Genomic DNA, 112,951 nt, shown 5'->3' on the forward strand with positions numbered 1-112,951 from the left:
CACGGCCACCACGGCCACCACGGCCACCACGGCCACCACGGCCACCACGGCCACCACGGCCACGACGAAGTATTGAGACACCATGGCGAGGCGTGCTTGAGCGACGCGCGGAATCCGGTTTTCCGCTCCACCTCCGGGAGGCACCGCCAGAACTGAACGAGATGGCGCACCGGCGAATGGCGCCACTCCGCGCCGACGCTGACCGCGGCGATCGTGCCGCCGGCGTGCTGCTGCGTCACTGCTCGAAAGGCCGACCCGCACCTGAGGCGTGCCCGCCTGCCGAACCACCCGACGCGTCGGCGCCGGTGCGCTTCGGCCGTTCTGACTGGCACGGGCTGTCGGGCCCGCGCCTTGACCACCCCGGGGGTGGGCCGGGGTGGTCGCGGGGCGCTGGGGGTCAGGCGGCTGTTGTGCTCCACATGGCGGTGAAGGCGGCGGCCTCGCCGGAGAGCCAGGTTTCGATGTCGGCGGGCTTGGCTGCGGGGTCGAGGCGGTGGACCTCGCCGCGGCGGAGGTCGACCAGGACGGGGTCGGCGTTGGGGAGGATCTGGTCCATGTGGCGGGCCATCAGGTGCAGCATCGCGGTGATGGCCTCGCGGGTGGGTGGGGCCTCGTCGAAGTGCAGGCGGACGGCCTCGCGGCGGCCGTCCTCGTACTTCAGGCCGAAGTGGGGGTTGACCTTGACGACCAGCGGGCCGACCGAGGCCAGCGCGTCGCGGGTTTGGGCCAGGCCGACCTGCTCGGGGTCGCCTAGGGAGGCCAAGTAGGTCTTGGCGCCGGGGGTGACCGAGTCGTACAGCGGCTTCCACCGCTCTTTCACCAGCTCGACCACGCCGGACAGGTAGCTGCCGCCGGTGCGGAAGGCGATGTCGGCCTTGAGCGCCTTGACGAGCTGGCCGTGCGGATTGAAGCCGGACCGCCGCTCGCGCGCCTTGCGCAGACCGCCGACGAACGTGGCCTTGGCCGGGCCGGTGCGGGTGACGTAACGGGTGAAGCCGAGCATGGTCGCGTAGGGCGGGATGACGGGCACGGGGTTGGTCGAGGGGACAGTCCGAACGGGCGCGGTCACGTCGATCTCCTAACTGGCCCAAACCTGACATTCGGCGTTCGAGACACGCCGAAGATCAGCAGCTCACAGGCCCTTTTCGTACATACATTCTAATCGACGGGTACGACATTCCCAAGCCGCCGGAGGTTCGCAGGCGCTCACTTGAACGGGACGCGAGATCGACCTCCCGTACGGCACAATTCACGCCCATGACGACAGAGGTGGCCCACGCCGTGGCCCGGTACGCGGAGCGGTTCCACGCGGCGGCCGGCGACCGGCACACGGTGGCCTCGCCCCTAGGAGCGTGGCTGCTTCTGGCCCTGTGCGGGTCGGCCGTCAAGGATGCGGCCGACGGCGGCAGGACGAACAAGAGCGCGGCGGGTGAGGAGCTGGCGGCGGTACTCGGCATGGAACTGGCGGAGGCTGCCGCGGCGGCCAAGGCGCTGCTGCAAGATCCGCATCCGTTGGTTCCGGGGGCGGCCGCGGTCTGGCACCAGCCCGGCCGGGCCACGGACGCGCTGCTGGAATGGGGCGCCACCCTGCCGGCCACGACGGCCACCGGGCCGCTGCCGGCTCCGGCCGAGCTGAACGAGTGGGCCCGCGTCAACACCCTGGATCTGATCGACAAGTTTCTGGTGCCGGCCTCGCCCGGAACGTTGCTGGTGATGGCCAGTGCGCTGGCCACCCGCATCTCCTGGGCGATTCCGTTCGGGGTCGCCCCGGCCCGCGCCCTGGGGAGGGCGAGCGAGTGGGCGGGCCGGCTGACCCGGGTTCTGCGCAGCCCGGACGAGGGGCACAAGTCCTTCATCGCCTCGACAGATCGGGCCGGCGACGTCGTCGTGCACATCACGGACGCGGAGGCCGGTGGCTCCCGGAAGCCGGGGCTGTTCGTGGTTTCGGTGGCCGCCGTCCCCGATGTCGCGCCGGCCGACGTGCTTGCCGTCGCGCACGACATCGCTCTCTCGCGGGGCGACAGCCGGCGGTCGCTGTTCGATCTTCCGCTGGGTGAGAGCGCACTGTGGACCATCACCGAGGAGCCTGTCCTCACCCGCGCCTCGGACGGCCGCGAGGAGCGCTACCGCGCGGTGCTGCCGTGCTGGTCGGCCAACGACGAGCATGACTTGAGCAGCGCAGGGCTCGGCTTTCCGGCCGCCACCCGTGTGCTGGCGCCGCTGCTGGGCGCGACCGGTCCGGACTTCAAAGCGAAGCAGTCGACGATGGCGAAGTATGGCCGGTACGGCTTCGAGGCGGCCGCGCTCACCGGGTTCTCCGTCATGGAAAGCGTCCCGGAGGAGGGTGTGGCACGGACCGCGGAATTGAGGTTCGGGCATCCGTACGCCGTGGTCGCCGTCGCCACCGACTATCGCTCCTCCGATTCAACGGGCCCGTGGCACGGCCTGCCCGTGTTCTCGGCCTGGGTGTGCGAGCCGGAGGACGTACCGGAAAGCGAAGCCGCGTGATCGCCGACATCGTGGCCGCCGTCAACGCCAGTGAGCCGGTCGCCGGCATCCGCATCGTGGGGATCGACGGGCCCAGCGGCTCCGGCAAGAGCCACCTGGCGAAAGAGCTGGCCGGCGCCCTGCACGCGCCGATCATCGAGATCGACGACTTCGTCTCGTGGAACAACTTCGCCGGGTGGTGGCCGCGCTTCGACGAGCAGGTGCTCACGCCGCTGCTGCGCGGTGACGACGCCGTCTACCAGGCCCGGGACTGGACGGACTGGCACGGCGACTCGCTCGGCGGGTGGAAGACGCAGCCGTGGGCGCCCACCGTGATCTTCGAGGGCGTCACCTGCACCCGGCGCGAAACGGTGGGTCGTATCGCGTACGCGATCTGGGTCGAAGCGCCCGCGCCGCTGCGCCTGGCTCGTGGCCTGCGCCGCGACAACAGCTTCGACGACAAGGAACAGCTCTGGCGCCGGTGGATGATCGAGGAGGACGAGTTCTTCGTCGCCGACGGCACTCGCGAGCGGGCCGACCTCATCATCGACACGACCAGCCACGCATGACGGGCCATCCCTGGCTGGCCGAGCCCATGCCGGCCGGGCGGCTGCCGCGGGAAAGGCTCGAGGAGCGCATCCTCAACCTGCTCGCGTCGCAGAACATGTGCGTGCTGGCCACCACGGGCGACGACGGTCCGCTGGCCACTCCGGTGCGCTACTACTCGCTGGGCTTCGCGGTCATGTTCACCGCGTCGCCGAAGTCGCCCAAGATGCGCAACATCGCCGCCGACCCGCGCGTCTCGGTGGGGATCTTCGCGCCCCTGACCGGCCTGGCCAGCAGCCGCGGTGCGCAACTCTTCGGCCGGGCGCGAGTGCTGGCGGCCGATGACGCCGACCGGGCGCGTTACTGGGCGGCCTTCCGGTGGGAGAACGAGCACGCCGAGCAGGGCCGTTCCGTCGCCGAGCCACCCCGCGACACGCTGATCGTGATCGAGCCCGACCGCATCGTCTACACCGAACACTGGCTGCGCCGCGAGGGTTTCGCGGCCCGCCAGTTCTGGAGGCGTCCGCCGCATGACTGAAAGGCAAGACCCGATCCACATTTCCCCGTACGACGTGAGCTGGCCGGAGGCTTTCGAGGAGCAGCGTGTACGGATCGAACCCGCCCTGCTGCCGTGGCTGACCGGCCCGGTCGAGCACATCGGCAGCACGGCCGTGCCCGGGCTGGCCGCCAAGCCCATCATCGACATGCTGGCCCGTATCGACTCCTACGACGCGGCCGGCATCGAGCAGACGATGGTCGCGCTCGGCTGGGTGCACGCCCCCGAGCCGGGCGACGCCGAAGCTCGCAAGTGGTCGTTCTGCTACCCCGATGCGGCCTGGCGCACCCACCACCTGCACATCTTCGAGAACGCGTCGGACCGCTGGCCTCGCCTCTTGGCTTTCCGAGACCATTTGCGTACGCATCCCGCCGACGCAGCCGAATACGCGGAGCTCAAGCGTTCACTGGCCGCCGCCGACGCCCACGACCGCCCCCGCTACCGCTCCGGCAAGGCCCCGTTCATCGAGCGCCTGTCGTGACCGCCCGGCCGCCCGGCGGAGTGGTCACACAGCCGACCCGCGGAACGATCACCTGGACGCCCGACTGCATGATCACGTGGCGACCCGGTGCGATGAAGCGCTGCTCATGACCATCCGCCCGCGCCGGGACGCCGACCTGGATCGGTGTGTCGATGCGCTGCGCCTGGTCCACGAGGCCGACGCGTATCCCTTGAACTGGCCCGACAACCCGCGCGCCTGGCTGACCCCGGCCGACGCGGCTTGGGTTGCCGAGGCGGAGGACGGCACAATCGTCGGCCACGTCGCCGTGCGGGAGAACGAACTCTGCCGCCTGTTCGTCATCCCTGCCGCCCGCCGCGGCACGCAGGCCCGGGCGGCGGAGAGCCAGCCCGGCGGCGGCGTCGGGCGGGCGCTGGTCGAGGAGGTCAAGGCGTGGGCGGCCGCGCGGGGCCGCCGCCTCACGTTAAACGTTGTTGACGAGCAACGGTCGGCCGCGGTCGCCTTCTACGAGTCCACCGGCTGGCGGTTCACGCATTTCTCGGACGCGGACTGGACCGGCCCGGACGGGCGGCCCGTGCGCCTGCGCCACTACGTGACCGGCCCGGATGCGTGAGCCGGTGCGGCCTCGGCGCTACGACGCCGGCTGATCCTCCTTGTCGGTGGCCACGGCCCGCAGACGTACGCGGGTGATGGCGCGACCGGTCACCTCGGCCACCTCGGCCGAGTGGCCGTCGATCGTCACGACCTCGCCCGGCGCGGTCGGGATGTGCCCCAGCCGGGCCAGCACCAGGCCGGCCACCGTCGTGTAGTCGCCGTCGATCAGGTTGGTCGCGTCGACGCCGATGTCGGGCAGGTCGTGCACCGGGAACGTGCCGGGCAGCAGCATCGCCCCGTCCGGCTCGCGCACCACCGACTGCACGTCCCGGTCGGTCTCGTCGTAGATCTCGCCCACGACCTCCTCGACCAGGTCCTCCATGGTGACGATGCCGTCGATGGCGCCGCGCTCGTCGACCACCAGCGCGAGCTGCTGCCGGGTCACGCGCAGCTGGCGCATCGCGTCGGAGACCTTGAGCGAGTCGGGCAGGAACGTCGGGGTGAACATGTGGTCGCCGACCGTGCCGTCCGCGCCGATCAGGTCGCGCAGGTGGACCACGCCGAGCACGTCGTCGAGCCCCATCGGCCCGGTGACCGGCGCCCGCGAGTGCCCGCCGGCGACCAGCTTGCTCAGGGCCTCGGCCGAGGGAAGGCCGGCGGTCACGGTCACGACGTCCCGGCGCGGCACGAGGATCTCGCGCAGCACGCGGTCGGCGATCTCGAAGGCGCCGCTGATGATGGTGCGCTGCTCGTCGGTGAACTCTTGCTGCTGGGTGACCAGATCGCGGATCTCCTCGGTCGACACTTCCTCGCGCGCCGCATTCGGGTCGCCACCGGTCAGCCGTACGACCAAATCGGTTGACTTGCCGAGAAGCCAGATCACCGGGCGGGACAGCGACGAGAGCAGGTCGAGCGGCCGGGCCACCATGAGGGCCCAGCTCTCGGCGCGCTGCATGGCGATCCGCTTGGGCGCCAGCTCGCCGATGACCAGCGTGAAGAACGTCAGCACGATGGTGACCAGCACGATCGAGACGGGTTCGGCCGCGCCGCCCAGGAACTCGAGCGGCCCGGTCAACGGACGGGCCAGCGAGACGGCGGCCGACGCCGAGGCCAGGAAGCCGGCCAGCGTGATGCCGATCTGGATGGTGGCCAGGAACCGGTTGGGGTCGCGGGCCAGCCGGGCGAGTGTGGCGCCGGCCTTCGAGCGGCGCTCCAGGCGCTGGAGTTGACTGTCGCGCAGCGAGATCAGCGCCATCTCACTGCCGGAGAACGCGGCATTCAGCAGGACCAGAACGACAACCAGAACAACCTGCCACCCATAGCCGCCCAAGGCGGATCCACTCCCTTCAAGATCGGAATCCACGACGGTACGGGGGCAAGCTGAAAGCCGTTCTCAGGAAGGACGAACCGGGCGATCGCGTGATTTCCTGCCTCGGCACGATCGCGGGCGTGGCGGGAGCCCGGGCGGCCGGCATTCCCGGGTTGCTCGTCGACCCGGCAGCGGCGCCGGCTCCTCCCTGAAGAATGCGGTCGAAACCATCGTGCGGTTCGGGGCGGGAGGTGGGTCGGTGGACGTCGGGTGGGTCGAGTGGTGGCGGGACGAGCTGCGGGTGGAGGTGCGGCGGCTGGTGGAGGGCTTCGAGGCGCGGGTCGGCTTTCCGCCGGGTGAGCATCGGGTGGGTGGGCCGGCTTCCGCGGCCGAGCTGGCCGGATTGCGTCAGCTGCACGGTGACGCTCTGCCTGCTGACCTGCTGCTGTTCTACGGTGTCGTGGCCGAGGTGGACCTGCCGGATGTCGACGCCGGGTATTGGATTCACCGGCCGGCGCCGGCGGGCGAGGACCCGGGACATCCGCGGCGGTTGAGTGACGGGCGGCGGATCGTGGTGTTCGGCAGCGACGGTGGCGGGGCGCTGTTCGCCCTGCCGGCGGGGTCGGGCGGGCCTGTCCTCCGGCTGTCGGGAGGGGCCGTGGTCGGCGACGTCTACGACGCGGACGGGGCCACAGCGGTGGCCGGTGACCTGGCGGTGTTTCTGAGCTTCCTGCGCCGGGAGACAGCGGCGTGACAACAAAGGCCCGGCCTTTGTTGTCACGCCGTGCTGGGTCAGCGGGGGTGGACGACGCCGGCGGCGCCGGAGCCGCGGCGGGCCGGTTCGGCCGAGGCGATGAAGCCGCCGTTGCGGGTGAACTCGATCGCGGTGGCCGCGCCCAGTTCGGGCACGTCGGGCCCGAAGGTGTGACCCCGGGCGATCAGGGCCGGGCCGTACGTCGTACGGAATGCGGGTTCGGCCTGAATGCCCGCGGTGTTGCGCTGCGACGCCCTCGGTGCGGCCATCGCCTCGGGCAGCGACTGGCCCAGGACCACGCGGTTCAGCAGGATCTGCAGCACCGTGGTGATGATCGTGGCGCCGCCGGGCGAGCCGAGCGCGAGGAACGGCTGGCCGTCCTTGAGCACGATCGTGGGCGACATCGAGCTGCGCGGCCGCTTGCCGGGGCCGGGCAGGTTGGGGTCGGCCGCGGGGGCCTGCGTGTTGGTGAAGTTGAAGTCGGTCAGCTCGTTGTTGAGCAGGAAGCCCCGGCCGGGGACGACCATGGCGTTGCCGCCGGTCTGCTCGATCGTGAACGTGTACTCGACGATGTTGCCCCAGCGGTCGGCCACGGTCAGGTTCGTCGTGCTCTGACCCTGCTCGGTCGGGCCGCCCACCTTGGCCGGGGTGCAGCCGCTGTCGTTCAAATTCCCCGGGGGTACGGGCTTGGTCAGCGCGCGGGCCGGGTCGATCTGGCAGGCCCGCTGCTGGGCCCAGCCGTCCGACACGAGCCGCTTGACGACCGATTGCGGCGTGTACGCGCCGACGTACCGATTGCGGTCGGCGAACGACAAAGCGGAGGCCTCGAGGTAATAGTGGAGCGCCTTGGTGACGTCGGCCTTCGACAGCCCGGCCGTCTCCAGAATGTTCAGGGCCTCACTCACGGCCACACCGCCGCTGGATGGGGTGTTCATGCCGTACACGGTGAGGTTCCGGAACTTCGACTTCGTGGGCTCGGGCCGGCGCACCTGATAACGCGCCAGGTCAGACAGGGTGAGCGTGCCGGGGCGGATCGGGTAGGCCCACGTGCCCACGGGGTTCGCCGAAACGGGCGGCTTCTGCACCGTACGCACGATGTCGCGGGCCACCGCACCCCGGTACAGGACGTCGGTGCCCTTGCGGGCGATCAGCCGGTACGTGTCGGCCAGGTCGGGATTGCGCTGCGTCGAGCCGACCGCGGGCGGCTGGCCACCGGGCAGGTAGAGCGCCTTGGTCGAGTCGAACTGACCGAAGGCGGCCGCGTTGTCGGCGATCTGCTGGCGGAACGTGGCGTCGACCGGGAACCCGCGGTCGGCGACCTTGGCCGCCGGCTGCAGCAGGCTGCTCAGCGACCGGGTGCCCCACTTGCGGGCGGCCGTCTCCCAGGTGGCCAGGGTGCCGGGCGCGCCGACCGAGAGGCCACTGACGCGGGCCTCGGCGAACTCGTACGGCTGACCGTCGGCGGGGTCGATGAAGTGGGTCTCTTTCATCGTGGCGGGACCGGTCTCGCGGCCGTCGATGGTCTGCACGCTGCGCTTGCGGGCGTCGTAGTAGACGAAGAAGCCGCCACCGCCGATGCCGGCCGAGAACGGCTCGGTGACGCCGAGGGTGGCCGCCGCCGCGACCGCCGCGTCAACCGCGTTGCCACCGCGGCGCAACACGTCAAGCCCGACCGCCGTCGCCGTCGGGTCGACCGTGGACACAGCGCCGCCGTAGCCGGTCGCCGTCGGGCCGAGCGCTTTGTTCGCGAAGGCCGGCGCGGGCGCCACGAGCACCGCCGCCGACAGAGAGAGCACGCCAAGGACCGGCAGAATCCGCATTGATCCTCCGAAGCTGATACGCAGAGCATCTGGTCTATCTCTGCCTACCAGATCCGGCCGTGATGCGCTGCTCCAACCACGAAGGCGTACATCAGGATGTCACCGGTTAATCAGCTCGACGTGTCGTCGAACCGAGCTCGGGCCAGAACGCCTTCCCCACCGTCGAACGTCAGATCCGGGAACCAGAAATCGCGTGTCACCTCGACGAATCCGAGAGTGGCATGCAGATCCAGCGATGACTGATTCCGCGCGTTCGCGAAGTACCAGACCTCGGAGGTCCGCGAAGCGAGGGCGCTCAGCCGGGCAACTGTGAGCGCCCTGCCGATGCCCCGGCGCCTGTACTCGGGTGCGACGACCAAACCCAGTAGATACCAGCCGGACGGGGCTGCGTTGGCCGGCGCATCCGGTGGCCGGGTCCAGAAGGTCGAGCGCGCATATCCGGTGATCTGCCCAGCGTCTTCGGCCACGTGGAGCATGCGCTGCGGGTCGGTGATGCTCGCCGTCAGACTTTGCTCCCACGGCGCCGGATCCAGTTTGAGCACGCTCTCGACCAGGCCGACGCAGGCCGGCACGTCCGCCAGGACTCCGTCGCGGATATGCACCATCTCGGTGGGAAGCCGTCGTCCACTCGGCTCGGGTTGATAAGGCTCGAACACGCTCGCATCGACCACGACCTCAATGTCGCACAGCCTCGACGCCCGGCAATCGCCGGCACAGCGGAAAGGTCAGGAGTGCGCGGCCCACGTGGCGAACATGTCCGCGTAGCGTCCGCCGGCGGCGATCAGCTCGTCGTGGGAGCCGGTTTCGATGATGCGGTGGTCGTCGACCACGATGATGCGGTCGGCTCTCATCGCGGTTGACAGGCGGTGGGCGACCAGGATGGCCGTGCGGCCTTCCAGCAGGGCGTCCAGGGCGGCCTCGACCCGCAGTTCGGAGCGCAGGTCCAGGCTGGACGTGGCCTCGTCGAGCACGACCACGCGGGGCTCGGCCAGGAAGGCCCGGGCCAGGGCCAGCAGCTGCCGCTCGCCCGACGATACTGACTGGCCGCGTTCGTGCAGCGGGGTGTCCAGGCCCTCGGGTGAGCGTTCGACCAGGTCGCGCAGGCCGACCGCGTCGACGGCGGCCCAGACTTCCTCGTCGGTGGCTTCGGGGCGGGCGAACGCGATGTTGTCGCGCAGGGTGCCGGCGAACAGGAACGGCTCCTGCGGCACGACGCCGATCTGCTTGCGCAGCGACGACAGCGTGACGTCGCGCAGGTCGTGGCCGTCGATCAGGATGCGGCCGGACGACGGGTCGTAGAAGCGGGTCACCAGCTTGGCCAGCGTGGACTTGCCGGCGCCGGTCGGGCCGACGCAGGCGACGGTCTCGCCTGGTTCGATGCGCAGGGTGACGCCCTCCAGCACCGGGCGGTCGGGCAGGTAGCCGAACGTCACGTCGTCGAAGACGATCTCGCCGCGGACCGGTGGCAGAACGGATGCGGTCGGCGATTCGACCACGGAAGACGACGTCGCCAGCAGGCCGCGGATCTTGCCGATGGCCGCCTTGCCCTGCTGGTACTGCGTGTACAGCTGCACCAACTGCTGCACCGGCTGGAAGAACGAGTTGATGTAGAGCACGAACGCGGTCAGCTCGCCGATCGTCAGCGTGCCCCGCAGCACCATGCGGCCGCCGATCAGCAGCAGCACGGCCATCGCGATCAACCCGATCACCGACGTGCCCGGGCCGTAGATCGCGTTGATCCGGCCGGTGAAGTCGTTGGCGTCGCGGTACCCCCCGACGACCTCGCGGTGGGCGACGACGTTGCGGTCCTGGCGGTTGTGGGCGGTCACTACGCGTACGCCGTTGAGGCTCTCGGCCAAATCGGCGAACATGGCCGCGATGGCGTCACGCTGCCGGTTGTAGCCGCGGTCGGCCGCGTGCCGGAACCACAGCGAGGCGATTGTCAGCGGCGGCACGACCAGCACCAGAGTGATCAGCGCCAGGGTCGCGTTGTAGTGGAACAGCACCCCGGTGACGACCACCATGGTCAGCCCCTGGATGAGGAACTGGGCGAAGCCGTCCTGCAGCAGGTTCTGCAGCGACTCGACGTCCGAGGTCATCCGGGTCATGGTGACGCCGGCCTTCTCGCGGGTGTAGTAGTCGAGCGACATCCGCTGCAGGTGGGCGAAGATGCGGATGCGCAGGTCGCGGGTGGCCGCCGCGGCCAGCAGCCCGCTCTTGCGCATGCGGATCGCGGTGGCCAGCCCGGTGAGCAGCACGGCCGCGACGAAACAGATCGTGGCGATGATCAGCACACGCAGGTTGCCGGCCGCCATGCCGTGGTCGATTCCCACCTGTACGAGGTAGGGCCCGGCCTGCAGAAGCAGGGTCTCCACGAGGATCGCCACCGACGCCGCGAGCAGCAGCCCGGGCCGGCCGATCAGCAGCCGGCTCAGCGAGATCCTGCCGCCCGAGTCGCCCGACGGGTCGAAGGTGACCCCCGGGTCGCCGTGGTCGGGCTCCCGTGATTCCAGCTTCGCCACACCGGCCTGCAGGTCTTCCGGGATGCCGGAGAACGGCAGCCCGTTGCCTTTACGCCCGGCCGCGCCCATCGTGGGCCGGCCGCCGACATTGAAGCCCCCGAACCCACCACCGAACATGGTCATGCCGAGGCCTCCACGGAATCGACGGAGGAGGCCAGGACCGCGGCGTAGCGCGGCTCCGACTCGAGCAGCGAGGCATGCGTGCCGTCGGCGATCACGCGGCCGCCCTCCATGAGCACGACCCGGTCGGCCAGCCCGATCGTCGACAACCGGTGGGCCACGATCAGCGTCGTGCGCCCGCGCATCTGGTCGCGCAGCGACGAGTGGATCCGCTGCTCCACGGTGACGTCGATGGCGCTGGTGGCGTCGTCGAGCACCAGTACCGGCGGGTTCACCAGCAAGGCCCGCGCGATGGCGACCCGCTGCCGCTGGCCGCCGCTGAGCGTGTAGCCGCGCTCGCCCACCACGGTGTCGTAGCCGTCGGGCAGCTCGCGGATGAACTCGTCGGCGCCGGCCGCCACCGCCGCCTCGATCACCGCTTCGCGCGTGGCGGCCGGTTTCCCGTACGCGATGTTGTCGTGCAGGGAAAGCGAGAACAGGAACGGCTCGTCGGGCACGATGCCCACCTGCTCGCGCAGCGACGCCAGCGAGAGTGACCGCACGTCGTGCCCGTCGATCGTCACCCGGCCCTCGGTCACGTCGTAGAAGCGAGCGGCCAGCCGGCCGAGTGTGGACTTGCCCGAGCCGGTGCCCCCGACGACGGCCACGGTCTCCCCCGGTCGTACGCGCAAATCGAGCCCGTCGAGGGCGGGCGTGCCGTTCGGGTAGGTGAACGACACGTTCTCGAACGCGAGGTCGCCGCGCAGGTTCACGACCAGCGGGTCCGGACCGTCCACGACCTCGCTCGGGGTGTCCAGGATCTCGTAGATGCGGCGGGCCGAGGCCGAGGCGCGCTGCCCCATCATGATCATCATGCCGAGCATGCGGAACGGCGGCTGCAGCATCAGGACGTACGAGTTGAAGGCGACGATCGTGCCCACGGTGGTGCTGCCGTCGATCACCATGTAGCCGCCGACCAGCAGCACCAGCGCCAGCCCGAGCCGGGGCAGGTTGTCGAGCAGCGGGTTCCAGCGGCTGCGGATGCGCGCGTCCTGGCGGTAGGCCCAGCGGATGCGGTCGGCGCTCTCGGCCAGCGACTTCAGCTGCCGGCCCTCCGCGGCGAACGCCTTCACGATGCGGACGCCCTGGATGTTCTCGTCGACGACGGTGGCCAGCTGGGCCAGCCGGGCCTGGATCATCCAGGACACGGGGAAGATCGCCTTGCGCATCGTCACGCCCAGCACCCCGATGACCGGCATGGTGGCCATCGCGACGATCGCCAGTGGCACGTTGATCGAGAGCATCAGGCCGAACGCGACGACCGCGATCAGGCACTGCACCAGGATCGACGGGCCGAACGACAGATACATCTGTACGGCCCGGATGTCGGAGCCGGAGCGCGACATCAGCTCGCCGGTCTGCACCCGGTCGTAGAAGCCGAACGGCATGCGCACGAGGTGGGTGTAGACGATGTTGCGCAGGTCGTACTCGAGCTCGTACGCCGTACGCAGCAGGTAGAGCCGGGCCAGGAAGTTGATCAGCCCCTGCAGCAGGGCGATGCCGACGATCCACCAGACGTACGTGCTGAGCTGCGCCGTCTTCTCGACGATGGCGCTGTCGATGCCGATCCGGACCAGATTGGGGATCTGCACCTGCACGATCAGGCCCAGGAAGGACAGCGTGAGCGAGGTGATCAGCAGTGCCCGATGGGCCTTGACCAGCGGCAGCGCGCGGCGCAACCAGCTCTTGCCGACGTCCGGATCGATGGACGCCCGGGGTGCGCGGCGGCTCAACGGCGCCTCCTGTGGGGGGAGCGATCTAGTTAGCCTGGCTAACGATACTCCCCGCCGGTTCGACCGCCGGAGTGACGCGGCCCACCAGAACGACAGCCACCGCGCCCAGCGCCTGACAGACCGCGACTGCGGCCAGCAACGCCGGTGCGCCGAGGCCCGCGGCGAAGCCGGCCACCGCCGCGCCGGCCGCGGCGGCGGTGACCTTCAGGCCGGCGCCGAGCGAGAAGACCTGGGTACGCAGGCCGGGCGGGGACTCCTGGTCGCGTACGGCGAAAACGGCCACCGAGACCGGAGCGCCGAGCACACCGGCCAGCGCGAACAACGGCAGTCCGGCCCAGCCGCCGGGCAGGAACATCAGGATCAGGAACGGCACGGTGGTGGCGCCGATGCAGAAGGCCACCACCCGTTCCGGGCGCCACCGGCGGATCGGCCAGCGGGTGCAGATCAGCGACCCGATCAGAACCCCGAAAGCGCCCGCCGAGAGGATCAAGCCGGTCAGCTCGGGCCGGTCCTCCTGCGCGGCCAGCAGCGCACCCACCAGGGGCAGCGCGCCGAAGCCACCGATGCTGAAGATCGTGCCGGCCGTGACCGCGCCCAGACGCGGACGACGCCACATCAGGCCGAGCGCGGCGAACGGCGACGCCAGCCGCCTCTCCCCCGTGCCCACCGGCAACGGCAACGTGACGACCAACGCGGCCGAGACCACCACCATCGAGGCCAGGCCGGCGGTGGCCCAGGCCGGCCCGGCCAGCCCGGCCAGCACCGCGGCGAGCGCCGGACCGGCGATCCCAGCCACGCTGTAGGACATCACGTCGAGCCCGAAGGCCCGCTCGAGCCGGTCCGGCACGAGGTCGCCGAGCAGGCTGCTCAGGCCGCCGATCAGCAGCGGGGCCACGCAGCCGGCCGCGATCAGGGCGGCCACCGCGCCGGCGGTGGACCGGCCGACCAGCAGCGCGGCGGCGCCGAGGCAGGCGGCATAGGTGAGATAGGCGGCGGCATAGAGCAGGCGGCGGTGGCGTGCCGCGTCCGCGAGCGAGCCCACCACCGGGGCAGCCAGCACATGCGGCACCATCAGGGCCGCGATCAGCGCGCCGCCGAGCGACGTGCTGCCCGTGCGTTCGAGCACCAGCAAGAGAATCGCCACCCGGGCGCCCTCGTCGGCCAGGCGGGCACAGACCGCCACGCCCAGATAGCGGGCGAGGACGAGGGAGGACGACACGTGGATCGAAGCTACCCGATGCCGAACGGCGGGGGCTCGACCGCCGGGCAGCGGGTGCCGGCCGCCACCGGGGTGAGAGTGAACAGATAAGTGTCGACGGCCGCCGCGACGCAGGGGCTCTTGTTGTAGACCACGTGACCCCAGCCGTCGTAGGTGAGCAGCCGCGCCGACGGGCCCAGATGGGCGGTCACCTGCTGCGCCCAGGCGTAGGCGGTGGCCGGGTCGTGCCGGGCGTTGACCAGCAGCGCGGACGCCGCACCGGTCAGCGGGGGCACCGGGCGCTGCGGATTGTCCGGCGGCGAAGGCCAGCCCAGGCAACCGGCGACGGCGGTCATGGCCAGCGGCGAGACCAACATCTGGGGCGCCCCGGCGGCCAGCGTCCGCAGGCGCCGCTGCAACTCCGGGTAGCCGGTGACGGGCAGGCGCCAGTCCTCGCAGAAGACCGGCGCGAAGCTGTAGTCGATGAGGTCGACCGGCGGCGTCTTCTTCGGGGCGCGGCGCCCGGCCATCATCGCGTCGCGCAGGTAGTAGGCGAACGAGTACCACTGCGGCTCGTAGAACGAGGTGAACGCGGCCATGGTCAGCTGGGCCACGGTGAGCTTGTTCGGCGGGTCGTACGGGTTGATCAGCTGACCGGCGCGGGCCCGGGCCATCGCGGCCACGAAGAGCTTGGGGATGTCGTGGCCGCGCAGCACGCAGCTCTTGTCGCGGGCGCACCACTTCACGAACTCGCCGAACGAGTCCTGGGCGGCCTCGGTCTGCTGCACCAGGAAACGGTCGAGGTCGGCGCTGTGGTCCATCACGCCGTCGAGCACCAGGGCGCGCAGCCGGGCCGGGTAGAGCCGCGCGTACTCCTGGCCGATCAGCGTGCCGTACGAGGCGCCGTAGAAGCTGATCTTCGCTTCGCCCAGGGCGCCGCGGACGGTGTCGTAGTCGCGGGCCACGCTCGCCGTGTCGAGGTGACCGAATACCGGGCCGGACCGGGCGGCGCAGTCGGCGGCCAGCCTGCGGTTGTAGGCGACCATTGCGGCGTACTGCTGCTCGGACTCGATCAGCACGGACGGCTGCGCGTCGACCAGGTCGCGCGAGCACAGCACGGGCGAGCTGCGGCCCACCCCGCGCGGATCCACGCCCACGATGTCGAACCGCCGGCGCACCTGTTCGCCGAAGAAGGCGGTGGCGTTCAGGGTGAAGTCGAAGGCCGAGCCGCCGGGACCGCCCGGGTTGATCAGCAGCGTGCCGATCCGCCTGCCCGGGTCGGTGGCCTTCCGGCGGGCCATGGTCAGGGTGGTCGTGGGGCCGGTGGGCTGGGCCCAGTCGGCCGGCACCTTGATCGTTCCGCACTGCACCTGCGCGTCCTCGGGGCAGGTGGCCCAGGTGATCGCCGGGGCGGTGGTGGCCGGGCGGGCGTACGCGGGCGCGGCCCCGTACGCCAGCAGGGTGATCACCGCGAGGGCGGCGCGGGAAGCTCGCACCCCGCCCATGCTGAGGGCCATGAAGATCATGAGTGCGGTAATCAGGAGAAGTTCAGCGTCCCGTGGCACCGTGGGGCGATGACACCAGCCGCACGGACCCGTCTCGTCTTCGCCACGGCCGGCACCTTCCTGCTGGTCGCCTGTTCCGACGGCGAGGCCTCCACGCCCCAGGGCGAGGCCACCTTCGCCCCGCCGCCCTCCACGTCGGCCGCTCCCTCAGCGTCGCCGTCGACGTCACCGGCCGCGGCGAAGGCACCCGACCTCGGCAACCCGCAGACGATCGTCAGCGGGCTCGAGGTGCCGTGGGGGCTGGCGTTCCTGCCCGACGGGGCGGCCCTGGTCAGCGAGCGGGACAGCGGCGCCATCCTGCGAATTCCGGCCGGCGGCGGCAATCCGCAGACGGTCCACGAGGTCAAGGGCGTCGACGCGGGCGGCGAGGGCGGTCTGCTGGGCATCGCCGTCGACCCCGACTACGCGCAGAACAAGTACGTCTACGCCTACTACACCGCGTCCGGCGACAACCGGATCGCCCGCTTCACCCTCGGCGGGAACCCGACGGTGATCCTCGACGGCATCGACAAGGCCGGCATCCACAACGGTGGGCGCATCGCGTTCGGGCCCGACGGCTTCCTCTACGTGGGCACGGGCGACGCCGGCAACGGCAGCGAGTCGCAGGACCGCCAAGACCTGAACGGCAAGATCCTGCGGATCACCCGCGACGGCAAGGCGGCGCCCGGCAATCCGGACGAGGGCTCGCCGGTGTGGTCGATGGGCCACCGCAACGTGCAGGGCCTGGCCTGGGGGCCGGACAAGAAGATGTACGGCATCGAGTTCGGCCAGAACACCTGGGACGAGGTCAACGTCATCGAGCCCGGCCAGAACTACGGCTGGCCCGAGGTCGAGGGCAAGGAGGGCAACTCCAAATACGTCGACCCGATCGTCCAGTGGAGCACCGACGAGGCCTCACCGTCGGGGGCCGCGGTCGCGGGCGACACGCTTTACGTGGCCGGCCTGCGCGGGGAGCGCTTGTGGACGGTGCCGCTCGGCGGCGGCGAGCCCAAGGCCGAACTCAACGGCGAATACGGCCGTCTGCGCACGGTCGGGGTGGCCCCGGACGGCGCGTTGTGGGTGACCACTTCGAACCGCGACGGCCGGGGCGACCCGCGCGAAGGCGACGACAAGATCCTGCGTTTCGCCGCCGGATAGCGGACCTACTTGTTGTTGGGCGGGAGTTCGGGCAGAGCCGAGATCGCCGCCGCGTACTGGGCGATCTGACGGCCGTTGGGCACCACGCCGACGGCGCGGAGCTGGTCGTGAATGGCCTGGGCGACCTGGTCCTCGTTGTGACCCCGATGGGTCTGCATGACCTTGTTCACGACGTAGTCGACACGGATCTGCTGCTGCCAGCCGGCGGTCCGGTAACCGCCCGACCTGGCGTTGCTGATGGGGGCGATGGCTTCCATGCCCCGGGTATCGGTCGCCGGGCGGGCCGAGTCGAGAAATGCGGGGGCGGTGCAACCCGATGGCTACCGGGTCACACCGCCCCGGACATCAGTCGGCCGGGGGCCGCTCGTCGTCGATGTCCGACGGGTCCGGCGGCTCGGGCGGGTTCAGGCGCAGCCAGAGCAGGAAGAGCAGCCCCAGCACGAGCATGCCGATGCCCATCCAGAGGTTGATCCGCACGCCCTGGGCCTTGTCGATCTCGTCCTGGGTGTCGAAGATCCCCAGCACGGTGACGATCACGCCGTAGACCACGAACAGCCCACCGATGACCCGCCGCACGTCGAACAGCCGGGCCGCCGCCGACAACTTCTTCTCGTCGACCTGGTCGTTGTCTGCCATGTCGAGACCTCCTTACCAGACCGGGATGTACAGGGCGAGGGCGAGCACGACGGCGATCGTGCCGAGGACGACCGGGTTACGCCACCAGACCTTCTCGCCCGAGACGATCACGGTGCCCTGGCTGGTGCCGCCGAGACCGTAGACGAGGCCGCGCAGCTCGTCCTCCGGCTTCGAGGGGGTGAAGAAGGTGACCGCGATGGCCACGATGACCGCCACCACGAAGGCCACACCGGCGCCCCAGAAGCTCTGCTCGAGCGCCGAGTTGAACGTGATCGCGTCGGTCAGGTAGGCGATGTAGAGCGCCAGCGAGGCCAGGAAGCCCAGCAGCAGCGACCAGAAGCCGGCCCACGGGGACATCCGCTTCCAGAACATGCCGACGATGAAGGTGGCGAACAGCGGCGCGTTGAACAGCGAGAACAGTTGCTGGATGTACTCCATGATGTTGCCGTAGCCGGAGGCGATGAACGCCGTGCCGATGCCGATGACCACGCCGCCGATGGTGGCGTAACGGCCGATCCGCAGGTAGTACTCGTCGCTGCGGCCCTTGCGAATGTAGGCCTGCCAGATGTCGTACGTGAAAACGGTGTTGAAGCCGCTGACGTTGGCCGCCATGCCGGCCATGAACGAGGCCAGCAGACCGGTGACCGCGATACCCAGCACGCCGTTGGGCAGCAGTTGCTCCATCAGCAGGGGGATCGAGTTGTTGTAGGTGAGGTCGCCCTCCTTGGCGCCCAGACCGGTGATCGTGACCGCGGCGATCAGACCCGGGATCACCGTCACCGCCGGGATCAGCAGCTTCGGGAAGGCGGCGATGATCGGCGTACGCCGGGCGGCGTTCATGTTCTTGGCCGACAGCGCGCGCTGCACCTCGGCGAAGTTGGTGGTCCAGTAGCCGAACGACAGCACGAAGCCGAGGCCGAACAGGATGCCGATCCAGTTGGCCCCGAGCGGGTTGTCGGCGCTGCTGCCCGTGTTCGACCACGTGTGCAGGGCCGCGTCGCCGAGCGGGCTCTGCCGGACCTTCTCGAACAGCCCGTCGACGCCGCCCACCTTGACCAGGCCGATCACCGTGAGCGGGATCAGGCCGGCCAGGATGACGAAGAACTGCAGCACCTCGTTGTAGATGGCCGACGAGAGACCGCCGATGGTGATGTAGGTCAGCACGATCGCCGCGCCGACCAGGATCGAGATCCAGAGTTCCCAGCCGAGCAGCGCGTCGAGGATGAGGGCCAGGGCGAACAGGTTGACGCCGGCGATCAGCACCTGGGCCACCGCGAAGCTGATCGCGTTGAAGATGTGCGTCGGCTTGTTGAAGCGCCGCTTCAGGAACTCGGGGACGCTGCGCACCTTGGAGCCGTAGTAGAACGGCATCATCACGATGCCGAGGAACACCATGGCCGGCACCGCGCCGATCCAGTAGTAGTGCAGCGTGAGCAGCCCGTACTGGGCGCCGTTGGCGGCCATGCCGAGGATTTCGAGCGCGCCCAGGTTGGCCGAGACGAAAGCGAGGCCGGTCACCCAGGCGGGCAGTGATCGCCCGGAGAGGAAGAAGTCGGCACTGGTCTTGATCGCTCTTCGCGCCGCGAAGCCCACGCCCAGGACGGTGCCGAAGTACAGGACCAGGATCAGGTAATCAACGATGTCGAGATCGAGCCGGAGCCCGCTCTCCGCGGCAAGCACCACAGGCCACCTCCAAGGGAAAGTCGCCCGCCACCTACCCGTGGCGAGAATCTTTCACACCTGGATGTGTCCTACGCGTTAACGGTCACGAATCACCGAAGTGTTTCGATCCTCTCCGCCGTGAGCTCGGCGATGTTCCGGACGACGAGCGAGGCGCGCTCGAGAGCGTCGGGCGCCGGCGGGTAGACGCCGTGCGGAACGGCGATCACGGCCATGCCGGCGGCGGCCGCCGAGCGCAGGCCGTTGCTCGAATCCTCGACGGCGGCGCAGACGGCCGGGCTCAGACCCAGCTTCTCGGCGGCGGTCAGATAGACGTCCGGGGCCGGCTTGCCCCGGGGCACCTCTTCGGTCGAGAGCGTGACCCGGAAGGCGTCGGTCAGGCCGGCCGTCTCGAGCACCTGGTCGATCAGGATGCGGGCCGACGAACTGGCCAGGCCGAGCGGGAACCGGCCGCCGAGGCGGCGCACGGCCTCGACCGAACCGGGGATGAGGGGCAGCGACGTCCGGTACCGCTCGGCCATGCGACCCAGCACGTCGGCGGCAACCTGTTCCGGCGTACGCGGAACGCCCACGTCGTTCGCCAGGTGCCCGGACCATTCCGGGGTGCTCATGCCCATCATGCGATCCTGCGTGTCGGGCAGGAACTCGCGGTCGTACTCGGCCACGTAGCCGCGCCGCACCTCCTCCCAGACCTCCTCGGAGTCGATGATCACGCCGTCCAGGTCGAAGACGACCGCCTCGATGCCCATGCTCAGAAAGCCTCCGCGGCCGGAACGATCTCGTTGGCGAAGATCTCGAACTGCTTGGTGTCCCACGCGTTGCGCAGGCCGCCGTGGCCGACCTCGAAGCCCATGCCGTGCAGCCGGCGCAGGCCCTCGATGATCTCGCCGACCCGCTCGCCCTTCTCGCCCAGGTCGAAGTTGTAGAGCACGGTCTTCTGGATCTCGTCGTAGTCGGGGCCGACGTCGTCGCAGTGGGCCTTGAGCACATCGAGCTTGTGCTGCACCTCGGGCGAGGGGAACAGGTTGCAGGCGTCGGCGTACTGGGCGACCAGCCGCAGCGTCTTCTTCTCGCCACCGCCGCCGATCAGGATCGGCAGGTGCGGGCGGCTCAGCGGCTGCGGATTGTTCAGCGGGCGGCCCAGTTGGTAGTGCTCGCCCTGGTACAGCGTCTCGTCGCCGGCGAACATCTGCTTGCAGATGCGCAGGGCCTCTTCCAGCCGCTCGAACCGCTCTTTGGTGGGCGGGAAGGGCAGGCCGAGGCCACGCGACTCTTCCTCGTTCCAGGCGGCGCCGAGACCCAGGATGGCGCGCCCGCCGCTGAGCACGTCGAGCGTGGTGACCGCCTTGGCCAGCAGCGCCGGCTCGCGATAGACCACGCCGGTGACCAGGGTGAGCAACTTGGCCCTCTGGGTGTGGGCGGCCAGGAAACCGAGCGCGGTGTACGCCTCGAGCATGTCCCACTCCGGCGGGCCGATCACGCCGATCTGCCAGAAGTGGTCCATCACGTTGATCCGCTCGAATCCGGCCTGGTCGGCCGCGGCGGCGACCTCGCCCAGTTGCGGGCCGAGCCGGGCCGAGCCCTCGGGCCAGGTGAAGTTCGAGACGTGCAGGCCAAGTTTCACGGGTTACTTCCTTCCGGTTGGTTCAGGACATACCCCGCAACGGATCAAACCCTACCTCTAAACCCCCAATTACGTACGGAGCGTAGCCGCGAACCGGGTCTTTCGGACCAGCCCGACCCGACGGGCGGGTGCCCCCCTCCACCGTTCCGCTGAGTTGCTGTTCGGTTGCCGACCGGTAGTTTTCTTGATCAGGAACCAGCCTGAGGAGCACCGCCATGCCTCCTTCGCCGCTTTCCGCAGCGACGAACCACCGCCGAACAAAGTCACCCTCCGTAAGCGTCGTGATCCCGGTCCGCGATCCCGCCGGCCTGCGGGTGATGCTGCACGGCATGCCGCCGGTGAACGAAATCGTCGTGGTGGACCTGGCCGGCGACCTGCCGGAACAACCCGGCGCGCTCCTCGTCCGCCCGGCTCGCCCGGGAGCGGGATACGGGCTGGCCTGCGGCATCAGGGCCGCGCGGGGGGACGTGGTGGTCACGCTGAACGGGGACGGCTCGACCGACCCGGCCGAGATCCCCCGTTTCGTGGGCGCCCTGGTCGACGGGGCCGACGTGGCCCTGGGCTCGCGCTACGCGGCAGGCGGGCGCGACCTGACCGGGGGGCGGTTCCGTCGCTGGGCCAACCTGCTGCTGATGTGGGTGCTGAACGCATTGCTGGGCACCCGCCGCACCGATCCGGGTTTCGGGTACGCCGCCTTCTGGCGCGACGCGGTGCCGGAGCTCGGCCTCCCCACCTCCGACGCGCCTCCGTCGCACGGCGCGGCCCATGGCGCGGGTTCTTCGCGCGGCGCGGCTTGGGGTTCGGGGGTGGAGATCGGTGCGGTGCTGGCGTTGCGGCCCGCGGTTCGAGGGCTGCGCGTCGCCGAGGTGCCGAGCGTCGCCTATCCCCCGATTCGCCGGGCGGCACGCGCCGACCAACTGCGTCTACGCCACTGGCTGCGGGCGGCCCTGCGCGAGCGGCGCTCGGCCTCCACCGTCCGGCCGGCGGCCCCCCGGCCCCGGGCGGCCGTCAACGAGGTGGCTTATTACCAAGGGAAGCGGGTCAACGAGACCGGCGCCGGGCGGCGGGCCCTCGACCGGCGGGCCGTCGAAGCTCTCGCCGCCGGACAGCAGAGCAGTGAGCGCCTGGCCGGCGCGGACGGCTGGGAGCAGGCCGATCGCCGCGCGGTCCGGCCCCTGTGGGCTTCCGCCGGGCGCCGGCCGGCCGCTGCCCACCACTTGTCGAACGGCGCGCCCCCGGTGTGGCGCGACGGTCACCCCGAGCGGCTCGGCGGTCCCGACACTCAACCGCGGCCGGGCTCCGCGCCGTGGCAGGTCGGCGGCACCACTCAACCAGCGTTCCGCCCCGAGGTCGGTTCCCGGCGCCGCCGCATCGCGGGCGTCCGCCAGTCCCAGCCCGACCTGCGCGTGATCAACGGCGAGGGCGCGGGCACGGCCACCGGCCGCCGCGCCCGCCTCCGCTCGGTCAAGAAGCCCCAGATCTAACCGCGGGCGCGCAGCTCGGGCAGGATGCGCTCGGAGTACAGGCGCAGGAAGCGTTCCTGGTCAGGCCCCGGCGCGTGGAAGACCAGGTGCTTGAAGCCCATGTCCAGGTACTCCACGACCTTGCCCACATGCTCGTCGGGGTCGGAGGAGCAGATCCAGCGGCTGGCCGTGCGCTCGACCGGCAGGGCGTCGGAGAGCCGCTGCATCTCGATCGGGTCTTCCACGCCGGTCTTCTCGTCCGGCGAGAGAGCCAGCGCGCCCCAGTGCTGGGTGTCGTTGCGGGCCTTGTCGTAGTCGTCGTCGAAGCTGACCTTGACCTCGATCATCAGGTCGAGGTCGTCGATCTTGCGGCCGGCCTTCTCGGCGCCCTCGCGGACGGCGGGCAGCAGCGTGTCGGTGTAGAGCGCGTGTCCCTTGCCGCTGGTGGTGATGAAGCCGTCCGAGATGCGGCCGGCCAACCGGGTGGCGGCCGGGCCGGAGGCGCCGATGTAGATCGGGACCGGCGTCTCGGGCTTGTCGTAGATGGTGGCGTTCTCGGTCTTGTAGAACTGACCCTCGTACGTCACCCGGTCTTCCGACCACAGCTTCTGGATCAGCAGCACGGCCTCTTTGAGCCGGGCGAAGCGCTCCTTGCCGTCGGGCCATTCCAGGCCGAGCGGCACCTCGTTGAGCGATTCGCCCGAGCCGACGCCCAGGATGGCCCGGCCCGGCGCGAGGCAGCCGAGCGTGGCGAACGCCTGCGCGACCACGGCCGGGTGGTAGCGGAAGGTCGGGGTGAGCACGCTGGTGCCGATCAGCACGCGCTCGGTGCGGGCGGCGAGCGCGCCCAGCCACGGCAGCGCGGCCGGGGCGTGCCCGCCGTCGTGCCGCCAGGGCTGCAGGTGGTCGCTCACGAAGACCGAGTCGAAACCCACCTCCTCGGCCAGCACGCCGTATTTCAGCAGTTCCGCCGGCGGGAACTGCTCCGCCGAAGCCTTGTACCCGAACCGAATCATGACTTGACCTTAGCCCGCAGCCCGGTACGCCTTCCCGGCCTCGGTCGGGCTGTCGCCGTCCTTGTAGAGGCCGAAGTCGACGCTGTCGCCGACGGCGGGCAGACCGAACCAGGCGTACCGCTCGACGTACGAGCGCTTCTTCATGCCCTGGGTGGTGCCGTTGATGAAGGTCACCAGCTGGGCCTGGGCCGGGTATTTGGGCGTACCGCTGAAGTTCATCAAGCCGTACTCGGTGACCCAGATCGGCTTGTTGTAGCGCCTGTGCACGGCGTCGACGTAGCCCAGGAACTGGTCGACGGCCGCGGCCGAGAAGTCGGAGCCGTACCAGTGCAGGGTGATGAAGTCGACGCGGTAGCCCTTCTGCTCGGCGCCGGTCATGAACCGGTCGAGCCAGCCGCCCTTGGTGTCGCCGCCGAACGCGACGGCCGGGCTGCCCAGCCGCTGACCGTTGGCCTGCAGCTTGGGCCAGGCATCGAGGGCGGCCTCGACGGTCATGTTGGCCTGGCCGCCCATGTCCGGCTCGTTGAAGCCGAGCAGGACGTCGCCCTCCTTCTTGGCCTCGGCCAGGGTGGCGTCGGTGACGTTCTTCTGGCCCCAGATCATCGGCACGAATTCGACGTCGGCCGGGCCGGGCATGCTGCGGTTGTTCGACGACCAGTTGTAGTACCAGCCGGCGCCGACGTCGTCGAGGGCCGCCTTGGCCGGGGCGAACTCCCAGACGCCGACACCCTTCTTCTTGCTCGCCTTGGCCGTGATCACCACCGGCGGCGCCTTCGGGGTGGTGGGCTTGGGCTTCGGCGCCGCCGTCTTCGATGGGCTGGGCTTGGCGCTGGTCGGGGCCGCTTTCGGCGTACGGGTGGGGGGTGTCGTCTTCGGCGCGACCACAGCCGCGGTGGTTACCGGCGGCGGATCGGCCTTCTGAGTCACCACAACGGCCGCGGCCCCGCCGGCCACCGCGGTGGTCGAGAGGGCAGCGGTCAGCACCTTGCGCGAGAGGCTGAAGCCGACCTTGGCCGCGACGTGCTTGGCGCTGATCGCCGTGCCGGCCTTCGCGGCGCCGACGCTGCCGCCCGTGAGCCCGCCGCCTCCGGCCCCGGCGCCCGCGAGTCCGCCGCCGGACGCTCCGAGGGAGGCCAGCGCGCCCTTGCCGAGCAGCCCGGCGGGCAGCGGGACGAGGGCCATGCCGGCCAGCAGGCGCTCGGCCGCGACCAACCCGTTCCAGGCCGGCGAGCAGTAGCGGCATTCGCGGGTGTGCCGGGCGATCCGCTTGCGCCACAGCGGGCTGGGCCGCCCGTCCCACTCGGCGGTGAGAACCTGCAGATCGGGGCAGGGCGGGGTGGCCACGAGCGACCGCACGACGACCCGGGCCGTCTCGAGCTGGCCCTTCATGCGCTGGATGCGGACCGCGGCGTGCTGGCGGGTGACCTCGGTCGCCTCGACGATCTCGTCCCGGGTGAGCTCGCCCGACGCCTCCAGCCACCACAGCGACAGCAGTTCACGGTTGTCCTCGTCGAGCCAGCGGGTCGCCTCGGCCGTCTCGCGGCGCTGACCGCTGAGCTCGAGCCGGGTGATGGCCAGGTCGGTGAAGTCGGCCCCGGGGTCGCGGACGTCCTCGTGCACCAGCGCCTCGGGGGCCCCGCGGCGGGCCCGGAAGCGCTCGCGCACCTGCCGTACGGTGATCGCCACCAGCCACGACCGGAACGCCTCGGGGTCGCGCAGATCGCCCAGGTTGCGCAGCACGCGCAGCATCACGTCCTGCACGACGTCGTCCACGTCGGCGTGACCCTCGAGCGCCCGTCCCACGATCGTGTAGACCAGCGGCAGGTAGCCGGCGACGAGCCGGTCGACCGCCACGGGGTCGCCGGCGCGAGCCGCGATCACGACCGTGATGTCGGGTTGTTCCGCCATTGTCCAACCTTCCGAAGGGACGTCTCTGCCGATGGCCGGCCGGCCACGGGAAGGGAGACGCCCAACCCGCCCCTCGATAACACGTTTTTCCGCGATCATCGGATGAGGCGGCGCGTCCGAAGCCACGATTAACGCCTGTGCGGAGCGGGAACCACAAGACCATGCACATGACAGTCCGGCTGGATCTGCCGCGCGAAGCGGGCAGCGTGCCCACCGTCCGCCGGCTGCTGCGCTCCACTCTCGCCGTCCTCCGGGTCGACCACGAGGCCCAGGACGACCTCGAGATCGCCATCACCGAGGCGTGCTCCAACGTCGTGCGCCACGCCACCGGGGCCGAGATGTTCGAGGTCTGCCTGGACGTCGCCGAGAACCGCTGCTCGATCGATGTGCGCGACAACGGCCCCGGCTTCGACCCGGACCAGGTCGGCCCGGCCGGAACGGCCAGTGAGAGCGGGCGCGGGCTGGAACTGATCAAGGCGCTGGGCGAGAACGTCCGCATGCACTCCGTGCCGAGGAGCGGCAGCTTGATCCATTTCGAGAAGTCGTTCGCCTAGGCACCACGTGCAGGTGTCGCGGGCGCACCGCATATCATCCTTGCTCTCCGGCAACTATTGCCGTACGCCTCATCGTGGAGAGGAGATCGAGTGTCCGTCCGTCCGGCTTCCGTCGGCTCGTTCCTGCGCGCGGCGCCGCCCGACCGTCTTCCCGAGGTCGTGGCCCACCACCTGCGCACCTGGTACCCGGTCGACGCGGTGGAGATGCTGCTCAGCGATCTGACCATGAGCGCCCTGTGGCCCGTGATCGACCCCGAGTCGCCCGCCGGCGGCCCGCTCGAGCAGCGGTGCTTCGGCAGCCAGCAGCCGGTCAGCGACAACGGCTCGGGCAAGCTGCTGCTGCCGCTGACCACCTGGGGCGACCGCCTGGGCGTCCTGCGCCTGCAGCTCACCGCCGATCCGGGCCAGGACGCGCTGGCCGAGTTCGTCACGGTGGCCGACGAGCTGGCGCTGGCCATGCGCGCCGCCGACAAGGACACCGACCGGTACCGCCAGGTGGCCCGCCGGCAGCGCCTCACCATGGCCGCCGAGCTGCAGTGGGAGCTGCTGCCCGGCCGTTCCCTGGGCGGCGAGCGGTTCCGCCTGGCCGGTCAGCTCGATCCCGCGTACGCGATGTACGGCGACCACTACGACTGGTCGGTCACCGACGACCGGCTCACCATCACCGTGCTCAACGGCGACGGCGACGGCATCGAGGCCGCCCTGCTGACCACCGTGGCCGTCAACGCCATGCGCAACGCGCGCCGCTCCGGGGCCAACATCGTCGAGCAGGCCGAGCTGGCCTCCGACGCCATCTACTCGCGCTACGCCGGCCAGTCGCACGTGGCCACGCTGCTGCTCGAGGTCGACCTCACCGGCGGCGCCGTCGAGGCGGTCGACGCCGGCTCGCCGAGAGCGTTGATCGCGCACGAGGGCGATATCCGCGGTGTCAGTTTGGAACAACAGTTGCCGCTCGGGATGTTCGGCGACAGTCGTTACGAGATTCAGAAGTTCCAGCTCGAGCCGGGCGACCGGCTGCTGGTGGTGAGCGACGGCGTGCACGCCGCAACACCCGGTGGCCGACCTCCGTACGGGGAAGCGGGCCTGCTCAACGCACTGCGCCGGACGCGGCTGCAACCGCCGACGGAGGCGGTGGGTACGGTGATCCGCGCATTGCGGGACTACCACGCCGGCGCCGAACCGGCCGACGACGCGGTGATCGTCTGCCTCGATTGGCTGCGCCGGACGGCATGATTTCCGGCGCGGACGGGTAGGGGCACTGCGCAGCCCAGCACGTCCGAACGACAGGGAACAGCCGCCATGGATCGGGTCACCGACGTCGCCGCCGCCGTCGAGTCGACGGTCGACGCCCTGGTGTCCGTGCTCGACGCGGCCGACCAGGCGCAGAACCCGAGCGTGCCGCCGGCGCAGCTGCGCGTGCTGGCGATCGTCGCGCAGAATCAGCACACCAACATGAGCCGCCTGGCCGAGGCGCTCGAGGTGGTGCCGTCGTCGGCCAGCCGGCTGTGCGACCGGCTCGAGGCCACCGGGCTGCTGCGCCGGGTGCCCGATCCGCGCGACCGCCGCGAGGTGCGCCTGCTGCTCACCGCCTCGGCCCGCAAACTGCTCGACCAGTTGCGCGAGCGGCGGCGCAAGGCACTGGCCGACGTGCTCGACCGCATGTCGGCCGGCGACCGGCAGGAACTGGTGCACTCGTTGCGCGCTTTTGCCGAGGCGGCCGCGGGCGAGAGCGAGAACGAAGCCCTCCGTACGGCCTGAGGGCTCCGCTTACTTTCCGCACAACAAACCGTGCCCGGCCTTTTACCGCCGCGGACGCAATTCGGCGCAGGCGTTGGCTCAGTGACCGTTCGCCGCGCGGTATGCCTGCGTCACGCTCTGTGGAATGCGGCCGCGCTCGGAAATCTGATGTCCGTTGGCCACGGCCCACTCGCGGATCTGCCGATTCTCGTCGCGCGAGCCGGCCGTGCGACCGGCCGGGGCGCCCGCCCGCCGCGGTGAGACCCGGGCCGCCGCACGGCCGAGCCGGGTGCCCGCGTTGATGTACGGGTCCAGGGCCTTACGCAGCTTCCCTGCATTGGCCTCGGAAAGGTCGATCTGGTAGTTAATACCGTCCAGACTGAACTCGACCGTGCGATCGGCCTTCTTTCCGTCCAGATCGTCGATCAGAGTGGTGATTACCTGGCGCGCCATGACGACTCCCGAGTCCATCCGACCAACCGCGCCCAGTGTTGCTCGTGACCGCCTTCGCGCGCAATAGGCCCGGGCATATTCGGATTCTTCCGCACCCCTTATCGAAACGCGGCACGGCATTCACCGTAATCAGCGCGGAAAGCTCGGCTTGGCCGGGCGGCCGGGCATCACCTAGTGTCGCTGACATGGACCGCGACGCCGACTGGCAGGAACAGCGACGCCAGGCCATCGCCGGTCACGCGGCCGCGCTCGAGGCCGGCCGGGCCGCCGAGGCCCGCGAGGCGTCGGCCCTGATCGACGACTTCGTCCGCCGGGCCGGCGAGCGCGGTTTGACCCCCGGTGTCCTGATGGCTCGAACCTTCGACGGCCGGGCCACGTATCGGACTCATGTGCGAGGCTGGTATCTCAAGTCCAACCGTTCGGTCGCCGTGGGCGAGGACGGGGAGTATTACGTGCTGACCGTCCCGGCGTCGTTGCGGGCCCGGTTCACCGGGGCCGAGCTGAACCCGAGCACGCCCCGGCTGATCGTCGGCGCCGGCGGCGGTGACGGCGAGACGGTGCCGCTGCGGCAGCTGCTCGATCAGCGGCTCGAGGCGGGGGTCTCCTGGCCTTGATCCGCCGCTGTCTGGCCGCGCTCGGTGTGGCCGCGCTCACCGTCCCGCTCGCCGTCCCCGCCCAGGCCGCCGCCTCGGCCCAGGCCGCCTCCGCCTCGGCCGCGGCCGTCGTGCCTTGTCCCAAGCCGAAGGTGGCGCCGCCGCCCAACCGGCCGCCGCGGCCGGTGCCGCCGCCGGACGACCCGGTGGGCAGCGCGATCGGCGGCGACGCGCTCGCCACCCACGGGCTGGTCGTCCCGGCCGGGGCCAAGCCGCCGCCGGCCGTCACGGCCACCACCTGGATGGTGGCCGACCTGGACACCGGCGAGGTGCTGGGCGGCTGCGGCCCGCACGTCTTCCAGACCCCGGCCAGCGTCCAGAAGACCCTGCTGGCCGCCACCGTGATCGACAAGCTCGATCCGAAGCAGCGGATGACCGTGGTCCCGGGCGACCTGAACATCGAGGCCGGCAGCTCAGCCGTCGGCCTGGTCGTCGGCGGGCAGTACCAGATCTCGACGCTGTGGCTGGGCCTCATGCTCAACTCGGGCAACGACGCCGCCAACGCGCTGGCCCGGCTGGCCGGCGGCGGGGGCGCCGACGGCGTGGCCAAGACGGTGGCCGCCATGAACGCCAACGCCCGGCGGCTCGGCGCGTACCAGACGCACGCCGTCACCCCGTCCGGCCTGGACGGCCCCGGGCAGTTCACCAGCGCGTACGACCTGGCTCTGATCGCCCGGGTCTGCTTCGCCAACGCCGACTTCCGGCGCTACGTGCTGACCGAGAGGGCGCAGATGCCCGCCCAGCCCAAGCTGAAGAAGGGCGGGTTCCAGTTCCAGAACGAGAACAAGCTGATCTTCAACTACCCGGGCGCGCTGGGCGGCAAGACGGGCTTCACGACGGTGGCCCGGCACAGCTACGTGGGCGCCGCCCAACGCAACGGCCGCCGACTGGTGGTCACCCTGCTCGGCGCCGAGGCCCGCCCGCAGCGCGGCTGGCAACAGGGCGCGTCCCTGCTCGACTGGGGCTTCTCCCTGCCCAAGGACGAGTCGGTCGGCAAGCTCGTCTCCCCCGACGACCTGGCCCCCACGCCGTCACCCATCCCCAAGCCGGACAAGGCGGCCCCCAAGGCCGCCGTGACCCAGGCCAAGCGCGACGACTCGTCCCAGCCGATGTCGTTCGCCGCCGCCGCCACGGTCGCCCTGGTGCTGGCCGTGACGCCACTCCTGCTCCTGCTGACCCAGCGCCGCCGCCGGCGCCCGGGGCGCCGCTAGGCGTCAGGGCAGCTGCCAGCCCGACCAGAGCAGGCCGAAGACCCAGATGACGGCCACGGCCAGGGCCGCGGTGAACTCGATCAGCAGGGCCATCCCCGCCGCGCCGAGGGCGTTCTTCGTCGAGGGCCAAGCCCGGCCGGCGCCCAGGCGCATGCGTTCGACCAGGTAGATGCCGAGGACGAAGCCCAGCGGCAGGCCGATCACCGGGATCACGAAGAAGCCGATCACGCCGAGCAGGCCGCCGGCCAGCAGGGCCGAGTTGGGGACTCCGGCGTTCTTCAGGCGGCGGCCCGGCAGCAGGTATTTGGTCAGCGCGCCGAGCAGGGCCACGGCGGTGGCGACGCCGAAGGTCAGCCAGCGCACGGCGTCGCTGCCCTCGCCCATGGCGGCCCACAGCAGCACGCCGCCCCAGCTGAGCAGCAGGCCGGGGACGACCGGCACCACGACCCCGACGACGCCCACGGCAATCGCCAGCCCCGCGATCAGGTTGATCACCCATTCGCTGTCGGTCAGACCCATGCGCCCAAGGTGCCAGCCCCAAGCAACGCCGAAAAGACACAGCCCCGAGTTCTCAACCAACCCACAGCTCCTATGGCGTCGCTCCGCTCCGCGGCGATCGCCCCTTCGGGGCTGATGAGGAGGCAGGCGATTTTCCGCCGTCGCAAACCCCGCGACGGCGAAAAACCGACTGCCTCCTCATCAGCGGGGCGATCGCGGGCCGGTCGCGCGCCAGATCGGTCGCCGTTAACAACCTTCGCGCACCCCAATGCGACTCCATCGGGACCCGCCCCCTCCCGAACTTCCCTGTGTACGCCGGAGAGCCACGGGGGGAAAACACATGACCAGCACCGCGACGACCGCTGCCGACATCGCTGCCGACACCGCCGCCACGACGGTGCTCTCGCCGGCCGAGCAGGAAGAGATCATCCGCACCCACATGCCGCTCGTCGGCCACCTGGTGCGCGACATGCTCAGCCGCATCCCCAACCACATCCACCGCGACGACCTGACCAGCGCCGGCCTGCACGCCCTGGTCACCGCGGCCCGCGGCTGGGACCCGGAGCGCGGCATCCCGTTCCACCGCTTCGCCAGCACCCGCATCCGCGGCGCCATCCTGGACGAGCTGCGCGCCCTCGACTGGGCCACCCGCTCGGTGCGCACCAAGGCCCGCGCCACCGACACCACCCGGCAGGCGCTGACCACCACGCTGGGCCGCACGCCCACCGCCGACGAGCTGGCCCAGGCCATGGGCACCACGACCACCGACCTCAAGCAGACCGACACCGACGTGCAGCGCGCGACCGTGCTGTCGCTGCAGGGCTTCACCACCAGCTCGGCCGACGACCTGGTGACCGAGAAGACCCCGGGCCCGGAGGACATGCTGATCCGCCGTGAGCAGATCGGCTACCTGCACCACGCGATCGGCTCGCTGCCGGAGCGCCTGCAGGTCGTCATCACCGAGTACTTCCTGCACGAGCGTCCGATGGCCGACATCGCGGCCGACCTGGGCGTCACCGAGTCGCGGGTGTCGCAGCTGCGCGCCGAGGCGCTGTCGCTGCTCAAGGACGGCCTGAACACCCACCTGAGCCCGGAGCTGGCGCCGGTTCCCGACAACCCGGACAGCATCGTCGCCCGCCGCCGCGCCAGCTACTACAACAGCATCGCCGAGAGCACGTCGGTGCACAGCCGGCTGGCCATGACCAACGCGCACGGTCACACCGCGTTCAGCCGCGGCGTGCCGGTCGCGGCAGCCTGACGATGCGGGGCCCGGCACATGCCGGGCCCCTTTTGTCAGGCCAGAGCGCTGAGCACCTTCGGCAGATCGGCCGTGTGCAGCACGCCGAGCCGCCGGGTGGCCCGCGTGACCGCCACGTACAGGTCGGACAGGCCGCGCGGGCTCTCGGCGATGATCTCGTCCGGCTCGACCACGATCACCGCGTCGAACTCGAGGCCCTTGGCCTGCCGCACGGTCATCAGGACGACCTGGTTGAGCAGGTCGGGCTGCTCCCCCACGGCCGCGCCGGGCACCGCTTCGACCAGCGCGGCGCCCAACGCGGCCTCGCGCGCCTCGGGAACGATCACACCGACGCGCCCTTCCCCGGCTTCGGCCGCTTCCAGCCGTACGGCCGCAATGACCTCGGACGGCAGGGACACCGCAGGAACGCGCAGCGCCCACGGCTCGACACCGGCCGAGCGCACCGAGCGGGGCGGTTCCAGTCCGGGGTCGACCGCGGCCAGCACGTCGGCCGCCACCGCCATCACCTCGGCCGGCGTCCGGTAGTTGACGGTCAGCTCGACCAGGTTCCAGCGCTGGGCCACGAACGGCTCGAAGACCTGCTCCCACGTGGTGGTGCCGGCCAGCTCGGAGGTCTGTGCGACGTCGCCCACCACCGTCATCGAGCGGCTCGGGCAGCGGCGCATGAGCAGGCGCCACGCCATCGGCGAGAGCTCTTGGGCCTCGTCGACGATCACGTGCCCGAACACCCACGTACGGTCGGCGGCCGCCCGTTCGGCGGCGGTGCGCGTGTCCAGCACCTCGTGCCGCTCGACGAAGGCGCTCGCGTCGACCACGTCGATCGCGGACAGGATCTCTTCCTCCTGATCCTCGAAGTCGAGCGAGCGGGAGCCCTCGACGATCTCGAGCACACCCTCGGCGTACTCGATGGCCTCGCGCCTCTCCTGCGCGACCTGCCGGGCCCGCAGCGTGTCGTCGACACCCAGCAGCTCGGCCAGCTCGTCGAGCAGCGGCACGTCGGCCGGCGTCCAGCGGGCGTCGTGCTCGCGCAGCAGCAGGGCCCGCTCGGCCGCGGTCAGCTCACCGCCGGCCGACTCGAGCCGGTCGGGGTCGCTGAGCAGCTCGCGGAGCACCCGGCGCGGGGTCAGCACCGGCCAGAAGTCGAACAGCACCCGCTGGACGTCGATGTCCTCGCGCAGCTCGCGGCGGGTCTCGGCCAGGTCGGCCTCGGAGAGCAGGTTCTCGCCGCCCAGCGGGTCGGCCCCGATCCGCTCGGCGATCTGCAGCGACAGCGCGTGGATGGCCTCGGTGACGAAGATCGACCGGGCCACGTTGTGCGGGCGGCCGGGCCGGCGGGCGGCGGCTCGCGCGTCCTCGAGCACGGCCCGCTCGATGCGCAGCGGGTAGCCGTCGTGGTCGACCTCGACGTAGTCGGCGGGCACGGTCTGCCAATCGGCGACCGCCCGCGCCAGCACGTCGAGCATCACGGTGCGGCCCTTCAACGCGGCCGCCGCGGCCGGCTCGACGGCCCTCGCCCGTACGCCGGGAAACATGTCGCCGAGGGTCGCCAGCAGGACCCCCGTCTCGGCCAGCGACGGCAGCACCTGCGAGATGTAGCGCAGGAAGGTCGGGTTGGGACCGAGGATCAGCACGCCCTGCTTGGTGAGCTGACCGCGGTATGTGTAGAGCAGGTAGGCCGCGCGATGCAGCGCGACCGCGGTCTTGCCGGTGCCGGGACCGCCCTGCACCACCATGACGCCGTTCAGGCCGGCCCGGATGACCTCGTCCTGCTCGGCCTGGATGGTCTCGACGATGTCGCGCATCCGGCCCGTGCGGTTCGCGGTCAGCGCCGACAGCAGGGCCGCCTCGCCGGTCACGTCCTCGCGGCCGGCCGCCCCGGACTCGATGTCGAGCACCTCGTCGTCGATGGCGGTCAGCACCCGCCCCTTGGTGCGCAGATGACGCCGCCGGGTCACCCCGTCGGGCGACACCGCGGTGGCCAGATAGAAGGCGCGGGCGGCCGGGGCGCGCCAGTCGACCAGAAGCGGATCACGATCGTGTTCCTCGGCCGAGAGACCGAGCCGTCCGATGTAGCGCGGCTGGTCGGCGGCGAAATCGAGCCGGCCGAAACAAAGACCGTTCTCGACCGCATTCATCTGCGCGAGTTGCTCGGCGTAATGACTGCGAGTCGCCTCACGTTGCGCACGGCCCTGCGGGGTGCCACCGGCCTCGAGCAGAATTCCGCGAAGGCGCTCGTCGGCCTGCTTACGCAGGTTGTCCAGCCGGTTGTAGAGGGTGGTGAGGTACGCCTGTTCGGCACGGAGGTCGTCGTCTCGCGTCACCGCGGCGGAGCTTGACAAAGCCACTCCCCTTTGTGTTAAAATTCGGGCCCTGGCGACCTTTATGGGTCGTCTTTTTTGTTGCGCGGAAACGCTCAGATTAGCGCATCGATCGGCGTACTCCCAGTCGTGTAACCGAGGTTACGGCTCGCCGGTGAAGTGTCGTCAATCGGTCAAGTTTTCCGGCGAGCCGTTACGCACGACGGCCGATCCCCATTAACCCGGTCATGACCCACAACCACCCGATCCGACGCGCCGCCGCCCTGTCCCTCATCGCTGTCTCCGCCCTCGCCTTCTCCTCGGCGTGCACCGGTGACGACGAGGCCCCGGCCGGCGAAGCCGCCCAGGCGGCCGCGGGCGGCCCCGAGCCCAAGAACGTCGAAGCCGCCAAGTCGGCCGCACAGACCGTCTTCGACCGCTTCGCCGGGGGCGACTTCGCCGGCGCCTGGGACATGTACACGGCCGCGGGCAAGGCCGCGATCACCAAGGCCGACTACGTCAAGCTCAACCAGGCCTGCTCCCGCAAGGGCCTGGCGATCCAGCTCACCAGCGCCCGCATGGAGGGCACGGACCGGGCGGTGGTGATCGCCAAGCAGCTGGTGGCCGCGCAGTCGTACACGATGGTGTACGAGGGCGACGCCTGGAAGCTGGAGCCGGCCAAGGAGGGTCTGGCCCTCTACAAGCAGGGTGCGGCCAAGGCCATCGCGGCCCAGAAGAAGGCCGGCACCTGCGCCAACCAGTGACAGTTGACAGCAACGGTGCCCGCCGCGAACCGCGGCGGGCACCTCTGTGTTGGTGAGTCAGGCGGCGACGATGAGGCCGTCCGGTCCGGTGAGGGCGAGACGCGTACGCAGGGTGCCTTTGCTGCCGATCTGGTCGTAGTAGGCCGTCCGGCGGCGAGCCACACAGCCGTCCTTGACCAGGTTCTGGGCCGCCAGGGCGGGGTCGAGGTGCGTGTTCAGGCCGTCCCGCAGCAGCTTCAGCGCCTCGGCCCGCAACTGTGAGACACGCGACTCGGTGACCCCCAGCTCCTCGGCGATGCGGGCCATCGGCCGCTCCTCGAAGAAGTAGCCCTGCACCACGGCCCGCAGTCGCTCGGGCAGGGCGTCGATCGCGTCCCGCAGATAGCCGATCCGCTCGCGCCGGATCAGCATCTCCTCCGGGCCGGCGCTGGGCTCGGTCACCATGTCGTCGGCGCCCGCCGTGGCGAAACCCTGAAGGCTGAAAACCACTGCCCTTTGTACGTCGTCGTCGGCGTGCTCGATGTCCTCGACCGAGCAGCCGAGCCGGTCGGCGACCTCACGGATCGTCGGCATCCGGCCCAGCTCGGCGATCAGCTCCTGCCGGGCGGTGTCGGTGCGGCGGGCCCGCTGGCGCACCGAACGGCTGGCCCAGTCGAGTCCGCGCAGCTCGTCGAGCAGTGCGCCGCGCACCCGGGCCGCGGCGAAGCGGGCGAAGGGCACGCCGCGCTCGTCGTCGTAGCCCCGGGCCGCGTGGACCAGCGCGGCGTACCCGGCGGAGAGCAGGTCGTCCCGGTTGACGTGGGCCGGGACGCGGGCCAGCATCTCGCGGACCAGGTGGCCGACGAGCGGCATGTGAGCCTGGACGACGTCCTCCCGACGGCGATCCTCAGCAACGCTCATGTGGGGGGTCTCCTCATGTGCCGGCCGGAGGGGGGATTCCGGCGCTGAGGAGAAAGGTGATCCCGATAAAGTGCGAAATGGGTCCCTTTCAGGTGCAGAACAGTTGCTTCGCTTCGCTGTACGAGATGCGGGTATGCTTGATCACGCGGCCCGCCCAGTCTTGCCTCGGGCCGCCTGCCGGACCGCCGTCATCAGCGCGGTCCTTCGGTTCGACCACCACGCGCCGCGACTGAGAACAAAGTCTGCGCCGGGCAGGACGACCCCTCGATACTTGGGAGTTCCCGCAACATGTCCACCTTCACCGATTTCGGCGTGCCCGCCGTGCTCACCACGGCCCTCGCCGAACTCGGCATCACCACCCCGTTCCCCATCCAGGCCGCCACGCTGCCCGACTCGCTGGCCGGCAAGGATGTGCTCGGCCGGGGCCGCACCGGCTCCGGCAAGACGTACGCGTTCGCCCTGCCCGTGCTGGCCCGGCTGGCCGCCTCGAAGTCCCCGCGCCGCCCGGGCCGCCCGCGCGCGCTGATCCTGGCCCCCACCCGCGAGCTGGCCACCCAGATCGACGCCACGCTGGCGCCGCTGGCGGCCAAGCTCGGCCTGCGCACCCTCACCGTGTTCGGCGGCGTCGGGGCCAACCCGCAGATCAAGGGTCTGAAGGCCGGCGTCGACGTGCTCGTGGCCTGCCCCGGCCGGCTCGACGACCACCTGCGCAACGGCCACGCCTCGCTGGACGCGGTCGAGATCACCGTGCTCGACGAGGCCGACCACATGGCCGACCTCGGCTTCCTGCCGGTCGTCCGCCGGCTGATGGAGCAGACCCCGCGCCAAGGCCAGCGCATGCTGTTCTCGGCCACCCTCGACAACGGGGTCGACGTACTGGTCAAGCGGTTCCTGCACAAGCCGGTGACGCACTCGGTCGACTCGGCCACCGAGGCCCCGGTCGAGATGGCGCACCACGTGCTGCACGTGCGCGGCGACGACCGCTTCCCGGTGCTGGTCGACCTGCTGTCGGCGCCCGGCCGCTCGGTCGTCTTCACCCGCACCAAGCGGCGAGCCAAGGTGCTGACCCGGCAGCTGGTGCAGGCCGGGGTGCCCGCCGTCGAACTGCACGGCAACCTGGCCCAGAACGCCCGCAACCGCAACATGGCCGCGTTCAGCGACGGCACGGCCGGCACGCTGGTGGCGACCGACATCGCCGCCCGCGGCATCCACGTCGACGACGTCGGCCTGGTCATCCACGCCGACCCGCCGGTCGAGCACAAGGCCTACCTGCACCGCTCCGGCCGCACGGCCCGGGCCGGCGCCGCGGGCACGGTGATCACGCTCATGACCGACGACCAGCAGGCCGAGGTGCGCGACCTGACCCGCAAGGCCGGCGTCCGCCCGAAGACCAGCCGCACCCGCCCCGGCGACCCGCTGCTGGCCGAGCTGGCCCCGGGCGAGCGCACGTTCGTCGCTCCCCCGGCCGCCGCCCCGGCTCCGGCCGCAGCCGGCGGCAACGGCGCCCCGCGCACCGGCGCTCCCCGCCGCGGCGGTCGCGGCCGTGGCCCGGCCCGCCCCGCCGAGGGCGCCGTCCCCGAGCAGAAGACCGGCGGCGCCCGCCGCCGCGGCGGATCGGGCCAGCCCCGGTCCAACCAGCCCCGCTCGGGCTCGACCCCGGTCCACAGCACCCAGTCCCGCAGCGGCGGCGCCGCCGCCTTCTCCGCGGGCACCCGGGTCGGCGGCCGCCGCGCCGGTCGCTGACACAGTCCTGAAGTGAAAGGGCGCTGCCGTTCGATCGGCAGCGCCCTTTCATAACTGTCTGGTCAGGGAGCGGCCCGAGCCGGCGTAGCCGTGCCGCTCGTAGAACCGCACAGCGCCGACGTTGCGATGGTGAATCCCGGCCGACAGCCGGCCAATGCCGTGCGCGGCTGCCCATTGCTCGGCCGCTCCGAGCAGCGCCGAACCAACCCCTCGATCGCGCGCCTCTTGCGCCACCACCGTGTGAACCTGAGCCGAGGCGTCCGGGCGCAGGATCTGATGGTCCGGCGGCTGCGGATTCCGCACAACCTCGACCATCCCCACCAAGCGATCCACAATCTGCGCCACCAGCAGCGCATGTCCCGCCGGCTCCGCGGCCAGCACGGCACGGAAGTGACGCGCCACCGCGATCCTCTCGGGAATCCGATAGACCTCCGGATCCAGAAGCAGATGGGCCTCGGCATTGGCCACCCGCAGGTCGACGAGCGAGGCGACATCAGCCACCACCGCCGGCCGCACCATGACCTCGTCGCGATCCATCGGTGAAACTTAGACCCCTCGGGTGACCCCGGATTGCCCCTGAGACAGTTCGGGCACGGGCGCTGGCGTTCATCGGCGGCGCCTCCGTGTGATAAATCTTCACGTCGTGCTGAACGACGAGTTCCGGGTCGGGGACGTGCTGCGGATCTCGTGCCCGTTCACCGATGCACAGGTGACAGGCGTCTCCTCCTCTGATGTGTCGATTCGCTGGCCGTGGTGGCGGCGCGATCCGGATACCGAGTGGATCGAGTGGAACGGGGACGTCGCCGTCGCGCGTGGGCCGGGCACTTACGGCTGGGCGGACGAGCTGTTCCGTACCGAACCGTCTGCCGAGCTGCTGCGGGCCGGGATGCCGTGCCGAGTCGGCATTCCGCCCACGGTCGTGCACGTGATCGAGGTGCAGAGCTTCGATCCGCCGCTCGAGACGGGGCGCCTGCCGCGTCCCCACCGCGAGATCGTGGTGCTGCCCCGGGGTGTGCCGGTCGACCCCGACGCCATCGAGCAGGGGAACGGCATCAATCCCGACGACGACATCCCCATGGCGTTCGATCTCGTGTTTCGGCCGTACTCCTTTCTGCGCCTCGGTGACGATGTCGTCGACCGCGACGGGCGCGCGTGGCGGTTCGACGGGCCGTGGGACTGGCACGCCTACGACGAGCGGAGCGGCATCCCGGCCTGGCCGTTGCAGCTGATGGCGGACGGGGGCGGCTTGGTCCCGGCTACGGCCACCGGGTCGCATCAAAGCGAGATCGCACGGTGGCGAAGCGCGGCGCTGTAAAAAGTTCGGGCAGGGTGTCGAGTGGGTGGGTCCTCGTTCGACGCGTTGGTGAGAAAGCACGCTGACACAAGGAGACGGCAATGCGGTTCATGGTGATCACCAAGGCGACGGCGGCGAGTGAAGCCGGCACGCCGCCGCCCACCGAGGTGTTCGACACGATGGGCAAGTTCATCCAGGAGCTGATGGACGCGGGCGTGCTGCTCGCCGCGGACGGGCTGCACCCGAGCAGCCAGGGCGCCCGCATCTACTCCGACGGCGAGAAGAAGACCGTGGTCGACGGGCCGTTCGCCGAGACCAAGGAGCTGATCGGCGGCTTCTTCCTGGTCGAGACGAAGTCGCTCGAGGAGTGCGTCGAGTGGTTCAAGCGGATGCCGGGGCAGGACGAGGGCAACATCGAGATCCGGCGGGTCATCCAGGCCGAGGACTTCGCCGAGACGATGACCGACGCGCAGCGGGCGGCCGTGGAGCAGCGCGACCAGGAGACCCGGTACAACTGATGGCGTGACGAGCGACACCCACCGCGCGATCGAGGCGGTCTGGCGGATCGAGGCGCCCCGGCTCGTGGCGGGGCTGGGGCGGCTCGTCCGCGACGTCGGCGTGGCCGAGGAACTGGCCCAGGACGCGCTGGTCGCGGCCCTGGAGCAGTGGCCGGCCGAGGGGGTGCCGCGCAATCCCGGCGCCTGGCTGATGACCACGGCCAAGCGCCGGGCCGTCGACCGGATCCGGCGCGACGAGACGTTCCGGCGCAAGCTCGAGGAGCTCGGGCGCGACCTGGAGGAGTCCACCCCGGACGTCGCCGGCCTGGTGGCCGAGGACGACGGCATCGGCGACGACCGGCTGCGGCTGATGTTCGTGGCTTGCCATCCGGTGCTGTCCACCGAGGCCCGGGCCGCGCTGACCCTGCGGCTGCTCGGCGGCCTGACCACTGACGAGATCGCCCGGGCCTTCCTGGTGCCCGAGCCGACCGTGGCCCAGCGGATCGTACGAGCGAAGAAGGCCCTGGCCAACGCGAAGGTGCCGTTCGAGGTGCCGCAGGGCGACGAGCTGGCGGCCCGGCTCTCGTCGGTCCTCGAGGTCGTCTACCTGATCTTCAACGAGGGCTACTCGGCCACCGCCGGCGACGACTGGATGCGGCCGGCGCTGTGCGAGGAAGCCCTGCGGCTGGGCCGGGTCCTGGCCCGGCTGGCGCCCCGCGAGCCCGAGGTGCACGGCCTGGTCGCGCTGATGGAGATCCAGGCTTCCCGGGCGGCCGCCCGCACCGGCCCGGGTGGCGTGCCGATCCTGCTGGCCGACCAGAACCGCGCCCGCTGGGACCACCTGCTGATCCGCCGCGGGCTGGCCGCGCTGGAAAGGGCCGAGGCCCAGACGGAAAAGCCCGGACCGTACGTGCTGCAAGCCGCCATCGCCGCCGTTCATGCCCGGGCCGGGCGCTTCGAGGACACCGACTGGCCGCGCATGGCCGCGCTCTACGAGCAGCTGGCCGCCACCTCGCCGTCGCCGGTGGTCGAGCTCAACCGGGCGGTGGCGCTGTCCATGGCGTACGGGCCCGGAGCCGGACTGGAACTGCTTGACCAGCTGATGGCCGTCCCGGCGCTGCGGGACTACCACCTGCTGCCGACCGTCCGCGGGGACTTCCTGGCCCGGCTGGGCCGGCCGGCCGAGGCGCGGGCCGAGTTCGAGCGGGCCGCCTCACTGACCCGCAACGAGCGGGAACGCACCCTGCTGCTCGACCGGGCCGCCGCCTGCCCGGTTGGCGACCAGCCGCAGGGGTGAGATGGCGCGCAGGGCCTCGGCGGTGGCCTCGTCGGCCGGCAGCTGCACCACCAGCCGCAGACCGGTGTCGCCGGGCACCGACAAGATCTCGTACGCCAGCCGCAACGAGCCGGCCTCGGGATGGTGCAGCCGCAGCACGCCGTGCGCCCGGGGCAGGCCGGGCACCCGGTCGAGCCGTTCGGCGAACTCGTGACCGGACAGGGCGATCAGCTCGTGGGCGAAGTTGGGCCGGGGCGGGCCGTCCTTGAGCGCGGCGACCTGCTCGTCGGCCACGTGCGACCAGTCCGGGTAGGCCTCACGGGCGCGCTGGTCGGCGAAGACGTACCGGTTGAGGTTGGGGCGGTCGCCGTCGAGCAGCCCGATCGGCCCGGCCAGGCGACGGAACCCGGTCGTGTACGCGAGCACGTCCCCCACCTGGTTGACCAGCATCGCGGCGGCCGGCTCCATCTGGTCGAGCACCGCCCGCAGACCGGGACGGACCGTGCGTACGGGCTCTTGGGCCAGACCCACGCAGCTCGCGCCGGACATCTTGGTCAGCCGCTGCAGGTGGGCGCGCTCGGACGCGGTGAGCCGCAGCGGACCGGCCAGGGCGGCCAGCACCTGGGGTGACGGGTGCCGGTCGCGGCCCTGTTCGAGGCGGATCAGGTATTCCACGCTGACGCCGGCCAGCATCGCCACCTCGGCCCGGCGCAGACCCGGCGTCCGCCGCCGCTGACCCGGGGGCAGCCCGACCTCGGCCGGCGTGACCTCGGCCCGCCGCGCGCGCAGGAAGCTGCCCAGCTCGTTGTCGCCCACCGTTCGACTGTAACGACGGCCGGACCGGCGAAGGTGTCCCCGCCACTACCACCCTGAGCGCGGTCTCCCTGCGCGCCGCGGACCGCCGCAAGGTCGAGCCATGACGACAAAAGTGGTGGTTGTGGGCGGCGGGTACGGCGGTGTCGTGGTGGCCCGCGGCCTGGACGACATCGCCGACGTGACGGTGGTCGAGCCCAAGGAGGTGTTCGTTCACCACGTGGCCCAGCTGCGGGCGGCGGCCGACCCGGCCTGGATCGAGAAGATTTTCATTCCGTACGACGGACTGCTGACCCGGGGCCGGGTGGTGCGCGACACCGCGGTGCTGGTCGAGCCCGAGGTGGTCGAACTTTCGTCCGGCGCCCGGCTCGACGCGGATTACGTCGTGCTGGCCACCGGCTCGGCCGGCCCGTTCCCGACCCGCACCGAGGGCGCCGATCAGGCGACGTCGGCCGAGCGGCTGCGCGATCTGCACGACGCGCTCGACCGGGCGACCTCGGTGCTGCTGGTCGGGGCGGGCGCGATCGGGCTCGAGTTCGCCGGGGAGATCGCGGCGGCCTGGCCGGGCAAGCCGGTGACCCTGGTCGACCCGGTGCCCGAGCTGCTGGGCGGCCGGTTCCCCGACGAGCTGCGCTCCGACCTGGCCCGGCAGTTGAACCAATTGGGCGTACGGGTCCTTCTCGGCGCCAAGCTCGACGCTCAGCCCGAGACGCCGGCCGGTGCCGTGCGCCCGTTCACGGTGACGACCAGCGACGGTGAGGTGCTGTCGGCCGATCTGTGGTTCCCCTGCTACGGCGGCACCGTGCCCAGCGGATACCTGAGCTCGGAGCTGGCCGCGGCCCGGCAGCCCGGCGGCCGGCTGGCGGTCACCGAGCACCTGCGGGTGACCGGGCACGACCGGGTCTTCGCGGTGGGCGACCTCAACGACACCCCGGAGCTGAAGACCGGCCGGGCCGCCGACAAGCAGGCCGAGGTGGTCGCGGCCAACATCCGGGCCCTGATCGAGGGTGGGCCGCTCACCGCGTACGAACCCTTCGCGGACGGGATGATGCTGACCCTGGGCCCGGCCGGGGGCGTCGGCTACGCCCCCGAACTCGGGCTGTTCGGCGCCGAGGCGACCGCCCAGTTCAAGGGCAGCTTCCTGCTCGACGTCTTCCGGCAGAAACTGGGCGCCTAACCGGCGTACAGGTCCAGGTCGATCCGCACGGGCCGGGCGATGATCCCCCGGCCCGTGGCGACGCCGGCCGCCACCCGGTCGACGACGGCCGACGCGACGAAATGGCATCCGCCGTCCACCGGCTCGGCCCGATCCAGGGTCAGCGTCACGGCACTGTCGTGGCCGCGGACCCGCAGCACGCCGTCGAGCAGCCAGCCGGCCACCGTGCGGCGGCAACCGGTGCTGCGGAAGGCGATCATCGGATGCTGGGCCGCGTCCAGGAACTTCTTGCCGACGATGTCTTTGTTCCGGCGCGGATCGTCACTGTGGAAAGTGGACGCGTCCAGCACGGCCGAGGCGCTGGAGGTGGCGAGGTCGCCGGCCACGGTCACGGTGCCGCCCAGTAATTCCATGGTGGCCTGAACCGGCTTGAGGCCGAACATGTGCGTGGCGGTCAGGCGGCACGTCGAGCGCGCGGTGTCGATGGTGTAGGTGCCCGGGCGAAGTGTGGTCTGCACGTTGGTTGTCATGCTCACCAGATTCGGCCCGCGCGGCCCCGGAAACCTCAGTGCCGGTACTGAGATGCGGCACGTAGTTCGGCCCGGTTGGCCACGCCGAGCTTGCCCAGGATGTTGCGCACGTGCGTCTCGACCGTCCGTTCCGAGAGCACCAGCCGCTCGGCCACGGCCCGGTTGGACAGTCCCTCGGCGACCAGCGCGGCGATCTCCCGTTCGCGGGCGGTCAGGTCATCCTTGATCAGCTCGGCGGCGGCCGCGGCGACGACCGGCATGCCGAGGCGGCGGGCGGTGGCGAGCGCGGTCGCCGCGAGATCGCGGCTGCGGCGCGGGTCGGAAGTGCGTAACTGCTTCGCGTACGCGATCTGGGCCCGGGCCAGATAGCCGGGCGCACCCAGCCGTTCCTCCATCGCCACCGCCCGGTCCAGATGCGCCGATGCCTCGGGCCGGCCGAGCACGGCCGCGATCGTCCCCAGCACCCGCGCGACCGCGCCGTGACAGCTGGACATCGAGTTCAGATAGATCCCGGCCCGCGACTCCATGCGGGCGTAGCACTCGGCCGCGAGATCGTGCTCGCCCACCCAGGCCGCCACCTCGCCGGTCACCACCGTCACGAACGTCCGCCGCCCGTCGGCCGGCAGCCGGGGCAGCACGCCGCGCAGCCGCCGGGCCGCGGTGATCCCGCCCTCACGGTCGCCGCGTCCCATCGCGATCAGCCCCAGCTGGGCGATCGCGATCGGCATCTCCTCCGCATCCAGCCAGCCCTCCCCGACCCAGCTGTAGTCGCCGGTGAACTCGGCCAGGCCGCTGAGAAAGGCCAGATACAGGTACGGGGCCGAGGCGTCCTGTGACCGGGCGGCCACCTCGCGCGCCTCCTCGGCCAGCTCACGAGCCGCACCGAGCCGACCGGCGACCAACGCGCGGGCGGCCCGCGCGCGCAGCAGATGCCAGCGGGCCACCGGCCAGCCCAGCCGGGCGGTCAGCGCGGCCAGCCGGTTGGTCTCGGCGTCGTACTCGGCCAGCTCGCCCCGGGCCAGGCAGGCGTCCAGCCGCCAGGTGCGCCCCCACAGTTCGGCGTCCGGCGGCCCGGGCAGCTCGCAACTGAGCCGAGCCAGCTCCAGCACCTCGTCCAGGTCGTCGGCCGGATCCATCGTCTCGTGCCGGGCATGCACGGCGGCCACCAGCGCGTCCGGCCGGCCCGAGGCCGCGGCCAGCTCCATCGCCTCCCGGCTGATCCGGCCGGCCCGTTCCGGGTCGCGGTCCTCGGCCAGCAGGAACGCGTACTGGGCCAGGACTTTCGCCCGGTCGCCGTCGTCCAGATCCGCCGCCAGCGCGCGTTCGCACAGGCGCAGGAGGGCCGGGCCGAGCGGGCCGCCGAAGCCCCGGATCACTAGCGCGGCCGGGGCGCCGACCTCGTCGACCACCGCCTCGCAGTCGGACAGCGCGACGTCGAGCTGGCCGTCGCGGTACGCCGCCTCGGCCCGCCGCAGGCGCAGGGTGGCGTCGCCGGGGGCGTTGGCCAGCGCGTGACCGAACCAGCGGACCGCCTCCGAGTAGTCGAGCGCACGGGACGCGGCGTTCGCGGCCGTCACGCAGGCCTCGACGGCGGCCCGGCGGGATGCGGCGTCGGCGGCGGCCCGGACGCGGTGGCGCGCGATCTCGGCCACCGAACCGCCGTGCTGCCCGAGGGCGTCGGCCAGCGCGGCGTGCGTACGGATCCGCTCGTCGCGGCCCAGACCGTCGTACAGCGCCTGACGCACGAGCTCGTGCCCGAAGCGCACGCGGGACGGCACCCATGGATCGTCGGCCAGCACCCCGGCCGCGACCGCCTCGGCCAGCGGCGCCACCGAGACCACCTGCTCCAGGACGGCGACATCGATCTCGGACCCGTACGCGGCCGCCACGGCCAGCATGTGCCGGCAGTCCGCCGAGAGGTGAGCCGTGCGCCGGGCCACGACCGGCCGGAGTCCGTCGGGCAGACCGACCGCGCCGGCCGGGCGGTTCAGCCGGCCCTCACGGATCAGCAACCGGGTGAGCTCGCGGGTGTAGAGCGGATTGCCCCCGCCGAGCCGGTGCACGACGGCAGCCCAGCTGCGATGCGCCGCCGGGTCGCCGGCCGCGAGAAAGCCGGCCACCGCCGCCTGGTCCCAGGGCGCGAGGGCCAGCGTCTCGAACCCCATCGGGGTACGGCTCGTGCCCAGCACCAGGATGCGGGCCGCGCCGACCTCACGACCGAGGGCAGTCAGCAACGCCAGTGACGCGTCGTCCGCCCAGTGCAGATCCTCCAGAACCAGCAGGAGCGGCCTCTTCGCGGCGGCCGCGCACAACGCGTCCACCGCCGCGCGTACGGCCCGGAAGCGGGCGACCGCCGCGCTTTCCCCCGCCCCGGACAGCTCGAGCAGCGTCGGCGTCAGACCCTCGGGGGCGCCGGCCAGCAGGGTCAGCCAGGGCCAGAAGCTCGGCGCGCCCTCGTCGGGGTCGGCCCGCCCGGTCAGCACCGTGAACCCGGCCGCCGTGGCCCGGTCGACCGCCTCCTCGACCAGGGCCGTCTTCCCGATCCCGGCCTCGCCGACCAGCACCGCCACCGCGCCCGTACCCTGCTCGGCGTCCGCGCGCAGCCGGTCGAGGGCGACCACCTCGGCCACCCGCCCCACCAAGCGCACACCCATGCCGACCAACCTTGTCCCGGACGGCCCGGATGTCCATCGCGTTCCCGTCAGAGCGAGGAACCGTCCAGCGATCCGGCCATGCCCAGCAGGGCCAGCGCGTCGGCGTCGGCCGAGCCGGGCACCGCACTGTAGAGAACCAGATGCTGGTCGCGCTCGGTCAGCGCCAGCGAGTCGCAGTCGACCGTCACCCGGCCCACGACCGGGTGGTGGAAGGTCTTCGTGAGCATCGGCACGGCCTGCACATCATGCCGCTCCCACAGCCGCTCGAAGTCGGGGCTCCCGGCCCGCAGCTCGGCGACCAGCCCGGTCACCGCCGGGTCGGACGGATAGCGGGCCAGGGTCGCCCGCAACTCCATGACGACCTGATGCCGGAACTCGGTGAGGTCGGCCACGGCGTACAGCTGGGACTTGGAGGCCAGGAACGCCCGCCGGGCCAGGTTGCGCTCCTCGGGGACCAGCTTCCCGAAGTCCTCCATGAGCGCGGCGGCCAGGCTGTTCCACGCGAGCACCTCGAAGATCGCCGACGTCACGAACCCGGCGGTGTTCGGCAGGCGGTCGAGCAGGGCCAGGATGCTGGGCCGGACGTCGCGGCGGTGCCGCTCGGTGCGGATCGGCGCGGTGCCGGCCAGCACGTGCAGGTGCTCGGACTCGGCCCCGGTCAGGTGGAGCGCGGCCGCGATGCCGGCCAGCACCTCGCCCGACGGTCTCGGGGCGCGGCCCTGCTCCAGGCGTACGTAGTACTCGGTCGAGATGTGCGCGAGCACCGCGACCTCTTCGCGCCGCAGGCCCGGCGTGCGACGCCGAGGGCCGGAGGGCAGGCCGACGTCGGTGGGACGCAGCCTTTCCCGGCGGGTGCGGAGGAACGCCCCGAGCTCCTGCTTGTCCATACCGTCAGTGTGCCCGCCCGGGCGGCCCGGATCCTGGTACTGATCGTGCCTGCATCCGGCCGGCCCGGGTCGTGACGCTTACGGCATGACAAACATGCTGACCGGCAAGGTCGTCCTCATCACCGGCGCCAGCCGCGGCATCGGCGCCGCCGCGGCCCACCTCTTCGCCCGCGAGGGTGCCTCCGTGGTGCTCGCCGCCCGTGGTGCCGAAGCCCTCGACAAGATCGTGGCCGAGATCCGCGCCGACGGCGGCGTGGCCGACGCCGTCCCGCTCGACCTGGCCGACCGGGCCAGCGTCCGCGCCGCCGTCCGCCGTGCCGGCGAGCTGCACGGCCGGCTCGACGGCGCGTTCAACAACGGCGCCGCCATCCAGCAGCCCGGCCCGCTCGACACCACCAGCGACGAGGACATCGACAACCAGTTCGAGGTGAACTTCCGGGCCCACTGGATCGCGATGAACGCCGAGGCCGAACTGATGCGCGCGAGCGGCGGCGGGGCGATCGTCAACACGTCCAGCATCGGCAGCCGGCGCGCCAACCCCGCCCTTCCGGCGTACGGGGCCATGAAGCGCGCCCTCAACAGCATCACCGAGACGGCCGCCGTGACGTGGGCCGCTCAGGGCATCCGGGTCAACGGGATCACCCCGGGCGGCACGGCCACCGAGATGATCGAGCAGTGGGAGGCCGCGACCCCGGGCATCAAGAACGGGATCACCGCGTCCATCCCGCGGGGCCGGATGGCCGAGCCGGGCGAGGTGGCCGAGGTCGCCGCGTGGCTGCTGAGCGACCGGGCCGCAGCGGTCACCGGGGCGATCATCCCGGTCGACGGCGGAGCGGGCGCCTAGGCGCCCGGGACGTCCACCTCGATCTCGTTGGACAGGGTGAACCCGTCGCACAGTTCGAGGTCGTCGCCGCTCCAGAAGCGGCCCGGGTCGTACCAGTTGGGCTGGCGGCCGCGCGGCAACAGGCCCATGTCCTCATAGGTGACGGCGACGACCTCGGCGCAGTAGGCCGTCTCGAGCGCCGCCTCGTCGACCGGCCCCTTGCCGCCGCGCAGCCGCCAGCGCGGCCGGATCTGCGGCACCCGGCCCCGCACCCAGCGCCAGGCCAGCTGGGCCGACGACGGGAACGGCGTGCCGTCGAGGCGGGCCACCGTCTTGAGCGCCTTGTCCTCCATCGCCTGGTCGACGCCGGGCTCCAGCTGCCGCAGCCAGCCCCGCTGTCCGTACCGGTGGGCCCAGACCGTGACCGCGTCCCGCAGATCGTGCAGCTGGACGCCGCGCTGGAAGGTGCCCGACCACAGATCGGGCAGCGACCGGCCCAGCTCGGCGTGCCACATGAGCGGCGGCATGTCCTCGACGACGATCGACATGCCGACGTGGTTGACCGGGCTGTTGGTCAGCGTCTGGATCGCGCGGTCGGCGCCCGTGCGCCCACGGAAGATCCAGATGTCGCCCGTCCGGGTCAGGTCGATGGCCTCATCGAGGCTTAAGGCGGCGTCCACGTGTCTATCCTCAAGTGATGCGTTGGTGGAAAGTAGTGGGATTGGCCGGGCTGGCCGGCGTCGCGGCGACGGGGGCTGTCGTGGCCCGGGCCGAGCGCAAGCGCCGGCAGTACACCCCCGACGAGATCCGCGACCGGTTGCACCAGCGGGTCGCCGAGGCGGCCGACTCAGACGACATCAGTATCGCGGAGTAGCGACCACAGCCCGGCCCCGTCCGGCGCCGAGAACCACGTCTTGCCGCCCGACCCGACCGCCTCGGGGTTGCCCGAGGGGCCGGGGATGGCGCCGGCCAGCACCGACTGGGTGGGCGACAGCTGCCGGATGGCGACGGCGGCCACGTTCTCGGGGTGGGCGTGCGCGAACTCGGAGTAGATCTCCTGGTCGTGCTGCCCGTCGTCGCCGATCAACAACCAGCGGATCTTCGGGAACTCACGGGAGAGCCGCTGCAGCGTCGTGCGCTTGTGCTCCTGGCCGCTGCGGAACCAGCGGTCGGGCGTGGGACCCCAGTCGGTGAGCAGCAGCGGGCCCGCCGGATAGAGGTGGCGGGAGAGGAACCGGCTCAGCGTGGGGGCGACGTTCCAGGCGCCGGTCGACAGATAGAAGACCGGGGAGCCGGCGTTCGCCGTGATCAGCCGCTCGTACAGCACGGCCATGCCCGGCACGGCCATGCGGGCGTGCTCGTCCAGCACGAACGTGTTCCACGCGGCGAGCAGCGGACGCGGCAGGGCGGTGACCATGACCGTGTCGTCGATGTCGCTGATCACGCCGAAGCGGCATTCCGGGTCGACCACCCGGATCGGCGCCTCGGCCGGGGCCGCGCCCTCGGTGAACAGCCGCACACTGCCCCAGCCGGGCTCGAGGTCGCCCTTGACGCGGGTGTCGACGTAGCCGCTGCGGTCGGTGCGGGTCTCGGTGATGTTGTCACCGATCTGAATCTTCACCACGGCGTTGTTCACCGGCGAACTGGTGAAGCTGCGCCAGCCGCGCACCTTTTCCAGCCGCTTACGGGTGGGGGTGCCGCGGGTCAGCACCACCCGCGCCATCACCCGCGCCCAGCCGGGCGCTCCGTAACCCGTGTATGCGGTGATCACCGGCCGCCAGCCCCGGTTGCGCAACCGGCGCTCGACGATCTCGTGCAGGGCGTCCTCCACCCGCGCGGCCCGGTGCATCCGAACCGCGGGCGGCTGCCCGGCCGGAGTTGATGCCACGCTCTGGCCCCCTGATCCCCTGGTCTCGGCGGTCGTCCTGCCCGGTTAAGGTACCCGGGAAACCTGACAGCCGCGGCCGAACCCCGCCCTCCACAGGCGACGATGTCAGGCGGCGGCCTTCGCCATGGCCGGCATCTCGGCCGTCGACCACTGGTCGGCGAACCATTGATCGTCGGCGACGACCCGCCCGGCCACTCCCGCCCGCACCAGCGCCGCGGCGGCCTCGGCGCGCAGGCTGCGCAGGGCCTCGGCGGCCAGTTCGGACTCGTGCCAGGCCGCCTGCTCCTGCTTCTGCGCGTCCTCGTACTGCGCCAGGCGGTGGGCCCGGATAGCGTTGCGCAGCAGGCCCTCCTGCACCACCGGGTGCAGCCGCGGATTCCAGCCGCGATGCGCGAGCACGTCGTTCAGCTGCTCGATCGAAATCTCCCGGCGACGGCAGGCGGCCGTGGCCGCGCGGTGCAGCCAGCGCTCGCGGTCGGCGTTCTCCCCCGGCTTGCGGCGGCGGCTCATCTGCGGATACGCAGCGGCGCGAGCCCCCTCCCGAGCGAGACGATCGGCTTCGTCGTAAGCCAGCCACGCCTCATGCTCTTTCTGCTGCGCGGCCGCCCATTCCGCGCGGCAGCGGGTGGCGGTGGTCGCGGCCCTTTCCGCGGCGACGGCGACCTCGCCGGCGAAACGCAAAGCATCGGCCTGGGGGCCGGTCAGTGGCGGCGCGGGCGCCTTGGTCGGCAAAGACACCAAAGCCCCGGCAATGGCCACCGCGAGCAGGATGACGACCCACAACGCGGCGGCATAGGGAAGGGAGACGAAGAAGCTTTCCACGGCGGATTCCATGACAACCTCACGGATGCGGCCCGACACGAAAATAACAATGTGAAGAGCGGGTTACCCCACCGAACGTTGTTCTGTTGCGATTAATACAAAGGCGGACCGCGTACGGCGTAACCGCGCACGAATAAGCCGGAGAGCACGATGATTGCAGCGGCCGCCGTTGCCGCAGGCACCGCGGGAGCCACCGGCGCGGCCGAAACGGCAATCACCCAGTGCGCCAACGGCGCCGGCGCATCGCTCAGCGGCTCAATGGCAGCACCAACCACCGAAACCGGCGCGCCGACAGCCGAAGCGCCGGCAACGGCCGGGCAGGCAAGCCCAATAGGCACGACCGGGGCGGCAAGCTCAGCCGGAGCAGCCGACGAAGCGGCGGCGGCGGCGAGCGGGGCCGGGGCGGCGGGAGTGAGGTGGGCGGGGGCGAGCTGGGTGGCGAAGGCTAGCGCGAGCATGGCCAGGCCGGTGAGGAAGCGCAGCAAGCGGCCCCCGTCCCAGTCCCGGGGGAGCACACGCGCCACGGCCGTCACACCACTCAACTTACCGTTTCGGCCGGATACGCGCAGGGCTCCGGAGAAGTACGGCAGTTCCCGCACGAATCCCCCGGACAGGCGAAAGGCGCCGCAAGCGGCGCCTTTCGCGGGACTGACTCGCCGGCCGGGCTCTGCTACGCCCGGCTCACTTGCTGGGTTCGGGCACGTCCAGGTCGCATGTGATCTTCGGGTTGACGCCCATCCAGTTGAGCGGGCCGGCGATCGTCGTGACGGCGATCGTGCCGAACTCGGCACAGCTGGTGTCGCTGGTGTCGGAGAAGTAGCCACGCTCGTACGCGGCAACGCCGCCGAGCACGAGCCAAATGATCAAAAGCAGCCCGCCGATCGAGCCTGCGCGCATCGGGGCCTCCTATGCCGTGGGGATGACCACCGATACCCCGATTCGTTCAGCCGCTAAACGACCGGCTTCACCGCCTGCAGCGTGTAGGTGTGCGGCATCCGCTCGGGCCGGTCGGCGAGCTGCCACTCGTTCTCCTGCACCTCGACCATCTGCCCGTTCGGCAGCGCGTCCCACGGCACCGTCTTGTGCTCGACCAGGCCGGTCAAGGTCAGGCCCGCTTCCAGTACGGCCGTCACGACCTCGCCCAGCCCGTGGTTCCACTCGTGCGTGGTGTTGTTGGTGAACACCGTGTCCTTGGCCGCGTAGCTGCCCGGATCCTCGTAGATCTGCGGTTTCTCGGTCTCGAAGTACGGCTCCTCCAGCGCGAGCACCCCGTCCGTCCGGTCGTAGTCGAGCGACCACAGCACCGGATGCCCCTCGCGGATGAACAGCCGGCCGCCCGGCCGCAGCAGGGCCGCCACGGTCTGCGCCCACCGCCGGACGTCGGGCAGCCAGCAGAGCGCGCCGACGCCCGTGTAGACGAAGTCGTAGCCGTCCCCGGCGGCCGCCACCGCTTCGTACACATCGGATTCGACAAACCGGACATCCTGCCCGGCCAGCTCGGCGATCCGCCGGGCCTGTTCCAGTGACTTGGCCGAGAAGTCGACGCCCGTCATGGTGGCGCCGAGGCGCGACAGCGACACCGTGTCGGTGCCGATGTGACACTGCAGGTGCACCCCTCGGAGCCCCGAGACGTCACCCAGCAGCGGAAGGTCGAATCGGACCACGGCGCTCAGATGGCCGGGGTCGGCGAAGCGCTGCACGTTGTAGTCGGGCGAGGCGGCGTGGGCGGCCGCGCGGTCGTCCCAGGCTGCACGGTTCACGTCCCGGTAGTCGGTCATCCGGGCACGATATGCCGACGCCGGCGCCGACGGCTTTCGATTTTCGGCTGAACTGGCGTTAGATGGCAGTCCGGCAGTCGCCACGAGACGGCGGTCCGGCAGTCGAGACGGCGGGGGTGCGGGGTTGGAGACCAGGCGTACGACGGTGCGTGACGTGCGCCGGGCGAACCGGTCCAGCCTGCTCACCGACCTGTTCCACGGCGGCCTGCAGAGCCGGCAGCAACTCGCCGCGAGCACGGCGCTGAGCCAGGCCAGTGTCAGCAACCTGATCGGCGAGATGATCGAGGAGGGCCTGGTCGAGGAGGCCGGCCTGGTCGGGTCGGACGGCGGCCGCCCGCGTGTGCTGCTGCGGGTGCGGCCCGGCTTCCGCTACGTGGTGGGCGCCGACGTCGGCGAGACCCGGGTGCTGGTCGAGCTGTACGACCTCGAGATGAACCGGCTGGCCGTGTCCCGGCTGGAGCACGACGACGGCCCCGAGCAGGTGGCCGGCCGGCTGCTGACCGGGCTGAGCGCGGTGCTCGACGAGGCCGGGGTGGCTCCGGCCGACGTGCTCGGGTACGGGGTCGGGGTGCCGGGCGTGGTCGGTTCGGACGGGGTGGTCGACTCGCAGTCCACGGGCTGGGACTCGGCGCCGCTGGGCGAGATGCTGCGGGCCGGCACCGAGGTGCCGATCTTCGTCGAGAACGGGGCCAAGACGCACGGCCAGGCCGAGATGTGGTTCGGCGCCGGGCGGGGCGCGCGGCACGTGGTCGTGGTCATGACCGGGCTGGGCGTGGGCGCGGCCGTGGTGATGGACGGGCGCAGCTACTACCGGGGTGCGAACAGCAATGCCGGCGAGTGGGGGCACACCACGCTGGTGTACGACGGCGACGAGTGCCGGTGCGGGGCGCGAGGCTGCCTCGAGGCGTACATCGGCTCCGACCGGATCGCGCACCGACTGGCCGCGGCGACCGGTGAACCGTACTCGAAAGAACTTCTGCCCCGGCTGCTGGAAACGCCCGATCTGGCGCCGGAGGCCGTGGCGGTGTTCGAGCAGACGGCCGGCTATCTGGGCGCGGGGCTGGCCGATCTGATCAACCTGTTCAGCCCGGAACGGATCGTGCTCGGCGGCGTGACGGGGTCGGTGTTCGGGGCGCGCTTCCTGCCCGAGATCCGTGCCGCCGCGGCTCGGCACGCGCTGCGACGACCGTACGCGCAAACGACCATCAGCATCTGCGAGCTGGGCGTCGACGCGGTGGCGATGGGCGCGGCCACCCTGCCGATCGCGCAGCTGCTGGCCGAGGGCGGCCTGCCCGAGCCCACCGACCAGATCCTGGCCTTCACCCCGCGTCAGCGCCGCCCCGGAGAACGAGCGCGGCGCTGACGGAAGCTCGGCGTCAGCGCCGCCCCGGATAAAGAGCGCGGCGCTGACGAGAGGAACGCTCAGGCGCGCAGCGCGGCGATCGAGTCGCGGAACCAGAGCGCGCTCTGCTTGGGCGTGCGCTCCTGCGTCTCGTAGTTGACGTGCACGATGCCGAACCGCTTGGCGTAGCCCTCGGCCCACTCGAAGTTGTCGAGCAGCGACCACGCGAAGTAGCCCCGCACGTCCGCTCCCTGCTCGCGGGCGGCGGCCACCGCGGCGATGTGCGAGGCCAGATATTCCGTACGGTCGTCGTCGGCCACGTAGCCCGACTCGTCCGGCTGGTCGTCGAACGCCGCGCCGTTCTCGGTGATCACCATGGGCAGGCCGGGGTAGTCGCGGTGCAGGCGGACCAGCAGCTGGGTGAAGCGCTCCGGCGTGATCGGCCACCCCATCGCCGTACGGGCGGTGTCGGGAAGCACGGAACGGACCACCGGCTCGCCGTTGGCCTCGTGGGTGCGGCCTTCCTCGTCCGTGCCGGCGAAGTCCTGTCCGAAGTAGAAGTTGACGCCCAGCGTGTCGAACGGCGTCGAGATGATCTCGAGGTCGCCGTCCTGGACGGGCATCGCCGAGCCGCGGGCGGCCAGGTCGGCCACCACGTCGGCCGGGTACTCGCCGCGCCGCAGCGGGTCCAGGTACAGCCGCAGCCCCATGCCGTCGGCGCGGCGGGCGGCGTCCCGGTCCTCCTCGGTGTCGCCGTGCGGGTCGGCCGTGCCCATGTTCAGCGTGATGCCGTAGTTGTGGGGCCGGGTCTCGGCGGCCCGCATCCGCTGGACGGCCAGGCCGTGCCCGAGCAGCAGGTGGTGGGTGGCGGCCAGCGAGGCGTCGAAGTCCTTGCGGCCGGGCGCGTGCACGCCGACGTTGTAGCCCAGCCAGGCCGAGCACCACGGCTCGTTCAGCGTGGTGAACGTGTCGACGCGGTCCTGCAGTTTGTCGAAGACGAGAGAGGCGTAGTCGGCGAACCGGTAGGCGGTGTCACGGTTGGGCCAGCCGCCCGCGTCCTCCAGCTCCTGCGGCAGGTCCCAGTGGTACAGCGTGACCCAGGGGGCGATCCCGTTCTCGAGCAGCTCGTCCACCAGCCGCTCGTAGAAGCCGAGGCCGGCCGGGTTGACCGGGCCGCGGCCGCCGGGCTGCACCCGCGGCCAGGCCACCGAGAACCGGTAGCTGTCGACGCCGAGGCTCTTCATCAGCGCGACGTCCTGCGGCATCCGGTGGTAGTGGTCGCACGCCACGTCGCCGTTGTCGGCGTTGACCACGGCGCCGGGCACCCGCGAGAAGGTGTCCCAGATGGACGGTGTGCGGCCGTCCTCGGCGACCGCGCCCTCGATCTGGTACGACGCCGTCGCCACGCCCCAGAGGAACTGCGCGGGCAGCCCGGTGGCGAGCGGGACGGAGGTGGTGGTGGGGTTCATGGCACTCCAGTGGGGATTGGTTAAAGAAGGGGCCGGTCCGCCAAGGCGGACCGGCCCCCGTTTCATCCGACGGGTTGCTCCGTGGGATGCAGCCAGCACGCGACGGAACGTGCGGCTCCGTCCGGGGTGTCGGGCCGGCCGAGCACGGGGATGTGCGGCGCGCACGGCTCGAACGCCTTGGGACACCGGGGGTGGAACGAGCAGCCGCTGGGCATGCCGGCCAGGTCGGGCGGCGACCCGGGGATGCCGGCCAGCTCGCGGCGCGGCCCGCGCAGGGCGGGGAAGGAACTGAGCAGACCCTTCGAGTACGGGTGCAGGGCATCGCGGTAGATCGTCGCGGCCGGCGCCTCCTCGACAATCCGGCCGCCGTACATGATGGCGATCCGGTTCGAGAACTCGACCAGCAGCGACAGGTCGTGCGTGATGAAGATGACCGAGAACCCGAGGCGCTCGCGCAGCTCGATCAGCTGACCCAGGATCTGCCGCTGCATCACCACGTCGAGGGCGGTGGTCGGCTCGTCCATGATGACCACCTGCGGCTGCAGGATCAGCGCCATGCCGATCATGACGCGCTGCCGCATGCCGCCCGAGAGCTGGTGCGGGTAGGCGTCCATCCGGTCGGGCGAGATGCCGACCAGCTTGAGCATCTCGCGGGCCCGGGCGTTGCGGCTGTGCTCGCTCATCTTGGGCTCGTGGGCCTTGAGCACGTCGGTCAGCTGGGTCGAGATCTTGTGCACCGGGTTGAGCGAGTTCATCGCGCCCTGGAACACGATCGCCGTCTCGGCCCAGCGGAACGCGCGCAGCGCCCGGTCCGAGAGGCCGAGGACGTCGTACGCCTCCCCCTGCTCGGGGTGGTAGATGACCTCGCCGCCGGTGATCACGCCGGGCGGGGCGAGCAGCCGGGTCAGGCCGTAGGCCAGTGTCGACTTGCCGGATCCGCTCTCGCCGGCCAGGCCCAGCACCTCGCCCTTGTGCAGGGTCAGGTTGACGTCGCGGACCGCGCGCACGGCTTTGTCGCCCAAGCCGTACTCGACGTTGAGGTTGCGAATCTCGAGGACGGGTTCCATCTACTTAGCCGCCTCTCGGGCCACCGGTGTCATGGCGTCGGGGTGTGCCTGGGCTCGGGTGTGCGGCTCGGCCGAGTTGTCCAGAACGGGCGTGAAGCCGATCCGCATCCGCACGGTGCCACCCGAAGCCGTCTTGAGCTTGGTCTTGCCGGCGCTGCGCAGCCGCGGGCTGACGAACTCGTCGATCGCGAAGTTGATGAGCGAGAGCGCCGTGCCGAGGAAGGCGATGGCCAGACCGGCCGGTACGAACCACCACCACGCGCCCTGGGCCAGCGCCTGCTGCCCCTGCGCCCAGAACAGGATCGTGCCCCAGTTCCAGCCGGCCGCCGACACGATGCCGATGAAGGCCAGGGTGATCAGCGAGAGCACGGCGAAGATGACCGTGCCGATGAACCCGGACGCGATCACCGCGGTCAGGTTGGGCAGCAGCTCGAAGCCGATGATCCGCCAGGTCTTCTCGCCGGTGGCCCGGGACGCCTCGATGTAGTCGCGCCGGCGCAGCGAGAGCGTCTGCGCGCGCAGCACCCGGGCGTTCCACGACCACGAGGTGAGGCCGATGATCAGCGCGATCAGCAGGTTGCTGGCGTTGTCCAGGACCGAGGTGATGATGATCATCAGCGGGATGGCCGGGATCACCAGGAACACGTTGGACAGCGCGGACAGCGTGTCGTCGGTCTTGCCGCCGAGGTAGCCGGCCGTGATGCCGATGATCACGGACAGCACGGTGGCGATGGCGCCGGCCAGGAAGCCGACGAACACCACGGGCCGGGTGCCGTCGAGCACCTGGCTGAACACGTCCTGCCCGAGGTGGGTGGTGCCGAACCAGTGCTCGGCCGACGGCGGCTGGATCAGGTCGTTGCTGCGCGCGTCCGGGTCGTACGGCGTGACCCAGGGCCCGATGATCGCGAACAGCACGTAGATGCCCAGGATGATCAGCCCGAAGGCCGCCTTCTTGTTCTTCAGGAACAGGAACCGCTGCCGCTTGGCCTTCGCCGGCTTGGCGGCCTCCGGTGCGGCCATCGCCCCCTGGCCGGGGATGACCTGGGCGGTGCTCGAGGTGGGGATCGTCATCGCTCAGCCCTCCTTGCGGGTGCGCGGGTCGAGAAGCAGGTAGGCCAGGTCGGCCAGCAGGTTCGCGACCAGCACCGAGATGGTGATGACCAGGAAGATGCCCTGCATCAGCGGGTAGTCCTTGGCCCCGAGCGCCTGCAGCAGGATGAACCCGAGACCGGGGTACGAGAAGACGATCTCGACCAGCAGCGTGCCGCCGACGATGAAGCCGAGCGACAGGGCGAACCCGGAGATGTTGGGCAGCAGCGCGTTGCGGGCGGCGTAGCTCACCGCGACCCGGCGCTCGGAGAGGCCCTTGGCGTGCGCCACGGTGATGTAGTCCTCGGACGAGACGGTCACCATCATGTTGCGCATGCTCAGGATCCAGCCGCTGACCGACGAGATCAGGATGGTCAGCGCGGGCAGCAGGCTGTGCTGCAGGGCGCTCGGGATGAAGTACTGGTCCCAGGCCGGCACCAGCGACGAGTCGAAGCCGCCGGACGACGGGAAGAAGCTGTCCGGGCCGGTCAGCAGGTAGATGGCGATGATGCCGAGCCAGAAGTACGGCACCGACGAGAAGAACGTGGTGACCGGCAGCAGGCCGTCGGTCCACGAGCCGCGCCGCCACCCGGCCAGCACGCCCAGGCTGGTGCCGATCAGGAAGCTGATGATCGTGGTGATGCCGACCAGCAGCACCGTCCACGGCAGCGCGTCCCCGATGATCTGCGAGACCGGCGACGGGAAGAACGTGAAGGACAGGCCCAGGTCGCCGCGGAACAGCTGCGCCCAGTAGTCGAGGTACTGCTGCCACAGGCCTTTGTCGTCGTCCAGGCCGAACAGAACGTAGAGCGAGTTGATGGCCTCGGTGCTGAGCTGGCCGCGGAACTTGGCGATCAGCGACTGCACCGGGTCACCGGGCACCAGCCGCGGGATGAAGAAGTTGAGGGTGATCGCGGCCCACGCGGTGAACAGGTAGAACGCGATGCGCTGCAGGAAGTACTTCACCTCGCCACCGCCTCTCCGGGCGTCGATGCCGCGACCGTCGCCTCGTCGTAGAGCCAGCAAGCCGCCCAGTGCCCGGGCCGGTCGCCGATCTCGAGCCGGATCGGCAGATCGGTGGTGCACCGTTCCATCGCCATCGGGCAGCGCGGGTGGAACCGGCAGCCCGACGGCGGGCGGATCAGACTCGGCGGCTCGCCGTTGCCCCGGTCCTCCTCGGCCGCGTCGACGTCGCCGGCCAGCCGGTCCGGGTCGGGCGCGGAGTCGATGAGCAGCCGGGTGTAGGGGTGGGCGGGAGTCTGCGTGACGGTCTCGCTGTCGCCGCCCTCGACCATCCGGCCCGCGTACATCACCAGGGTCTCGTCGGCGAAGTAGCGGGCCGAGGCGATGTCGTGGGTGATGTAGAGGATGGCCAGGTTGAGGCGTTCCTTGAGGTCGCGCAGCAGGTTGAGCACGCCGAGGCGGATCGACACGTCCAGCATGGACACCGGCTCGTCGGCCAGCAGCGCCTCGGGCTGGGCGCCCAGCGCGCGGGCGATGGCCACACGCTGCCGCTGGCCGCCGGAGAGCTCGTGCGGGAACTTGTCGAGGTAGCGCTCGGGCGGGGTGAGGCTGACCCGGGTGAGCAGTTCGTTCAGCGCGTTCTCGAGGTCGGCGTCGGTCCGGCCCGCGTTGTGATGGATCTTCAGCGCGCGGGTGAGGTGATAGCGGATCGTGTGCACCGGGTTGAGCGACGCGAACGGGTCCTGGAAGATCATCTGGACCCGGGCCGCGTACGCCCGGAAAGCACTTCCGCCCTTGACCTTGGTCGTCTCGCCGTGCAGCTGGATGTCGCCGTCCGTACGCGGGTAGAGCTGGGCGAGCAGCCGGGCCACCGTGCTCTTGCCCGAGCCGGACTCGCCGACCAGCGCGACCACCCGGCCGCGGCGCAGAGTGAGGTGCACGTCGTCGACGGCGTGCACGGCCGTCCGTTCTCGCGAGAACAGCTGGCGCAGTCCGCGGCGTACGGGAAAGTGCTTGGTCAGGCCGATCGCCTCGAGCACCACCTCGCCGGCGGGCGCTTTCGCGTCCTGTGTCATGCCGGGTTCCTTCATTTTCAACGGCGGTGGCCGCCCCCACCCGGCGGCACGGGTGGGGGCGGCGACCACGATCAGGAGTTGGCGGGCTTGAGCTTGCTGATGATCAGCGACACGTACGGCTGGGTCGGCTGCGCACCCGAGTAGGGGTCCGCGTCGGTGGGCCAGCCGGTCCAGTTCTTGTCGCTGTAAGCCGCGCCGACGTTGTCCGCGCCGACCGGGAACATCGGGGCCTGCTCCACGAAGACCTTCTGGATCTGGTTCATCGCCGTGGTGCGGGCCTCGTCGCTGGTCGCGTTCTTGTACGCGGTCAGCGCGGCGGTCGCCTCGGGGCTCTTGAAGCGGCCGAAGTTGCCCTGCTGAGCGGCGGTGCCGATCGGCTTGAGCAGGTCGCCGTCCATGACGGTCTGGTAGATGTCGTACGGCGTGGCGCCGCCGTTCGTCCACCGCATCGAGGCCTCGAAGGCGCCCGTCTGCACGTTCTTGTCCCAGACGTCCTGGTTGGGCTTCTCGACGGTCGCCTCGATGCCGATCTCGGCGAAGTTGCTCTTGATGATCTCGAGCGAGGTCTGGTAGTCCGACCACGGCGCGGGGTCGCTGAGCTTGATCTTCACCGGCTTGCCGCTCGGGTCGGTCAGCGTCTTGCCGTTGAGCTTGTAGCCGGCGCTCTGCAGCAGGGCCTTGGCCCCGGCCACGTCGTTCGAGAACTCCTTGCCCTTGTACTCCGGGGCGATGAACGCGTCACCGGCGCCCGGCGGCAGACCGGTCACGCTCTTGATCTCGGGGTGGAAGTACGCGGCCTCGGCCTGGTTGAAGATGTCGGTCCGGTTGATCACCATGTTCATGGCCTGACGCAGCTTCACGTCGTCGAACGGCTTGATCGTGGTGTTGATGTAGAGACCGTGGATGCCGAGCACGCCGGGCGCCCACACCTTGTGGTGCGCCGGGTCCTTGTCGATGAAGGTCGCCTTCGGGTTGGGCAGGAAGACGAACGACCACTCGGCGTCGCCGTTGGCCAGCGCGGTGCCCTGGGCGTTGTTGTCGGCGTAGGAGACGTAGCGCAGCTCCTTGACCGCCGGCAGGTTCTGCCAGTAGCCCTCGGTGCGCACCGACAGCGTGACACCGGCCTGGGTGAACGACTTCAGCGTGTACGGGCCGGAGCCGATCGGGTTCTTGTTGACGTCGGTCGCCGGGTCCGAGATCTTCTCCCAGACGTGCTTGGGCACGATCGGGGTGCTCGCCATGATCTTGTTCTGGTTGACGAACTGCGGCGTCTTGAAGGTGACCTTCACGACGTTGCCGGCCACCGTGATCTGGTCGAACGGGATGGCGTTCTGGTTGAGCGCCTCGTTGCCCTTGAGCAGCGTGAACGTGTAGGCCACGTCGTCGGCGGTCAGCTTCTGGCCGTCCGACCAGGTGGCGTTGTCGCGCACGGTGACCTCGGCCGACTTGTAGTCGTCGGCCCACTTGACCGCGCTGGCCAGCCACGGGATGGCCGGCTCGGCCGGGCGCACCGGGTTCCACTGGGTCAGCGGCTCGTAGATCATCCACTTGTAGCCGAGCGCGTTCGCCGAGGAGGTGCCGGCGAACGGGTTGTGGTTCTCGGTCTGCGTGCCGTTGGGCATGCCGATCTTGAGGAAGTCCACCGACGACTTGTTCGCGTTGTTGGCGTTGTTGGCGTTGGGCGAGTCGCCGCACGCGGCCAGGCCGCCCGTGGCGAGCACGCTCGCCACGGCGACCGCGAACAGTTTCCTTCTCTGCATCGCGAAAATCTCCTCGGTTTCAGGGTGTGAGGGCGTGCGTCATCACGGCGCCGGCTCGCCGGCCGGCCCCGCAGGTTTCAGTCAGTCAGGCGACTGTGGAGGGTCGGGTGGTGAAGGTGGTGGGGATGACGGTGGGACGGTTGGGCAGGGGTGTGCCCTCGAAGTGGGCGAGCAGCGTGCGAGCCGCGGCCTCACCCATCTCGCGCAGCGGTTGGTGCACGGTCGTCAGCGGCGGCTGGGTGTGCGCCGCGGTCGGTATGTCGTCGAAGCCGACCACCGCCACGTCCTGCGGCACCCGCCGGCCCGCGTCGAGCAGGGCCTGCATGGCGCCGATGGCGGCGAGGTCGTTGTGGGCGAAGACGGAGTCGAACTCCACTCCGGACTTGATCGCGGCCTGCACGGCGTCGGCGCCCCGGTCGACCGTGAAGTCGCCCAGGAACAGCCGGTCGGCGGCGATCGGGTGGCCGGCCTCGGCGTAGACCGAGGCGAAGCCGGCGTGGCGCTGCTGGGTGCAGCCGAACCTCTCCGGCCCCGAGATCACCAGCGGCCTGGTGCGCCCGATCTCGAGCAGGTGCCGGGCGGCCGAACCCGCGCCGTCGTGGTTGGTGGTGCCGACGCTCGGGATCTCGCCCGAGGTCTGGTCGCGGTCGTCGATGAGCACGACCGGCAGGCCGCGGCGGTGCAGCGTGGCGATGTAGTCGAGGGTGCCCTCGGGCTCGATGACCAGCAGGCCGTCGAACGACTTGGCGGACACCTGCGCGCCGAATTGGCGCATCGACTCCTCGCCGCGGTTGCAGGTGAACAGCAGCAGGCCGTAGCGCTCGGTCTCGAGGACGTCGACCGCGCCCTGGATGACGTCGCCGATCCACGGCCAGGTGAGCGAGGGCACCAGCATGCCGACGACCCGGGTGCGCCCGCGGGCGAGCCCGACGGCCCGGGAACTCGGCACGTAGCCCAGCTCCTCGATCACCGCACGGACCCGCGCGGCGGTCGATTCGTCCAGCTCACCCTTGCCGTTGAGCACCCGGGACACGGTCGTCTTGCTGACCTTGGCCCGAGCCGCCACATCGGCGATGGTGATTGGCACTGGTCCTCCTGACGTGTCACCACTTCGTTGCGGCCGGATTTCGGAACCGGTTTCGGAAGCGGTTTCGGCAGTTAACGCCAGTGAACCGGGTCACGTCAACGGCGACCATGAATTACTTAGGTTTCAGAACGATAAAGCGCGGGTACCTACTGCCGCCTAAATGCGGACGGGACCGGACGAAACCTCAGCCAGGTGAGGCAGAACGATGCCCAATGGGGCATCGATGTGAAGGCCCGCGTACGGCTCGCCGCGCGTCACGCCGCGGTTGACGATCGCGACCCGGATGCCCTCTTTGGCCGCGCGCAGAACGAACCGCCGGCCCGACATGACGGTCAGCGAAGAACCGAGAACCAGCAGCGTACGGGCGTTCCCGACCAGCGCGAAGCTGCGCGACACCCGGTCCGGCGGCACCGTCTCGCCGAAGTAGACCACGTCCGGCTTGAGCATGCCGCCGCAGTTCAGGCAGTCGACGACCGTGAATCTGTCGAGATCGGTGTCGTCGAGTTCGGCGTCGCCGTCGGCGTTGATCGCGACCGCGGCCGCGTCGAAGGCCGGATTGGCCTCGTCGAGCCGGGCCGCCAGCACCTCGCGAGCCGTCAGATCACCGCAATCCAGGCAGACGATGCGGGCCAGGTTGCCGTGCAGCTCGACCACGCCGGTCGCGCCGGCCGCCTGGTGCAGCCCGTCGACGTTCTGGGTGATGATGCCGTCGACTGCGCCGCAGCCCTGCAGGGCGGCGACCGCCCGGTGGCCGTCGTTGGGGAACGCCTCCCCGATCGTCCGCCAGCCCAGGTGCGAGCGCGCCCAGTACCGCCGGCGGGCGATCGGGTCGCGGGTGAAGGCCTGGTAGGTCATGGGCGTGCTGCGCCGGGCCGACCCGGACGGGCCGCGATAGTCCGGAATACCGGAGTCGGTGGAAAGTCCCGCGCCGCTCAGAATCACCACGCCGCCCTCGGCGATCCACGCCCCGAGCTCGGCCACCTGCTCCACAACCTGTAGGTCCACCCAGCAATGGTCCCTCGCCCGACCCCGGGCGGCCATCGTTAAGAAACCCCGTCTCCCCTATGCGTGATCGACTTGAGCTGGCACTCTCAGTGGCATGGGGTTGTTCACGCTGGGTGAGGCGCGGGACGAACTGAAGCGGTTGCGGCCCGTACTGGACGAGATCGTCGCGCTGCGGGCCGACGCGGCCGAGCTGGGGGCGGTGATCGGGGTGTCCGGCGGGCCCCCGACGCCGCTGGGCGGGCTGCCGGAGTTCAAGGCGACCACGGCTCGGCTCGACGACTTGATGACCGAGGTGCAGCAGACCGGGGCCGTGCTCAAGAGCCTGGCTCCGCTGCTGATCGACTTCCCGGGCGAGGTGGACGGGGTCGACGTCGACCTGTGCTGGCTCGAGGGCGAGGACGGCCTCGACTGGTACCACCGCTCCGACCTGGGCTTCGCCGGGCGCCGCCGCCTCCCCTGACCCGCCGGCCGGGGGTTCGGTGGGCGGTGTCGCCTACCCTGACGTTGATGCGCGTCGACGTCAGGCACTGGCTCAAGGCCGGCTGGTCCGGCGCGGCCGTCGTGCTGCTCGTCGCCGTCGGCTACCGGTACTTCTGCACGGTGGCGCTCGCCCTGGTGCTCGCGGCCTACTGCGCCCACAAGGTCCGGCGGGCGATGTCGCTGCGGGCGATGGCCCGCTGGGCGGCCGCGATGGGCTGCTTCCCGGTCGAGCCCGCGACCATCGAGTGGCCCTGGCAGAACCTGCACCTGCAGGGCAGCAGCAAGGTCACGTACGCCTGGACCGGCGACATCGAGGGCCTGCCGGTGACCTTCGGTGAGGTCCGGTGGTCGGGCAACGCGTTCGGCGGTGCGGTGCTCGACCGGGACGGCAAGGGGACGTTCGTGGTGGTCGGGCTGCCCTGCGAACAACCACCGATGGCCATCCGGCTGCCGTACACGGTCATCGGCGACTCGCCCCGGCTCGAACAACCGGCACTCCGTCACGCATTCAGCATCATGGAGATCCCGCCGTTCACCGTCCGCGACACCGAACTGTTCACGGTCGAGCCCCGCGAGCACGCCCTGAACCCGGGCGCGGCCTACCGCGCGGTGCGCCGGGCCCTGCTCGTCGTCCGCCTGCTCGACATCGGCCCCGACCGCCCCCTGCCCGCCGCGCCGGACCTCGCAGCCGCAACGGACCCCGCAGCCACGCCGGACTAGCCGGCGTGGCGCCGGGCGTCAGCCGCGTTCGATCAGGTGCCCGATGATCTGCGGGCCCATCAGGACGGCCTCGCCCGAGCCGTCGCGGCGGGCGTCCTGGTTGGGCAAGTCGATCGGGTCGCCCGTGTTGCTCGAGCCGACCGGGCGCGGGCCGACCCAGGCCACCGTCAGCCGGGTCTCGCCCTTGAGGAACCGCTGCACCCGGACGCCGCCGGTCGCGCGCCCCTTGGCCGGGTACGACGCGAACGGGCTGACCTTCACCTGGGTGCCGGTCGAGGTGACCACCATCGGCTCGCCGTGGTCATGGTCGGCCGTGGCGACCGCGTTGAACGAGATCACCTCGGCCCCGGCCGACAGGTTGATGCCGGCCATGCCGCCGCCCTTGAGGCCCTGCGGCCGCACGTTCTTGGCCGGGAACCGCAGCAGCGAGGCGTCGGAGGTGACGAACACCAGCGACTCGGCGCCGTCGGTGAGCCAGCTGGCCTGCAGCACCTCGTCGCCGTCCTTGAGCGTGATCACCTCGAACTCGTCCGACCGCACCGGCCACTCGGGCGCGCAGATCTTGATCACGCCGTGCTTGGTGCCCATGGCGATGCCCGGCGAGTCACCGGCCGTCAGCGGGGCCAGGCCGACCACCTTCTCGCCCTTTTCCAGCGGGATCAGCTCGGACGCGGACATGCCGCCGCGGATCGACACCGTGCCGATCTGCTCGGGCAGCACCGGCAGCGGAAGAACGTCTGTCTTGAAGGCGCGGCCGCGGTTGGTGACCAGCAGGATGCGGCCCCGCGCGGTCGAGTGCACCACGGCCCGTACGGCGTCGTGCTTGACCCGCCCCGACCGGCGGCGCCCCTCGGTCGCCTCTTCGCTCTCGGCCGCCGTGCGCGCGATCAGCCCGGTCGCCGAGAGGATCACCTGGCACGGGTCGTCGGCCACCTCGAGCGGCCCGGCCGGCGCGGACGCGGCCAGCACCTCTTTCAGGTCGCCGTCGATCAGCGTGGTGCGCCGCGGCGAACCGAACGTCGAGGCCACCTCGGCCAGCTCGTCCGAGACCACCTGCTTCAGCACGTCCTCGTTGTCGAGGATGCGCGACAGCTCGGCGATCTCGGCCCGCAGCCTCTCCTGCTCGGTCTCGAGCTCGATGCGGTCGAACCGGGTGAGCCGCCGCAGCGGGGTGTCCAGGATGTAGGTGGCCTGGATGTCGGACAGGCTGAACTCTTGCATCAGCGACGCCTTGGCCGCGGCCGCGTCGTCGCTGCCCCGGATGATCGCGACCACCCGGTCGATGTCGATCAGCGCGATCAGCAGGCCGTCGACCAGGTGCAGCCGGTCTTGCCGCTTGGTGCGCCGGAACTCGGTGCGCCGGGTCACCACGTCGTAGCGGTGCTGCACGAACACCTCGAGCAGGGCCTTGAGCCCCAGCGTCTGCGGCTGCCCGTCCACCAGCACCAGGTTGTTGATGCCGAACGACGACTCGAGCGGGGTCAGCCGGTAGAGGTCGGCCAGCAGCGCCTGCGGGTTGACACCGACCTTGCACTCGATGACCAGCCGCGTGCCGTGCTCGCGGTCGGTGAGGTCTTTCACGTCGGCGATGCCCTGCAGCCGCGCCGCCTGACGCTGCCCCCGCCGCGGGCCGGAGACGATGAGCTTGCCCTTCACCTCGTCGGTGATCGCCTCGATGATCTTCTCGGTGCCCACCCCGTACGGCAGCTCGGTCACCGTGATGGCCTGGCGGCCGCGCCCACCCTCGAGCGGCCCGGTCTGGGCCCGGGCCCGCATGCGCACGACACCACGCCCGGTCTCGTACGCCCGCCGCACCTCGTCCAGCCCCAGCAGCTGCCCACCGGTCGGCAGGTCGGGCCCCGGCACGAACCGCATCAGCTTGTCGAGAGTGGCATCGGGATTCGTGATCAGATGCCGCGCCGCCGCCACGACCTCGCCCAGGTTGTGCGGGATCATGTTGGTGGCCATCCCGACCGCGATGCCCGACGTCCCGTTCACCAGCAGATTCGGGAACGCCGCGGGCAGCACCTTGGGCTCGATCTCGGAGCCGTCGTAGGTCGGCTTGAAGTCGACAGTGCCCTCGCCGAGCTCGCCGACCAGCAGCATCGCCTCGCGCGACATGCGGGCCTCGGTGTACCGGCTGGCCGCCGGCCCGTCGTCGGGCGAGCCGAAGTTGCCGTGCCCGTCAATCAGCGGGGCGTTGAGCGAGAAATCCTGCGCCAGACGCACCAGGGCGTCGTAGATGGCCAGGTCACCGTGGGGGTGGTACTTGCCCATCACGTCGCCGACGACGCGTGCCGACTTGACGTAGGGGCGGTCGGGGCGGTGGTTCTGCTCCGACATCGACCACAGGATGCGGCGGTGGACGGGCTTCAGGCCGTCGCGCGCGTCGGGGAGGGCGCGCGAGTGGATGACCGAGTACGCGTACTCGAGGTACGAGTCTTCGACCTCCGTGGTCAGCGGGTTGTCGATGACCCGGGCGCCGGCCTGGTCGAACGCGGACAGGTCGACGCGGTTGTCGGTGTTCTTGCGGCGTGCCATGTGCCCAGGCCTCTCAGGCGTCGATCGTCTCTTGGTCGATGCGGCCCGCCGCCTCGATCAGCCAGTTCTTGCGGGGCTCGACCCGCTCGCCCATCAGCAGTTCGAGGGTGGCCTCGGCCCGCTCGGCGTCGTCCAGCGTGATGCGGCGGACGGTGCGGGTGGCCGGGTTCATCGTGGTGTCCCACAGCTCGTCGGCGTCCATCTCGCCCAGGCCCTTGAACCGGGGCACCGGCTTCTGCACGCCGCCACCGCCGCGTTCGATGCGGGCCACCGTCGTTTCCATCTCTTGCTGCGTGTACGTGAAGATGGTCTCGGAGTTGCGGCCCTTGGTGACCACTTTGTGCAGCGGCGGCATCGCGGCGAACAGCCGGCCCTGTTCGATCACCGGGCGCATGTACTTGGCGAACAGGGTGATCAGCAGGGTGCGGATGTGCGAGCCGTCGACGTCGGCGTCCGCCATGATCATGACGCGGCCGTAGCGCATGGAGCTCAGCTCGAAGGTGCGGCCCGAGCCGGCCCCGAGCACCTGCACGATCGCCGAGCACTCGGCGTTGTCGAGCACCTGCTGCAGCGAGGCCTTCTGCACGTTCAGGATCTTGCCGCGGATGGGCAGCAGCGCCTGGTATTCCGAGCTGCGGGCCATGCGGGCCGTGCCCAGCGCGCTGTCGCCCTCGACGATGTAGAGCTCGGAGCGGGCGATGCCGGTGGCCCGGCAGTCGACCAGCTTGGGCGGCATCGAGGCGCCCTCGAGGGCCGTCTTGCGGCGGGCGGCGTCCTTCTGCTGCTTCTGGGTCAGGCGGACGCGGGCGGCGTCGACGACCTTCTGCAGCACGGTGCGGGCCTCGGCCTTGGTCTTGCGGCCGTCGATCCACTCTTTGACGTGCGCCTCGACCAGGCCCTGGAGCACCCGGGTGATGCCGGCCGTGGACAGCTCGTCCTTGGTCTGCGAGGTGAACTGCGGCTCTGGGATGCGCACGTGGATGACGGCGGTCATGCCCTCGAGCAGGTCGTCCAGGACGGGCGGGTCTTCCTTGGGTTTGAGCAGGCCGCGGGTGTTGCGGATGGCCTCGGTCAGGGCGCGGACCAGCGCCCGCTCGAAGCCCTTGCGGTGGGTGCCGCCGTGCACGTTGCGGATTGTGTTGGTGAAGCTCTCGATCGTGCGCTCGTAGCCGGTGCCCCAGCGGAAGGCGATCTCGACCTCGGCCCGGCGCTCGACGTTGGACTGCATCACGCCGTTGGCGTCGGCCGCGTTCTCTTTGTACGTGCCCTCGCCGTTGACCAGCAGGATGCCGGAGACCGGCTTGTCGCCCGCGTGGGTCAGGAACTCGACCATGTCGGTCAGCCCGTGCGGGAAGTGGAAGGTCTCGTTGGTCGTCTCTTCGGCCGTCTCGTCGCGCAGCGTGTACATGACGCCGGGGACGAGGAAGGCCGTGTTGCGCAGCTTGGTGCGGACGGCCTCGACGTCGAGCCGGGCCCCGGTCTCGAAGTAACGGGCGTCGTACCAGTAGCGGATGGACGTGCCGGTGGGCTCGCCCCGCTTCATCTTGCGGACGACGCGCAGCCCGGATTCGGGATGAAAACGGGCCTGCGGGCCCGGACCGTCGAAGGAGCCGGGGACGCCGCGCTGGAACGAGATCTCGTGGACCTTGCCGTCGCGCTTGACGGTGACGTCGAAGCGCAGGGACAGGGCGTTGACCGCGGAGGCGCCGACGCCGTGCAGGCCGCCGGAGGTCTTGTAGCCGGAGCCGCCGAACTTGCCGCCGGCGTGCAGGCGGGTCAGCACCAGCTCGACGCCGTTGAGGCCGGACTTGGTGTTGATGGCGGTCGGGATGCCCCGGCCGTCGTCGTCGACCTGCAGCGAACCGTCGGCGTGGAGGATGACGGCGACCTTGGTGGCGTGGCCGCCGACGCCCTCGTCGGTGCAGTTGTCGATGATCTCGTTGGCGAGGTGGTTGATGCCCCGGCTGTCGGTGGAGCCGATGTACATGCCCGGGCGTTTCCGGACGGCGTCCAGCCCCTCCAGGTGCGTGAGGTCATCAGCCCCGTACAGGATCTCCGCGGTCACGAGGTGGCACTCCCGATCGGCCCAAGGTGGTGGTCAAGTCGCGGCGAGCCTACCGGGACCCTCCGACACTTCTGGTCAACCGAGCCGGGAGCGGCCACCTGTGAACCGATAATTCGGACAAAAGATACGGTTGGTGACCTACAACACCCGTCAGGCGGCGGCCGGTACCGCCCACAGGTGACGCTTGGCCGTCCGGGCGTGCTGCGGAGCCAGCGCCCGCCAGAGCCCGAGCGGCCGCGGCTTGCCCGAGACCCGTACGGGCGGAAGCTCTTGATAGGCGACCAGCTGGTCGGTCACCGCCCGGGTCTCGGAGCAGACCACCACGGTGTCGTGCGGCGCGTACGACTGCAGACGCGACGCCGTGGTGACCACACTCCCGCTGATCATCCCGTGCCCGAAGTCGCGGGTCGCGGCCACGTCGACGATCACGTCGCCGGTGGCCAGACCGACCCGGGTGCGGACGGCGAACCTGCCGGCCAGGAGCTGCCCCCTCAACGCCTCCTGAACCGACAGGCCCACCTTGACCGCCGCAGCGGCCGCCTCCGCGCCGAAGCCGCCGGCGCCGGTGCCGAACACCGCCATCACCGCGTCCCCGACGTACTTCTCCACCACTCCGCCGCCCGCCCGGACCACGTCGGACACGATGCCGAAGTAGTCGCGCTGCAAGGCGCGGACAACCGCGCAGTCCAGGTCGTCGACCAGGGCGGTGAAGCCCACGATGTCGATGAAGAGGACGGTGACGGTCTGACGCCGCTCCTGCTCCGCCATAGCGATTGCGGTCATGTCTTCACGCTCCCCCAGTTCACTGCTGTGCCCCGGGAGTACGGTGCCAGCCGCAGTCGAGAAGCGGATCTGCAGAACGACGTATCTCCGACAGTCCGGCGGCCTCGTCGGTTGTGTGACCGAGAACCGACCGAACCGCCGACAACGGGTCCGGTCACGGGGCATTAGGGTGACCTTCATGGCCAGCGAGGAGGAGGACGGGCCGCTTGTCGGACGCACCGGCACGTTGGCTCAGATCCTGTCCGACCTGCGCAGCGCGGGACCAGGTGGAACCTCCGCGGTGTTCGTCACCGGGGAGAGCGGGGTGGGCAAGAGCCGCTTGCTCCGTGAGACCGCCGTGTCCATGCGCGACGCGGGTTTCGCCGTGCTGTCCGGCACCTGCCTCGACATCGGCGACGCCTCCCCGTTGCACCCTGTTCTTCAGGCCTTGCGCCAGTTCGACCACAATGTTCAGCCGGCCGGTTCCGCCGGCGCTCTGCTCGACAGGGTGTCGCAAGACCTGCGCGAGGTGGCCGGCGAGCGCCGCCTGCTGCTGGTGCTCGACGATCTGCAGTGGGCCGACCGCAGCACCCGGCAGCTGCTGCTCTATCTGCTGGCCGGGCTGGGCGACGTCAAGATCGCGGTGCTGGCCGCCGTCCGGGCCGAGGCGCTGCAGGGCGCCCACCCGCTGCGCAAGGTGCTGGCCGAACTGCGGCGGCTGCGGTCCGTACGCGTCGTCGACCTGGCCCCGCTCGACCGCGACCAGACGGTCGAGCTGGTCACCGCGATCACCCACGGCAAGGTGGAGCCCGAGGACGCCGACCGCGTCTTCAAGCGCAGCGGCGGCAACCCGTTCGTGGCCGAGGAACTGGCCCGTGACCTGCGCGACGGCCGGGTCGAGCTGTCCGACACGCTGCGCGAGATCTTCCTGTCCCGGGTCGACGAGCTGCCGGCCGACGCGCACTCCGTGGTGCACGCGATCGCGGCCGGGGTCGAGCCGGTCAGTCATCCGGTGCTGGCCGCGGTCGTCCCGCTCGCCGAGGCCCAGCTGATCGAGGCCGTCCGGGCCGCGGTCGCCCATCGCTTCGTCATCAGCGATTCCGAGGGCTACCGGCTGCGGCACCGCCTGGTCGCCGAGATCCTCGCCGACGAGGTGCTTCCGGCCGAGGCCACCGTCCTGCACCGCCGGTACGCCGAGGCGCTGTCACTCGCTGAACCCGATCATCCCCGCCTGGCCCATCACTGGCAGAAGGCAGGCGAGCCCAGCCGTGCGCTTCCCTCGGTGGTCGCGTCGGCCCGCTCGGCCGAAGAGCTCTACGGCTTCACCGAGGCCCACCGCTACTGGTCGTCGGCGCTCGAGCTGACCACGGCCGACGCGCCCGAGCGCACCGAGCTGCTGGCCCACGCGGCCGAGTCGGCCCACCAGTGCGGCGAGCACCTGCGGGCCTTGTCCCGCCTCGACGAGTTGTCCGGCCGGCCCGACGCGCCCAGCCCGTGCGATCTGCATCTGCGCCGCGCCCGCTACCTGGCCGCGGCCGGCCGCACGGCCACCGCCGAGGCCGAATACGAACGCGCCCTCGAGTCGCCGGACTGTTCTCCCCGCCAGCGCGCCTCGGCCGCGGCCTACCTGGCCGAGCTGCTGCTGCACCTGGGCCGGTACGCCGACGCCAACGCCCGCGCGGTCGACGCGCTCGAGATGGCCGAGGTCAACGGCTCGACGGCCGACCTGGTGCGGGCCAGCGCGGCGCTCGGCTTCAGCGCCGCGTTCCGCGAGGACCCCGACGCCGGCCTGGCCGTCATCCGCAACGCCGTCGACATCGCCGAGCGCAGCGGCCACCCGGACGAGCTGGGCGTGGCCTATCTGCACCTGGCCGAGCTGCTGACCGGCCCGCTGAACAACATCGAGGAGGGCGTGCTGGTCGCCCGCCGCGGGGCGGAACGCCTGGCCTCGCTGGGCGCGGGCCGCACGTACCAGACTCGCCTGCTGGCCGTCGCGGCCAAGGGACTGTTCCGGGTCGGGCAGTGGTCCGAGGCCGACGCCGTGCTCGAGACGGCGATGCGGCACCGGCCGTCCGGGGCCGACGCGGTCGAGCTGCTGCTGTCCCGGTGCCAGCTGTGGGTCGGCTTCGGCGATGTCGAGGCGGCCCACCGCGACCTCGACGCGGTGGCCACGCTGCTGGCCGGCGGCGGGGCGCGGCACGTGCTGCCGATGCTCACACTGCGCGCCGGCCTGGCCATGTGGCAGGGCGAGCACCCGACGGCGCGGGCGTCGGTGCAGCGCGGGCTCACCGAGACCCGCTCCGACGACCTCGTGCTGATCGGCGTGCTGGCCTGGCACGGCCTGCGGGCCGAGGCCGAGGCGCACGCGGCCGGTCTGCCGGTCGACGCGGGCGCGCTGCGCCGGCTCAAGGTGGCGGTCGAGCGGATGGCGGCCGGCGTCGGGAACGCCGCGGCGCCGGTGCGCGCGGTCATCGACGGCTACCTCGACCTGTGCGCGGCCGAGCTCAGCCGCGTCGAGGGCCGGCAAGACCCGGCTCCGTGGGCCAAGGCCGCCGTCGTGTGGGACAAGCGCGGACAGCCCTACCCGGCCGCCTATTCGCGGCTGCGGCAGGCCGAGGCGGCTCTGCAGCGGCGCTCCCGGAAGGCGACCGCGGCCGTGGCGCTGCGCGAGGCGTACGCCACCGCGACCGCGATGGGCGCGCGCCCGTTCGCGGCCGAGATCGTCTCGGTCGCCCAGCGGTACAAGGTGGCGCTGGCCGGCGACGTCGCCGTCGTGCCCCCGGTCGAGAGCGACGTCACCGACGAGCTCAGCCTGCTCACCACCCGGGAGCGTGAGGTGCTGGCCGCGCTGGCCGAGGGCCTGACCAATCGCGAGATCGGCGAGCGGTTGTTCATCAGCGAGCGCACGGTCGGCGTCCACGTCGGGCACATCTTCGACAAGCTCCAGGTGCGGACGAGAGTGCAGGCCAGCCGGGTCTACCTGACCGCGGCGTGACCTTTTCGTTATAAAGGCGCGCACCGCTACGTAGTTCTACCGATCCCTACGTAGGCCGCCTTTGGAAGTCTGTGGTCACGGGGGAGCACCACCCGGCGGCCACCGCCGCCGGGTGGTGCTGGGGGCCCTCCGCCGATGTGGAGGAGAACCCATGAACCAGTCGGTCTGGGGACCTGTGCAGCGGGAGATGAGCGATCTTCTGCAAGGCCACCCCGACGACGTCCCCGCCGTGGTCGAGCAGCTCAAGGAGCTTCAGGGCATCCTCGGCCACGTGCCGCCGCTGCTGCGCGGGAACCCGCTGTGCGACTTCAACCAGCTCTACCTGACGATCACCGAGGGTGTGCTGGAGCGGTTGTACGCCGGCGAGTTCAAAGACCCGGCATTCCTGTCCCGGCTCGACGTGGAGTTCGCGGCCCGCTACTTCGACGCGCTACGGGCCTGGGCCGGTGCGGATGCGAGCCCACGCTGCCCCGAGGTGTGGGCGTGCCTGTTCCAGCGCATCCCGGGGCCGGACTGCCGTCCGCTGCCGTCGGCCTGCGCCGGGGTCAACGCGCACATCAACTACGACCTGCCGTTCGCGCTGGTGACCACGTTCGACCACCTGGGCACCGACCCGATCGACGACAGCGACCAGCACCACGACTACCTCGAGATCAACGAGATCTTCGCCGACGCCATCCCGGGCCTGCGCCGCGGCTACCTCGAGAAGTGGCAGCTGCTGATCGACACGATGAACGGCTGCCTGGACGACTGGTGGCAGGGCGAGGCGGTCGAGTACACCCGCAACGTGGCCTGGCGCAACGCGCAGAAGCTGTGGGGCGTACGGCATGACATGACCGCCACCGACCGCGAGCGGGCCGGCCTCGACAAGACGGCGGCCGGGCTCAGCCGGCTGCTGCTCTCACCGCTCGGGTCGTTCCTGCAGTAGGGCGCGGGCGGTCAGGTAGCGCTGCTCGGGCGCGCTGGTGGTGAGCTTGGCCGCGGCCAGGTAGGCCTCGCGCGCCTCCTCGGCGAAGCCCGCCTGTTCCAGCAAATGGGCCCGCACGGCCGCCAGGCGGTGGTGGCCGGCCATCCGCTCGTCACCCGCCAGCTCGCCGATCACGGCCAGACCGGCCAGCGGTCCCCGGGTGCGGGCCACCGCGACGGCCCGGTTCAACGTCACCATGGGGCCCGGCGCGATGGTCTCAAGTACCTCGTACAGGGCAAGGATTTGAGCCCAATCGGTCTCGCCGTCGCTCTCGGCCTCGTCGTGCAACGCGGCGATGGCCGCCTGTACCTGATAAGGCCCGAGCGGCCCGCGCCCGAGGGTGGCCGACACCAGCGCCACCCCTTCGGTGATCTTCTCTTTGCTCCACAGCGAACGGTCCTGCCGGTCGAGGGGCACCAGTTCCCCGCCGTACGTCGTCCGAGCGTCGCGGCGGGCGTCGGTGAGCAGCATCAACGCCAGCAGCCCGGCCGTCTCGTGATCACCCGGAACCAGCTCCCGCAGCAGCCGGGTCAGCCGGATCGCCTCGCCGGTCAGCTCGGCCCGCTGCAATTCCGGCCCGCCGCTCGCCGTGTACCCCTCGTTGAAAATCAAATACAGAACTTGCCGTACGACCCTCAGGCGCTCGGCGCGTTCGGCGCCCGGGGCCGGCGGCGGGAACTCCGCCCCGCTCCTGCGGATGGTCTGCTTGGCCCGGCTGATCCGCTGGGCGATGGTCGGCTCCGGCACCAGGAAGGCCGACGCGATCTCGGCCGTGGTCAGGCCGCCGACCGCCCGCAGGGTGAGCGCCAGCTGCGACGGCGGGGAGAGCGACGGGTGCGCGCAGAGGAAGAGCAGGGCCAGGGTGTCGTCCCGGTCCGGAACCTGCGCCTCGCCGTCCGCCCAGGCCAGGGCGTCCGCCGCCTCCCGCCGCCGGCGGGCGCTGTCGCTGCGGAACTCGTCGACCAGCCGCCGGGTGGCCACCGAGATCAGCCACGAGCGCGGGTTGGCCGGGGTCCCCTCGCGCGGCCACTGCAGGGCCGCCGCGAGCAGCGCCTCCTGCACCGCGTCCTCGGCCGCGTCGAACTGCCCGTACCGGCGTACGAGCGCCCCCAGCACTTGCGGCGCCAGCTCCCGCAGCATCCCGTCCAGCACGGCCGGCTCAGTTCTCGTCGTACTCGGGCGGCCCGTCGGGAACCTCGCGCAGCTCGACCTTCCGCGACCAGAACGCGACCCGCCCGGCCAGTTCGACCGCCCGCTCCTCCCCCGCCACGTCGAGGATCCAGAACCCGGCCAGCGATTCCTTGCTTTCCGCGTACGGGCCATCGGTGACAGCCACCTGCCCGTCCTCATAACTGACGGTCCTGGCCGTCGACGGGAACGCCAGCCCACGCGCGTCGACCAGCTCGCCGGTCTTCGCCAGCTCGGCGTTGAAGTCGCCCATGAACTGCATCATGTCGCGCACCCAGGCCGGGTCGGCCGTGGCCGCCATCTCGCCGCCGTCACCGAACATCATCACGATGTACTTCATCGCCGGAACCCCTCTCGTTCGCTGCTGTCGCCCGGTAGTCGGAGCCGCCGGCCCGTCCTCGACATGCTCGCCGGAAATCTTCTCCGGCGCCGGGCGCTACCGCTTCCCGCAGGTCCAGGTGATCGTGCCGCTGACGGCGTCGCCGGGCGAACTGCCCTCGCGGCGGTTCGCCAGTTTCGTGAACGTCCAGGAGCCGCCGCCCCGGCCATCGGTGGTTGCCGAGCTGGCGGCGCCGCCCGCCCAGACCGCGTAGACGGAATCGTCGATCGCGACCATCGGGCGCGAGTCCGGCCCGGCGATCTGCCCCTGGGGGTAAGTGCCGGGGCCGGCGTAGTCGGCGATCCACATGCCCAGGCTGATGCCGCGGCCGCCGATCGAGTCGTCGAACTCGCCCGCCGCCAGATACTGCCCGTCGGCGGTGCCCTTCGCGTATTCCGCGCAGGTCTTCAAGGAGTGCCGGCCGCCGGACGGAGCGGTCGCGGTGGTCACGCCCTTAACCGTGACGGCGCCGGTGATGTCGACCTTGAGGGTGACCTTGGGACCGAGGGCAGCCTCAACCTCATCGGAGATCTCGCTGCCGGGCGGGCCGGTGTCCAGCACCGGCCCGGGCCCGGCCTCGGCGCTGCCACACGCGGCGAGGGTCACGAATGCAGTGGCGGCCACCAGGGCCGAGGCGGTCCGTCGAGCGCTGAGCATGTTTGTCACTCCTTGTCTGACCTGTGCGGACAGATTGGAGGACGCCCCCAAAGAACAACCAAAGACCACCACGGACGAGGGACCGTCGACTGGCAGTGCACCGACCTGCCCCGCGCCGCCATCCAGCACGACCTGCTGTCCACGCTGGGTCGGCCCATGTCGGTCTTCGCCGTCATCAAGAACCGCGCGGTGGCCCGCCTGGAACACCTGCTCGAGCACGGAACCGACCCCGGCTGCGAGGAGAACTAGGCCGACTCGCGTTCGACCAGGACCGGCTCGTAGATGACTGAGGAGACGCGCATGGCCGGGTCTTCGATGCGGGCCAGCAGCAGGCGGGCGGCCTCGGCCGCCATGTCCTCCAGCGGGTGGCGGATCGTGGTCAGGGCCGGCGAGGCGGCGACCGCGGCGCTGCTGTCGTCGAAGCCGACGACGGCCAGGTCGTCCGGCACGCGGCGGCCGGCCTCGCGCAGGGCGGCCAGGGCGCCCAGGGCCATCAGGTCGTTGGCCACGAACACGCCGTCCAGCTCGGGGTTCGCGGCCAGCAGGGTCCGCATCGCGGCCTCGCCGCTGTCGCGGGTGAAGTTGCCTGTCTCGATCGGCACCCAGCCGTGGCCGCGCCGGGCCAGCGCCCGGCGGAAGCCGGCCACCCGGTCGCTGCTGGCGGGCACGTCGGCCGGGCCCGAGATCATGCCGATGCGCTGGCAGCCGCGGGTCAGCAGGTGCTCGGCGGCCAGCGCGGCGCCGGTGTCGTTGGCCAGGTCCACATAGTCGATCGGCACCGGTTCGGCCGGGCGGCCGATCAGCACGGCCGGCACGTCGCCCTCGGTGAGCATGCGGGGCAGCGGGTCGACGGCGGGCAGGCTGAGCACGATCGCCCCGTCGGCCTGACCGTTGCGCAGGTCGCCGACCAACCGCTTGCGCCCGTCGTCGGTGCCGACGATCTGCAGAGCCAGCTGGACGCCCTGGCGGCGCAGCACGCTCATCAACCCGCCCACGACCCGGCCGAAGTACGGGTCGGCGAAGAAGCGGCTCATGAACGGGTCGTCGTCGTGCGACTCGGAATCGGAGACGACCAGCGCGACCGTGCCCGTGCGGCGGGTGACCAGTGATCGGGCCAGCCGGTTGGGCACGTAACCGGTGCGGCCCACCGCGTCCCACACGACCTCGTGCAGCTGCGGGTCGACGTTGCGGATCCCGTTGATCACCCGGGACACCGTCGCGCGGGAGACCCCGGCGACCCGCGCCACGTCCTCGAGGGTGGGGAGCCGCTCGGTTCTCATGACCGTCTTTATAGCACAGCGGGAAAGCGCTCTCCGCCAGCGCGGCTGACGGCCGTACCCAAGTTCCGGAACCAGCGGAAACACGCGTACGTATTGACGTTCTTGACATCTCGGCGTAACACTCGGAAAGCGCTCTCCAACCCGAAGGAGACTCGAGTGAATCCCCTACCCAGGCGCCTCCTTAATCTCAGCGCGGTCGCGGCCCTCACCGCGACCGCCGTCCTCACCGGCATCCACGCCGCTCAGGCCGCCGACACCCTCATCTCGCAGGGCCGTCCCACCCTCGCCTCGTCGTCCGAGAACGGCGGCGCCCCGGCCGCCGCGGCCGTCGACGGCAACCTCACCACCCGGTGGGGCAGCGCGTGGAGCGACCCGCAGTGGCTGCGCGTCGACCTCGGCGGCACCGCCACCATCAGCCAGGTCAAGCTGACCTGGGAGGCCGCGTACGCCAAGGCCTTCCAGATCCAGACCTCGCCCGACGGCAACAACTGGACGAACGTCTACAGCACGACCACGGCCACCGGCGGCACCCAGACCTTGCCGGTCACCGGTTCCGGTCGCTACGTGCGGATGTACGGAACACAGCGCGGCACCGGCTACGGCTACTCGCTGTACGAGTTCCAGGTGTACGGAACGCTCACCTCGGCCCCGCCGACGAGCGGACCGGGCTACGTGATGGCCGACCCGCCGGTGACCGGGGTGGTCCCGTCGACCGCCACGCCGCCGGACACCAACCCGCCCACCACGCACCACGAGTTCCAGATGAACTGCTCGGTGAGCCGGAGCAACCTCAACGACGACCCGATCGTCTTCCCCGGCCTGCCCGGCGCCTCGCACTCGCACACGTTCATGGGCAACACCACGACCAACGCGGGCACGACGTACGCCAGCCTCAAGAACGGCAGCACCTCGTGCATCACGCCCGGCGACAAGACCGGCTACTGGATGCCGACGCTGCTCAACGGCGACACCGCCGTCCAGCCGGTGGGCCGGCAGGTCATCTACTACAAGTCCGGCGTCATCGACTACCGCAGCGTGCGCCCGTTCCCCGCGGGTCTGCGCTACCTGGTCGGCAGCCCCACCGCCACGATCGACGACTTCCGCAACCACCCGGGCGCGGTCGAGGGCTTCGAGTGCGGCGACCTGTCGTTCAACTGGGACATCCCGGCCAGCTGCGCGCCGGGCACCCAGCTCAACGTCCGGTTCCAGGCGCCCAGCTGCTGGAACGGGCTGCACCTGGACACGCCCGACCACAAGAGCCACATGGCGTACCCGGTCCTCGGGGTCTGCCCGGCCTCGCACCCGGTGGCCGTGCCGATGATCGAGTTCAAGATGGCCTGGCCGGTCAGCGGGAACATGGCCAACGTCCACTTCTCCAGCGGACGCGGCTTCTCGTTCCACTACGACGTGTTCAACGCCTTCGACGGCCCGACGCTGGCCGCGCTGGTCCGCCACTGCATCAACGGGGGTCTGCAGTGCGACCCGCGCGGTTTCGACCTCTACAAGCCCGAACGGGGCGCGGCGCTCAACCAGAACTACGAGCTGCCCTGATCAACGGCTGAGAAAACGGGCGTCGCCGATTAATGGCGGCGCCCGTTCCGGCTTATGCGGCGGGCGTGCTCGGCAATGTGGACAGTGCGACATCGCGCGTCCGCAGAATTTGCAACGCCAAATCGCGGGTCTGCGGCTCGACCCCCGATTTGTCCTCGCTGCGGGCCAGGCTCTGGCTCTGTTCCAGGTGAGCCTTCACGAGCCCGGTGACCGTCTGGTCGAAGGCCTCGCCGGCCAGCGAGGCGGCGTCGCGCACCTGCTCGGGCGTGACCATGCCGGGCATCGGCATGCCCTCGTGCGGGTTCTCGGCGGGCAGGCCGGCCCGGGAGTGCAGCTGGCGCAGAATGCTCAGCTCGCCCTCGGTGAACGCCTTGACCTGCACCGCCATGGCCAGTGTGGCCGGCTTCTTCGTACGCTTGGGCACCAGTTCGAGCAGCGGCAGCAGCTGCTCGTCCATCGCGATGTTGATCTCGATCCAGGCCAGGTCGGTGCCGCCGAAGCCGGCCACCGCGGCGGCCCCGGCCGAGGCCGGGGCGGACGGATCGGAGCCGGCGGACGTCCCCGTCGCCGAACAGCCCGCCAGCCCGAGCACACCGACGAGCAGCAGACGGGGAAATGCTTTCACGTCCGCGATTCTGTCCGTTTACCGGCACCGGTGTCAACGAGTCGATATTGATGAATGTTTTTGTTATTCGGGCCGCCGCCGCCCGTCGCACGGGATGAGAATTAAGCGTTCTCCCACAGGCCGATGAGATTGCCCTCGGTGTCGTGGAAGTAGGCGCTGAAGCCCATGTCACCCACCGGTGAGCGGCCGATCGCGACCTTGCCGCCCAGCTTCTCGATCCGGGCGACCGCGTCGTCGATGCTGTCGACCCCGATGGTGATGATCGGGGCGGTGATGGGACCCTGGCGGGCCATCATGCCGCCGTTGATGCCGCGCTCGGCAGGGACGCCCTGGTCGTCGGTGGGCGTGGTCGTCACCAACGTGTACTGATAGTTGGCCATGGAGTTGAGCTGCCAGCCGAAGGCCTCGGCATAGAACGTCGTGGCGCGCTCGCCGTCGTCGAACGGCAACTCGAAGTGGATCACCTTGTCCATCTCGCCACCTCCCTCGCCTCGACCTTAGGACGCGGACGACGGCCGCAAAAGACCAGCAAGAGGGGCGCCGCGGCCGAAGCCACGACGCCCCTCTTCTTCAACGCTCAGCGGCGATAGACGCCGAACTCCCAGAGCGAGTACCCGTACGAGGTAGCCCGCGTCAGCCCGTTCATGCGGACATAACGCCCGCTGCCCGACACGCTCAGCTCGTCGAAGCCGCCGTCCCCGCTGGTGGTCGCGTAGACGGTGGTCCAGTTCGTGCCGTCGTTCGAGGTCTGGATCTGGTAGCCGGTCGCGTACGCCGCCTCCCAGGCCAGCCGCACGGCGTTGAACGACTGCACCGAGCCCAGGTCGACCTGCAGCCACGCCGTGCCGACCCATTCACTGGCCCACCGAGTGCCGTAGTCACCGTCGACGGCGTACGAGGGAAGCTGTGGCCCGTTCGTGCCGGTGGGCTGGTAGGTCGAGGCGGTCGCCGGCTTGCCCCGCGACAGGTTGGCGCCGGTCTCGGGCGGCGCGACCACGCGGATCGACTTCTGCTCGATGCCGACGTTGCCGTGCCCGTCGAAGGCGTACACATAGACCTTCCACACCCCGAGGCGCTCCGGGGCCTTGGCCGTGAAGGTGCCGTTGCCGTTGTCGGTGAAGGTCACGTTGGTCAGCCCGGTGCCGCCGCCTGCGTACTTGTCGGAGTACATGAGGTTGTAGCGGATGAGGTCGCCCTGCGGGTCGGTCGCGTTCACCGACACGTTCAAAGTTCCCCCGGCCGGTACGGCGGTCTGGTTCGCGACCGTCATGCCGGTGATCTCGGGCGGCGTGTTGGCCGGCGTCTGCCCGGTCCAGGCCCGGCTCAGCGAGTAGTAGCCGTGCCGCCGCCACCCGCCGGTGAACGTATTGAGCCACACGCCGCCGAAGTCGTTCTCGAGCCCGTAGTGGAACTCGGTCGCGCCCAGCGCCACCGTCGGGTGCGCGTTGATGGCGGCCCAGCTGCTGGCGTACTGGTCACGCTTCTGCAGGTCGGTGGGCTCGGTCGGCACCCCGTTGACGTCGTTGGGCACCTCCCACTCGCCGGCCGGTCCGGCCTCGGTGACGATGTACGGCTTCGTGTAGCCGCCGGCCTGCCAGTCCGGGTAAATGTTGCCGATGGCTCCGTACGAGTTGACCGCAAGCAGATCGAGCGCCGGCGCATATTGCTTGTAGTAGGGCCAGGCCCCCGTGTACGCGTCGGTCGAGGTCACCGGGTGGTTCGGGTCGGCCGCGTGGATGGCCACCGCGACCTCGTTCACGAACTTGGCGTAGCCGACCCGCCGCGCCTCGACCTCGGCCGCCGACAGCCCGTGGTCCTGCATCGTGAGGATGACCTCGTTGCCGACGTCCCACATCAGTACGCCGGGATTGTTTTTCAGGGTGTTGACCCGGGCCACGATCTCGGCCTTGACCGAGTTCTTGTACGCGGTGTCGTTCACGTAGTCGGCGCCCTGGTTGAGCCAGTGCCCGACGATCACCTTGATGCCCTGCCGCGACGCCCGGTCGAGCAGCGTCGGGGTGTTCGCGTCGTCCACGCCCCACGTGCGGATCGTGTTGACGCCCATGTTCCTCAGGTCGCGCATGTAGCCGTCGGCCGCGGCCTGCGGCGGGCCGTAGGTCAAACCCTTCACCTGGTACGGCGATCCGTTGACCTGCAGCTGCCAGTTGCCCTGGCTACCCGTCACCCGCACCACATTGGGCGCCGTGGGTGCGGCCGGGTCGGTCATGGCGGCGGGCACCGTCCCGGTCGCCGTGCGGGCCACGCTGACCGAGTCCACGCTGAGCACGCCGCCCGAGGTGGTGTCGGCCGTCGGCGTGGTGCGCCCGGCGATGGCGTTGGGCAGCGAGCCGCCGATGGCCAGGTCGAGCCGCAGGAAGAAGCCGTGGTGCACGGCCGCGTTCCAGGCCGCGACGCCGACCTGTGACTCGCGGACGATCCAGGTCTGCCGGCCGTCGAGGTAGAAGCGGATCTCCTCGTCGGTCTTGGTGCGGTCGATGATCTGCGTGTACTCGTGGTAGCCGGTCTGGCAGCCGGCGCAGCTCGCGAAGCCCGAGGAGCGGCCGTTGTACTCGGCGCACGGGCCGTCCGGGGCCGTGCCGCAGTGCAGCGTCTGCGCGAGCTGGCTCCGGCCGTTGACGCCGGTCATGATGTCGGTCTCGCCCACACCCGGCCAGTTGGTGAAGTTCCCGCGGTACGCCGCACCGGTGGCGCGGAAACCCGGCCAGTAGCCGAGCTGGTTGGCGACCGAGGGCTGCTTGAGCACGGCCGTGAACTTCGTCTGCTGCCCGGCCAGGGGCTCGAAGTCGGCCCGCTGCGTCTCGAGGCGGCCCGAGGTCCAGTTGCCGCTGCCGTCCTTGATGGCCTTGATGCTCAGCCGCCCGCTGCCGTCGAGCGCGACGTTGGCCGTGCTGTTGCTCGCCGTCTCGACCTCGCCGGTGCCCCAGTTGGCGGCGCCGCCCGGGTACTGCGTGCCGGTACGCATGAGCCAGTTGGCCGACGACGGCGAGGTGCCGGCCGGGCCGTCGAACGTGTCCTGCCAGACCGTGGTGAAGTTGCCCGGCGGCTGGGTGGTCGGCGGCGGGTCGGTCGGCGTGGTGCCGCCCGTCGAGCCGTACACCTTGAACTCCCACAGCGAGTAGCCGTAGCCGCCGTTGCGGGCAGTGCCGTAGAGCCGCACGTACCGGCCGCTGCCGTTCACGGTCAGCGTCTCGGTGCCGCCGGTTCCGCCGGTCTTGGTGTAGATGGACGTCCAGGCGTTGCCGTCGGGCGAGGTCTGGATCTGGTAGCCCGTGCCGTAGGCGGCCTCCCACTGCAGCACCACCGAGGTGATGGTGGCGGTGGCGCCCAGGTCGACCCGCAGCCACTGCGGGTCGGAGAACTGGCTCGACCAGCGGGTGCCGGCGTTGCCGTCGGTAGCGTTGGCGGCCACGGTGTCGGCGGTCTCGTTGGACGAGGCCGTGGTGGGCTTGCCCTGCGAGAGCAGGGTGTCGGCGGCGTAGGCGCCGTGCGGTGCGGCCACGGTCAGGTACGCGGCGACCAGGCCGAGCACGAGGGGGATCACGAGGCGGCGCCACAGGCGTGGCGGGGAGAAAGCCGGCACGGGAACTCCTGGGGATGTCGGGAACGCTCGGGGAAAGCGCTCTCCATGAATGGCCGAAGTGTTACGCCGGGCTTTCACGCGTGTCAATAGCGAGCGGAGAGTCGAGGGCCTTTGTCCGCTTTACCGGCGCGTTTTTTACAGCCTCGGAGAGCGTTCTCCGAACGCTACGGGCTGGCCGCCAGGAAGAGGAAAGCGGCCAGCAGAGCCAGGTGTACGCCGCCCTGCAGCACGTTGGCCCGGCCCGGCACGATCGTCAGGGTGCCGACCACGACGGTCAGGCCCAGCAGCACCATCTGGGTGCCGCCCAGCCCGAGCAGCAGCGGGCCGTCCAGCCAGATCATCGCGACCGCGATGGCCGGGATGGTCAGGCCGATGCTGGCCATGGCTGAGCCGACGGCCAGGTTGAGGCTGGTCTGCACCCGGTCGCGGACGGCGGCGCGGACGGCCGCGATCGTCTCGGGCAGCAGCACCAGCAGGGCAATCACGACGCCGACCACGGCCTGGGGCAGGCCGATCGCGTCGACCCCGGCCTCGATCGACGGGGAGACGCCCTTGGCCAGGCCGACCACCGCGATCAGGGCCACCATCAGCACGCCCAGGCTGGCCAGGGCCGTGCGGCCGCTCGGCGGGTCCAGGTGCTCCTCGACGTCGATCACTTCGCCGCTCGAGGTGATGGGCAGGAAGTAGTCGCGGTGCCGGCGGGTCTGCACCGTGACGAACAGGGCGTAGAGGGCCAGCGACGAGACTGCGGCAAAGGTCAGCTGGGCCGGTGAGAACTGCGGGCCGGGGCGACTCGTAGTGAAGCTGGGCACCACCAGGCTGAGCGTGGCGATGGTGGCCACCGTGGCGAACGCGCCGCCGGTGCCCTCGGCATTGAAGACCGCCACGTGCCGGCGTAACGCCCCGACCAGCAGCGAGATGCCGAGCAGGCCGTTGCAGGTGATCATCACGGCCGCGAACACGGTGTCCCGGGCCAGCGACTGGGTCTTCTCACCGCCGCTGATCATGAGGGTCACGATGAGCGCGACCTCGATGATCGTGACCGCGACGGCCAGCACCAGCGAGCCGAACGGCTCCCCGACCCGGTGGGCCACCACCTCGGCGTGGTGGACGGCGGCCAGCACGGCCCCGCCGAGCAGGCAGGCGGCCACGACCACCACGACCGACGGCAGGTGGCGACCCCAGGTGAGCGCGAGGGCGACGACGGCGATGATCGGGACGAACACCGTCCACTGCCCGAGGTAGCTCCGGATGGCGGCCATCAGGCCACTCTGTCAGATTCCGCTTCGACGGGCGCTGGGTCGCCCGAAGCAGCAGGATGGGGACATGGCGTACGTGAACCCCCAGGGCGAATTCACCCGGGATCAGCGATACATCGCGACCCGGATCACCGAGGACGGCCGGGACGGCTACCCCGTCGAACCGGGCCGCTACCGCCTGGTGGTCGCCCGGGCCTGCCCGTGGGCCAACCGGGCGATCATCGTGCGCCGCCTGCTCGGGCTCGAGGACGTGCTCTCGATGGGCATCTGCGGCCCGACCCACGACGAGCGCAGCTGGACGTTCGACCTCGACCCGGGCGGGCGCGACCCGGTGCTCGGCATCGAGCGGCTGCAGGAGGCGTACTTCAAGCGGATCCCGGACTACGACAAGGGCATCACCGTGCCCGCGATCGTCGACGAGCCGACCGGTCAGGTGGTCACCAACGACTTCGCGCAGATGACGATCGACCTGTCCCTGGAGTGGACGGCCTACCACCGCGAGGGTGCCCCCAAGCTCTACCCGGAAGAGCTTCGCGGCGAGATCGACAAGATCAACAAGGCGGTCTTCACCGAGGTCAACAACGGCGTCTACCGGGCGGGCTTCGCCGGCACCCAGGAGGCCTACGAGAAGGCCTACGACCGGCTCTTCGCCCAGCTCGACAAGCTCTCGGAACTACTGGCCGGCCAGCGCTACCTGGTCGGCGACACGATCACCGAGGCCGACGTGCGGCTGTTCACCACGCTGGCCCGCTTCGACGCCGCCTACCACGGGCACTTCAAGTGCAACCGCAGCAAGCTGACCGAGATGCCGGTGCTGTGGGCCTACGCCCGCGACCTTTTCCAGACGCCCGGCTTCGGCGACACCACTGACTTCGTACACATCAAGCAGCACTACTACATCGTTCACAAAGACATCAATCCTACCGGCGTCGTGCCCAAGGGCCCCGACCTGAGCGGCTGGCTGACCCCGCACGACCGCGAGAAGCTGGGCGGCCGGCCCTTCGGCGACGGCACTCCCCCGCCCCCGCCCAAGCCGGCCGAACGCGTGCCGGCCGGGCACGGGGCTTCCTAGCGTCCTACCGGAAGTCGGCGTTCTCGACGATGTGGTTCGGGAAGCCGACGCGGGCCGCCCGCAGCATGGCCTGACTCAGCTTGTCGGTGGTGGTGACGTACTTGGGGGCGAGCCGTTCCAGCAGCGGCACCAGCGGGCCGACGGCGGTGTAGATCGCGTTGTAGTAGCCGGTCTTGGAGCGGACGCCGTGCATCGGCTGGATCATGCCGGGGCGGAAGGCGTACGCGTTGGGCAGCAGGTCGATGAGGTCGCGCTCGGCCCGGCCCTTGACCCGCTGCCACATCTGGCGGCCCTGCTCGTTGGTGCCCGCCCCCGAGACGTACACGAAAGCGGTTCGGGGGTTGAGCTCGGCGAAGGTGCGCGCGGCGGCCATCGGGTAGTCGTAGCTGACCCGGGTGTACGCGGCCTCGTCCATACCCACGGACGAGACGCCCAGGCAGTAGAAGCAGGCGTCGAAGCCGCGCAGCTGCTCCTTGATCGGAGTGAGGTCGGCGAAGTCGTCCAGCTCGACCTCGCGCAGTTTGGGGTGCGAAACCCCGGTCGGCGTACGGATGACCGCCAGCACCTCGTCGACGTCGGGCGCGAGCAGGCTCGCCCGCAGCGCGCCCTGGCCGACCATGCCGGTCGCCCCGAAGACCACGACCTTCATCGTTCCCCCTTTTTCGAGCTCACCGCGATCATTTCACCGCGCTCCCGGCGGGCGGGGAAATTGTCGTACCCGCGGCCTAGGGTTTGCCCGTGACCGTTGAACGATGGCCGGCCGCCCAGGTCGAGACGCTCGCCCCCGATCCCCCATCGGTGAAGGCGGCCCGCGGCCTGTCCACCCCCGGGTCGTGGTCGGCCACCGGCCGGCTCGACGACATCCTGTGGGGACAGTGCCGCGGCTATCAGGTCTGCGTCGACCTGGCCGGTCCCGCGTTCAAGTGCAACTGCCCCAGCCGCAAGATCCCCTGCAAGCACGCCCTCGGCCTGCTCCTGCTCTGGTCCGAGTCCGATGTGTCGGCCGCCCCGCCGGCCGCGTTCGCTCGCGAGTGGCAGACCGCTCGGGCAGCCCGGGCCGCGGCCAAGCCCAAGGCCGCCGCGACTCCCGATCCGGCCGCCGCGGCCAAGCGGGTCGAGCAGCGGGCCGAGCGGGTCGCCGGCGGCCTGGCCGAGCTGCGCCGCTGGCTCGACGACCAGATCCGCCAGGGCCTGGCCGGCGCCCAGCGCGGCGGCCCGCAGCCGTTCGAGACCATGGCCGCCCGCCTGGTCGACGCCCAGGCGCCCACCGCGGCGGGGGCCGTGCGCCGGCTCGGCTCGGTGGCCGGCGTCGGGCCGCACTGGGCCGACCGGTTGCTCGGCGAGCTCGCGCTGCTGCAGCTGCTCGTCTCCGGTTACGACCGCCTGACCGAGCTGCCGCCCGAGCTGGCCGCCACCGTGCGCAGCCGCATCGGCTTCCCCGTGGCGACTGACGACGTGCTGGCCGGCCCGCGCGTGTCCGACCGGTGGCAGGTGCTGGGCCAGGTCGACTCCGACGACGGCGCGCTGACCACCCGTCGTACGTGGCTGCGTGGCGCCGGCCAGGGCCGGTTCGCGCTGGTGCTCTCGTTCGCCGCTCCGGGTCAGCCGCTGGTCTCCGACCTCGTTCCCGGCACGGAATTCCGCGGCGAGCTGACGTTTTATCCCGGCTCGGCCCCGCTGCGGGCGCTGGTGGCCGAACGGGTCAGCGCGGCCGAGGCGTTCCGCGAGCCCGACGGCGCTGTTCCGCCGGCTGAGGCGCTGGCCTTCTACAGCGCCACCGTCGCCGCCGAACCGTGGCGATTCGACGCTCCCGTCCTGCTCAGCGGCGTCGTGCCGAGCGCCGACGGCTGGCTGGTCGACGAGTCCGGCGCCGCCCTCCCGCTCGCCCCCGGCCACCGCGAGCCGTGGTGGCTGCTGGCCGCGGCCGGCGGGCAGCCCGCCACCGTGGCCGCCGAGTGGTCGCCCATCGGCCTGCGGCCGCTCGCGGCGTGGGCCGAGGGCGCGTACGTCCCAGCCGGCCCGCAAGTGCCCGACACGTCCGCGCCCCGCCACCCCGAGCTGCCGCCCGAGTTGCTGGCCGCGGCCCTGGTCGGCACCAACCGCCGCCCCTGGACGGGTGATTCCTCGCTGCTCGAGGCGGCCGCCGTGGCCCTCACCCGCCGCCGGGCCGGCGTGCTGCCCGGCGCCGGTCACGAGGCGGTGCCGGCCGCCCCGGCCGAGACGACGCCCCCGCTGCCCGCCCCGGCCGGCACCCGCGTCCAGCGCATCCTCGCCGGGGCCGTCCCCGGCGGCGCCCAGCTCGCGCAAGAGCTACTGGCCCAGTGGCTGGCTGCCGCGGCCGACCAGGGCGGCCACGTCCCCGCCGTGGTGCTGCCCGCGCTGCTCGACGCCGGCCGCCGCAACTCGATCGTCCGCCCGGCGCTGGCCCGGGTCGCCGGCCGCCGCGGCGCCTGGCTGGCCGGCATGCGCGCCGACTGGCGCTGGCTGCGCGACGAGACGCCGGTGGCCGTCGCCCTGCCCGACTGGCACACGGGCAGCACCGGCGAACGGCTCGGCCACCTCACCGAGCTGCGCGCCACCGACCCCGCCCAGGCCCGCGATCTGCTCGAGAGCACCTGGCCCGAGGAATCCTCGGACGACCGGGCCCGCTTCCTCGGCGCCCTGGCCACCGGCCTCTCCCCCGCCGACGACCCGTTCCTCGAACGGGTTCTGGACGACCGCCGCAAAGAGGTCCGCGAGGCCGCGCTCGAGCTGCTGCGCCGCCTGCCCGGCTCCCAGTTGCGCGCCCGCATGAAAGAGCGTGCTCTGGGCCTCGTCCGGCGCGACCGCCGGATGCTCGGCGCCGACCGGCTCGTGGTCACCCCGCCCGACGAGCTCGACGCCGCCCTGCGCCGCGACGGGGTGGCCTCCACGCCGGCCCGCGGCATCGGAGTGAGCGCCTGGCTGCTCGAAGAGATCGTCGCCGCCACCCCGCTCGACACCTGGTCCGCCCCCGGCACGATGCTCAAGCTGGCCCGCGGCAACGACTGGGAGGCGCCGCTGCTGCACGGCTGGGCCAAGGCCGCCGTCGTGCAAGAGGATCCGGCCTGGGCCGCCGCGCTGCTGCACGAGGCGTCCGGCTCGCTGCGCGAGGCCGTCCGGTGGGATCTGCACCTGGTGCTGCCGCCGGACGAGCTCGGGCGGCTCGCGGCCGACGCCCTGCGCCGCGACGACGGCCTGGCCACCCGGCTGCTGGCGCTGCATCCGGGCCACTGGCCGGAAGAGCTGTCGGTCGCCGTCCTCGAGACGATCGCACACCGCGCCCGCACCGACAGGCACAGCTGGCAGCTGGGCGAGCTGTGCCGCGCGGCCGGGATCTCGATGCCTCCGGGCTACGCCGACCTGGTCGGCCGCCTGGCCCTGCAACTCGACCAGGAACCGGCCGACGCCTCCCGGGTGCGCCCGGTGGCCGACCTGGCCCGCACCCTGGCGTTCCGCCACGACATGCTCGCCGAACTTTCCGCCGCCTGACCAACCGAACTTTTTCTGTCAGAGGTCGGCGATAGCCTTCGGCCCTGGCGAAGACCAAGGAGCTTCACGTGACCGCACTGCGCCCCCACGCCGAGGACCAGTACGCCGAAGAGCTGGCCCAGCTGGCCTCGGCCGACGACCGGCCCCGCCCGCCCGGCTGGCGGCTCTCGCCCCAGGCCGTGGTGACCTACCTGCTGGGCGACGGCGCCAAGATCACGCCGAAGTACGTCGGCCCCCGCCGCCTCATGGAGGTCGCGGTGTCCACCCTGGTCACCGACCGCGCGCTGCTGCTGCTCGGCGTCCCCGGCACGGCCAAGACGTGGGTCTCCGAACACCTGGCCGCCGCCATCTCCGGCGATTCCACCCTGCTCGTGCAGGGCACCGCCGGCACGGCCGAAGAGGCGATCCGCTACGGCTGGAACTACGCCCGCCTGCTGGCCGAGGGCCCGACCGAGGCCGCGATGGTGGCCAGCCCGATCATGCGGGCCATGCAGACCGGCGCCATCGCCCGGCTCGAAGAGCTGACCCGCGTCCCCTCCGACGTGCAGGACGCGTTGATCACCATCCTGTCCGAGAAGACGCTGCCCGTCTCCGAGCTGAACACCGAGGTGCAGGCGCAGCGCGGCTTCAACCTGATCGCCACCGCCAACGACCGCGACCGCGGCGTCAACGAGCTGTCGAGCGCGCTGCGCCGCCGGTTCAACACCGTGGTGCTGCCCGTGCCGGCCTCGGCCGACGACGAGGTCGAGATCGTCGCCCGCCGGGTGGCCCAGCTCGGCCAGTCGCTCGACCTGCCCGAGGTGCCGGCCGCGCTCGACGAGATCCGCCGCGTGGTGACGGTCTTCCGCGAGCTGCGCAGCGGCCTCACCGAGGACGGCCGCACCAAGCTGAAGTCGCCCACCGGCACCCTGTCCACGGCCGAGGCCATCTCGGTGATCACCAACGGCATGGCGCTGGCGGCCCACTTCGGCGACGGCCGCCTGCACCCGGCCGACGTGGCCGCCGGCATCGTCGGCGCGGTCGTCAAAGACCCGGTCTCCGACGGCGTCGTCTGGCGTGAATACCTCGAGACGGTGGTCCGCGAGCGTTCCGACTGGCGCGACTTCTACCGGGCCGCCCGCGATGCCTGAGCGGCTTTACGGCATCCGCCACCACGGCCCGGGGTCGGCCCGGGCGGTGGTGGCCGAACTCGAGCGGCAGCCGCCCGAGGTGCTGCTGGTCGAGGGGCCACCCGAGGCCGACGAGCTGGTGCGCTGGGTGGCCGACGCCGGCCTCGAGCCGCCGGTCGCGCTGCTGGGTTACGCGGCCGACGACCCGCGGCGGGCGGCGTTCTGGCCCTTCGCCGTGTTCTCACCGGAGTGGCAGGCCATCCGCTGGGCGGTCGAGCGCGGCGTGCCGGTCCGCTTCTTCGACCTGCCTTTCGCCTACCGCCTGACCGGCGAGGCCCGCCGCACTCCCGCGGTGTCACCCATGCCCGTCCCCGACGGCAGTCCCGCTTCCCCGGCCGACGCCCCGGCTTCCTCCAACGACGTTCCGGGCGGCGCGCCTGGCGAAGCGGCTCCAGACGACGCAACCGCCGGCGACACGCCCGGCGACGCGGCTTCAGGCGGCGCGCCCGGCGACGCGGCTTCAGGCGGCGCGCCCGGCGGGAGCGGTGCGCCCGGCGGGAGCGGTGCGCCCGGCGGGAGCGGCGCGCCCGGCGGGAGCGGCACGCCCGGCGGGAGCGGCACGCCAGGCGAAGGCGGCGCAGCGGGCGCGCCCGGCGAAGCCGCCTCAGGCAACGCACCTGGCGAGGGCGGCATGGCGGGCGAAGGTGGCGGGGCCGAGGAGCCGGCGGCTCCGTTGCGGCCGGTCGATCCGATCGGCGAGCTGGCCGCGGCGGCCGGCTACGACGACCCCGAACGCTGGTGGGAGGACGTCGTCGAGCACCGCGGCATGCCGGCGTTCGAGGCGATCGCCGAGGCTATGGCGGCGATCCGCGACGCGTCCCCGGAGGATCCGGACGACCTCGTGCGCGAGGCCTACATGCGCAGCGTGCTGCGTGAGGTGCGCAAGAAGTACGACGACATCGCCGTCGTGTGCGGCGCCTGGCACGTGCCCGCGCTCACCCGCAAGGTGGCCGTCAAGGACGACACCGCCCTGCTCAAGGGGCGCAAGAAGGCCAAGGTCGATTTCACCTGGGTGCCGTGGACCTACGGTCGGCTGGCGTCCTGGTCCGGTTACGGCGCCGGGGTGAGCTCCCCCGGCTGGTATCACCACCTGTTCGCCTCGGCCGACGAGGTTGTGCCGCGCTGGCTGGTCGACGCGGCCGGGGTGCTGCGAGCCGAGGGCGTACCCACGTCATCCGCCCACATCATCGAGGCGGCCCGGCTGGCCGAGGCGCTGGCCACGCTGCGCGGGCGTCCGCTGGCCGGGCTGGCCGAGGTCACCGAGGCGGCCGAGGCGGTCATGTGCGACGGGGAGCCGCTGCGGGTCGAGCTGATCACCCGCAAGCTCGTCGTCGGGGAACGCCTGGGCGGGGTGCCGGACGACATGCCCGGCGTGCCGCTGGCCAAAGACCTGACGGCGCAGCAGCGGGCGGCCCGGCTCAAGCCGGAGGCGCTGGAACGCGCGCTCGACCTCGACCTGCGCAAAGAGACCGATCTGCGCCGCAGCCGCCTGCTGCACCGGCTGCGCACGATCGGCGTCCCGTGGGGCGAGGCCGCCGCCACCCGGCGCAGCACCGGCACCTTCCGCGAGGAGTGGCGGCTGCGCTGGCAGCCCGAGTTCGCGGTCCGCCTCGTCGAGGGCAGCATGTACGGCACCACGGTCGCGGCGGCAGCCACGGCCAAGGTCGTGCGTGCAGCCGACAAGGCCGAGACGCTGGCCGACGTGACCGCACTGGTTGAGACCTGCCTGCTGGCCGACCTCTCCGACGCGTACCCCCAGGTTCTCGCCTCTCTCGACACCCGGGCCGCGCTCGACGCCGACGTGAACCACCTGATGGCGGCCATCCCGGCGCTGGCCCGCACGCTGCGGTACGGCGACGTGCGGCGCACCGATGTGGCCGGGCTGGCCGAGGTGACCGCGAGCCTGCTGGGCCGGGTCTGCGCCGGGCTGCCCTCGGCCGTGGGCTCGCTGTCCGACGAGGCGGCCAAGGTGCTGCGCGACCGCGTCGACGGCGTGCACACCGCGGTCGGCCTGCTCGACGACGCCGACCTGCGCGAGCGCTGGATGTCCACCCTGGCCTCGCTGGGCGGGCGGGCCGACCTGCACGGTCTGCTGGCCGGCCGGCTCACCCGCCTGCTGCTCGACGCGGGCCGCCTCGACGGCGCCGAGGTGCGCCGCCGACTGCGCCTGCCGCTGACGATCGGCACCCCGCCCGCGCACGCGGCGGCCTGGGTCGAGGGCTTCCTTTCCGGCGGCGGCCTGCTGCTCGTGCACGACGACGCGCTGCTGGGCCTGCTCGACGACTGGCTGGCCGACATCCCACCCGCCGCCTTCGACGACGTGCTGCCGTTGCTGCGCCGCACGTTCGGCGCCTTCGAGGCCGGCGAGCGCCGAGCCATCGGCGAACGCCTGGCCGGCCCGCGCGCCACCGCCGACGACGGCACGCCCGGCGGTCTCGGCTTCGACCCGGCCCGCGCCGACCTGGTGCTGCCCACCCTCAGCGCCCTGCTGGGCCAAAAAATCACCGACTCTGGCACCGCGCGCGGAAACGAGACCGCCATTGGCGGCAGCCCGCCGGGACACGGCACCGCCAACGGCGGCGCGGCCAAGGCGGACGGCACGAGCGGGGAGGCCCGATGAGCGACGACCCGACGAGCGGCGAGACGGTGGACGAGGCGACGCGGGAACGGCGGCGGCGCTGGCGGATGGTGCTGGGCGGGGCGGCCGAGCAGTCGCTGGGGAAAGCCGAGGGCCGGGACGGCGCGATGGATTCGGCGCTGGCGGCGCTCTACGAGGGCGGCGGGGCCGACGGCGAGGAGCGTGGCAGCCGGCGGTCGGCCGGGCTGGGCGGCTCGGCGCCGAAGGTGGCCCGGTGGCTGGGCGACATTCGCGAGTACTTCCCGAGCACGGTCGTGCAGGTGATGCAGCAGGACGCGATCGAACGCCTCGACCTGTCCCGGCTGCTGCTCGAACCCGAGATGCTCAGCGCGGTCGAACCGGACGTCCATCTGGTCGGCACGCTGCTCTCGCTCAACCGGGTCATGCCCGAGAAGACCAAAGACGCGGCTCGCCAGGTCGTGCGTACGGTGGTCGAGCAGCTCGAGAAACGGATCGAGCAGAAGACCCGGGCCGCGATCAGCGGGGCCCTCAACCGGGCCGCCCGCATCAACCGGCCCAAGCACGCCGACATCGACTGGGACCGCACGATCCGGGCCAACCTCAAGCACTACCAGGCCGAGCACCGCACGGTGATCCCCGAGCGGCTGATCGGCTACGGGCGGCGCACCTCCGCCGTCCAGCGCGATGTGGTGCTGTGCGTCGACCAGTCGGGGTCGATGGCGGCGTCGGTGGTGTTCTCGGGCGTGTTCTCCGCCGTGCTGGCGTCGATGAAGTCATTGCGTACGTCGCTGGTCGTCTTCGACACGGCGGTGGTCGACCTGACCGACCAGCTCGACGACCCGGTCGAGGTGCTGTTCGGCACGCAGCTGGGCGGCGGCACCGACATCAACCGGGCCATCGCGTACAGCCAGCAGCTGATCACCCGGCCCCGCGACAGCATCTTCGTGCTGATCAGCGACCTCTACGAGGGCGGCATCCGCGAGCAGATGCTGCGCCGGGTGGCCGAGATGACCGCGGCCGGCGTGCAGGTGGTGGTGCTGCTGGCGCTGTCCGACGAAGGCGCGCCCGCCTACGACCACGACAACGCGGCCGCCCTGGCCGGGCTGGGGGTGCCCGCCTTCGCCTGCACCCCGGACGCCTTCCCCGATCTGATGGCCGCCGCCATCGAACGCCGCGACCTCAAGGCGTTCGCCGAGGCGCAGCAGAACGAGGCGCAAAGCAGGCGGCTGTGACGGCCTCAAGACGTTCGCCGGGGCACTGCCGAACCAGGCAGAGCGAGCGGTTGTGACGAGCCTCGGATGTAACTAGCGTGAACGGCATGAGTGCTTACCTGAGCAACCCGGGGATTTGGCAGGAAAGCTGGGACCGGCAACAGCAGGCGTTCCTGCCCGACCGTGAGGAGAGGTTCGCCGCGATGCTGACGGCGGTGGCCGCGACCACCGACGGCCCGGCGCCGCGGGTGCTCGACCTGGCCGGCGGCACGGGCACGATCTCGCTGCGGACGCTGGCCCGGTTCCCGCAGGCCCGAGTCACCGTGCTCGACCAGGATCCGGTGCTCATGGCCATCGCGACGGCCTCGCTGCGCGACCGTGGCGAGGTCGTCGACGCCGACCTGGGCGACCCGGGCTGGCGGGCGAAGCTGCCCGAGGAGGGCTTCGACGCCGTGCTCACCGCGACCGCGCTGCACTGGCTGCCGGCCGAGCGGGTGGCCACGCTCTACGGCGAGATCCGCGAGGTGCTGCGGCCGGGCGGCATCTTCGTCAACGCCGACCACATGCCGGAGGAGTCGCTGCCCACGCTGTCCGAGCGGCTGCGCGACCACGAGCGGGCCGAGCGCGAGGCCCGGTACGCCACCGGCGCCGCGACCGCGTGGGGCGCCTGGTGGGAGTTGGCTGCCGCCGACGAGTTCCTGGCCCCGAAAGCCGTCGAGCGCGAGAAGATCTATCCGAAGACCCGCCACGGCCACGAGTGGACGCCGCCGGCGCTGTGGCACGTCGACGCCCTGCGGGTGGCCGGCTTCACCGAGGCCGGCGTCCTGTGGCGGGGCGGCACCGACGCCGCCGTGGTGGGCCTCCGCTGATTTCGCCTTTCCGAAGGAGCACGAGATGCCGTTGACCGGTGAGTACGCGCCGAGCACGTCCGACTGGGCGCGCCGGCAGGCCGAGAAGATCGAGAACACCGACGGCGCCGAGGGCAACGAGCTGCACGGCTACCCGGTGGTGCTGCTGACCTCGGTCGGCGCCAAGAGCGGGAAGCTGCGCAAGACGCCGCTCATGCGGGTCGAGCACGAGGGCGAGTACGCCGTGGTCGGCTCGCTGGGCGGCGCGCCGAAGAACCCGGTCTGGGTCTACAACCTGCGCAAGGAGCCGCACGTCGAGCTGCGCGACGAGACCGAGGAGCACGACTACGTGGCCCGCGAGGTCGAGGGCGACGAGCGCGCCGTGTGGTGGGAACGCGCGGTGGCGGCTTTCCCCAACTACGCGTCGTACCAGGAAAAAACCGACCGCGTCATCCCGGTGTTCGTCCTGACCCGACGCCCCGGCTGATCGGAAGCCGACGGCTCGGGTGACCGGAAGTCGACGGCCGGAGTGAACCGGGGTAAGGCGCGCGGGAGCCGGGTGGTCTCGCGGAAAAGCGGGTGCCATCCGGGCCCGCACGGACGATCATCTTTGTATGCGCACTCCCCACCAGTCCGTCGAGCGGCTCGGCGGCCGGCACGTGGACGCGGCGACCGCCGCCTCCGCGCCGGCCACCCTGCCGCTGGCCGGCGCGGTGGACGACGGCGACCGTCTGGTCGACGTGGTGGACCTGCTGGCCCTCGACGCCTTCGTCACCGGCCGTGAACCGTACGGCCGAAGCACTTATCTCGAGAACGTGCGCTCCGACGCGCCGCTGACCACCGAGGACGCCCGCGTCGTGCGGGACGCCGTCGACGAGGACGGGCAGGGCCGGCTCGCCGTCGGCGAGGGCTGGACGCTGCACGTCACCCGCTGGAAGCAGAGCCGCCGGGCCCGGGTCACCGTCACCGCGGTCAGCGCCGAGCTGGCCGAGTCGGTGCTCGAGGCGGCCACCCGGGACGCCGTCGAGGAGCCGAAGCCCACGCCGGACAACGTGCCCATCGGCTTCTGGCACTTCGGCCAGCACGGCCCGCGCCGGGCCGCCCGCGAGATCGACGCCGCACCGTGGGAGTCGATCCGCAGCAACTACAGCAGCGTCGTCGCGGCCACCCTGGAAAGGCTGATGGCCCTGACCAGCGAGTCGATCAGCGGCCGCCTGCTGTTGCTGCACGGCGAGCCGGGCACCGGCAAGACGACCGCGCTGCGGGCGCTGGCCCAGCAGTGGCGCTCGTGGTGCCAGGTCGACTGCGTGCTCGACCCGGAAAGGCTGTTCAACGACCCGGCCTACCTGATGAGCGTGGCCCTGGGCAGCGACGACGAGAACGAGCCGCGCTGGCGCATGCTCATGCTGGAGGACTGCGACGAGCTGATCAGCGGCGAAGCCAAGGCGAGCGCCGGCCAGTCGCTGTCGCGGCTGCTCAACCTGACCGACGGGCTGCTCGGTCAGGGCCGCAACGCGCTGATCGCGATCACCACCAACGAGGACCTGGCCTCGCTGCACCCGGCGGTCGTGCGGCCGGGTCGCTGCCTGGCCAGCATCGAGGTCGGGCGCCTGCCGTACGCCGAGGCGGTGGCCTGGCTGGGCCGTTCAGCCGGCATCGGCGCCGCGGGCGCGACGCTGGCCGAACTCTACGCCCTGAAGACCGGCAGTGAGCCGGTGACGGTGCCCAAGAGCGCGCCGCACACCGGCATGTATCTGTAATAAGAAAGGCTCCCCTTAGAAAAGGGTCGCCTTACTTAATTAAATGCGTTCGGAATGCTCAGCCCTGCTCGTACGTGAGGCAGTCGGCCTTGTCGCCCGACTCGCCCACCACGATCGCCGGGGCGTGGCACTCGAGGTCGGTGTTGTGCACGCAGTCGGACCGCTTACAGGCCCCCACCTGGGCCAGCGCCTTGCCGGTGCCACCCTTGTCACCGGTCTGCACGTAGGTGTCGCACTCGGCCGAGATCGCGCTGCCGATGGTCACCGCGAAGGCGGTGCACCCGTCGTGGTTGTAACCACAGCTGGTCACGGTGCACGTCTGAACGCGGGGCATTTCCAGCATCTGAGTCATGGCTTCGTCGCCTCCAAAGTCATCATTCCGGTCTCTCGTCGACGATAAACCATTTCCCGTAAAGATCGAAACTACACCACGATTTAAATTGATTAGGTAAGGCGTGCCTAATCAATTATTCGGCGAACTTTTTGTCGTCGGCCGCGGGCCCGTACGACTCGATCACCACCGGGGCTCCCAGCAGGCCGCCGATCTCGCCGGCCCAGTCGTCCGGGCGCCGCAGCGGACCTGGTTCGGCCCACCGCAGCCGCTCGGTAAGGGCCGCCTGGCACTCCAAGTCGCGTGGCGGCCCCGGCTCGATCCGGGTCCACGCTTCGCCGTCGACGGTGTACGACTCGCAGATCCGCAGGTCCGGGCAGCGCTCCGGCACGTCGAGGTGGGTCACGGCCAGCCCGTCGACCCCGCCGGCCACCTCGACGGCGTACCGGTGGGCGACCGCGTCGAAGTGCCCGACCCGGAAGGCCCCCTGCCACTCCCCCGTCGCGTTGTGCCCCTCGGGCAGGTCGAGTTCCGGGTCCTCGGTCACGAACGGTCCCGCGCCGTGCCGGGTCGTGTACGTGCGCACCACCCCGATCCGCCGGTACGAGTCGCACAGCTCCGACACGTTGCCGAACGTCGTCGTCGACCACGTGGTGTGCGGGTGCCAGCCCCGCCACTCGTCCAGCAGCACGCCCTGCGCCCCCTCGAAGACGCACGGCCCCTCCCGCAGCAGCGTCTTCTCGTGGCCGGAGACGATCCGCACGGCGCGGCCGAACGCCAGGAACGCGTCCACCACGTCGTCGAGGGGTACGCCGGCCGGCCCCAGATCCGCTTCGACCGCTGCCAGCCGCGCGCGTAACGCCGTACGGGAAAGGGCATCGCCCACGCGGGGAGCCCGGTCGTGACTCAGCGCGTACGCCATGGTCTCGCCCACCCCCATGCCGCACGAACCGTGACGGCCGGCGCCGCGCGCGAGTTCCCGCCGCCGGTTCGCCGCCCGATGCCACGGAGTGGCGAGAAGGGCGTCCCCGTCCACCGTGAGCAGCTCGAACGGATTCCCCAAACTACGAGCCTCGGCGGCCAGGGCCAGCGGGTCGACCACCATGAACCGGGTCAGGTGGGTCGGGACGCCACGCAGCGTGCCCGACCCGAGCTGCGCGAACGTGTGCTGCCGCCCGTCCTCGGTGACCACGTTGTGCGCGGCCTGCGCTCCCCCGTTGAAGCGCAGCACCGCCCGTGGCTTCGCCCGCGAGCACAGAGCGTCGACCACCGTGCCTTTGCCGACGTCCCCGTAACCGAGGTCGACCACGGCAACGTGCTCGTTCACAGCCGCTCGTTCCCCGAACCCGCGGCGCCGAGCGGCAGGTTGCCCCGGCGGATCACGGCGCCACGCTGCAGCGGAGCCAGCGCCTTGCCGACCGTCCCGCGGTGCGCGGAGCCCGCCTCGACCAGGTCGTCGAGCCCGCCGTCGAGGTCGATGGTGCCCTCGCCCAGACCCACCGTGAGCGCGATCGTCTCGCACACCGCGTCCAGGTCGTCGAGCTCGAGCACGTTCTGTCCGAGCAGTTCCCGCCACCGCTTGAGCACGTCACGGTTGCCGCCGTGACCGGCTGCGGTCGGCAGCAGGTAGTAGACGTCGAACGTACGGGTCAATTCGGCGACGATGGCCTCGGTGCTCATCTTCTCGGCGCGCGCACCGAGGAACTTCTCGACTTCACGCGGCTTGAGCTTGGCGTACGGCATCTCGTCGCCGATCAGGAACAGGTAGCCGCGCCGGCCGCGCTTCTCGTACGAGTCGAGCGCCGTGTGCCGGGCCATGAAGTACATGGCCAGCTCGTACGACTCCATCATCTGACCGCCGCCGCCCCCTTCGAGCACGATGCGGGCCAGGTCGTCGTCCATCCGGTTGTCCGACTCGAACTGCCCGATCTGCAGCGGCACCCGGTCGCAGGTGGCGTCGCCGACCGCGCCGAACAGAATGTGCGGGTCGGTGGCGTAGCCCTTGCGGGTCAGCAGGCCCAGGAGCTGCGGCAACTTCGTCTGCAGGACGCGTGGCACCCCGCCCATCGAGCCGGTCACGTCGAACAGGACGGCGATCGGCGTGCTGAACGGGTGCTCGTCGCTGTCGCGGCTCTCCCGCTTCGCCACGCCCTTGGGGTCGAGCGCCGGGTGGGCCTTCCGGGCGCCGCTGTCGCTGTACGCGAAGGCGCTCGTGCCGGTGGCCCGGCGGTAGTTGTCGGCGGCGGTGTACACGTCGGTCGACCAGCGTCCGCTTCCCATGTCTGTCTCCTCAGATCGTGAAGGGCCGGAAGGTCCGCGGCCCGTATTGGTGGTGCAGAACTTCGTCCAGCTCGCCGAGCAGCCGCCACGCGTCCTGCGGCCGCATCCGCGGCTTGTCGTAGGTGCAGCCGGCGGCGAACCGTTCCAACGCTTTCGGTGGCTCGTCCATCAGCCGCGTCATCAGCCCGGTGGCCATGTAGATGTCGGTGGCCGGCGTCGCGCGCTTCTCCCGCAACACTTCCGGCGGGTAGTGGTCGCGCCGCCCAGCGACGATCGCTTTCACCCGCGACCCGGAGTAACACCAGTCCACGAGCGCCACGCCGTGCTTCTCCGGGTGGATCATCACGTGCTCCTCGAGCACGGCCCCATGCACAACTCCGGCGCGATGAGCCCACCCGAGACCCACCAGCAGCCGCCGCCAGATCCAGGCCACGTCCCGCGGATCCCTCCGCTTTTTCAAGTCGCTCAGCGGAACGAACCCGACGAGCCGTTCAAGTACGTTGACCCGCCGCCGCCGGCGTTCGGTGTCTTCGTGCAGGTAGCTCTCGATGAGCCGCGGCGCGTACCACCGATACTTCGGATCACCCTTGGCCCGCAGCGTGGTCAGCGCGGACGCCTCGGCCTCCATGAGGTCGCTGTCCCCAGGGCTGCGCGGAATCTTGAGCAGCCCTTTCTCCCCGACCAGAAGGTCGGCGATGTCTCCCACGGCCACCCGCCGGCTGCGTTCGCTGTAGAGCTTCGACAGCCGCGCGAAGGCCTTGGTCGCGGTCGCGCTCTGCGCGCTGGTCACCGCATCCGGGTGTACGGCCTTCGCGTACGCGCGGTAGGCCGACTCTCCATCTCCTAACTCGGCAAAGCTGCCGGCCCGCTCAATGAGCGCAACGGCCTCCGCGAACATCATCGGACGTCGTCCTCACGCCGCAGCAGGGCTGGATGCAGCAGCTTGGCGTCGCCGGCCCGATACAGCTTCGGCTTGGGCCCGCCCCGCTCCCCACCCCTGGCCGCGGTGTGCCCCGTGCTCTCGACAAACCCGGGAACGCTGAGCACCTTGCGATGAAAGTTGCCGGCGTGCAGATCCTCACCCCACACAGCCGCATACACCTGCCGCAGCTCAGCAATCGTGAACTCGTCATCAACGAAGGCCGTAGCCAACGGCGTGTACTCCAATTTGGAGCGTGCCCGGTCAAGCCCGTCAGCCAGAATCGTGTCGTGGTCGAAGGCCAGCTTCCGAGCCGACGCGATGGGCACCCAGAGCGCGTCCGACGCGTCACTGCCGGCACGCGGGTCAGGCAGCTCCGGCGCAAACGCCAGGTAGGCGATCGAGAAAACCCGCATCCGGGGGTCACGACCAGGCTTCCCGTACGTTCGAAGCTGCTCGAGGTGCACCCGCTGCAGCGCCCCCTCGCCCGGCCGTAGCCCCGTCTCCTCACCGAGCTCCCGCAGCGCAGCCTCGTCGGGCCCCTCATCGACCCGCACGAACCCACCCGGAAGGGCCCGCCGCCCGGCGAAAGGGTGTTCGGCCCGCTCGACGAGCAGCACACAGAGCTGCCCGTCGCGGATGGTCAGCGCCACCACATCGACGGTGACCGCGACCGGCGCATAACTGCGGGCGTCGTACTCGGCCAGGAACTCCGACTCGTTCGGCATGCCCGCCCTCCTTAGTTGTTCTCAGCATGAGTAATTCTGTTACTGAGAAGAACATAGGCCAGATGCGTCGCTGCGTCAACCGCATGACATCCGACCCATTGATGGAGAGGACCACCTGATGCATCAGATAGTTCGCCGGACACGCGTCCGGCGGCGTGGTAAATGGGGCTTAGATCGGGCTAAACGAGCAAATCCAACAAAGTTTTTCACTCTCCGCAATCCCCCACATACAGCAAGTTACGCTTCCGGCGAGATGGCCCGACGGCGAGTCCCGGTACGGGCCCATAAACACCCCGACCAGCGGCTTCCATGCCGTAGGAGGACCTCGCATGAGCAAGACCAAGTCCAGCACCACCCGGCGGCTCGCCCGCGCCGGGTTCGCGGCGGGAGCGGCAAGCTCGCTGCTGGTCGCCGCGTTGGCGACCCCGGCCTACGCGGCCAACGTTCCGGTCACCCTCAGCCAGTCCACCGGCCCGAGCAACGGGACGCCCACGATCACCGCCTCGGCCTCGTCGGCCTGGCTCGTCGGTGTCACGAACCCGGCCATCAGCTTCTCGGTACCGGCCTGCGTGTCGACTTACACCTCGGCCATGAGCACCTCGGTCACCGGCATCACCACCACCGCCGGCAACCTGCTCGCCACGTCCGTACGGAAGCTGACGGACAACAAGCTGGCTGTCACCGTGCCGGCGGGCGTCCAGCTCGCCACCCCCACGCCGACCACCGGCACCACCAAGTACAACGTCTGCATCTACGCCAGCAGCACGGCCGGCGCGCCGCAGATCGGAAACTCCACCTACAGCGTGGCCGCGGCGGCCGCCATCACGGGCGTCAGCCCGAGCGCGGCCCCCTCGGTGGGTGGCACGACCGTGACCGTGAGCGGCACCAACCTGCCGACCACGGCCGCCGGCTTCATCGGCCTGACCGTCGGCGGTGCCTCGGTCCCGGTCTCCAACATCACCCCGGCCGGGCCGAACAGCTTCGCGTTCGTCGCGCCTGCTCGCGCTGCCGGCAAGGACGTGATGATCGAGCTGACCACGGCGGCCGGCCCGGCCCGTCTGCTGGGGCAGTTCACCTATCTGCCGTCGATCGTCGCGGCGCCGAACACAGCGTCCAACAAGCGGAACGCGGTTGACGTCAACATCCTCGGCTCGAACTTCGTCTCGATGAACTTCGTCGGCGGGTTCAACGACGCGAACGCTCACGTCTACCTGGTGAACGGCAAGTACGACCCGACGAACTCCACCGGCAAGACCAACGCCGGAATCGCGGAATGCCTCAACGTGTTCGTGGTCAGCGACGAAGAGCTCATCTGCACCCTGAACCTCACGCAGCAGCTCGACAAGTCGGGCAACGTCACCCTGACCACACGGTCGCCTGCTGACATCGTGACCACCGCGGGCTCGCCGAACATCTCGTCGGCGACCGCCAACTTCACCGCCGCGGACATCGGCAAGCAGGTCACCGCAGCCAGCGAAGCCAAGATCCTGTACGGCTCGACGATCATCTCGGTGCAGAGCCCGACTCAAGCCACTATCAGCACCAACGGCGTTGCCGACGGCACCGGTCTCACTGCCGCGATCGGTGGCACCCGTTCGGTGGCTGCCACCGGCAGCGCCGCCTCGAAGGACCTGACCTCCTCCGCGCTGTTCACCCAGCGTGACGTCGGTCGTCCCGTCTCCGGCGCCGGCGTGGACGCGGGATCGCACATCGTCTCGGTCAGCGCCAACGGCAACACCGCCACCCTGAACCGGACGCCGACCGGCAACGTTGCCGGCCCCGTCACGGTGGGCAGCCAGAACCCGGTGCCCAACGACACCTACTACCTCACGGTGGTGAACAACGGTGCCGTTGACGCCCAGACCCAGCTGACCTACCAGGAGTCGCTGGTCTCCAGCGCGTCCGCCTTCACGGTGGCCGACTTCTGATCCGCACCTGAACACACAACGGCCCGGGCCAATTGGCCCGGGCCGTTGCTATCTCCGCGTCATCCCATCTCGGCCCAGCGCCTCTCGATCGCCTTAAGACTTTCTGCCGTAGACGGCCGCTCGTTCACGTCCACAGCGACGGTATAGACGCTCTTGTCGGCCGTGGTCCGCCAGCAGAGCAGCAGCGTCGGCCGTTCCCGGGGCTTCGGGTTGTTGTACAGCCGGATGTTCTGGGTGCACCGCGCCTTGCCCGCCGGCTTGCCCTCGTCGGCCACCCAGGCCAGCTCGCGCAATCCAGTGAGATCCTGCCGCGCCGACACGATGCGCAGCGTCTTGCCGCCCTTGCGGATGTCTCCCTGGTTCTTCACGGTCACGGCACTGTGGATCTCGTTCCCGTTGGGCGGCGGCGCATGCCGTGGCTCTGTCCCGAGCCGCTTGTTGGCCGAACGAGCCGCCGCCAGGCGTTCCTGCAGAGTCTTGGGGCTGGCCGAGACCGCGGGCGACGGCACGGCCGGCCCGGCGCTCGCGGGCGCACTGGAAGCACTGCCGGCCGGCGCGTCCGGCGAAGGTGACGAGGCCGGTGACGAGGACGCAGCCGGTGTCGGATTCGGCGCCGTGGCCGTGGAATCCCGCTCCGAGTTCGCGGTGAGCAGGATGGCGCCGGTGCCCAGCACGGCGGCCAGGCCGACTCCGCCCACCACCATCCGGCGGCGACTGATCTTGGGGTTGTTGCGCATGTGCTTTCGTCCTTCGGCCGGTGACAGCTGACGAGGCGGCCCCGCACGCACAGCGGGGCAGACCCCGGAAGCCCATCGTTTCACCGAATGCCGTCAATAGCCACCAAACCATGTAAAACACCTGAGCGGCCGATCTCCGCCTTAGGCTGCTCCCGAGCCATCCCCGGAAGGTCGGAAGGACCTCACATGCGCAGGGAACCGTTAGTACGCAACGGGATCGCGGCTTTCGCGGCCGCCGCCCTGGGCATCGTGGCCGCCGCACCGGCCCCGGCCTGGGCCGCACCGGCGACGATGACGCTGAGCAGCACCTCGGGCCCGAGCGGCGGCGGCAACTCGGTCACCGCGACGGTCGCCGCCGGCGTGCTCGCCTTCCCGGCCGGCACCACCCCGGTCGTCCAGTTCCAGTACAACGCCCCGACCGCGAGTTCCTGCGGCGCGACCGCCAAGGACGAGGCCGCCATCGAGGGCACTTCGTCGACGCTCACCGCCGGCGCGCTCACCGTCGACCCGGCTCAGGTGCGACGGCTCTCGACGACGAAGATCGCCTTCACCGTCCCGGCCGGGCTGGCCCTCGTCTCCGGCCAGAGCACCTCGAAATGGAACGTCTGCGTCTACAACAACGCCTCCACCACCGCGAGCACGCTGATCGCCACGTCCGTCTACAGCATCGCCCAGCGTCCGGCGATCACGGCGATCCTGCCCGCGCGCGGCCCGGCCGCCGGCGGCCAGACGATCACCGTCAACGGCAGCGGCTTCAGCGCCGGCACCACGGCGACCATCGACGGCGCCGCCCTCACCGGCCTCACCCTCTCGCCGGGCAACGACAGCTTCACCGCCGTCACACCGGCCCACATCGCGGGCAGCGGATACGCGCTCATGGTGCGCACCGCCGGCGGCGTGGCCAGCAGCGCCGACCCCGACAACGACCCCGCCACCGCCGACAACCCGATCCTGTTCAGCTTCGACAACAGCATCGTGGTCAGCCCGAACTCGGCGCCCGCGGGCTCCTCGCCGTACATCGACATCCGCGGACAGGGCTTCGACGAGCTGACTTTCGACGGCAGCGGAACGCCCACCGACGCCAACGCTCACGTGTTCCTCGTACGCGACGTCTACGACCCGGCGTCCAACCGCGGCATTCAGGAGTGCGGCGAGGTCCTTGTCCTGGACGACACCGAACTGATCTGCCGGCTCGACCTGGCCGCCGACAGCCTGGACCCGGCCGACGGGACGCCGCTCATCGGCGTACCGGTCGCCGAGGGCACCTACACGGTGACGATCGTGGCCGACGGAACTGTGGGCGCCACCGGCGCCGAGACCAAGGCGACCATCGTCACCAGCGGCGCCACCTTCACGGTTGGACCCTACTGACCGACCTTGTTCCACTGGGTGTCTATCGCCTTGACGCTCTGCGGGATCGACGGGGTGCCCTTCTTGGCCGTGGTGAGCACGACGACGCTGCGGCTGTCGGTGATGCGCCAGCACAGGAGCATCGAGGGGCGTACGGCCGGGGTGGCGTTCTGGGCGAAGCGGAACTTCTGCGTGCACCTCGCGTCGCCGGCCGGTTCGCCCTCGTCGGCCGCCCACAGCATCTCGCGCTGATTGCTGAGGTCGCCCTTCGCCGAGTAGATGCGCATCATGCCGCCGCTGGCCAGGGTGCGGCTCTGCGTCCGATACGACGCGAGATTTTCAACCGCGACGCCCGGCGCCGGGGTCAACGGCCGCTGCACCGGGAACCCCGCCGCCGCGGCCTTCGAGCGAGCCGCCTCGATCTTCTTGCGCGTCTTTTCGTCGGTCGTGGCCTGCGTGGTCGCGGCCGGCGTCTTCGAGGCAGCGGGCGTCGTTTCGGCCGGCACCGCGTCGGCCTTGGCCATCGGGCCGGCGGAGGCCGACGGCGACGGCGGGGCGGGCGAGGTGGGAGGCGGAGTGGAGTCCGAGGCGGAGCTCTCGGCCACGATCGGGGCGGCCGCGCCGAGGTCGGGTGGGGCCGGGTCGTCGCGGTTGATGAGCAGCACCGTGCCCACGCCGGCCACCACGGCCAGGCCGGCAGCGCCGGTCACGGCCAGCTTCCGGCGGCGGTCGCGGTCGCCGTTCGCGCCGGATGTCTCGTCGTCGCGAATGCTCATGGTTACCGGTCCTCCGGATCTCGGGTGCGGCCCGCCGCGGCGGTTCTCGACCCCTCCGATGCTCCCAGCTCATCCGACAAATAGGTCTAAAACGTCAAGGTCGCGGTGTGATCCGGTCCGCACTCCCGATCTGCACCGGTAATTGTCCTGCCGAAGTCACCCCGGCCGCCGACCGTTCTCCTCGACCACAACGGGGAGGACGACCATGAAGAAGCACCTACGCCGGTACGCCGTGGGCGCGCTGGCTGTCGGCGCCATCGCCGGGAGCGCCGCGATCGCCCTGCCCGGCAACATCACGGCTGCGACCGAATGGCAGCCGGCTATCCAAACGCCGGCTACCTACACGCCTTCGACGTTCAACCTTGACGAGAAGCCTGAGCAGCTGCTGCCGGCCACCGTCTCGGCTCAGCAGCCCGTCCGCGTGGTGACCACCAGCGTCGACGCCAGCGGCAAGCCGGTCATCAAGGTCACCACCGCCACCAGCAAGACCGCGGCCGCGCAGGCCGTGAAGGCCGGTCAGACGGCCCGGAACGCCGTCGGTGTCGAGCTGGACGCCGTCACGACCGCGGCCGACGTGCCCTCGGGCAGCGACACCTACCGCAGCCAGCAGTGGGACTTCAGCAAGATCTCGGTGGCGACCGCTTGGCCGAAGTCGACCGGCGCCGGCGTGACCGTGGCCGTGCTGGACACCGGCGTGGACGCCAAGCACCCGGACCTCGCGGGCAACGTGCTGTCCGGCTACGACGCGATCGCCGACAAGGCTGAGGTCAGCACCGACCCGAACGGGCACGGCACGCACGTCGCGGGCACCATCGCGGCGGTCACCGGCAACGGTGCCGGCGTCAGCGCCATCGCACCCAACACCAAGATCCTTCCCGTACGGGTTCTGGCCGCGAACGGGTCGGGCTACATGTCCGACGCGGCCGAGGGCATCGTGTGGGCCGCCGACCACGGCGCCAACGTCATCAACATGTCGCTCGGCTCGTCCGAGAAGGTCACCGCCGTCAGCAACGCCATCGCGTACGCCCGCGGCAAGGGCGTCACGGTCGTCGCGGCCGCCGGCAACGAGCGGGCCAAGGGCAGCCCGACCAGCTGGCCGGCCGCGGACGCCGGGGTCATCGCGGTCGCCGCCACCGACTCGTCGGACAAGATCGGCACCTACTCGAACGCCGGCAGCTACGTCGACGTGGCCGCGCCCGGCACCTCGATCCTCAGCACCTACCCGACGGCGCTGGGCAGCAAGACCGGGTACGCCTCGATGAGCGGCACCTCGATGGCCTCGCCGCACGTCGCCGCCGTGGCCGCGCTGCTCGAGGCGTACCAGCCGAGCCTCACCCCGGACCAGGTGGAGAGCGCCCTCGAGACCTCCGCCGTCGACCTCGGCGCCAAGGGCCGCGACAACGACTTCGGCTACGGCCGGATCGACGCCACCGCCGCGCTGGCCGCGGTCACCCCCACCACCACGAGCCCCACAACGAGCCCGACCACCAACCCGACCAGCCCGGCCGCGAGCCCGACCCCGTCGGCGACCAAGCCGGTGACCACCACGCCCGCCCCGGCCCCGACGGCCACCAAGACCCCGACGACCGCCCCGACCCCGACGACCGCCCCGACCCCGACCGCCACCAAGACCCCGACCGCCACGCCGACGCCGACGCCGACGAAGACGGCCACACCCAAGGTCACCCCGACCGTCAAGGTCACCACGTCCCCGACGTCGGTCGTCTACGGCAGCACCAGCACGATGACCTTCACGGTCACCGCGTCCGGCGCCCCCTGGGCCGGCAAGCCGGTGCAGATCGCCCTGGCCGCCGCCGGCTCCGGCAAGTTCCAGCTGACCAGCGCCAAGACCGACGGATCGGGCCGGGTGGCCGTCTCGGTCAAGGCCACCGCCAGCTTCGAGGTGAAGCTGGTCGTCCTGGCCACCGACACCTCGGTCGAGGCCGTCTCGCCGGTCACCACGTTCACGGTCCGGGCCCAGGCGACGGTCAGGAGCACCACCAAGCGCGCGCTCAACGTCACGATGACCGGCGCCGCGGGCCAGAAGGTCCAGGTCCAGGAGTACGTGAAGGGCAAGTGGGTCACGGTCCGCAGCTTCACCGCGGCCAAGGCGCAGACGACGGTCACCGGCCTCCCGTCCGGCGCCAAGGTCCGCCTGGTGGTTCCCACCACGAAGGCCGTCACCGGCTTCACCACGACGACCGTCAAGGTCGCCTGAGGCTGGCGCACCACCGAGAGGAACGCGACGGCCCGTCTCAGCTGAGGCGGGCCCACTCGCGTTGAATGACCGCCACGCTGTCACCCGACGACGGGCGGCCCCGGTCGGCCACCGCGACCGTGACCACGCTGCGGCGGGCCGACGTGCGCCAGCACACCAGCATCGTGGGCACCACCCGAGGCTGCTCGTTTGACTCCGTACGCAATGTCTTGGTGCAACGCGCGCCGCCCACCAGCCAGCCCGTGTCGCCGGCGATGGCCAGCTGCGGCCGCCCGGTCAGGTCGTAGCCGGCCGACGTGACCCGGATCCGGCCGGTATTGGTGGTCTCGCTGTGCTCGTTGAGCTGCGTCGCGGCGGTCAGGCCGGCCGACGCCGACACGGAGATCGACGGTGATGGCGGGGGCGGCGGAGGCGGACTGACCCGCAGCCGGACCCCCGACCGGCTCACCTTGCCGGGCGAGGCCGCCGGAACGGTCCGCCCCGACGGCGGCGAAGCCGACCTCGAGGGTGACGGCGCGTGAGTCGCCGGCACGACCACTCGCGGCTCCCGGATGGCCGTGGTGCGCGACATGTCGATCAGCTGGCTCTGCACCAGGAAGACGCCCGCCCCGCCGAACGCGGCCAGCCCGGCCAGTCCGACTCCCAGCTGCTTGCGCCGCTGGTTACGCCGTTCCCGCGCCAGCGACCGGTAGACGCCGTTCTCGTCCTGCACTGTCATGCCCGCGAGCTCCCCCGTTCCATCAACCGATGGTCCCATCGAGCCGGACAAAGCGCGCCAAAACGAACGGAAACCAAGGTGCACCGCCGTGCTTCCCGGCTGGTGACCCGTACTGACGAATTGGTCTGACATGAAGAAGCAGATCGTTCGTCTCACCGCCGGCGCCATCGTTGTGGGCGCGACCGCCTTCGTGCTGCCGGCGCAGGAGCCGCATTGGCAGCCGGTCACCCGCAACCTGTCGGCGAGCCCGGCCCGTCTGCTTCCGCCGGTCGTTTCCCAGACCCATCCCGTACGGATCATCAGAACCACTGTCGACCGGCACGGCCGCCCGACGGTGTCGTCCCGCACGGCTACCGACCGCGACGCCGCCGGCGCCCTGATCACCCAGGGTCAGCACGCTGCGGGCGCGGTCAGTGTCGAGCTCGACGCTCCCGTCACCGTCGCGCAGGTCGACCCGTACCTGCCCGCGCAGTGGGACCTCGCCCGCACCCGCGTCGACGGCGCCTGGCCGCGCTCGACCGGCGCCGGCATCACCGTGGCCGTGGTCGACAGCGGCGTCGACGCCACCCACCCCGACTTGGCCGGCCAGGTGCTGCCCGGCGCCGACTTCATCACCGGCGTCGAGGGCACCGCGATCGACCCGCACGGGCACGGCACGCACGTGGCCGGCACGATCGCCGCGCTCACCGGCAACGGCGCCGGCATCGCGGGCATGGCGCCGGACGCCCGCATCCTGCCCGTCCGGGTGCTCGGGGCCAACGGCTCCGGCTACATGTCGGACGTCGCCAACGGCATCGCGTACGCCGCCGAGCACGGCGCCGACGTCATCAACATGTCGATCAGCTCGACGACGCAGGTCGCCGCGGTCAGCAACGCCGTCGCGTACGCCCGCAGCAAGGGGGTCGTGGTCGTCGCGGCCGCCGGCAACTCGCGCGCCCAGGGCAGTCCGGTCAGCTTCCCGGCCGCCGACGAGGGTGTCATCGCGGTGTCCGCGACCGCGGCGGACAACACCGTCGCCGGCTACTCGAACCGCGGCGGGTACGTCGATGTGGCCGCTCCCGGCAACGACATCCTCAGTACCTTCCCGGGCGGCAATTACGTACGCATGAACGGCACCTCCATGGCCGCGCCGCACGTCGCGGCGGTCGCCGCTCTGCTCAAGGGCGCCGACCGTACGCTGACCCCGCAGCAGGTCGAGGCGGCGCTCACGTCCTCGGCCACCGACCTCGGCGTACCGGGCCGGGACGACGACTTCGGCGCCGGCCTGCTCGACGCGGCCGCCGCCCTGGCCACGCTGACCCCGCCGGCCCCGGCCGCGCCCACCAGCCGGGCCACGCCCAGCCCCACCACTCCCAGCCCGTCCGAGACCGCGACGACCCCGCCGCCGACCGCCGAGACGCCCGCCCCGACCACCGAGCCGACCCAGGCTCCCACCGCCACGCCGACCGAGACCGCCCCGCCGGCCACCGCCGTCCCGAGCCCGTCGACCCCGAGCCCGTCCGAGACCACGACCGCACCGACCACGCCGCCCGCAAGCCCGACACCGTCGGCCGCGCCGACCCAGCCCGCACCGACTCAGGCCGCCCCGACCCAGGCCGCGCCGGCCAAGCCCGTCATCCGCCTGGTCCGCCCCGGCCCCGGCAAGCTGACCGTGGTCATCACCGGCGTCCAGGGCGTTCCGGTCGAGATCCAGCAGTACACCGGAGAGTGGCGTACCATCCGCACCTACCAGGCCACCACCATCGCCCGATTCGTCGACCTCGTCCCGGGGCTGGAGCACCGTGTTGTCGTGTCGGGCGCCACAAGCGACGTGATCCGCCTCTAGGCGCTGTCGAACGCGAAGATCATCCGGTTTACTCATCACCCATGGGCATCATTTCCAGGGGATTCGGCGGCCGGCGGCGTGAGTCGGTGCCCGGCCTGCCGCCCGGCCAGTACCTCACCCACGATTTCCCGGTGCTTTCCGCCGGGCCGACCCCGCGCATCCCGCTCGATCGCTGGCGCTTCACCCTCACCACGGAGACCGGCGACAAGACGAGCTGGAACTGGACGGAGTTCCAGGCGCTGCCGGCCGAGGACGTCACGGTCGACATCCACTGCGTCACCAAATGGTCCAAGCTGGGCACGACGTGGCGGGGCGTCTCGCTCGACACGTTGCTGGCCGACGTCGAGTCCGAGGCCGAGTACACGATGGTGCACAGCTTCGGCGGGTACACCACCAACGTACCGATGGAAGATCTTCTCGACGGCAAGGCCTGGGTGGCGTACAAGTTCGATGGTGAGGATCTCGAACCGGAGCACGGCGGCCCGGCTCGGCTCCTCATCCCGCATCTGTATTTCTGGAAATCGGCCAAATGGGTCAACGGCGTGCAGCTGATGCCTCAGGACGAGCCCGGTTTCTGGGAGGCCGCCGGCTATCACATGTACGGAGACCCATGGCGCGAACAGCGGTATCAGGGCGACTGATCTGGCGGGCGGCGACGGTCAGCGCCGCCCGTTCGGAGTCGCCGACGGCACGTACGCTCGTGCTCGACGTTCCGGACTGGCCGGGTCACCTGCCCGGCCAGCACGTCGACGTGCGCCTGACCGCCGAGGACGGTTACCGCGCCCAGCGGAGCTATTCGATCGCCTCGGCCTGGCCGCACCCCGAGAACAAGGTCGAGCTGACCGTCCAGCGGCTGGACGACGGCGAGGTGTCGCCCTATCTGACCGATGTCGTCGAGCCGGGCGATCAGATCGAGCTGCGCGGCCCGGTCGGCGGCTGGTTCGTCTGGCGCGACCGGCAGCCGGCGCCGGTGCTGCTGGTCGGCGGCGGTTCGGGGGTGGTGCCGCTGATGGCGATGGTGCGCGCCCGGGCCACGGCCGGCACCAAGCAGCCGTTCCGGCTGATCTATTCGGTGCGGACGCCCGAGGACGTGCTGTACGCCGACGAGCTGCGCCGCCGCGTCCGGGACGACGCCGGGCTCGACGTTCACTACGTCTACACCCGCAAGACGCCGGACAATTGGCCTTCCGCCCCGAAGAGGATCGACGTGGCGGCGCTGAACACGTACGGTTGGCCGCCGGACTTCGCACCGGACTGTTTCGTGTGCGGTCCCACGACGTTCGTCGAGACCGCCGCGGACATTCTGGTCGCGCTCGGCCATGATCCACGCCGGATCCGCACCGAACGCTTCGGAGGGACGTCGTGACACAACCCGGGGAGACGGGGGCCGCGCTCGACGGCAACGCCATGGCCGGCGACCTGCGCGAGATCTTCGCCGTCGACGTGACCGCGGCCCGCTACATGTGCGCGGGCTGCACCCACACCGACGCGGTGGCCACCCTGATGGTGTGGGCGCACTCCCCCGGCCTGGTGGCGCGGTGCCCGCACTGCTCGGACGTGGTGCTGCGGGTCGTCCGGGCCCCGGACAAGGTCTATCTCGACCTGCGGGGCAGCGTCCGCCTCGAAGTGCCGCTCGAAGGCAGCTGACCTTGAGCCGCCCGGGCACGCCGGAGGATCCGCTGCTGGCCGCGGCCGGCGACTGGTCCGCGACCATCGGCGACGCCCAGGACGAGCTGATCCGCACGGCGCCCGAGAGCGTCCTGATCATTCAGGGCGGTCCGGGCACCGGCAAGACGGACACCGCGCTGCGCCGGGTGGCCTGGCTGCTGGACGAGCCCGACCTGGGCCTGAGCGCGCCCGAGGTGCTGGTGGTGGGCCCGTCGCACGCGTTCGCCCGGCGCACCCGGACGCTGCTCGAGGGCTGGGGGCACGAGGGGGTCGCGCACAGCTCGATCGACGGATTGCTGCCCAAGGCGGTCACCGGCCGCCCCGAGGCGCCGCACGTGACCCGGCTCAAGGGCGAGGCGCGGATGGCCGGGCTGCTCGGCCGGGCCATCGAGAAGCACCGGGCTCAGCAGGGCGTCATCCCGCCGGTGCTGTCGGTCCGGGGCCGGGTCGTACGCCTCGATCCCGCCACGATCGAGCGGGTGATCACGACAGCCAAGGCCAGCGAGGCGACAGCCGGGGACAGGCGACGCCTGCTGCGGGCCGCGCTCGTCGCCGGTACGCAGGACCCGCGTTTGATTCTGGAAGCCGCCGACGTGCTGGCCGACCGCTTGTGGCCCGAGTTCGAGGCGGCCACGTTCCTGGCCGAGCTGTTCGCCTCCCGCGAGAAGCTGACCGAGGCGGCCGAGGGCGAGTTCACCGAGCGTGAGATCGACGCGCTGGTCCGGGCCCCGGGCGAGGAGCCGCCGTTCAGCGAGGCCGACCTGCCCCTGCTCGACGAGGCCGAACACGTGTCGGGAACGGAACCGCAGACGTACGCCCATGTGGTGGTCGACGAGGCGCAGGACCTCTCCCCCATGCAGCTCCGGGCGATCTCGCGCCGCTCGTCCAACGGGTCACTGACCGTGGTCGGCGACATGGCCCAGTCGACCGGCCCGTGGGCCCGCGACGACTGGCACGACGTGCTCGCCCACCTGCCGTCGCAGATGCCGCACGTGCACCGCGAGCTGCATTTCGGCTATCGCATCCCCCGCCAGATCTTCGAGCTGGCAGCCGAGTTGCTGCCGACCGCGGCCCCCAGCGTGCAGCCCCCGACAACCGTGCGTGAAGGTCCGGCCGAGCCGGTGATCGCGCCGGTCGAGCCGTCGGGCCGGGCGGCGGTCGTGGTGGCGGCGGCGGCCGATCACGCCGCGGACGGGCGCTCGGTCGCGGTGATCTGCCCGGCGCGCTGCCGCGACGAGATCGAGGCGGTGCTGCGTACGCAAGAGCTTCCCTGGGGTACGGCCCCGGGCGACGACCGGGGGCCGGCGATCACGCTGCTGAGCCCCCATGAGGCCAAGGGCCTGGAATTCGACGCCGCCGTGGTGGTCGAGCCGGGGTTCATCGTCGACGACGACCCGCGCGGGCATCGGCTGCTCTACACGGCCCTGACCCGGGCGACCGGCCACCTGCATTTGGTGGGCGCGCCCGAAGACCTGCCGATGGCGCCCGAGCCGGAATCGGACCCGGCCTCCGGCGAGGCCGCCGAACCGGCGTCCGTTTCGGCGCCGCCGGCCCCCGCGCCGCCGCCGTTGCCCATGCCGGACGACCCGGTTCTGCGCGAGCGGATCGACATGGTCGCGCAGAGCCTGGCCGAGACGCTGCTGGCCAACCTCACACCGGAGCTGTGGCCGGTCGCGCTCGACCGCCTGATCGAACTGATCAGCCCCGACCCCTGAGCTACGAG

The 112,951-nt window shown here is 71.1% G+C and carries 103 protein-coding genes (1 of these 103 cut by a window edge); 44 read left to right on the forward strand and 59 right to left on the reverse strand.

The features are described 5' to 3' along the window. Nucleotides 1-397: 397 nt before the first annotated feature. Nucleotides 398-1,003, reverse strand: coding sequence for a hypothetical protein (locus tag OWR29_RS45325; RefSeq protein WP_267570006.1), 606 nt, complete (start codon nt 1,001-1,003; stop codon nt 398-400). A 254-nt stretch (nt 1,004-1,257) separates the two neighbouring features. On the opposite strand from OWR29_RS45325, the gene OWR29_RS45330 reads away from it, so the two are divergent. The 5 genes from OWR29_RS45330 (at nt 1,258) to OWR29_RS45350 (ending at nt 4,662) form a co-directional block, all read left to right on the forward strand. Next, nucleotides 1,258-2,508, forward strand: coding sequence for a hypothetical protein (locus tag OWR29_RS45330; RefSeq protein WP_267569882.1), 1,251 nt, complete (start codon nt 1,258-1,260; stop codon nt 2,506-2,508). Further along, nucleotides 2,505-3,056 carry a uridine kinase family protein gene (locus OWR29_RS45335; RefSeq protein ID WP_267569883.1) on the forward strand — a complete coding sequence of 184 codons (552 nt, stop codon included), beginning with the start codon at nt 2,505-2,507 and terminating at the stop codon, nt 3,054-3,056. Before OWR29_RS45330 ends, OWR29_RS45335 begins: the two co-directional genes overlap by 4 nt. Further along, nucleotides 3,053-3,571, forward strand: coding sequence for a pyridoxamine 5'-phosphate oxidase family protein (locus OWR29_RS45340; protein ID WP_267569884.1), 519 nt, complete (start codon nt 3,053-3,055; stop codon nt 3,569-3,571). Before OWR29_RS45335 ends, OWR29_RS45340 begins: the two co-directional genes overlap by 4 nt. After that, entirely contained in the window at nt 3,564-4,070 is a 507-nt protein-coding gene (locus tag OWR29_RS45345; RefSeq protein WP_267569885.1) for a GrpB family protein, read from the forward strand. Before OWR29_RS45340 ends, OWR29_RS45345 begins: the two co-directional genes overlap by 8 nt. 106 nt (nt 4,071-4,176) lie before the next feature. Further along, nucleotides 4,177-4,662, forward strand: a complete 486-nt coding sequence (locus OWR29_RS45350) for a GNAT family N-acetyltransferase (protein WP_267569886.1) — start codon at nt 4,177-4,179, stop codon at nt 4,660-4,662. Between the two features lie 18 nt (nt 4,663-4,680). On the opposite strand, the gene OWR29_RS45355 is transcribed toward OWR29_RS45350, so the two are convergent. Further along, nucleotides 4,681-5,973, reverse strand: coding sequence for a hemolysin family protein (locus OWR29_RS45355; RefSeq protein WP_267570007.1), 1,293 nt, complete (start codon nt 5,971-5,973; stop codon nt 4,681-4,683). A gap of 238 nt (nt 5,974-6,211) precedes the next feature. Between OWR29_RS45355 and OWR29_RS45360 the strand changes: the two genes are divergently transcribed. Further along, nucleotides 6,212-6,706 carry an SMI1/KNR4 family protein gene (locus tag OWR29_RS45360; protein WP_267569887.1) on the forward strand — a complete coding sequence of 165 codons (495 nt, stop codon included), beginning with the start codon at nt 6,212-6,214 and terminating at the stop codon, nt 6,704-6,706. Between the two features lie 38 nt (nt 6,707-6,744). On the opposite strand, the gene ggt is transcribed toward OWR29_RS45360, so the two are convergent. The 6 genes from ggt to OWR29_RS45390 all read right to left on the reverse strand — a co-directional run bounded on the left by ggt (nt 6,745) and on the right by OWR29_RS45390 (nt 15,664). Next, nucleotides 6,745-8,526, reverse strand: a complete 1,782-nt coding sequence (gene ggt, locus OWR29_RS45365; RefSeq protein ID WP_267569888.1) for a gamma-glutamyltransferase — start codon at nt 8,524-8,526, stop codon at nt 6,745-6,747. Nucleotides 8,527-8,636: 110 nt separating this feature from the next. Beyond that, nucleotides 8,637-9,197: a GNAT family N-acetyltransferase gene (locus OWR29_RS45370; protein WP_267569889.1), complete on the reverse strand. Its 561-nt coding sequence runs from the start codon at nt 9,195-9,197 to the stop codon at nt 8,637-8,639. A 54-nt stretch (nt 9,198-9,251) separates the two neighbouring features. After that, a complete protein-coding gene (locus tag OWR29_RS45375; protein WP_267569890.1) occupies nt 9,252-11,171 on the reverse strand; it encodes an ABC transporter ATP-binding protein in 1,920 nt (639 codons plus the stop codon). Then, nucleotides 11,168-12,940 carry an ABC transporter ATP-binding protein gene (locus OWR29_RS45380; RefSeq protein WP_267569891.1) on the reverse strand — a complete coding sequence of 591 codons (1,773 nt, stop codon included), beginning with the start codon at nt 12,938-12,940 and terminating at the stop codon, nt 11,168-11,170. Before OWR29_RS45380 ends, OWR29_RS45375 begins: the two co-directional genes overlap by 4 nt. Before the next feature lie 25 nt (nt 12,941-12,965). Continuing rightward, nucleotides 12,966-14,159, reverse strand: a complete 1,194-nt coding sequence (locus OWR29_RS45385) for an MFS transporter (RefSeq protein WP_267569892.1) — start codon at nt 14,157-14,159, stop codon at nt 12,966-12,968. Nucleotides 14,160-14,170: 11 nt separating this feature from the next. After that, nucleotides 14,171-15,664: an alpha/beta hydrolase gene (locus OWR29_RS45390; RefSeq protein ID WP_267569893.1), complete on the reverse strand. Its 1,494-nt coding sequence runs from the start codon at nt 15,662-15,664 to the stop codon at nt 14,171-14,173. 48 nt (nt 15,665-15,712) lie between these two features. Between OWR29_RS45390 and OWR29_RS45395 the strand changes: the two genes are divergently transcribed. Next, entirely contained in the window at nt 15,713-16,840 is a 1,128-nt protein-coding gene (locus OWR29_RS45395) for a PQQ-dependent sugar dehydrogenase (protein WP_267569894.1), read from the forward strand. Between the two features lie 5 nt (nt 16,841-16,845). Here OWR29_RS45395 and OWR29_RS45400 read toward each other — a convergent pair whose 3' ends face one another. From OWR29_RS45400 to OWR29_RS45420, 5 genes are all read right to left on the reverse strand, one after another. Next, nucleotides 16,846-17,097, reverse strand: a complete 252-nt coding sequence (locus tag OWR29_RS45400; RefSeq protein WP_267569895.1) for a hypothetical protein — start codon at nt 17,095-17,097, stop codon at nt 16,846-16,848. An 88-nt stretch (nt 17,098-17,185) separates the two neighbouring features. After that, entirely contained in the window at nt 17,186-17,476 is a 291-nt protein-coding gene (locus tag OWR29_RS45405) for a hypothetical protein (protein WP_267569896.1), read from the reverse strand. A gap of 12 nt (nt 17,477-17,488) precedes the next feature. After that, nucleotides 17,489-19,156, reverse strand: coding sequence for a sodium:solute symporter family protein (locus tag OWR29_RS45410; RefSeq protein ID WP_438872742.1), 1,668 nt, complete (start codon nt 19,154-19,156; stop codon nt 17,489-17,491). 92 nt (nt 19,157-19,248) lie between these two features. Continuing rightward, nucleotides 19,249-19,905 carry an HAD family hydrolase gene (locus OWR29_RS45415; RefSeq protein WP_267569898.1) on the reverse strand — a complete coding sequence of 219 codons (657 nt, stop codon included), beginning with the start codon at nt 19,903-19,905 and terminating at the stop codon, nt 19,249-19,251. Nucleotides 19,906-19,907: 2 nt separating this feature from the next. Further along, nucleotides 19,908-20,780, reverse strand: coding sequence for an LLM class F420-dependent oxidoreductase (locus OWR29_RS45420; protein WP_267569899.1), 873 nt, complete (start codon nt 20,778-20,780; stop codon nt 19,908-19,910). Nucleotides 20,781-21,061: 281 nt separating this feature from the next. Between OWR29_RS45420 and OWR29_RS45425 the strand changes: the two genes are divergently transcribed. Further along, on the forward strand, nt 21,062-22,264 hold the full coding sequence (locus OWR29_RS45425) for a glycosyltransferase family 2 protein (protein ID WP_267569900.1): 1,203 nt from the start codon (nt 21,062-21,064) through the stop codon (nt 22,262-22,264). Here the strand turns inward: OWR29_RS45425 and fgd are convergent. Continuing rightward, nucleotides 22,261-23,259 (reverse strand): glucose-6-phosphate dehydrogenase (coenzyme-F420), encoded by a 999-nt coding sequence (gene fgd / locus OWR29_RS45430; RefSeq protein ID WP_267569901.1) that lies wholly within the window; start codon nt 23,257-23,259, stop codon nt 22,261-22,263. The genes OWR29_RS45425 and fgd overlap by 4 nt on opposite strands. 9 nt (nt 23,260-23,268) lie before the next feature. Next, nucleotides 23,269-25,167, reverse strand: a complete 1,899-nt coding sequence (locus OWR29_RS45435) for a sigma-70 family RNA polymerase sigma factor (protein ID WP_267569902.1) — start codon at nt 25,165-25,167, stop codon at nt 23,269-23,271. A 167-nt stretch (nt 25,168-25,334) separates the two neighbouring features. On the opposite strand from OWR29_RS45435, the gene OWR29_RS45440 reads away from it, so the two are divergent. The 3 genes from OWR29_RS45440 (at nt 25,335) to OWR29_RS45450 (ending at nt 27,479) form a co-directional block, all read left to right on the forward strand. Further along, nucleotides 25,335-25,721 carry an ATP-binding protein gene (locus tag OWR29_RS45440; RefSeq protein WP_267569903.1) on the forward strand — a complete coding sequence of 129 codons (387 nt, stop codon included), beginning with the start codon at nt 25,335-25,337 and terminating at the stop codon, nt 25,719-25,721. Between the two features lie 90 nt (nt 25,722-25,811). Further along, a complete protein-coding gene (locus OWR29_RS45445) occupies nt 25,812-26,954 on the forward strand; it encodes a PP2C family protein-serine/threonine phosphatase (protein ID WP_267569904.1) in 1,143 nt (380 codons plus the stop codon). Between the two features lie 66 nt (nt 26,955-27,020). Beyond that, nucleotides 27,021-27,479: a MarR family winged helix-turn-helix transcriptional regulator gene (locus OWR29_RS45450; protein ID WP_267569905.1), complete on the forward strand. Its 459-nt coding sequence runs from the start codon at nt 27,021-27,023 to the stop codon at nt 27,477-27,479. Nucleotides 27,480-27,557: 78 nt separating this feature from the next. Here the strand turns inward: OWR29_RS45450 and OWR29_RS45455 are convergent, their stop codons facing one another. Then, a complete protein-coding gene (locus OWR29_RS45455; protein ID WP_267569906.1) occupies nt 27,558-27,911 on the reverse strand; it encodes a histone-like nucleoid-structuring protein Lsr2 in 354 nt (117 codons plus the stop codon). Nucleotides 27,912-28,096: 185 nt separating this feature from the next. Here OWR29_RS45455 and OWR29_RS45460 point away from each other — a divergent pair, with 185 nt between their 5' ends. Further along, nucleotides 28,097-28,525, forward strand: a complete 429-nt coding sequence (locus OWR29_RS45460; protein WP_267569907.1) for a hypothetical protein — start codon at nt 28,097-28,099, stop codon at nt 28,523-28,525. Continuing rightward, nucleotides 28,525-29,775, forward strand: a complete 1,251-nt coding sequence (locus tag OWR29_RS45465; protein ID WP_267570008.1) for a D-alanyl-D-alanine carboxypeptidase family protein — start codon at nt 28,525-28,527, stop codon at nt 29,773-29,775. Before OWR29_RS45460 ends, OWR29_RS45465 begins: the two co-directional genes overlap by 1 nt. 3 nt (nt 29,776-29,778) lie before the next feature. Here OWR29_RS45465 and OWR29_RS45470 read toward each other — a convergent pair whose 3' ends face one another. Further along, the gene (locus OWR29_RS45470; RefSeq protein WP_267569908.1) at nt 29,779-30,294 is read right to left on the reverse strand and encodes a DUF456 domain-containing protein; all 516 of its coding nucleotides are present in this window, start codon (nt 30,292-30,294) and stop codon (nt 29,779-29,781) included. A 319-nt stretch (nt 30,295-30,613) separates the two neighbouring features. Between OWR29_RS45470 and OWR29_RS45475 the strand changes: the two genes are divergently transcribed. Further along, a complete protein-coding gene (locus OWR29_RS45475; protein ID WP_267569909.1) occupies nt 30,614-31,531 on the forward strand; it encodes a sigma-70 family RNA polymerase sigma factor in 918 nt (305 codons plus the stop codon). A 35-nt stretch (nt 31,532-31,566) separates the two neighbouring features. Here OWR29_RS45475 and OWR29_RS45480 read toward each other — a convergent pair whose 3' ends face one another. Beyond that, on the reverse strand, nt 31,567-33,852 hold the full coding sequence (locus OWR29_RS45480) for a HelD family protein (RefSeq protein WP_267569910.1): 2,286 nt from the start codon (nt 33,850-33,852) through the stop codon (nt 31,567-31,569). 224 nt (nt 33,853-34,076) lie between these two features. Between OWR29_RS45480 and OWR29_RS45485 the strand changes: the two genes are divergently transcribed. Then, nucleotides 34,077-34,592 carry a hypothetical protein gene (locus OWR29_RS45485; RefSeq protein WP_267569912.1) on the forward strand — a complete coding sequence of 172 codons (516 nt, stop codon included), beginning with the start codon at nt 34,077-34,079 and terminating at the stop codon, nt 34,590-34,592. Nucleotides 34,593-34,649: 57 nt separating this feature from the next. Here the strand turns inward: OWR29_RS45485 and OWR29_RS45490 are convergent, their stop codons facing one another. Continuing rightward, nucleotides 34,650-35,492 (reverse strand): sigma-70 family RNA polymerase sigma factor, encoded by an 843-nt coding sequence (locus OWR29_RS45490; RefSeq protein WP_267569913.1) that lies wholly within the window; start codon nt 35,490-35,492, stop codon nt 34,650-34,652. Between the two features lie 288 nt (nt 35,493-35,780). Between OWR29_RS45490 and OWR29_RS45495 the strand changes: the two genes are divergently transcribed. After that, nucleotides 35,781-37,235: a DEAD/DEAH box helicase gene (locus OWR29_RS45495; RefSeq protein WP_267569914.1), complete on the forward strand. Its 1,455-nt coding sequence runs from the start codon at nt 35,781-35,783 to the stop codon at nt 37,233-37,235. A 48-nt stretch (nt 37,236-37,283) separates the two neighbouring features. Here OWR29_RS45495 and OWR29_RS45500 read toward each other — a convergent pair whose 3' ends face one another. Continuing rightward, nucleotides 37,284-37,772, reverse strand: a complete 489-nt coding sequence (locus tag OWR29_RS45500; protein WP_267569915.1) for a GNAT family N-acetyltransferase — start codon at nt 37,770-37,772, stop codon at nt 37,284-37,286. Nucleotides 37,773-37,878: 106 nt separating this feature from the next. On the opposite strand from OWR29_RS45500, the gene OWR29_RS45505 reads away from it, so the two are divergent. The 3 genes from OWR29_RS45505 (at nt 37,879) to OWR29_RS45515 (ending at nt 40,323) form a co-directional block, all read left to right on the forward strand. After that, the gene (locus OWR29_RS45505; RefSeq protein ID WP_267569916.1) at nt 37,879-38,550 is read left to right on the forward strand and encodes a hypothetical protein; all 672 of its coding nucleotides are present in this window, start codon (nt 37,879-37,881) and stop codon (nt 38,548-38,550) included. An 80-nt stretch (nt 38,551-38,630) separates the two neighbouring features. Then, complete coding sequence (locus OWR29_RS45510) at nt 38,631-39,047, forward strand: YciI family protein (RefSeq protein WP_267569917.1); 417 nt, start codon at nt 38,631-38,633, stop codon at nt 39,045-39,047. Between the two features lie 4 nt (nt 39,048-39,051). Next, nucleotides 39,052-40,323, forward strand: a complete 1,272-nt coding sequence (locus OWR29_RS45515) for an RNA polymerase sigma factor (protein WP_267569918.1) — start codon at nt 39,052-39,054, stop codon at nt 40,321-40,323. On the opposite strand, the gene OWR29_RS45520 is transcribed toward OWR29_RS45515, so the two are convergent. Beyond that, nucleotides 40,240-41,118, reverse strand: a complete 879-nt coding sequence (locus OWR29_RS45520) for a helix-turn-helix domain-containing protein (protein WP_267569919.1) — start codon at nt 41,116-41,118, stop codon at nt 40,240-40,242. The genes OWR29_RS45515 and OWR29_RS45520 overlap by 84 nt on opposite strands. A 100-nt stretch (nt 41,119-41,218) precedes the next feature. On the opposite strand from OWR29_RS45520, the gene OWR29_RS45525 reads away from it, so the two are divergent. Continuing rightward, the gene (locus tag OWR29_RS45525; RefSeq protein ID WP_267569920.1) at nt 41,219-42,292 is read left to right on the forward strand and encodes an NAD(P)/FAD-dependent oxidoreductase; all 1,074 of its coding nucleotides are present in this window, start codon (nt 41,219-41,221) and stop codon (nt 42,290-42,292) included. Here the strand turns inward: OWR29_RS45525 and OWR29_RS45530 are convergent. The 3 genes from OWR29_RS45530 to OWR29_RS45540 are packed head-to-tail and all read right to left on the reverse strand — an operon-like array spanning nt 42,289 to nt 46,342. Continuing rightward, nucleotides 42,289-42,801: a YceI family protein gene (locus tag OWR29_RS45530; protein WP_267569921.1), complete on the reverse strand. Its 513-nt coding sequence runs from the start codon at nt 42,799-42,801 to the stop codon at nt 42,289-42,291. The two genes, OWR29_RS45525 and OWR29_RS45530, sit on opposite strands and share 4 nt — an antisense overlap. A gap of 35 nt (nt 42,802-42,836) precedes the next feature. Beyond that, nucleotides 42,837-45,455, reverse strand: coding sequence for an ATP-binding protein (locus OWR29_RS45535; RefSeq protein WP_267569922.1), 2,619 nt, complete (start codon nt 45,453-45,455; stop codon nt 42,837-42,839). 47 nt (nt 45,456-45,502) lie between these two features. Further along, nucleotides 45,503-46,342, reverse strand: coding sequence for a helix-turn-helix transcriptional regulator (locus OWR29_RS45540; protein WP_267569923.1), 840 nt, complete (start codon nt 46,340-46,342; stop codon nt 45,503-45,505). An 85-nt stretch (nt 46,343-46,427) separates the two neighbouring features. Here OWR29_RS45540 and OWR29_RS45545 point away from each other — a divergent pair, with 85 nt between their 5' ends. Continuing rightward, nucleotides 46,428-47,186 (forward strand): SDR family NAD(P)-dependent oxidoreductase, encoded by a 759-nt coding sequence (locus OWR29_RS45545; RefSeq protein WP_267569924.1) that lies wholly within the window; start codon nt 46,428-46,430, stop codon nt 47,184-47,186. Here OWR29_RS45545 and OWR29_RS45550 read toward each other — a convergent pair. Beyond that, nucleotides 47,183-47,845, reverse strand: coding sequence for a hypothetical protein (locus OWR29_RS45550; RefSeq protein WP_267569925.1), 663 nt, complete (start codon nt 47,843-47,845; stop codon nt 47,183-47,185). The genes OWR29_RS45545 and OWR29_RS45550 overlap by 4 nt on opposite strands. Nucleotides 47,846-47,862: 17 nt before the next feature. On the opposite strand from OWR29_RS45550, the gene OWR29_RS45555 reads away from it, so the two are divergent. Then, nucleotides 47,863-48,039 (forward strand): hypothetical protein, encoded by a 177-nt coding sequence (locus tag OWR29_RS45555; protein WP_267569926.1) that lies wholly within the window; start codon nt 47,863-47,865, stop codon nt 48,037-48,039. Here OWR29_RS45555 and OWR29_RS45560 read toward each other — a convergent pair. From OWR29_RS45560 to OWR29_RS45580, 5 genes are all read right to left on the reverse strand, one after another. After that, nucleotides 48,013-49,014, reverse strand: a complete 1,002-nt coding sequence (locus OWR29_RS45560) for an App1 family protein phosphatidate phosphatase (protein ID WP_324291317.1) — start codon at nt 49,012-49,014, stop codon at nt 48,013-48,015. The two genes, OWR29_RS45555 and OWR29_RS45560, sit on opposite strands and share 27 nt — an antisense overlap. 144 nt (nt 49,015-49,158) lie before the next feature. Next, nucleotides 49,159-49,914, reverse strand: coding sequence for a hypothetical protein (locus OWR29_RS45565; protein WP_267569928.1), 756 nt, complete (start codon nt 49,912-49,914; stop codon nt 49,159-49,161). A 53-nt stretch (nt 49,915-49,967) separates the two neighbouring features. Beyond that, nucleotides 49,968-50,360, reverse strand: coding sequence for a hypothetical protein (locus OWR29_RS45570; protein ID WP_267569929.1), 393 nt, complete (start codon nt 50,358-50,360; stop codon nt 49,968-49,970). 196 nt (nt 50,361-50,556) lie between these two features. Beyond that, on the reverse strand, nt 50,557-50,772 hold the full coding sequence (locus OWR29_RS45575; protein WP_267569930.1) for a hypothetical protein: 216 nt from the start codon (nt 50,770-50,772) through the stop codon (nt 50,557-50,559). 53 nt (nt 50,773-50,825) lie between these two features. Then, nucleotides 50,826-51,653, reverse strand: a complete 828-nt coding sequence (locus OWR29_RS45580) for a class I SAM-dependent methyltransferase (RefSeq protein WP_267569931.1) — start codon at nt 51,651-51,653, stop codon at nt 50,826-50,828. A 124-nt stretch (nt 51,654-51,777) separates the two neighbouring features. On the opposite strand from OWR29_RS45580, the gene OWR29_RS45585 reads away from it, so the two are divergent. After that, complete coding sequence (locus tag OWR29_RS45585) at nt 51,778-53,016, forward strand: ROK family protein (protein ID WP_267569933.1); 1,239 nt, start codon at nt 51,778-51,780, stop codon at nt 53,014-53,016. 59 nt (nt 53,017-53,075) lie between these two features. Here the strand turns inward: OWR29_RS45585 and OWR29_RS45590 are convergent, their stop codons facing one another. The 8 genes from OWR29_RS45590 to OWR29_RS45625 form a co-directional block, all read right to left on the reverse strand. Next, the gene (locus tag OWR29_RS45590) at nt 53,076-54,464 is read right to left on the reverse strand and encodes a GH1 family beta-glucosidase (protein ID WP_267569934.1); all 1,389 of its coding nucleotides are present in this window, start codon (nt 54,462-54,464) and stop codon (nt 53,076-53,078) included. A 62-nt stretch (nt 54,465-54,526) separates the two neighbouring features. Next, a complete protein-coding gene (locus OWR29_RS45595) occupies nt 54,527-55,531 on the reverse strand; it encodes an ABC transporter ATP-binding protein (protein ID WP_267569935.1) in 1,005 nt (334 codons plus the stop codon). Beyond that, nucleotides 55,532-56,602 carry an ABC transporter permease gene (locus OWR29_RS45600; protein ID WP_267569936.1) on the reverse strand — a complete coding sequence of 357 codons (1,071 nt, stop codon included), beginning with the start codon at nt 56,600-56,602 and terminating at the stop codon, nt 55,532-55,534. 3 nt (nt 56,603-56,605) lie between these two features. Then, a complete protein-coding gene (locus OWR29_RS45605; RefSeq protein ID WP_267569938.1) occupies nt 56,606-57,586 on the reverse strand; it encodes an ABC transporter permease in 981 nt (326 codons plus the stop codon). Beyond that, a complete protein-coding gene (locus OWR29_RS45610; protein WP_267569939.1) occupies nt 57,583-58,659 on the reverse strand; it encodes an ABC transporter ATP-binding protein in 1,077 nt (358 codons plus the stop codon). Before OWR29_RS45610 ends, OWR29_RS45605 begins: the two co-directional genes overlap by 4 nt. Before the next feature lie 71 nt (nt 58,660-58,730). Next, the gene (locus OWR29_RS45615; protein WP_267569941.1) at nt 58,731-60,419 is read right to left on the reverse strand and encodes an ABC transporter substrate-binding protein; all 1,689 of its coding nucleotides are present in this window, start codon (nt 60,417-60,419) and stop codon (nt 58,731-58,733) included. An 85-nt stretch (nt 60,420-60,504) separates the two neighbouring features. Then, nucleotides 60,505-61,506 (reverse strand): LacI family DNA-binding transcriptional regulator, encoded by a 1,002-nt coding sequence (locus tag OWR29_RS45620; RefSeq protein WP_267569942.1) that lies wholly within the window; start codon nt 61,504-61,506, stop codon nt 60,505-60,507. Nucleotides 61,507-61,662: 156 nt separating this feature from the next. After that, complete coding sequence (locus tag OWR29_RS45625; protein ID WP_438872743.1) at nt 61,663-62,547, reverse strand: NAD-dependent protein deacetylase; 885 nt, start codon at nt 62,545-62,547, stop codon at nt 61,663-61,665. A 58-nt stretch (nt 62,548-62,605) separates the two neighbouring features. On the opposite strand from OWR29_RS45625, the gene OWR29_RS45630 reads away from it, so the two are divergent. After that, nucleotides 62,606-62,971, forward strand: a complete 366-nt coding sequence (locus tag OWR29_RS45630; RefSeq protein WP_267569944.1) for a DUF2203 domain-containing protein — start codon at nt 62,606-62,608, stop codon at nt 62,969-62,971. A 47-nt stretch (nt 62,972-63,018) separates the two neighbouring features. Beyond that, on the forward strand, nt 63,019-63,711 hold the full coding sequence (locus OWR29_RS45635; RefSeq protein WP_267569945.1) for a hypothetical protein: 693 nt from the start codon (nt 63,019-63,021) through the stop codon (nt 63,709-63,711). Nucleotides 63,712-63,729: 18 nt separating this feature from the next. Here the strand turns inward: OWR29_RS45635 and OWR29_RS45640 are convergent, their stop codons facing one another. The 3 genes from OWR29_RS45640 to OWR29_RS45650 form a co-directional block, all read right to left on the reverse strand. Next, nucleotides 63,730-66,252: a DNA gyrase/topoisomerase IV subunit A gene (locus OWR29_RS45640; RefSeq protein WP_267569947.1), complete on the reverse strand. Its 2,523-nt coding sequence runs from the start codon at nt 66,250-66,252 to the stop codon at nt 63,730-63,732. A gap of 13 nt (nt 66,253-66,265) precedes the next feature. After that, nucleotides 66,266-68,317, reverse strand: a complete 2,052-nt coding sequence (locus OWR29_RS45645; RefSeq protein WP_267569948.1) for a DNA gyrase/topoisomerase IV subunit B — start codon at nt 68,315-68,317, stop codon at nt 66,266-66,268. 150 nt (nt 68,318-68,467) lie between these two features. After that, the gene (locus OWR29_RS45650; RefSeq protein ID WP_267569949.1) at nt 68,468-69,100 is read right to left on the reverse strand and encodes an adenylate/guanylate cyclase domain-containing protein; all 633 of its coding nucleotides are present in this window, start codon (nt 69,098-69,100) and stop codon (nt 68,468-68,470) included. Between the two features lie 178 nt (nt 69,101-69,278). Here OWR29_RS45650 and OWR29_RS45655 point away from each other — a divergent pair, with 178 nt between their 5' ends. Beyond that, nucleotides 69,279-72,074, forward strand: coding sequence for an ATP-binding protein (locus tag OWR29_RS45655; protein WP_267569950.1), 2,796 nt, complete (start codon nt 69,279-69,281; stop codon nt 72,072-72,074). Between the two features lie 151 nt (nt 72,075-72,225). Beyond that, nucleotides 72,226-73,002 (forward strand): DUF5995 family protein, encoded by a 777-nt coding sequence (locus tag OWR29_RS45660; protein WP_267569951.1) that lies wholly within the window; start codon nt 72,226-72,228, stop codon nt 73,000-73,002. Here OWR29_RS45660 and OWR29_RS45665 read toward each other — a convergent pair. The 4 genes from OWR29_RS45665 to OWR29_RS45680 all read right to left on the reverse strand — a co-directional run bounded on the left by OWR29_RS45665 (nt 72,976) and on the right by OWR29_RS45680 (nt 76,545). After that, a complete protein-coding gene (locus OWR29_RS45665) occupies nt 72,976-74,181 on the reverse strand; it encodes an RNA polymerase sigma factor (protein ID WP_267570009.1) in 1,206 nt (401 codons plus the stop codon). The genes OWR29_RS45660 and OWR29_RS45665 overlap by 27 nt on opposite strands. A gap of 19 nt (nt 74,182-74,200) precedes the next feature. Beyond that, nucleotides 74,201-74,569: a YciI family protein gene (locus OWR29_RS45670; RefSeq protein WP_267569952.1), complete on the reverse strand. Its 369-nt coding sequence runs from the start codon at nt 74,567-74,569 to the stop codon at nt 74,201-74,203. A 96-nt stretch (nt 74,570-74,665) separates the two neighbouring features. Continuing rightward, the gene (locus tag OWR29_RS45675; protein WP_267569953.1) at nt 74,666-75,265 is read right to left on the reverse strand and encodes a hypothetical protein; all 600 of its coding nucleotides are present in this window, start codon (nt 75,263-75,265) and stop codon (nt 74,666-74,668) included. A 245-nt stretch (nt 75,266-75,510) separates the two neighbouring features. Continuing rightward, nucleotides 75,511-76,545, reverse strand: coding sequence for a LacI family DNA-binding transcriptional regulator (locus tag OWR29_RS45680; RefSeq protein ID WP_267569954.1), 1,035 nt, complete (start codon nt 76,543-76,545; stop codon nt 75,511-75,513). Nucleotides 76,546-76,701: 156 nt separating this feature from the next. Here OWR29_RS45680 and OWR29_RS45685 point away from each other — a divergent pair, with 156 nt between their 5' ends. Continuing rightward, complete coding sequence (locus OWR29_RS45685) at nt 76,702-78,096, forward strand: DUF1996 domain-containing protein (protein ID WP_438872744.1); 1,395 nt, start codon at nt 76,702-76,704, stop codon at nt 78,094-78,096. A gap of 52 nt (nt 78,097-78,148) precedes the next feature. On the opposite strand, the gene OWR29_RS45690 is transcribed toward OWR29_RS45685, so the two are convergent. From OWR29_RS45690 to OWR29_RS45705, 4 genes are all read right to left on the reverse strand, one after another. Next, nucleotides 78,149-78,721: a DUF305 domain-containing protein gene (locus tag OWR29_RS45690; RefSeq protein ID WP_267569955.1), complete on the reverse strand. Its 573-nt coding sequence runs from the start codon at nt 78,719-78,721 to the stop codon at nt 78,149-78,151. A 101-nt stretch (nt 78,722-78,822) separates the two neighbouring features. Further along, entirely contained in the window at nt 78,823-79,194 is a 372-nt protein-coding gene (locus tag OWR29_RS45695) for a VOC family protein (RefSeq protein WP_267569956.1), read from the reverse strand. A 104-nt stretch (nt 79,195-79,298) separates the two neighbouring features. After that, complete coding sequence (locus tag OWR29_RS45700) at nt 79,299-82,322, reverse strand: discoidin domain-containing protein (protein ID WP_267569957.1); 3,024 nt, start codon at nt 82,320-82,322, stop codon at nt 79,299-79,301. A gap of 164 nt (nt 82,323-82,486) precedes the next feature. After that, nucleotides 82,487-83,584, reverse strand: a complete 1,098-nt coding sequence (locus OWR29_RS45705) for a calcium:cation antiporter (protein WP_267569958.1) — start codon at nt 83,582-83,584, stop codon at nt 82,487-82,489. Nucleotides 83,585-83,648: 64 nt separating this feature from the next. Here OWR29_RS45705 and OWR29_RS45710 point away from each other — a divergent pair, with 64 nt between their 5' ends. Beyond that, nucleotides 83,649-84,653, forward strand: coding sequence for a glutathione S-transferase family protein (locus tag OWR29_RS45710; protein ID WP_267569959.1), 1,005 nt, complete (start codon nt 83,649-83,651; stop codon nt 84,651-84,653). 4 nt (nt 84,654-84,657) lie between these two features. Here the strand turns inward: OWR29_RS45710 and OWR29_RS45715 are convergent, their stop codons facing one another. Next, the gene (locus tag OWR29_RS45715; RefSeq protein ID WP_267569960.1) at nt 84,658-85,302 is read right to left on the reverse strand and encodes a Rossmann-fold NAD(P)-binding domain-containing protein; all 645 of its coding nucleotides are present in this window, start codon (nt 85,300-85,302) and stop codon (nt 84,658-84,660) included. A gap of 89 nt (nt 85,303-85,391) precedes the next feature. Between OWR29_RS45715 and OWR29_RS45720 the strand changes: the two genes are divergently transcribed. From OWR29_RS45720 to OWR29_RS45750, 7 genes are all read left to right on the forward strand, one after another. Next, complete coding sequence (locus tag OWR29_RS45720) at nt 85,392-88,163, forward strand: SWIM zinc finger family protein (RefSeq protein ID WP_267569961.1); 2,772 nt, start codon at nt 85,392-85,394, stop codon at nt 88,161-88,163. A 68-nt stretch (nt 88,164-88,231) separates the two neighbouring features. Then, the gene (locus tag OWR29_RS45725) at nt 88,232-89,293 is read left to right on the forward strand and encodes an ATP-binding protein (RefSeq protein WP_267569962.1); all 1,062 of its coding nucleotides are present in this window, start codon (nt 88,232-88,234) and stop codon (nt 89,291-89,293) included. After that, nucleotides 89,286-91,952: a DUF5682 family protein gene (locus tag OWR29_RS45730; protein ID WP_267569963.1), complete on the forward strand. Its 2,667-nt coding sequence runs from the start codon at nt 89,286-89,288 to the stop codon at nt 91,950-91,952. Before OWR29_RS45725 ends, OWR29_RS45730 begins: the two co-directional genes overlap by 8 nt. Further along, on the forward strand, nt 91,949-93,163 hold the full coding sequence (locus OWR29_RS45735) for a VWA domain-containing protein (RefSeq protein WP_267569964.1): 1,215 nt from the start codon (nt 91,949-91,951) through the stop codon (nt 93,161-93,163). The genes OWR29_RS45730 and OWR29_RS45735 overlap by 4 nt, the downstream gene beginning before the upstream one ends. Before the next feature lie 86 nt (nt 93,164-93,249). Then, nucleotides 93,250-94,011: a class I SAM-dependent methyltransferase gene (locus OWR29_RS45740; RefSeq protein ID WP_267569965.1), complete on the forward strand. Its 762-nt coding sequence runs from the start codon at nt 93,250-93,252 to the stop codon at nt 94,009-94,011. Nucleotides 94,012-94,036: 25 nt separating this feature from the next. Continuing rightward, entirely contained in the window at nt 94,037-94,477 is a 441-nt protein-coding gene (locus OWR29_RS45745; RefSeq protein WP_267569966.1) for a nitroreductase family deazaflavin-dependent oxidoreductase, read from the forward strand. Between the two features lie 127 nt (nt 94,478-94,604). After that, complete coding sequence (locus OWR29_RS45750; protein WP_267569967.1) at nt 94,605-95,750, forward strand: DUF5925 domain-containing protein; 1,146 nt, start codon at nt 94,605-94,607, stop codon at nt 95,748-95,750. Between the two features lie 58 nt (nt 95,751-95,808). On the opposite strand, the gene OWR29_RS45755 is transcribed toward OWR29_RS45750, so the two are convergent. The 5 genes from OWR29_RS45755 to OWR29_RS45775 form a co-directional block, all read right to left on the reverse strand. After that, complete coding sequence (locus tag OWR29_RS45755; RefSeq protein ID WP_267569968.1) at nt 95,809-96,102, reverse strand: DUF1540 domain-containing protein; 294 nt, start codon at nt 96,100-96,102, stop codon at nt 95,809-95,811. A gap of 115 nt (nt 96,103-96,217) precedes the next feature. After that, the gene (locus tag OWR29_RS45760; RefSeq protein ID WP_267569969.1) at nt 96,218-97,408 is read right to left on the reverse strand and encodes an adenylosuccinate synthetase; all 1,191 of its coding nucleotides are present in this window, start codon (nt 97,406-97,408) and stop codon (nt 96,218-96,220) included. Then, entirely contained in the window at nt 97,405-98,361 is a 957-nt protein-coding gene (locus OWR29_RS45765; RefSeq protein WP_267569970.1) for a hypothetical protein, read from the reverse strand. Before OWR29_RS45765 ends, OWR29_RS45760 begins: the two co-directional genes overlap by 4 nt. 10 nt (nt 98,362-98,371) lie before the next feature. After that, a complete protein-coding gene (locus tag OWR29_RS45770; RefSeq protein WP_267569971.1) occupies nt 98,372-99,262 on the reverse strand; it encodes a protein kinase family protein in 891 nt (296 codons plus the stop codon). Then, on the reverse strand, nt 99,259-100,008 hold the full coding sequence (locus tag OWR29_RS45775) for an NUDIX hydrolase (RefSeq protein WP_267569972.1): 750 nt from the start codon (nt 100,006-100,008) through the stop codon (nt 99,259-99,261). The genes OWR29_RS45770 and OWR29_RS45775 overlap by 4 nt, the downstream gene beginning before the upstream one ends. A 329-nt stretch (nt 100,009-100,337) precedes the next feature. On the opposite strand from OWR29_RS45775, the gene OWR29_RS45780 reads away from it, so the two are divergent. Continuing rightward, nucleotides 100,338-101,936 carry an IPT/TIG domain-containing protein gene (locus OWR29_RS45780; protein ID WP_267569973.1) on the forward strand — a complete coding sequence of 533 codons (1,599 nt, stop codon included), beginning with the start codon at nt 100,338-100,340 and terminating at the stop codon, nt 101,934-101,936. 59 nt (nt 101,937-101,995) lie between these two features. On the opposite strand, the gene OWR29_RS45785 is transcribed toward OWR29_RS45780, so the two are convergent. Beyond that, entirely contained in the window at nt 101,996-102,673 is a 678-nt protein-coding gene (locus tag OWR29_RS45785) for a hypothetical protein (RefSeq protein WP_267569974.1), read from the reverse strand. A gap of 186 nt (nt 102,674-102,859) precedes the next feature. On the opposite strand from OWR29_RS45785, the gene OWR29_RS45790 reads away from it, so the two are divergent. Next, complete coding sequence (locus OWR29_RS45790; protein WP_267569975.1) at nt 102,860-104,044, forward strand: IPT/TIG domain-containing protein; 1,185 nt, start codon at nt 102,860-102,862, stop codon at nt 104,042-104,044. On the opposite strand, the gene OWR29_RS45795 is transcribed toward OWR29_RS45790, so the two are convergent. Next, nucleotides 104,038-104,799: a hypothetical protein gene (locus OWR29_RS45795; RefSeq protein ID WP_267569976.1), complete on the reverse strand. Its 762-nt coding sequence runs from the start codon at nt 104,797-104,799 to the stop codon at nt 104,038-104,040. The two genes, OWR29_RS45790 and OWR29_RS45795, sit on opposite strands and share 7 nt — an antisense overlap. A 205-nt stretch (nt 104,800-105,004) precedes the next feature. Between OWR29_RS45795 and OWR29_RS45800 the strand changes: the two genes are divergently transcribed. Beyond that, on the forward strand, nt 105,005-107,017 hold the full coding sequence (locus OWR29_RS45800) for a S8 family peptidase (RefSeq protein WP_267569977.1): 2,013 nt from the start codon (nt 105,005-105,007) through the stop codon (nt 107,015-107,017). A gap of 37 nt (nt 107,018-107,054) precedes the next feature. Here OWR29_RS45800 and OWR29_RS45805 read toward each other — a convergent pair whose 3' ends face one another. Then, on the reverse strand, nt 107,055-107,735 hold the full coding sequence (locus tag OWR29_RS45805; protein ID WP_267569978.1) for a hypothetical protein: 681 nt from the start codon (nt 107,733-107,735) through the stop codon (nt 107,055-107,057). A gap of 130 nt (nt 107,736-107,865) precedes the next feature. Here OWR29_RS45805 and OWR29_RS45810 point away from each other — a divergent pair, with 130 nt between their 5' ends. From OWR29_RS45810 to OWR29_RS45830, 5 genes are read left to right on the forward strand one after another with little or no spacing between them, the layout of a single operon-like run. Then, nucleotides 107,866-109,560: a S8 family serine peptidase gene (locus OWR29_RS45810; protein WP_267569979.1), complete on the forward strand. Its 1,695-nt coding sequence runs from the start codon at nt 107,866-107,868 to the stop codon at nt 109,558-109,560. 41 nt (nt 109,561-109,601) lie between these two features. Then, entirely contained in the window at nt 109,602-110,201 is a 600-nt protein-coding gene (locus OWR29_RS45815; protein ID WP_267569980.1) for a sulfite oxidase-like oxidoreductase, read from the forward strand. Next, nucleotides 110,171-110,926, forward strand: coding sequence for a ferredoxin reductase (locus tag OWR29_RS45820; protein ID WP_267569981.1), 756 nt, complete (start codon nt 110,171-110,173; stop codon nt 110,924-110,926). Before OWR29_RS45815 ends, OWR29_RS45820 begins: the two co-directional genes overlap by 31 nt. Further along, nucleotides 110,923-111,207: a DUF6510 family protein gene (locus OWR29_RS45825; RefSeq protein WP_267569982.1), complete on the forward strand. Its 285-nt coding sequence runs from the start codon at nt 110,923-110,925 to the stop codon at nt 111,205-111,207. The genes OWR29_RS45820 and OWR29_RS45825 overlap by 4 nt, the downstream gene beginning before the upstream one ends. Nucleotides 111,208-111,209: 2 nt before the next feature. Beyond that, complete coding sequence (locus tag OWR29_RS45830) at nt 111,210-112,943, forward strand: UvrD-helicase domain-containing protein (protein ID WP_267569983.1); 1,734 nt, start codon at nt 111,210-111,212, stop codon at nt 112,941-112,943. Nucleotide 112,944: 1 nt separating this feature from the next. Here OWR29_RS45830 and OWR29_RS45835 read toward each other — a convergent pair whose 3' ends face one another. Beyond that, nucleotides 112,945-112,951: the 3' portion of a hypothetical protein gene (locus OWR29_RS45835; RefSeq protein ID WP_267569984.1), read on the reverse strand. It continues 374 nt past the right edge of the window; 7 of the gene's 381 nt are visible here — the last part of the coding sequence; the start codon falls outside the window, past its right edge — the gene reads right to left on this strand; its stop codon occupies nt 112,945-112,947.

Origin of the sequence: Paractinoplanes pyxinae (assembly GCF_026626335.1) — a bacterium.
GTDB classification, from domain to species: Bacteria; Actinomycetota; Actinomycetes; order Mycobacteriales; family Micromonosporaceae; genus Actinoplanes; species Actinoplanes pyxinae.

What these genes read in the sequence shown, in the direction of transcription:
- OWR29_RS45325 (WP_267570006.1), bottom strand. Translation starts at nt 1,003, where the DNA reads ATGCTCGGCTTCACCCGTTACGTCACCCGCACCGGCCCGGCCAAGGCC.
- OWR29_RS45330 (WP_267569882.1), top strand. Translation starts at nt 1,258, where the DNA reads ATGACGACAGAGGTGGCCCACGCCGTGGCCCGGTACGCGGAGCGGTTC.
- OWR29_RS45340 (WP_267569884.1), top strand. Translation starts at nt 3,053, where the DNA reads ATGACGGGCCATCCCTGGCTGGCCGAGCCCATGCCGGCCGGGCGGCTG.
- OWR29_RS45345 (WP_267569885.1), top strand. Translation starts at nt 3,564, where the DNA reads ATGACTGAAAGGCAAGACCCGATCCACATTTCCCCGTACGACGTGAGC.
- OWR29_RS45350 (WP_267569886.1), top strand. Translation starts at nt 4,177, where the DNA reads ATGACCATCCGCCCGCGCCGGGACGCCGACCTGGATCGGTGTGTCGAT.
- ggt (WP_267569888.1), bottom strand. Translation starts at nt 8,526, where the DNA reads ATGCGGATTCTGCCGGTCCTTGGCGTGCTCTCTCTGTCGGCGGCGGTG.
- OWR29_RS45375 (WP_267569890.1), bottom strand. Translation starts at nt 11,171, where the DNA reads ATGACCATGTTCGGTGGTGGGTTCGGGGGCTTCAATGTCGGCGGCCGG.
- OWR29_RS45390 (WP_267569893.1), bottom strand. Translation starts at nt 15,664, where the DNA reads ATGATCTTCATGGCCCTCAGCATGGGCGGGGTGCGAGCTTCCCGCGCC.
- OWR29_RS45395 (WP_267569894.1), top strand. Translation starts at nt 15,713, where the DNA reads ATGACACCAGCCGCACGGACCCGTCTCGTCTTCGCCACGGCCGGCACC.
- OWR29_RS45400 (WP_267569895.1), bottom strand. Translation starts at nt 17,097, where the DNA reads ATGGAAGCCATCGCCCCCATCAGCAACGCCAGGTCGGGCGGTTACCGG.
- OWR29_RS45405 (WP_267569896.1), bottom strand. Translation starts at nt 17,476, where the DNA reads ATGGCAGACAACGACCAGGTCGACGAGAAGAAGTTGTCGGCGGCGGCC.
- OWR29_RS45415 (WP_267569898.1), bottom strand. Translation starts at nt 19,905, where the DNA reads ATGGGCATCGAGGCGGTCGTCTTCGACCTGGACGGCGTGATCATCGAC.
- fgd (WP_267569901.1), bottom strand. Translation starts at nt 23,259, where the DNA reads ATGATTCGGTTCGGGTACAAGGCTTCGGCGGAGCAGTTCCCGCCGGCG.
- OWR29_RS45435 (WP_267569902.1), bottom strand. Translation starts at nt 25,167, where the DNA reads ATGGCGGAACAACCCGACATCACGGTCGTGATCGCGGCTCGCGCCGGC.
- OWR29_RS45440 (WP_267569903.1), top strand. Translation starts at nt 25,335, where the DNA reads ATGACAGTCCGGCTGGATCTGCCGCGCGAAGCGGGCAGCGTGCCCACC.
- OWR29_RS45450 (WP_267569905.1), top strand. Translation starts at nt 27,021, where the DNA reads ATGGATCGGGTCACCGACGTCGCCGCCGCCGTCGAGTCGACGGTCGAC.
- OWR29_RS45455 (WP_267569906.1), bottom strand. Translation starts at nt 27,911, where the DNA reads ATGGCGCGCCAGGTAATCACCACTCTGATCGACGATCTGGACGGAAAG.
- OWR29_RS45460 (WP_267569907.1), top strand. Translation starts at nt 28,097, where the DNA reads ATGGACCGCGACGCCGACTGGCAGGAACAGCGACGCCAGGCCATCGCC.
- OWR29_RS45470 (WP_267569908.1), bottom strand. Translation starts at nt 30,294, where the DNA reads ATGGGTCTGACCGACAGCGAATGGGTGATCAACCTGATCGCGGGGCTG.
- OWR29_RS45475 (WP_267569909.1), top strand. Translation starts at nt 30,614, where the DNA reads ATGACCAGCACCGCGACGACCGCTGCCGACATCGCTGCCGACACCGCC.
- OWR29_RS45485 (WP_267569912.1), top strand. Translation starts at nt 34,077, where the DNA reads ATGACCCACAACCACCCGATCCGACGCGCCGCCGCCCTGTCCCTCATC.
- OWR29_RS45490 (WP_267569913.1), bottom strand. Translation starts at nt 35,492, where the DNA reads ATGAGCGTTGCTGAGGATCGCCGTCGGGAGGACGTCGTCCAGGCTCAC.
- OWR29_RS45495 (WP_267569914.1), top strand. Translation starts at nt 35,781, where the DNA reads ATGTCCACCTTCACCGATTTCGGCGTGCCCGCCGTGCTCACCACGGCC.
- OWR29_RS45500 (WP_267569915.1), bottom strand. Translation starts at nt 37,772, where the DNA reads ATGGATCGCGACGAGGTCATGGTGCGGCCGGCGGTGGTGGCTGATGTC.
- OWR29_RS45510 (WP_267569917.1), top strand. Translation starts at nt 38,631, where the DNA reads ATGCGGTTCATGGTGATCACCAAGGCGACGGCGGCGAGTGAAGCCGGC.
- OWR29_RS45525 (WP_267569920.1), top strand. Translation starts at nt 41,219, where the DNA reads ATGACGACAAAAGTGGTGGTTGTGGGCGGCGGGTACGGCGGTGTCGTG.
- OWR29_RS45530 (WP_267569921.1), bottom strand. Translation starts at nt 42,801, where the DNA reads ATGACAACCAACGTGCAGACCACACTTCGCCCGGGCACCTACACCATC.
- OWR29_RS45535 (WP_267569922.1), bottom strand. Translation starts at nt 45,455, where the DNA reads ATGGGTGTGCGCTTGGTGGGGCGGGTGGCCGAGGTGGTCGCCCTCGAC.
- OWR29_RS45540 (WP_267569923.1), bottom strand. Translation starts at nt 46,342, where the DNA reads ATGGACAAGCAGGAGCTCGGGGCGTTCCTCCGCACCCGCCGGGAAAGG.
- OWR29_RS45545 (WP_267569924.1), top strand. Translation starts at nt 46,428, where the DNA reads ATGACAAACATGCTGACCGGCAAGGTCGTCCTCATCACCGGCGCCAGC.
- OWR29_RS45555 (WP_267569926.1), top strand. Translation starts at nt 47,863, where the DNA reads ATGCGTTGGTGGAAAGTAGTGGGATTGGCCGGGCTGGCCGGCGTCGCG.
- OWR29_RS45560 (WP_324291317.1), bottom strand. Translation starts at nt 49,014, where the DNA reads ATGCACCGGGCCGCGCGGGTGGAGGACGCCCTGCACGAGATCGTCGAG.
- OWR29_RS45575 (WP_267569930.1), bottom strand. Translation starts at nt 50,772, where the DNA reads ATGCGCGCAGGCTCGATCGGCGGGCTGCTTTTGATCATTTGGCTCGTG.
- OWR29_RS45580 (WP_267569931.1), bottom strand. Translation starts at nt 51,653, where the DNA reads ATGACCGACTACCGGGACGTGAACCGTGCAGCCTGGGACGACCGCGCG.
- OWR29_RS45590 (WP_267569934.1), bottom strand. Translation starts at nt 54,464, where the DNA reads ATGAACCCCACCACCACCTCCGTCCCGCTCGCCACCGGGCTGCCCGCG.
- OWR29_RS45595 (WP_267569935.1), bottom strand. Translation starts at nt 55,531, where the DNA reads ATGGAACCCGTCCTCGAGATTCGCAACCTCAACGTCGAGTACGGCTTG.
- OWR29_RS45600 (WP_267569936.1), bottom strand. Translation starts at nt 56,602, where the DNA reads ATGACGATCCCCACCTCGAGCACCGCCCAGGTCATCCCCGGCCAGGGG.
- OWR29_RS45610 (WP_267569939.1), bottom strand. Translation starts at nt 58,659, where the DNA reads ATGACACAGGACGCGAAAGCGCCCGCCGGCGAGGTGGTGCTCGAGGCG.
- OWR29_RS45615 (WP_267569941.1), bottom strand. Translation starts at nt 60,419, where the DNA reads ATGCAGAGAAGGAAACTGTTCGCGGTCGCCGTGGCGAGCGTGCTCGCC.
- OWR29_RS45625 (WP_438872743.1), bottom strand. Translation starts at nt 62,547, where the DNA reads ATGGCCGCCCGGGGTCGGGCGAGGGACCATTGCTGGGTGGACCTACAG.
- OWR29_RS45630 (WP_267569944.1), top strand. Translation starts at nt 62,606, where the DNA reads ATGGGGTTGTTCACGCTGGGTGAGGCGCGGGACGAACTGAAGCGGTTG.
- OWR29_RS45635 (WP_267569945.1), top strand. Translation starts at nt 63,019, where the DNA reads ATGCGCGTCGACGTCAGGCACTGGCTCAAGGCCGGCTGGTCCGGCGCG.
- OWR29_RS45640 (WP_267569947.1), bottom strand. Translation starts at nt 66,252, where the DNA reads ATGGCACGCCGCAAGAACACCGACAACCGCGTCGACCTGTCCGCGTTC.
- OWR29_RS45650 (WP_267569949.1), bottom strand. Translation starts at nt 69,100, where the DNA reads ATGACCGCAATCGCTATGGCGGAGCAGGAGCGGCGTCAGACCGTCACC.
- OWR29_RS45655 (WP_267569950.1), top strand. Translation starts at nt 69,279, where the DNA reads ATGGCCAGCGAGGAGGAGGACGGGCCGCTTGTCGGACGCACCGGCACG.
- OWR29_RS45660 (WP_267569951.1), top strand. Translation starts at nt 72,226, where the DNA reads ATGAACCAGTCGGTCTGGGGACCTGTGCAGCGGGAGATGAGCGATCTT.
- OWR29_RS45665 (WP_267570009.1), bottom strand. Translation starts at nt 74,181, where the DNA reads ATGCTGCGGGAGCTGGCGCCGCAAGTGCTGGGGGCGCTCGTACGCCGG.
- OWR29_RS45670 (WP_267569952.1), bottom strand. Translation starts at nt 74,569, where the DNA reads ATGAAGTACATCGTGATGATGTTCGGTGACGGCGGCGAGATGGCGGCC.
- OWR29_RS45675 (WP_267569953.1), bottom strand. Translation starts at nt 75,265, where the DNA reads ATGCTCAGCGCTCGACGGACCGCCTCGGCCCTGGTGGCCGCCACTGCA.
- OWR29_RS45680 (WP_267569954.1), bottom strand. Translation starts at nt 76,545, where the DNA reads ATGAGAACCGAGCGGCTCCCCACCCTCGAGGACGTGGCGCGGGTCGCC.
- OWR29_RS45695 (WP_267569956.1), bottom strand. Translation starts at nt 79,194, where the DNA reads ATGGACAAGGTGATCCACTTCGAGTTGCCGTTCGACGACGGCGAGCGC.
- OWR29_RS45705 (WP_267569958.1), bottom strand. Translation starts at nt 83,584, where the DNA reads ATGGCCGCCATCCGGAGCTACCTCGGGCAGTGGACGGTGTTCGTCCCG.
- OWR29_RS45710 (WP_267569959.1), top strand. Translation starts at nt 83,649, where the DNA reads ATGGCGTACGTGAACCCCCAGGGCGAATTCACCCGGGATCAGCGATAC.
- OWR29_RS45715 (WP_267569960.1), bottom strand. Translation starts at nt 85,302, where the DNA reads ATGAAGGTCGTGGTCTTCGGGGCGACCGGCATGGTCGGCCAGGGCGCG.
- OWR29_RS45730 (WP_267569963.1), top strand. Translation starts at nt 89,286, where the DNA reads ATGCCTGAGCGGCTTTACGGCATCCGCCACCACGGCCCGGGGTCGGCC.
- OWR29_RS45735 (WP_267569964.1), top strand. Translation starts at nt 91,949, where the DNA reads ATGAGCGACGACCCGACGAGCGGCGAGACGGTGGACGAGGCGACGCGG.
- OWR29_RS45740 (WP_267569965.1), top strand. Translation starts at nt 93,250, where the DNA reads ATGAGTGCTTACCTGAGCAACCCGGGGATTTGGCAGGAAAGCTGGGAC.
- OWR29_RS45745 (WP_267569966.1), top strand. Translation starts at nt 94,037, where the DNA reads ATGCCGTTGACCGGTGAGTACGCGCCGAGCACGTCCGACTGGGCGCGC.
- OWR29_RS45750 (WP_267569967.1), top strand. Translation starts at nt 94,605, where the DNA reads ATGCGCACTCCCCACCAGTCCGTCGAGCGGCTCGGCGGCCGGCACGTG.
- OWR29_RS45755 (WP_267569968.1), bottom strand. Translation starts at nt 96,102, where the DNA reads ATGACTCAGATGCTGGAAATGCCCCGCGTTCAGACGTGCACCGTGACC.
- OWR29_RS45765 (WP_267569970.1), bottom strand. Translation starts at nt 98,361, where the DNA reads ATGGGAAGCGGACGCTGGTCGACCGACGTGTACACCGCCGCCGACAAC.
- OWR29_RS45770 (WP_267569971.1), bottom strand. Translation starts at nt 99,262, where the DNA reads ATGATGTTCGCGGAGGCCGTTGCGCTCATTGAGCGGGCCGGCAGCTTT.
- OWR29_RS45775 (WP_267569972.1), bottom strand. Translation starts at nt 100,008, where the DNA reads ATGCCGAACGAGTCGGAGTTCCTGGCCGAGTACGACGCCCGCAGTTAT.
- OWR29_RS45780 (WP_267569973.1), top strand. Translation starts at nt 100,338, where the DNA reads ATGAGCAAGACCAAGTCCAGCACCACCCGGCGGCTCGCCCGCGCCGGG.
- OWR29_RS45785 (WP_267569974.1), bottom strand. Translation starts at nt 102,673, where the DNA reads ATGCGCAACAACCCCAAGATCAGTCGCCGCCGGATGGTGGTGGGCGGA.
- OWR29_RS45790 (WP_267569975.1), top strand. Translation starts at nt 102,860, where the DNA reads ATGCGCAGGGAACCGTTAGTACGCAACGGGATCGCGGCTTTCGCGGCC.
- OWR29_RS45795 (WP_267569976.1), bottom strand. Translation starts at nt 104,799, where the DNA reads ATGAGCATTCGCGACGACGAGACATCCGGCGCGAACGGCGACCGCGAC.
- OWR29_RS45800 (WP_267569977.1), top strand. Translation starts at nt 105,005, where the DNA reads ATGAAGAAGCACCTACGCCGGTACGCCGTGGGCGCGCTGGCTGTCGGC.
- OWR29_RS45805 (WP_267569978.1), bottom strand. Translation starts at nt 107,735, where the DNA reads ATGACAGTGCAGGACGAGAACGGCGTCTACCGGTCGCTGGCGCGGGAA.
- OWR29_RS45810 (WP_267569979.1), top strand. Translation starts at nt 107,866, where the DNA reads ATGAAGAAGCAGATCGTTCGTCTCACCGCCGGCGCCATCGTTGTGGGC.
- OWR29_RS45815 (WP_267569980.1), top strand. Translation starts at nt 109,602, where the DNA reads ATGGGCATCATTTCCAGGGGATTCGGCGGCCGGCGGCGTGAGTCGGTG.
- OWR29_RS45820 (WP_267569981.1), top strand. Translation starts at nt 110,171, where the DNA reads ATGGCGCGAACAGCGGTATCAGGGCGACTGATCTGGCGGGCGGCGACG.